Here is a 115,343-nt window from a genome sequence, read left to right on the forward strand (position 1 = left end):
CACGCGGGCGTAGACCTTGTCGTCGGGGAGCTCGCGCAGCGCGGCATAGCGATAGCCGTACGGGCGCTCCTCGAATTCCAGGCGCGGCGCAAGCGCCTGGGTCATGTGCAGGCGCTCATTGCCGCCACCGGCCGTGATCTGCGTGGTCGATTCGTGCAGCACGCCGACGTGTGACGAATCCATCGAGGCTTCCACGCCTTGCACCCAGTTGGTCGGCACTTCGGCGCTCGTGACCGAGCGTTGGTCGGCGGGCAGGTGCGTGAACGGCAGGTCGGGAAAGCGCGGCGGCGTGTCGCCCTTGCCGAGCCAGACCCAAACGATGCCGCCGCGTTCCTCGACGCGGTACTGGCCGGTCTTCACGCGCTTGCAGAACTGGGCCTGATCGCCGACCTGGTTGGGCGCCTCGACGACCTTGCCTGCGACGTCCGTCTTCCAGCCATGGAAGATGCAGCGCAGGCCGTTGTCCTCGTTACGCGCCATCATCATGGACGTCCTGCGGTGCGGGCAGAGCTCGTCGATCAGGCCGGCGCGACCGTCGGTAGTGCGAAACGCCACGTAGTTCGTGCCGAGCAGGCGCACCAGTACGGGAGCGCCGTCAGCCACGAGCGTGGCCGAGGGCACCGCCGGCATCCAGTAATGCTGGCGGATCATTTCACCCATCGGCGCGCCGTTTTCGACGCGTGTGAGCAGTTCGTTTTCTTCGGCGCTCATGGACATGATCAGGCCTCCTGATAGTTTCGGAAGGCGCGCGGATAGACGCGCGCACAGTTGCACTCGAACACGTTTTTGCGCTGCTCGTCGGTGAGCCATTCGATGCTTTCGATCACCGGCTTCATGTCGTCGTAGTCGCGTCCGGAGACGGGGTCGCGCGCGCTGCCCGTGCCGGGCTTTTCGGTGCCGAACAGCACGTTGTCGGTGCCCGCCACTTTGAGCAGCAGTTCGATCGAGTCCTTCGAGTAATTGCAGGTGTCGAAGTAGAGCTTCCTGAGCTGCTGGTCGAAGCTTTCCGGATGATTGCGCCGCACCGCCCACGAACGAAAACGTCCCATCTGGTAGGGAATGGCGCCGCCGCCGTGACCGACCACGATCTTGAGCTTCGGAAACTTCTGGAACACGTCCGACTCGAGCAGCGAGATGACCGCAATGTTCTCTTCGTTGATGAACTTGAGCGTGTACGACTCGCGCGGGCTGCAGCTGCCGGCGGAGTGGATCAGTGCGGGCACGTCGAGCGCGGTCATCGCTTCGTACAGCGGATGCCAGAACGGATCGCCGAGTCCCGGCGGCGTCGGGCCTTCCGACTCGGTCGGGTCCGGATTCAACAGACAGCCCACGAAACCGAGTTCGTTCACGCAGCGCTCGAGTTCGGCCACGGCGCGTACGGCCGGCGACTCGTTCATGAACTGCGGCAGGCCCGCGACGCCGCGGAAGCGGTCCGGAAACATGCCGACGTAGCGGGCGATCAGGTCGTTGCAGTGGCGCGACCAGAGTTCGGTCACGCGGGCGGGCTTGACCGAATGCATCTGAAGATAGGGGCGAGGCGAGATGAACTGCACGTCGGTGCCGACCGAGTCCATGCTGCGTACGAGTTCCTCGGCGACCTTGCGCAGCGAGGCATCCGACACATTGGGTTGGGTCGACGGATTGGCACGTCCGCCGATCAGCTCCGCCATGTAGCGGAAACTTTCGGGCGGCATGACGACGTGGGCGTGGGAATCGATGATCACGTTGGGGCCTTTGTGAATGAAGGAATGCGTTGCGTTGAAGGGATCTGCCGGCGCCTAGGCGACGACCGCGAGGGTTTCCAGCTGCAGCGCCATGCCGTGCTGCAGGTCGTGCACGACGATATGACGTGCCGGCCGCTGGGCCGGGTCAGGCCAACACGCGAGCCAGTGCGCGTTGATGTGCTCGCGGACCGAATCGTCTTTCACGTACACCGTGAGCTTCACCACGTCCGCGAGCGTCGCGCCGCCTGCTTCGAGAAAGAGCTTGAGGTTGTCGAAGGCGAGCCGGGCCTGGTCGATGGGATCCGACGCGAGCCGGCCGGTCGCTGGATGCTTGCCGGCGATCGCCGATGAACACAGGACGTTGGCGACGCGCGCGCCGACCGGGATCGGCGCGTTGTGCGCGAGACCGGGGACATTGATGGAGCGGGGCATGATTTCTCCGTAGGGCTCGTTGAGGGCGGCTCGGTTTTCAGTCCGCGCCGACTTCGAAAAAGTGGCGGGGTACGGCGGCGAGGAACTCCGAGAAGCCAGTCGTGCCTGCCGGCACGTGACGTCGCATGACCTCGGCGGCTTTCGCTTCGTCACCCGCCTGGATGGCGCGGGCGATCTCGAAGTGCTCCTGCAGCGAACGGCTGATCTGGGTGCGGTGGCGCAGGTCGGCCACGCGATAGCGCGCGGACTGGCGGCGCGCGGCGCGGATCTGCTCGGCGAGACACTCATTGCGGCTGCCGTCGTAGATGGTGTCGTGGAACAGCGCATTGGCGCGTGCGTACTCGAGCGCGTCGCTTTCGACGGCCGCTTGCTGGCAAGCCAGCAGTGCGCGGTCGAGCGCTTCGTGTTCCGCTTCGCCCGCACGCCGCGCGCAAAAGCGCGCGCACAGCGCCTCCAGCTCCCCGATGTATTCCAGCATCGAGCGAACCTTGGCGATCGACAGCCGCGCGACGGTAATGCCCTGGCGCGGCGAGATGGCCACCAGATCGCGCGCCGCGAGATGCTGAAGCGCCTCTCGTACGGGGGTGCGCGAGACATTGAAGCGCGCGGCGAGCGCCCGCTCGTCAATGGTGGCACCGGGGACGAGGCCACCCGCCTCGATTTCGGCCTGCAGCGTCGCGCGAATCTCGTTCGCAAGGCTGGCCCGCAGGCGCGGGAGCCCTTCCGGTGTAGTGGGCACCCCGCCTTCGCGCTCAGCGGAGAAGTCGACAACAGGTTTCATGGCAGGGGTGCGTGCAGTTCGGATGCGTTTGAATATACCAAAAAACTGTGGTGGTATTCAAGAACAGGTTATTTTTATGCCTCGAACAACTCCTGCGGACGTGTGTCGAGCGCTCGGAAATTTTGTATAAAATCAGGGCGTTGCGCGTGATAAACGTCATTGCCTGGCGCTTGGGGAGGGAAAACCCTGACGCAATGAAAGTGTCTCTGGTGTATTGAAATGGCTGTTGTGGTATGCCAGAATGCATCCATCCGACACGATCCCTGAGCAGGAAGCCAGGGTCTCAATCAACAAGAGGCATGACCTGATGAGTAAGTCACTCTCCGACGCCACCGGCGTGCGGTCCGTCGAGCGCGTGCTGAAACCGGCATCCATCGCGATCGTCGGCGCTTCGGCCGATCCGCGAGCGTTCGGCAATTTCGTGTTGCAGAACCTGGAACGGTTCGGCTATGCGGGCGAAATCCATCTCGTTTCGCGCAGCAGCCAGGAAATCAACGGCCGCCCCTGCGTCAACACCGTCGACGCTTTGCCCGAGGGCATCGATCTGGCCGTGCTCGCGATTCCGGAAGCGGGCGTGCTGCACGCCGTCCGCACGCTCGGTGCGCGCAAGACCGGCGCGACGGTGATCTTCGCGTCGGGTTACGCCGAAGCGGGCGAGGAAGGGCGCGCCCGGCAGGAGGTCCTGACTGAAGCCGCGAATGCCACAGGCATGGCTTTGATCGGCCCGAACTGCATGGGCTTCACCAACTTCGAAGCGGGCGTGCCGGTCACTTTCGAGGCAGTGACGCCCTATCCGTGCGCTGGTCGCAAGGGCGTCGGCGTCGTCGCGCAAAGCGGCGCGATGGCGGCGAATCTGCGCGACGCGTTCATGGGCCGCGGGCAGCCGATCACGGCGGCCGTCTCCACAGGCAATGAAGCTGTTCTTGGCATCGAGGACTACCTGGCCTGGTTCATTGGCGACGCGCAAACGAGCGCGGTCGCGATCTACGCCGAACAGATCCGCCGTCCGCAAACGTTTATAGAGCTGGCGCGCCAAGCCCGCGCGGCCGGCAAGCCGATCGTGATGCTGATGCCGGGCAAGAGCGCGCGAGCACGCGAAGCGGCTCAGTCGCACACCGGCGCCCTGGCCGGCGACCACGCGAGCACGCGTGTGCTGCTCGCACGGGAAGGCGTGGTCATGGTGGACACGCTGGACGAGCTGTTCGACACCACGACGATCGTCGCGCGTTTCCCGGTGCCGCCCGCGGCGGGTACGGCCGTGATGACCGCGTCGGGCGCCGTGAAGAATATCGTGCTCGACTTCGCTGACGACATCGGCCTCACGTTGCCGCCCCTGAGCGGGCCGACCATCGAAAAGCTGACGGCCTTGCTGCCGGACTTTGCGGTGGCCGACAATCCGCTGGACTACACGACGATCGGTGTGCGCAACCCCGGCCTCATTGGTGAGCTCATCGACACGGTACTTGCCGATCCGAACGTCGGCAGCCTCGTACTCGCGATCATGGGCGGCCCGCCGATCGCGCAGCGCGACAAGGCCGATCACCTCGTGCCGGCGCTCGCGCGCGCCACGAAGCCCGCCGTGCTGGCCGTGCTGGGCGATAACAACGTGCTCGAGCCATTTTTCGTCGAGGCCATCGCCGCGAGCGGCGTACCGTTCTTCCGCTCGTCAGACCGGGCGCTGCGCGCCTGTGCACGGGTGGCTGCCTACGGCGAATCGCTACAGCGGGCCAAGCGCGCGCAAACGGCTCTGCCGGTCGCGGTACCGCTGCCGGGTCCCGTGCCGGTGAACGGCATCTTCGCTGAGTACCAGGGCAAACAATGGCTCGCTGCGCTCGGCCTGCCGGTCCCGCCAGGGCGTCTTGCGAAGTCGGTCGACGACGCATTGAGGATTGCCGGCGATATCGGCTACCCGGTCGTATTGAAGGCCCAGGCGAGCGAGCTGCCGCACAAGAGCGACGTGGGTGGCGTGCTGGTCGGCCTTGCAGACGCGAGCGCGCTGCGCGCGGGCTGGGACAAACTGCACGCGAGCGTAGCCTCGCATCGTCCCGAGCTGGTACTCGACGGCGCGCTGGTCGAGGCGATGGGGCCGCGCGGCCTTGAACTCGTGGTTGGCGCGCGGCGTGACGCGGAGTGGGGGCCGGTCGTGCTGGTCGGGCTAGGCGGGATCTGGATCGAGGTGCTCGAGGATGTGCGCCTGATTCCGGCCGACATGACCGAGGCCGACATCGTGGTGGAACTGCGCCGCCTCAAGGCCGCTGCCGTGCTCGACGGCGTGCGCGGCGCGCCCGGCGTGGACGTCGCTGCAATCGCAAAGGCCGTGGCCGCGATCGGCGCACAGATGCGCGCCCATCCGCAGATCACCGAGATCGACGTCAATCCGCTCGTGGCGTATCCGGACCGCGTACTGGCGCTCGACGCGCTGGTCGTCTGTGACTCGCGCGGCAGCGCAAACCAACGGTAAGGATAACGAATCAATGAGACTGGAATTCTCAGCAGAGGACGACGCATTTCGCGCCGAGGTGCGCGAGTTCGTCAGGCAGAAGCTGTCGCCCGAACTCAAGCGCAAGGCCGAACTCGGCCTGCGTCTGGAGCGTGCCGACTATGTGGAGTGGTTCACGCGGCTTTACGAGCGTGGCTGGATCACGCCATCGTGGCCGAAGGAGGCCGGCGGACCGGGTTGGACCCCGCTGCAACGCTACATCTTCGACGAGGAAACGCTGGTGGGCGGCGCGCCGCGCATTATCGCCAGCGGCATCAACATGCTGGGTCCCGTGCTTCACGCGTTCGGCACGCCCGAGCAGAAGGAACGTTACCTGCCCGCGATCCGCCGCAGCGAAACGTGGTGGGCGCAGGGTTTCTCGGAGCCCGGTGCGGGCTCGGACCTTGCGAACGTGCGCACGACCGCGGTGCTGAGCCGGGACGACCAGGGCGAGCATTTTGTGGTCAACGGCCACAAGGTGTGGACTTCATATGCGCACTGGTGCGAGATGATGTTCGCGCTGGTGCGCACCGATCCGGATGCAAAGCCCCAGGAAGGCATTTCGTTCCTGCTCATCGACATGAAGTCGCCGGGCGTCGAATTGCGCCCGATCCGCATGCTCGAAGGCGGCACCGACCTCAACGAAGTCTATCTCGACAACGTGCGTGTGCCTGTCGAGAACCTCGTCGGCGAGCTCAACAAGGGCTGGTCCTACGGTAAGTACCTGCTCGGTCACGAGCGCACCGGCATCGCCGGAATCGGCTCGTGCAAGCAGCAACTCGCACGCGTGAAGACGCTCGGCAAGCAGCAGGGCCTCGCGGGCGATCCGTTGTTCGAGGCACGCGTGAGCCGCTTCGAGATCGAACTGATGGCGCTGGAATTTACGGGTCTGCGCATGCTGAGCGCGAACCAGCAGAGCCGCGTACCGGCGGTCGAGGCATCGATGCTCAAGGTGCGCGGCACCGAACTGCGTCAGGCAATCTACGCACTGCTAACGGAAGTCGCCGGGCCGCACAGCGTGCCATTCGACGAGGCGGCGTTGCTCGACCAGGCCGGCCATGAGCCGCCGGCCCCCGACGATCTTGTTGCCGTAGCGGCCAATTACTTCGACGCGCGCAAGCTGTCGATCTACGGCGGCACCAATGAAGTGCAGCGCAATCTGATTAGCCGCGCGTTCTTCAATGCCTGAACCTGGACCCGATAAAACATGGACTTTTCTCTCACCGAAGATCACGTCGCGCTCCAGGATGCGGTACGCCGCTTGTGCGACGGCGAATATCCCGCGCACCAGCGCGGCAACGCCGAGGACGCGGCGCTCGCCGCGCGTCGCCGCCGCGGGCTTGCCGAACTCGGCGTGACCGGGCTCACCATTGATGCGCAATACGGCGGCAGCGGCTATGGCGCGGTCGAGACGATGCTGGTCGCGCAGCAACTGGGCCGCGCGCTCGGCGGCGCGGGTTGGCTTGCGAGCGGCCTGCCGGCCGCGGCGTTGATCGGTTCGGCCGGCCGCGAGGAGCAGCGCGTCCGATGGCTCGAAGCGGCCGCCACCGGCGAAAAGGTGCTCGCGTTTGCGCTCGGCGAAGCCGATGCACGCTACGACGTCGCGCGGCTCGCGGTGCGTGCGAAAGAAACCGGCGACGGCTGGCGGATCGACGGCATCAAGACGCTCGTGTTCGACGCCGCAATCGCGGACGCATTCGTGGTGGCCGTACGCACCTCGGGGGAGCGCGGGGACACCGATGGGCTGTCCCTGTTCCTCGTCGACGCGAAGACAACAGGCATCGCGCTGCAGAACTTTGCGACGATCGATGCACGAGAAGCCGCACACGTCACGTTCGCGAACGTGCCGGTGAGCAACGCAGACCTGATCGGCGAAGCTAACGAAGCCTACGGGCTCATCAAAGCGGCGCTCGACCGCGCGAACGCCGCGTTGTGCGCGGAATCGGTCGGTGCGCTGGAAGCACTGCTCGAGTTGACCGCCGAGCATCTGAAGACACGTACGCAATTCGGCGCGCCGCTCGCAAAGTTTCAGGCGCTGCAGCACCGCGTCGCCGACACGCTGATCGCGCTGGAGCAGGGCAAGTCGATGGCGTGCGCGGCGGCGATGGCCGTCGACGAGAACGACCCGCAGCGCCGCGAGCGCTTCGTCTCGGCGGCAAAAGCCTTCATTGGCGACGCATGCCGCACTGCCGGCGAATGGGCTATTCAGCTGCACGGCGCGATGGGCATGACCGAGGAATGCCGCGCGGGCCATTACGCGAAGCGCATGTTTGCGATCAACATGACCTACGGCGATGCCAGCTGGAGTCTGAACCGTTTCACGGCCCAGCGCCTCCTGAAGGAGGTCGCATGAGCCTGAACGGACAAGCGTACATCGTGGGTGCCTATGAGCACCCGACACGCAAGGCCGACGACCTGTCGGTGGCACGTCTGCATGCCGACGTCGCAAAGGGCGCACTCGAGGACGCGGGCCTCACCAAGGACGACATCGACGGCTACTTCTGCGCCGGCGACGCGCCCGGCCTCGGCACCACCACCGTCGCCGAATACCTGGGCCTGAAGCTGCGCCACGTCGATTCGACCGAGTGCGGCGGGTCCGCGCCGATCCTGCACGTCGCGCACGCGGCCGAGGCGATTGCAGCCGGCCGCTGCAATGTCGCGCTGATCACGCTGGCCGGGCGCCCGCGTGCGGCGGGCGCCGCGCTCTCGCTGAGGGCGCCGGACCCGGACGCACCCGAGGTCCAGTTCGAGTTGCCGTTCGGCCCCGCCACGCAGAACCTGTACGGGATGGTGGCGAGGCGCCACATGTACGAATACGGCACCACGAGCGAGCAGCTCGCGTGGATCAAGGTCGCGGCGTCGCACCACGCACAGCACAACCCCAACGCAATGCTGCGCAACGTCGTGACCGTCGAGGACGTCGTCAATTCGCCATTCATCGCCGATCCGCTGCATCGTCTGGACTGCTGCGTGATGAGCGACGGCGGTGGCGCGCTCATCGTCGCGCGTCCGGAGATTGCGCGGCAACTCAAGCGTCCGCTCGTCAAGCTGCGCGGCGCGGGCGAAGCCCCCAAGCATGCCGCGGGCGGCAAGGTCGATCTGACCTGGTCGGCGGCGAAGTGGTCGGGCGCGGCGGCGTTCGCGGAAGCGGGCGTGACGCCGGCCGACATCAGGTATGCGTCGCTCTACGACAGCTTCACCATCACCGTGCTCATGCAGCTCGAAGACCTCGGCTTTTGCAGGAAGGGCGAGGGCGGCAAGTTCGTGCAGGACGGCGGGCTCATCTCGGGCGTCGGCAAGTTGCCGTTCAACACCGACGGCGGCGGATTGTGCAACAACCATCCGGCCAACCGCGGCGGGGTCACCAAAGTGATCGAGGCGGTCCGCCAGCTGAGTGGCGAAGCGCATCCCGCCGTGCAGGTGCGCAACTGCGACCTGGCGCTTGCGAGCGGCATCGGGGGTGCACTGGCGTCCCGTCACACGGCCGCAACGCTCATTCTGGAACGGGTATGACGATGACGACGATTCAGCATCCGGCGGCGGACAAAACCGCGAACAAGGCCCCGAAGCTCACCGGTCCCCGCCGCATTGCCGCACCTCGCGTGCTGCCCGAGGCGCTGCCGTTCTGGGAAGCGGCCGGCGAAGGCCGCCTGCTCGTGAAACGCTGCACGGACTGCGGCGAAACACACTACTACCCACGCGACCTCTGTCCGCACTGCCTGAGCGCCAATACGGAATGGCTAACGTCGACGGGCAAGGGCACGATTTACTCGTTCAGCACCATGGGCAAGGACAAAGCGCGCTACACGCTCGCCTATGTGACGCTCGACGAGGGCGTGACGATGCTCACCAATCTCGTCGATTGCGAACCTGCCGCGCTGCAAATCGGCCATCGCGTCCAGGTGGTTTTCAAACCGAGCGACGGCGGCTATCCGATCCCGATGTTCACTCCCGCCTGAGGCACAGCACATGACGAGCGAATTCAACGGCGCCGCGACGGCGGGCGTCCTGCGTAAAGGCGCGTTGTCGCGCTTCACGATCATCGACGCAACGCGCGTACGCGCCGGCCCGACCGCGATGCGTCTGTTTGCCGACATGGGCGCGCGCGTGATCAAGGTCGAGATTCCGCCCGGAGCGCCGGGCGGCGACGACATGATCGGCGGACGCGATCACAATCGCGCCGATTACGAGAACCTGCATCGCAACAAGGAAAGCCTCACGCTGAACATGAAGGACCCGGCGGGCCGCGAAATTCTTCACGAGCTGATCCGGCGCGCCGACGTGTTCATCGAGAACTACCGTCCCGACGTGAAGCATCGCCTCGGAATCGGTCCGGACGCGTTGCGCACGATCAACCCGCGGCTCGTGTACGCAAGCATCTCGGGCTTCGGGCAGGACGGTCCGTATGCGAACTGGCCAGGCTTCGACTCGATCGCGCAGGGAATGGGCGGCCTGATGAGTGTAACGGGCAAGCCCGGCGAAGGTCCGATGCGCGTCGGCATTCCGATTGCGGACCTATGCGCGGGCCACTTCTGCGCGATGGCGATCCTCACCGCGCTGCTCGAACGGGAAGCGTCGGGCGAGGGACAGTGGGTACAGACATCGCTGCTCGAAGCGCAGCTCGCGATGCTCGACTTCCAGGCGGCGCAATGGCTCGTGGACGGGAAGGTGCCGGAGCAGGTGGGCAACGAGCATCCGCTCACGGTGCCGACCGGCGTTTTCGCGACTCGGGACGGCTACCTCAACCTCGCCGCGATCGGCCAGACGATGTGGATGCGTTTGTGCGACGCGCTCGGCCTCGAGCATCTGGCACGGGCAGCGGGCTACGACTCGGACCCCGCCCGCGTCGCGAACCGCGACGCGGTCAACCAGGCGGTCGGCGAGGTGTTCAGAACGCGCACGACGAAGGAGTGGACCGAGATCCTGCTGAAGGCCGGTGTGCCGTGCGGTCCGATCTACGGAATCGACGAGGTGTTCGACGACCCGCAGGTCAGGCATCTCGGCATGACCTGGCCAGTCGATCTGCCGGGTAAAACCGGGGCCGCGCTGGTCGGACAGCCGTTCCGGCTGTCGCGCTACCCGCGCGAAGCGGCGCCTCGCCTCGCGCCAGAGCAGGGCGAGCATACTCAGGCAATCCTGCGCGAGCTCGGCTATTCGGACGAGCAGATCGAAGCATGGCGCAACGCGTGCGTGGTTTGAACGTCGCGCGACTCACGAGAGAACGGAAGGAGACGATATGGCACGTTTGGTAGCCGCATTCGGTTCATCGCACAGCATCATGCTGGTCTCGCAGCGCGAAGATTGGCAGCATGGCTTTCGCGCAGTCGACCCGAAGAACCCGCATTACTTCGACAAGGCAGGCGATCACGTCACGTATGACGATCTGCTCGAACGCGCGCCCGCCGACGCCGAGGCGATGGTCACGCCGGAAAAGATGGGCGAGCGCTACGATCGGGCAGAAGCCGCGATGGACGAACTGCGCGAGCGCATTCGTGCCGCCAGGCTCGACGTGCTGATCGTCGTCGGCGACGATCAGACCGAGTTGTTCCGGACAACGAATAATCCTGCGTTCGCGATCTACTACGGCGAGACGATCCGCAACGCCAGGCGTGTGACTGGCGAGAATGACAGCTGGTACGCACGCGCGCGCACCATGCGCCAGGAGCCCGATGCCGACGTCGACTATCCCGTCAGGTCGGACATGGCGCGCTGGATGATTCGCGAACTCTGTGAACGCGACTTCGATATGGCGGCAATGGACGGTCTGGAGCGCGGCCAGTACGAAGGCCATGCGTTTTCGTTCATTCATCGGCGCTATCTGCAAGGCCTCGATTTGCCGGTCATTCCGGTAATCGTGAACACCTTCGATCCGCCCAATCAGCCCACGCCGCGCCGCTGCATGCAGCTGGGCGCCGCGTTGCGGGAGCTGATCGAGGCGTACCCCGAAGACCTGCGCGTGGGTGTGCTCGCCTCGGGCGGCCTCTCGCACTTCGTGGTCGACGAGGAGCTCGACACCGGCATCATCGACGCGATCCGCCGCAAGGACAGCGCCTGGCTGGCCGCGCTCGATCCGAAGCAACTACAGGCGGGCAGCTCGGAGATTCGCAACTGGATCATCGCGGTTGAAGCGGTCAAATCGCTCGACCTCGACTGGGTCTCGTACACGCCGGGCTATCGCAGCCCCGCGCTGACCGGCACGGGACTGTGTTTCGCCGCATGGCGCACGCTTGCCTGACCCGCGTTGATGCGGCAGGTACATCTACGGAAGACAACCAACATGACTGACCAGAACGTACAGCGTCTGCGCCGGCTCGATTGCTGTGCCGTCTCGGACGCGCTCGACAAACTCAAACTGCCCGGCGTGGTGAGCGGACTGCCGCAGCGCTCGGGCGACAGGCGAATCGCCGGCCGCGCGATCACCGTCAAACTCGGCACCGGCGAAGCGCCGCCCGGACCGCCCGTGCATCTGGGCTGCACGGCAATCGAACAGGCCAATGGCGAGAACGTGATCGTGATCGAACAGCGCAGCGGCGTCGAAGCCGGCTGCTGGGGCGGTCTGCTCTCGCTGGCGGCGAAAGTGCGGGAGGTCGCGGGCGTGGTGGCCGATGGTGCGCTGCGCGATATCGACGAAGCCATCGCCTACCAACTGCCCGTATTCAGCCGCGCGACCACCGCGCGCACGGCGCGCGGCCGCGTGGTCGAGAAGGGCACCAACGTACCGGTGCAGATCGGGCAGGTGCAGGTGGAGGCCGGCGACTATGTGGTGGCGGACAACAGCGCGGTGATCTTCATCCGCGCCGGCGACATCGGCATCGTGCTGGACACTGCCGAAACGATTGTCGCGAAGGAAGCCGCAATGGCCAAGGCGATCCTGGCTGGCTCGCCCGTCGGGAAGGTGATGGGTGGCAACTACGAACACATGCTCACGTGAGCCCATTCCCTCCACGAGGACACATCATGACGAACGACAACCGCAACGTCGAACGCGCCAGCCAGCTCGATACGGCGACCCTCTCCGACGCGCTCGACAAACTCGGCATCGCCGGGCAGTGCTACAGGATCAAGGCTCGCAGTGCTGACTTCCGGCTCGCGGGCCGCGCCTGGACACTCAAGTACGGTCCTGCCTCGAACCCGCCTGGCACGGTCGGCGACTATATCGACGACGTGCCGCCCGGCGCGGTCGTCGTGCTCGACAACGGGGGACGCGAAGACGCGACCGTCTGGGGCGACATCCTGACCGAGATCGCACACCGCCGCGGCCTGGGCGGCACGGTCATCAACGGCGTGTGCCGCGACGTCGCGCTGTGCCTGAAGCTCGGCTATCCCGTGTTCAGCCGCGATCACTGGATGCGCACCGGCAAGGATCGCGTACAGGTCGAGGCGACCAACATTCCGGTCAATCTCGGCGAGGCTCGCGTTCAGCCTGGCGACATCCTGCGCGGCGATGCCGACGGTGTGATCGTGATCCCGCGCGAGCACGAGGACGCCGTGCTCGACGCGGCCGAGACCATCCAGCATGCGGAGGACGCGATTCGCGAAGCCTGCCGCGGCGGCATGCGTCTGGACGAGGCGCGCCAACAGTTCAAGTACCACCAGCTGCAGACGCGGGGGAAATAAACATGAAAGAACACGATTGCGCAACGACGGTGCGCACCACGATCGAACGCGTCGAGGCGAGCGTGGTCGGCACCGCGCGCACGTTGCCCGCGGCGACGCTGCACGAAGCCGGCGGCAAGATCGGCGCGCTGCCCGCCGCGATCAAGCCGGTGGCCCCGGACTTCAGGATCTGCGGCACGGCGATTACCGTTCATTCGCCCGGGGGCGACAACCTCTGGCTGCATCGCGCGCTTGTGCTCGCGCAACCGGGCGATGTGCTGGTGGTCTACACCAACGGCATCTACGAGCACGGCTACTGGGGTGAAATCATGACGACCGCGGCCAAGGTGCGCGGACTTGCCGGGCTTGTCATCGACGCTGCGGTGCGCGACGGGGAGCTGCTCGAGCGGATCGGCTTCCCGGTGTTTTCGCGAGGCCTGTCGATTCGCGGGACGGGCAAGGATTACGGCGCGATCGGCTGGATCAACGAGCCGGTGCTGATCGGCAATGTAACGGTCAATGCGGGCGACCTGATCGTCGGGGACCGCGACGGCGTGGTTGCGATCCCGCGCGCGCAAGCAGCGGACGTGGTTCACAAGGCCGCGATGCGCGAGGCCGATGAGGCAGCGATCTGCAGGCGCATCGAGGCTGGCGAGACGACGATGCAAATCTACAACTTCCACTGAGCTGAACATGACCTCGAAGCCCGACCCCCATTCCGGCTTTGCGCCGGAACTCACCGTCGCCGGCTCAATAGCGACGATCACGCTGCGCCGCCCCGAGATGGCGAACCGTCTGGAACCGGCCGACCTCGCGACGCTGCGCGGCTTCATCCGCGAAGTGAACGCGCGACGAGAAGTGCTCGTGCTGCGGTTGTGTGCCCAGGGCCGGCAGTTTTGCGCTGGCTTCAATATCGGCAGCATTGCGGACGGCAATGCGGGCGCGAGCTTCGAGGCGCTCGCCAACGAACTCGAGCGCGCGCGGCCGGTGACGATCGCGGCAATCAATGGCGGCGTGTACGGCGGCGCAACCGATCTCGCGCTCGCCTGCGACTTTCGGATCGGCATCGAAACGAGCCAGATGTTCGTGCCGGCTGCGCGACTTGGCTTGCTGTTCTATCGCGACGGCCTGCAGCGCTATGTTTCGAGGCTGGGGCTGAATACCGCGAAAAGGCTGCTGCTTGGGGCCGCGACCTTCGATGCCGCACAGATGCAAGCCTGCGGCTTTCTCGATGCGGTCGTGCCGCAGCACGCTCTGGCCGAAGAAGTCGAGCGGTTGAGCGCCGAGCTTGCCGCGATGGCACCGTTGGCGCTGCTCGGCATGAAGAAGCATCTGAACCGGATCGCAAGCGGCACGTTCGACGAAGACGAGTTTCGGCGCGACGTGACGCAAGCCGACGCATCGCAGGACTTGCGTGAAGGCGCGCTGGCGTGGCAGCAGAAGCGCAAGCCGGTATTTCGCGGCGAATAGGCTTCGAAGCAATGCAAAAAGCGCTTGGGCTTCGAACCGCAAGCTGCCACGAAAACGGGAGACCATCCATGGAAATCGACGAGAAAGAGACTCTCGCGCGCCTTTACGGCTCAAACGGCTCGCTGCCTGCGGTGACGACAACGCTCGGCGGGAGATTCCTGTCGCTCGTGGACGGCACGCTTGAGGCGCATTACGTGGGCGCACCGGCGTTCCTCAACCCGGCGGGTCAGGTGCAGGGCGGCATGCTGTGCGCGATGCTCGACGACGTCACCGCGACGCTCGTGATGTCAACGCTGGCTGAAGGCGAATACTGCGCCACGCTCAGCCTTGGCACCTCGTTCCTGCGGCCCGCGAAGCCCGGCCGCCTGATTGGCCGGGCAACGCTGGTGCGCAGGGGGCGCGGTGTGTGCAACGTGAATGGAGAGCTGTGGCAGGACGATAAGCTCGTTGCAACGGCGTCGGCCGTGTGCATGATCGTCGCGCGTTGAACCCGGCGCGCGCGTCGGGCCGAACTGTATCGCCTTCCTCATCTATGAAAATGACGTTGAACCGCAAGCTTCTTTCGATGATCGCCTTGCTGTGGATCGGCCTCGTGCTGATCGGCGCGTTTGGCGCGTGGCAGGCGCGCTCGTCCATGCTCGCCGACCGCCGCGAGCAGATGCGGGCTCTCGTGCAGCAGGCCCAGAGCCTCGCCGGCCACTACTATCGGCTCGCGCAGAAGGGTGCGCTGAGCGATGTGGACGCACGCCGGCAGGCGTTGGCGGCGTTGGCCGACCTGCGCTATGGCGAGGACGGCTATGTCGCGATCATCGATTCGCATCTCGTGATCGTGATGAATCCATTCCTGCCGCAGATGACCGGCAAGGATGTCAGCCGGATGATGGATGGCGCCGGACAGCCGCTGTTTCCGAAGCTGGTGGCTGCCGGCGATCGGCCTGGCGGCGGCTTCGCCGATTACGTGGGCCGCAAGCCCGACAGCGACCTTCACGCAGTCAAGACCAATTACGTAGCGCACTTCGCACCTTGGGACTGGTACATCGCGACTGGCATGTACATGGACGACATCGATCACGCGTTTTACGCCAGTCTGGCGCGCTGGCTCGCCGTCACTGCGGTCCTTGCCGGCGTTTCGACGGTGGTGATGGGGTTCGTGGTGCGTAGCGTTCTGGGTGCGCTTGGCGGCGAAATGGAAGTGGCGGTCGCCGCAGCGCAGCGGATTGCGCAGGGCGACCTCGGCGCGGACGTGCCGGTGCGTCACTGCGAACGGCCGAGCCTGATGCTGGCGCTTGCCACCATGCGCGACGGGATCGTCGAAACGGTAGCGCACGTGCAGGCCGGTGCGGAGAACGTCGACGTCGGCGCGCACGAGATTGCATCCGGCAATGCCGACCTTTCCAGCCGCACGGAAAAGCAGGCTGCCGCGCTGGTGCAAACGGCGTCGAGCATGGACGAGATGACCGCCAACGTGAAACGCAACGCCCAGAGCGCCGAGCAGGCAGCCCGCCTCGCGAGCGAGGCAGCCGAAGTTGCAAGGCAAGGCAGCCGGGCCGTCGACGGCGTGGTGCATACCATGGGCAATATCACCAGCACTTCCCGGGAGATCGGCAACATCATTGGCGTGATCGACAGCATTGCGTTCCAGACCAACATCCTCGCGCTGAATGCTGCGGTCGAGGCGGCGCGCGCGGGCGAGCAAGGGCGCGGTTTCGCGGTGGTTGCTTCGGAAGTGCGCAGCCTCGCGCAGCGCTCGGCGGCGGCGGCGCGGGACATCAAGGATCTGATCGGCGCATCGACGCAGGCGGTCGAGGTGGGCGCTGAGCAGGTATCGAACGCGGGCGCGACGATGGGCGACATCGTGAAGGCGGTCACGCGCGTCCATGCAATCCTCGACGAAATCAGCTGCGCGTCGCTGGAACAGAGCGCCGGTATCGAGCAGGTGAATCGTGCGATCGGCGAGATGGACGAGGTGACGCAGCAGAACGCAGCGCTGGTCGAACAGGCTGCGGCTGCCGCGCACTCGTTGCAAGATCAGGTCGCCAGCCTGCGCGATGCAATTGGCCGTTTCACTTTACCCGTGACATCCGCCATGCGAATTGAACGGTTGGGCGTTCGATAAGCGAGTCTGCGGAAGTCAACTCATGGTCGCATCCCCGGTGAGCGGTGCAGGGATTGCAGCTCCGGCTTTACAGGGCGGGATAGTCTCGCTTTTATGGTCCTACGGTCAGGTAGCAGTCGCATTACCCGCTTTCGCAGGCGCATAAGCAAGTTTGTCAATTCAGTAAGCCTATGCTAGTCAAGGAACAGACATGAAAATCCTGGTCGCGGTCAAACGCGTAGTCGATTACAACGTGAAGGTCCGGGTGAAATCGGACGGCACGGGTGTCGACATTGCGAACGTGAAGATGTCGATGAATCCGTTCGATGAAATTGCGGTGGAAGAAGCGGTGCGTCTGCGTGAAGCGGGCGTGGCGGCCGAGGTGATCGTCGTGTCGGCAGGCGTTGCGCAGGCTCAGGAAACGCTGCGTACGGCGCTCGCAATCGGTGCGGATCGCGCTGTGTTGATCGAGTCCAATGAAGACCTGCAGCCGCTGGCGGTCGCGAAGCTGCTGAAGGCATTGGTCGACAAGGAACAGCCTTCGCTCGTGATTCTGGGCAAGCAGGCCATCGACGACGACTCGAACCAGACCGGCCAGATGCTCGCTGCGCTGGCCAATCTGCCGCAAGCAACCTTTGCATCGAAGGTGGTCGTGGCTGACGGCAAGGCCACTGTGTCGCGCGAAGTGGATGGCGGCGCCGAGACGCTGTCACTCAAATTGCCCGCTGTCATCACCACCGATCTGCGCCTGAACGAGCCGCGCTACGTGACGTTGCCGAACATCATGAAGGCGAAGAAAAAGCCGCTGGAAACGCTCAAGCCTGCGGACCTGGGCGTGGACGTCACGCCGCGCCTGAAGACGCTGAAAGTCGCCGAGCCGCCCAAGCGCTCGACCGGTGTCAAGGTGCCGGACGTGAAGACGCTGGTCGAGAAGCTGAAGACCGAAGCCAAGGTGCTTTAAAGAAAACGGCAACTATGTTGCATGGGACTGGAGTAAGCGCTAAAGCGCTAACTCCAGTCGACACACGGAGACGGACGACATGACAAATCTGGTAATAGCAGAACACGACGCCCCGCAGGAAGCCCCCTTTGGGGGCAACGCGTCGATCAAGGCCGCGACGCTGAACACGATCGCAGCGGCGCAGAAGATCGGCGGTGACATTCATGTGCTGGTGGCAGGTCACAACGCGCAAGCCGCGGCGGATGCAGCGGCGAAGATTGCAGGCGTGGCGAAAGTGCTGCTGGCCGACGCGCCGCAGCTCGAAGCGGGCCTCGCGGAAAACGTTGAAGCGACCGTGATCAAGATTGCGAAGGACTACACGCACATCCTCGCGCCGGCGACCGCCTACGGCAAAAACATCGCGCCGCGTATCGCCGCGAAGCTCGACGTCGCGCAGATCAGCGACATCACCGCCGTGGACTCCCCCGACACGTTCGAGCGCCCAATTTACGCGGGCAATGCGATCGCGACGGTGCAATCGGTTGATGCGATCAAGGTCATCACGGTGCGTTCGACCGGTTTCGATGCAGTCGCAGCCGAAGGCGGCAACGCAACGATCGAGAAGATCGAAGCGGCAGCCGACACGGGCCTCTCGCAGTTCGTGAGCCGCGAAGTGACGAAGCTGGACCGTCCGGAGCTGACGAGCGCGAAGGTCATCGTCTCGGGCGGCCGGGGTCTGGGCAACGGCGAGAACTACACCAAGGTGCTGGAGCCGCTGGCGGACAAGCTGAACGCAGCGTTGGGCGCATCGCGTGCCGCAGTCGATGCGGGCTTTGTACCGAACGACTATCAGGTGGGCCAGACCGGCAAGATCGTCGCGCCGCAACTGTACGTGGCCGTCGGCATCTCGGGTGCGATCCAGCATCTGGCGGGGATGAAAGATTCGAAGGTGATCGTCGCAATCAACAAGGACCCCGAAGCACCGATTTTCAGCGTAGCCGATTATGGTCTCGTTGGCGATCTGTTCATTGAGATTCCGGAATTCGCGAGCGAACTTTAATCGCGTGCATAGAGGTCCGTGATGACACCGTTCCGCATATCGGCACTTCCGCCACTCGCGGGGGTTTGTTTCCCCGGAGCGGCTGCGCTCGCCGTCTCCGGCATCAAGCGTTATGACATGCGGACAGATCCACCGCTTGGTCCCGCGCATCATCCGATGCGTGGTCCCCGAGACCCGTGGTTCGAACAAACGGGTTGACGCAGCGTGGCTTAGCGGGATCGAAGTAGTCGGAGCAACACATGGGTACTCGGGAAAAGTCATTGCGCGTGCTGGTCGAGAATTGGTTGGGACCGGACGCTGCGAAGCATGCTCGCGTGACACGCTTCAGTCACTCGCGACGTAAGCAGTGGCGCTATGTCTGTGTAGAGGCGGATCACCCGTCAGGTAAGCTGGCGTTCGTATTCTTTCGTCACGACGAGGGTTCGTGGTGCGTATTCCCGCCGGAATACAAGCGACCAGCGATGAATCTCGCACGATTCATCTCTTCGCCGGCGGCGAGCGCAGACCGCATACCGCAATGTGCAGGTGACGATGTCGCGGGCCGATCGCTTCACGACCTCTGACCGGATAGCGCACGTCAACGCCGCTGAGCGTGAGTGTTCGCAGCGACGCGATCGACTCGATCACGGCGCTCAGTTGCCCGACAAACCGTTAGCGTTTACACCGAGAGAGTCCCTGTTCGGGCGCGACCATGCGACCAGCGCGAGCACTTGAGCCTGGCGTGGCGCATGCGATCGATCGCGTGACCGGGTGATCGCAGATTTCCGCCACTCGACGCTACCGCAAAAGTCGTCAACAATTGCCGTTTAAAAGCGAGACGGTTCGCTTTGGGCGCATTTCCGGGCGTTCTTACGTAAGCGCGTATGCAATCTCCGCCGGACTCAACGGGAGCACACGCAAAGACGATTGCGGGCGGGCTCCGAACGGCGGCCGGCTTGCCAGTACAAGGCGCCATGCGATTTTTTCGACGCCGCCTGTCCATCCGCATGCGGCCCGAGCGTCATTGTAGTGGCGGCGCGATCAGATCCAACCGCCTCAACCCCATGACAGGAGGCTCAAATGCAATACCTATTGATGATCTATTCAGAAGAAAACGGCTGGAACCAGATGACCGACAGCGAACGGCAGCAAGGCGTCGCCGCGTACAAGGCGTACACCGAATCGTTGAAAAAAGCCGACGTGCTGGTGGGCGCCAACCGGTTGCAGCAAACGAGCACGGCCACCACCGTGCGGCTCCTCGACGGCAAGCCACAGGTGCTTGACGGACCCTATTCCGATACGAAGGAGCAACTCGCCGGGTACTACCTGATCGATGTGCCCAACCTGGACGCGGCGATCGCGTGGGCGTCGCGTTGTCCCGGCGCGGCGCACGGCCTCATGGAAGTGCGCCCGGTCTGGACCGCCCCTTACGACGCGCCATCTGCTGCATGAGTCCTTCCGGCAGCGGCCGCGACGGTGACGGCACCGCGCATCTGATCGCCGAAGCGGTCGCTCGCCGCAGTTACGGCAAGCTCGTCGCACTGCTGGCGATGCGCACGCGCGACGTGGCCGCGGCCGAGGACGCGTTGGCCGACGCGTTTGCAGCCGCGCTCGCGGACTGGCCGGCGCGCGGCTGCCCCGCGAATCCCGAAGCGTGGCTGATGACGGTTGCGCGACGGCGGGCGCTCGATGGCGCGCGTCATCGCCGTCTCGGCGACGAAGTGGTGAACCAGCTTGCCATCCTCGCCGATGAAATCGACGAACGCGAAGCCGGCATGTTGCCCGACCGACGGCTTGCGCTGCTGTTCGCCTGCACGCACCCTGCGCTCGAGGCCGCGATTCGCACGCCGCTGATGCTGCAGGTGGTGCTGGGGCTCGAAGCGAAGACGATTGCCTCGGCGTTCCTGATGTCGCCCGCCGCGATGAGCAAGCGCCTCGTGCGCGCGAAGAACAAGATTCGCGAAGCGGGCATTCCGTTCAGCGTGCCGGAGCGCGAGGAATTGCCCGGCCGGCTTGCTGCGGTGCTGGAAGCGGTCTATGCGGCGTATGCAGAAGGGTGGACCGATCCGGTCGGCGGCGATGCCGGGCAACGCGATCTGGTTGGCGAGGCGCTGTTTCTTGCGCAACTGCTCGTCGAGCTGCTGCCCGAGGAGCCGGAGACGCTTGGTCTGCTCGCGTTGATGCTTTATGCGCACGCGCGGCGCGGCGCGCGACGGAATGCAGCCGGCGACTATGTGCCGCTGTCGGGTCAGGATCCAGCGACATGGGACGCGCCGATGATCGACGCAGCGAACGCACTACTACGGCGCGCGAGCGCATTCAACGCGATCGGACGCTTTCAGCTCGAGGCCGCGCTGCAGTCGGCGCATATCCACCGCTGCGAGACGCATCGCCCGAACTGGGACGAGATCGTGCAGCTCTACGATGCGCTGCTCGCGATTGCGCAGTCGCCGGTGGTCGCGGTGAACCGCGCGCTGGCGCTGGCGGAACGCGACGGCCCGCACGCGGCGCTCGACGCACTCAAGCGCTATGCGGACGATCCGCGGCTCGCCGACTACCAGCCCTACTGGGCTGCGCGCGCCGATGTGCTGGCGCGTGCCGGCGCGACGGCCGAAGCGCTCGGCGCGTACGATCTCGCGATCGGACTCGCGCGCGATCCGGCCGTGCGCCGGTTCCTGCAGCGCAAGCGCATCGAGGCGTCATCGAAGAAAAGTTAGCTGTCCATACGAGCCTGGCCGTACACGTCGCAGGAATGTGAAAAATCAAGGCTTGGATGCCAGGAGTCGACGGCAAATTCCGCCGGGTGCAGTACGTTCTGTGCGTTGCGCACCCGTTGATCACTAAACCGGCTTCTGTTCCAATGCGACGCTACCTTCGATGACTTCGATGAGTTCACCTATCTCGACCGCTGGCAGCGGCCGGCCATAAAGGTATCCCTGAATCTCGTCGCAACGGTGACGTGCAAGAAAGTCGCGTTGTTCTTCTGTTTCCACCCCTTCAGCGACGACTTTCATACCGAGGGTATGACCAAGACCCAATATAGCCTTCACGATGGCTTCGTCCTGAGTGCACTGGCCGATACCGCTCACGAAAGACGTGTCGATCTTTAGCGTATCCGCCGTGAAGTGACGAGCGTAGGCGAGGCTGGAATAGCCGACACCGAAATCGTCAATAGCCACAGCGACGCCCATCGCGCGAATGGCATGAAGCAAGGGAAGCGTTGCCGGTTCTATCATTGCGTTTTCGGTGATTTCGATTTCCAGCAAGCGCGGGTCAAGCCGGCTGCGTTGCAGAGCACGCGCGACGGTAGCCGGTAGGTCTCCGCGTGAAAATTGCACAGGTGAGACGTTCACCGACACTCGGATACCGGGTCGTTCGCTCGAAATCTGCCGGGCTTGCAGACAAGCGCGTTCCAGAATCCACTCGCCGATCGGTACGATCAGACCGCTTTCCTCGGCCTGCGGAATGAACTCGCCCGGGCTGACGAGTCCCAGTTCAGGATCTCGCCAGCGCAGCAACGCCTCCAGGCCCGTCACCCGTCCTTCTTTCACGGATACTTTCGGCTGGTAATAAAGTTCGAACTCACTGAGTTCGAGCGCCCGTCGCAATCTGGCCGCCAGTGCGAGGCGGTCGGCGCTCGCGCGCGCTAGCGCAGGCTCAAATCGGCGGGTTCGGTTTCGTCCTTCGGACTTGGCGCGGTACAGCGCCGTGTCGGCATTGCGCAAAAGCGTTTCTGCATCGCTGCCGTCCTCCGGGTACCAGGCGATGCCCATGCTGGATTCGATATGCAGCGGAAAGCCTGCCACAGTGAAGGGGGCGCAAATCGACGCGTTTAGCTGCGCCAGTGTCGACTCCACGGCTTCGGCTTCATGAGCGCCGTACAACAGAATCACGAACTCGTCGCCACCATACCGGGCGACAAAATCGCCGTTGCGCAGTCCGGTGGAGAGCCGGGTTGCCACTGTTTGCAGGGCTTCATCGCCAGCGCTATGCCCTAACGTGTCGTTGACGTCCTTGAAGTTGTCGAGATCCACGAACACCAGCGCGATTCTCTCGGCTTCCTCGTGGGCGCGCACCAGCATCTGCCGCAATGTGACACCGAGCGAAAACCGGTTGGGCAGCAGCGTGAGCGCATCCTGGCGCGCCTGCTGCCGCAACAGTTCATGCGAATGGACCAGATCGGAAGCATCGCTGAATACACTGATGTGGTGCGTAACAGTACCGTTGTCGTCAAAAACCGGCGCGACGTGAAGCCGATTCCAGAACAGGCTGCCATCGCGCCGATGGCTGCGTAAAAGAGCCGCGCCTTCGGTGTTGGTCCTCAACGCTTCGCGGACAGTGACGGCTGCAGGGTCATCATGTTCATGCCCAAGCAGAAAGCGGCAGTCGCTGCCGATGATTTCCGAACGCCCATAGCCGGTGATACGCTCGAAAGCAGGATTCGCGTAGATCACGATATCGCCACCATCGACGGGCTCCGTGATCAGGACGGCGTCCAATGTGGAATCCAGCGCGCGGCCGCGCAGCCGCAGTTCACGTTTCGCGGCTTCGTGTTCAGTGACTTCGATCGCGGTGATGAAGCATGCTTCGTGGCCCGCATACGAGAGGAAATGAAACGATACCTCAACGTAGATGACGGTGCCGTCCGCGCGCAGGTGGCGGCGCAGCCCTGCTGAACCGCTGCGGCCCGACGCGAGCAGGTACGTCTCGAGATCGGAACGAAACTTGGCAACATCGCTTTCGGGCCTCAGATCGCAAAAAGAAAGACCCAGAAACCGTTCCAGAGAATACCCGTACTGACGTTGGGCCGCCGCGTTCGCAGTCAGAACGCTGAGGGACGTCGTGTCGTAGATCATCATCGCGAGCGGATGTTCCTCGAAGTACTCGTGGAAACGCGATTCCGCTTCTGCAGCAACGATTCTTGCCCGAGTCCTCGCTAGCGAGGCGCGATGACTCGCCAGGAACCCGTACGCCAGAAACGATGCTGCGGCTACTGTGGCAAGACAGAGCGCGCCCCGTTCGTGCGCGAGCCGCCGCTCCGAGGCCGCCTGCATTTTCGCAACGCGCACTTCCTGCTGGGTGCGCATCGCTGATAGCTTATCGGCGATTTGCCGGAATGAACTGTTGGCATTCAACAGTTCCTTGCTATCAATAGCAACCCGTGAGCCGCTCTGGATCGTATGTTGCGCAGCATTTTCAAGTTGTAGCGACCACTTCGCGGACAACTGCCTGAGCTCGACGATTGCCGCCTGATTTCCGGGGTCGCCAGCCATGGCGTTTTCGAGCCGCGCATAGACGGCCGCCACCTGACTCGCCCGAGTCACCGGCCAGGCATGGGATCCGTAGCTCACGGTGCCAACGCCTTTCAAAAAATCGGTATTCGCCGCTGTGTGAAGCGCGAGAAGCGTCTCAAGACAGTTCTGAATCTGCAATGACGCCTGCAGTTCGCGGTCCGCCGTCTGCTGGGAGGCGAACATGCCGAGTGCGGTGAACACCACAATGCTTGCGGCCGCAGCGGCAAGTAATGCCGCCGCGAGCGCTGCGCCACTATGCTCGGCCAGGCGGCTCAGAAGAGCCGCTGGTGGTTGCTTCTGTTGCGGTTGCACCCTATTGCCCGATTGATGAAATGCCTGTCTAGTGGATATCGGCGTTCCATCAAACAGCTTTAGTCAGGATGAACCATGACCCGCGAGCCGTACGCCCCGTCGGTTGTTGGTGTCCCGGCGGAGTTTGGCTGACGCGGATCACCCGGGCCGTGCTTTTGGCTTGCAACGAGGACGTTCAGTGTCGAAACCACGATCCCGTGTGCGGTTGGCCGCTTCAAACGCCGTTAGAACCGGTAGGCCACCGAGGCCATCGCATTGAAATCCAGCAAGCGCTCGGGAATGGGGCTGCCAGCAGCGACCTTGCCGAGGCGGCCGATGACCGCAACCACATTCGCTGACCAGTGCGGCGCAATCTCGTAGCTGGCATCGATGTTCAGGTGAACGTCTCGCAATCCGGAGCGTGCCGCATACGCAGGCAATCCGGAGGCTGCGCTCTGCTGTGGTGTCACGCCGAAGAAGGTGTTGTTGTATCGCCCGCTCGCCCACGTCACGCCCGGTCCCACCGAGAACAGAAAGGCACCCCACGGGGCGGATGCCACCAGATCGGCCATCGCAGTCAGGCCTTGGCCCGTTCCGGCAATGTCCTGGTAGAGATTGACCGAGCCGGTGAACGCCCACCAGGTGTAATCCGCAAAGAGCCGTAGCTTGGGGCCGTAATGCACATCGGGCAGACCTTTCAGGCGCGGATCGTCGGATGCTTTCCTCGACTGGAAATCGAAACTCAGCGACGCGCCGGCATGATAATTCTCGCCGTGCAGTGCGTTGACGCCCAGCACGTCGGGGCCTTGTGAGAATACGCGGTCGCGCCACGAGATGTCCTGCACCGGCAAAGGAAGCAGTTTGAGCCGCGAAGAGCCGGGGAACTCGGGGAATACATAGATGCCCGGCCCGATCGAAACCTTCCAGTCACTCGGCGCCTCGGGCTCCGCGGCGCTCGCCACGCGAGTGGTGCTGGTGAGGCAAAGCACGGTGGCCGCTGCAAACAGCACGCAGCGGTGTCCGGCGCATGGGCCCGCGGTCATCGCCAACGTCATGCTTTTCCCGCTATGGTGGCCAACTGCCTGAGGCGTCGCGCGAGCGCGCGCGAGACCACGGGGGTCGGACTGCCCGCAGAAATCGAAACAGCGGCGCTTTCGCGCAGAAACAGCGCGCATTCCCGCGCGACCACCTCGCGCTCGTTGTCCGACGTGATCATGTGATACGAGTCGTCCAGCCAGATTGTCCGCACAAACGACGCACCCACGTTCGCCGCGACGAGCCGCGCATTGTGCGGACTCGAAGTCTCGTCGTCGATTGCGTGGATCACCAGGCAGTCGGAATTGACGCTTTTGAGATTCTTGCGCACATGGCTGGCAAGTCGCCGCGCCTCGTGAAGCGCGGGCATGCCGATCGACGCTGGCCCGACCTCGCTGATTTCGTTCTTCTGCATCGCGCGGGCAATCTTCGAGCGCAGCGCTTCGTTTCGCAGTCCGTAAGGTTCACGCTCACGATAGCGGTACCGGGAGCGCACCGGCGTGTAGTACAGCCAGTTCAGCAAGAATCGGTACCATGGGATGGCCCAGCCGTCGTAGTCGAGCGTGACCGACAGCAGGAGCAACGCTCGCGCCGCGGGCCGCTCGTGGGCGACCGCGGCGGCCAGCGTCGCGCCCATCGACAGACCGCATACCGAGACATGGCGGTAGCGCGCGGCAAGCGCGTCGAATGCGTCGAGGGCGGCGCTCACCCATTGCTCCATCGGTGCGGGTTTCGTACCCGCGCTATAGCCGGAAAGCTCAGGCGTGTGCGTCGCGAAGCCGTCTTCGATCAGATAGCGGGCAATGAAGCGCAATTCGAGCGGAGAACTCGACAAGCCGTGCAGAAGCAGCACAGCATGATCGCCGTCCTGCGGACGGGGAGGGTAGGCTTGCGTCATGGTGTCAGTCTTCGGCCCGCAGGACCAGGAAGTCGCCCGAGGGCGTGACGAAGCGTTCGCAGATGCACTCGACGGCCCGCCAGTCCTGCCCGCCCGTAAGGATCCGCATGCGGTGATGCCCCGGCACTAGCCGCTCGCATACACGGGCAAGATCTTCGTGATGCACCTGAGCATGTCTCGCACCGAATGCGATGCCCGCCTGAAAAGCGCGCTCGTCGATGATTCCGTCTGCTGTCGCCGGCGTAACAGGGTGGACGAAACCGCCCGGGATCGCGCTGGTTGCGGGGTCGATGGCCTTGATCGCGACGAGCGCGCGGCTATGATGCACGATGTGATGGAGCATGCGGCGCATTTCGTCGGTCGCCCGGCGCGCCAGCAGCCGCTCGTTGTCGTGACGCAAAAGCATTTCATAGCGCGACTGCGACACGGCCGTCTGCAACTCGGCGCGATATTGCGCCCGCCGCAACCGCTCGATCAGGGTTATCACGATGAGCGTGATGAGCGGATACGAGATCAACAGCCGGATGTCGGACCGGTCGATCACATCAAGATGCCCATACGGCGGCACGAAAAGATAGTCGGCAAGGCAAAGCCCCGCCAGCATCACGCACAGGGCGGGACCGAGCCCGCAATAAAATTCAACGAGTGCGGCCGCGATGAGAAAGGCGCTCGCCGGCATGATGGACCCGAGCAAGGGATGCAACAGCGTACGAATGGCGGCGGCGCTAAAAAGTGCAGCGCCGGCGATGACCCACCGCCTGCGCCCGCGGGGCGCCCATCGGCGGGAATTTTGTACTTCCATGTCAGGTGAACGGTCGTGATTCCTGGTGGCTCAATAACGGCAAAAGCACCGGGATTCTTTAGGCTTGCAGCGCGGAAAAGGATTGGCGGAGGCTGGCAATCCGAGTCGGTCGGCGACCGGCGTTGTCGCCGACCGCGCATTCCTGCATCTGGACAACCGATACGATAGCAAGTGTGTTCTGCTGCTCGCAGGCTGCGTGGGGGCCTGCTCGGCACAGCGCTCGCGGCCGGTCTGGTCCAACGGATTGCGAAGATGGGCTCAGGCCGCGGCAATCACGCGTGCGTCGCTTTTGTCGATGGCTAGCGTCTCGGGTACACCGTGCCAGGCCATTGATTTCTTTCTAAGCGTGGTGTGGCAGTAACTTGACCGTGTTATGCGCGTAGTCGCCGCCAGCGGGCGGTTTAACGACGTGTTCGATCCGGCGCAGGGGCGCGTGACGGCCCCTGTACCCTGCATCGACAATTCACGCGTACCGAAGGAAGCGCATGGATGTTGCATGACTGTCCATTCATCGCTTACCGGGCAACGGGTGCGATACTGCGCCTGGCATGAGATCGGCGATCGTTTTTCGCAACCAGACGTTTCCCGGCTCGCGGTGCAACCGAGCATGCCAATACTGGTGTACCGCGTAGCCAGGCAAGCCGTACGGCACGTCCATATGACGGATCGGCTCGCGCGATTGCATTGCGCGCGCATAGTAGCGCGGGACGGTCGCAATGAGTTCTGTCTCGGCCACGATCTGCGCGACAGCTAAAAAGCTTGGCACGCGCAATGCGATGTTACGGGTGATCCCAGCGGACTTCAGCGCGTCCTCAACCATCGCCATGTGCCCGGTTCCTAGAGTTGAGATGTCCACATGTCTTTCTTCGCAGTAGGCTCCCTTGCTGATGCGCTTTCCAATGCGAGGATGCGAAACGCTCGCGATACATTGAAAGTCCTGTTGAAACAAAGACTGTTGGTAGAAGCCTGCATCGAGCTGGGGCATATATCCCACGGCCAGGTCCACTGCCGCATCTTCCAGCCGGCGCGGCGAATCGGAATTGATTTTTTCTGTCTCAATCCGGATGCCGAAGGCGCGGGACTGCAGGTAATTGAGCAACCGCGGAAGCAGTGATATTTCGCCGAGGTCGGTCATGCACAGACGAAAGACCCGCTGCGCTTTGGCCGGATCAAAACTGGCCGTCCCTGTTCTGGCAGCCTCCAGGTTCTCCCGCACTTGACGCAGCACCGGGTGTAACTGGTCAGCGCGCGGCGTAGGAAGCATGCCACGTTGCGTACGAACGAAGAGTGGGTCGCCATAGTAAGTGCGCAGGCGATTGAGTGCCGTGCTCGCTGCACCTTGCGTCATCCCAAGCTTTTCCGCTGCGCGAGTGACACTGAGAGTCGAATATATCTCGTCGAAGACTGAAAGCCACTCCAGATCGATCGATGCCATGCGCTGCTCCGTGTGATATCGAAATTTTCGATAGATTGTATTGTGCCACGCGGTTGTTCGGATGTTGCGGTGGTGCGAGAATCCAGACACTCCATCCCGTGGCGCGACGTCGATCTCCACATGGAATCGTTTGGTCCCGTATTGAAGGCTCAGAACGTCCGCGCCGAATTCCTAAGCAGATCTAACGGTGCAAGTAAGCAAATCTACGCGAGACAATGACGTCATGCGGAATAATGTTCTTTTGCAAGCCAAAACGCCCGTCAATGCGCTGGCGCCGGAGGTGTGGCGCTGGAGGGCCACTGATATTGCGGAGCAGGTTCGACTGGGTTCCATTTCGTGCGCGGAAGTGCTGCAGGCTTTCCATGCGCGCATCGACGCCGTCAATCCGCGCTTGAATGCGATTGTCCACGAGGACCGCGAGCGTTCAATCCGCGCTGCCCGGCGACTGGACGAACTGCGCCGGAAAACGCCGCATCAGGCAGGAATTCTGTGTGGCGTGCCCATGACCATCAAACTGAACGTAGACGTGATGGGCGAAGCCACAACGAATGGTGTGCCTTCCTATTCCCGACGCGTGGCACCGGCCGACAGCAGCGTGGTGGCCAACCTTCGTCGCGCTGGCGCGATCATCAACGGTCGCACGAACGTTCCGCCGTTTTCTTTCCGGTGGTTCACGGAGGGACCGCTTTATGGAAGAACGCTCAATCCATGGAGCGAGGATTTCACATCTGGCGGATCGAGCGGCGGTGCGGCAGTATCGGTGGCAACAGGGATGTGCGCTGTTGCACACGGAACCGATATTGCGGGGTCCATCCGTTATCCGGCCTACGTCAACGGCGTGATCGGTCTACGCACCACGTCAGGACGTATCCCGGCTTATCACTCGACGACGACGCAGCGCTTCTATGGGCTTCAATCGATGTCGGCCCAAGGGCCACTCGCCCGGTCTGTTGCCGATGCACACCTGGGGCTACGCGCGATGATCGGAGCAGACACGCGCGACCCAACGTGGGTGGACGTGGGGATCGTGCATGATGACGATGCAGAGCCGGTAAAGGTTGCGCTGGTCGACGAGATCCCGAATGCGCCAGTTTGTGACGAGGTAAAGAAGGCACTTCTGCAGGCCGCAACGTCCCTTGCGGCTGCAGGCTATGTGATCGAGCGGGCACAGCCCCCGGCGATCGAACAGTGCGTCGAAATCTGGCAGTCGATCGTGATGACGGAATCGCGGTGCGCGATGATTGCGGCTGTGGCTGAAACCGGCGATCTTCCCATCATGCAATCGGTTCATAACATGGCAGCGTGTGGACCATCCGTCGATCTGGCCGGCTACATCCAGGCCATCGCGCGGCGCGATGAGATGCGCCGCAAATGGAACGAGTTCCTGTCCAGTTATCCACTGCTGCTGATGCCTGTGTCTTGCCGCATGCCTCAACCGTGGGGGGCGGACCTGGGAACTGTCGACGAGATGCGCGAGCTTGTCGCCGCGCAAAGCCCGCTCATGGCTGTAGCCGCGCTTGGACTTCCAGGAATCAGCGTTCCGACTGGGATGTCGGGTGGACTACCGGTTGGAGTTCAACTGGTCGCAGCCAGCTTTCGAGAACTGCGCCTGCTTTGCGCGGCATCGATAGTAGAGCGGGACGCCGAGACTGGATCGGCGTTGGACTACATCGCGATTTAATGAATAGCTGCGGTCATTTGCGCAACCAACACCGCACACATACAAGGTGTAATCAGGAGACGAACGATGTCATCAGCCAACTCGCCGGCGCAAGGATTCGATATTGAGGTTTTCATAGATAGACAAAAGGTCTCGGCATATCAATGGGCGATTCTCGCGCTGTGCTTCCTGATCGTCGCCGCCGATGGATTCGATACAGCCGCCGCCGGATTCATTGCACCCGCGGTGGCAAAAGAATGGGGGCTGACGCGGCTTGCGCTTGGACCTCTGCTGAGCGCTGCTCTCATTGGGTCGGTAGTCGGCGCTCTTACGTCCGGTCCGCTTGCCGACAGGATTGGTCGAAAGCGCGTACTTGCCGTCTCTGTCCTTATGTTCGGCATATTGAGCCTCGCTTGCGCGAAAGCCGGTTCTGCTCAAATGTTGACAATCTTGCGACTACTGAGTGGCATCGGTTTAGGTGCCGCTATGCCCAACGCGACGACCATGGTGTCGGAGTATATGCCGAAGAAGCATAGGGCATTGCTGGTGAACGTCATGTTTTGTGGCTTTACGCTAGGTGCGTCTGTGGGTGGTTTTGCGGCTGCCGGCCTGATACCGGCGTTCGGATGGCAAAGTATTTTCGTGGTTGGCGGCGCGATCCCCGTCCTGCTGGCGCTCGCTCTGTTTGCGTGGTTGCCTGAATCGGTTCGATTCATGGTGGCGAACTCATGGCCGACAGAGAAAATAAACATGGTGCTCAGTTATATTGCCGGAAAAACGGTGGCCGAGAGGCATTTTGCGTTTACTGAGCCTGCGGAAGGAAAAGAGAAATCGCCTATCGCGCTGATCTTGTCGAAAAGGCTCCGGTGCGGAACTGTGCTGTTGTGGATCACCTACTTCATGGGACTACTTGTCTACTTCCTGATGACGAGTTGGCTTCCAACCTTGATGAAGGAGGGTGGAATGAGTTTGCAACAGGCATCGCTAATTACAGCGCTATTTCCACTCGGTGGTGGGTTAGGGGCGATTGTCTGCGGGTTGCTGATGGATCGCGTCAACGCTTACCGGGTGGTCGCATTCACCTACGTCTTGACCGGCGCCTTCATCTGGTGGATTGGCCAGTCAGTTGGAAATACGCTTCTCATCGGTCTATTGACGTTTCTGGCTGGTAGCTGCATGAATGGTGCTCAAATATCCATGCCGGTTCTCGCCGCGGCGTTCTATCCGACCAACGGACGTGCATCGGGCGTCGCGTGGATGCTAGGCATCGGCCGGATTGGCGGAATCATGGGTGCCCTTGCGGGCGGCGCAATGCTGGAGGCCGGTTTTGGAGTGGCATCGATTCTTCAGGCTTTGTCGGTCCCCGCGTTCATCGCCGCGGGCGCGCTTCTAATAAACAACCATCTTGGCAAGAGGTGGATCGACTTCGATTCAATCTTGCGAAAGTCTCATTCGAAATCTAACTAGCCAGCAAGCGGCGGCCGTGCGCCAAAAACCTGAGCTTGATCGCCTGGCTGATTCGCCATCCAGGCGCGGACGAGAACCACCTGAAACGAGCACTCGATGGTCTCACACATGCCTCAGTCCGATCTGGCTGAGCTCCAGCTAGATCGGAGCAAAGATTCGCCCCTGCACCAGCAAATCTCGGATCGCATCAAAGGAGCAATCTCGGCGGGCACTCTACTTCCGGGAGCCCGCCTTCCTTCGTCCCGCAGCTTGGCGTCTCAACTGTCGATTTCGCGCGCAACCGTCGAGCTTGCCTACAGCATCCTCGCCGGGGAGGGTTATCTGACCCGCGAACACGCCGCCGGCACGCGTGTGCAACTGCGCCCGATCGGACGACTCCCGGAACCGTCTACGCGGCCGCCGCGTCCATTGATGCCCGGGCTTGCCTCGGAAGCGGCTCAACTGCCGCGCCCGTTTCAAATAGGACTACCGGCGCTCGACGCTTTTCCGCGCAAGCTTTGGTCACGGCTAGCTGGCCATCACGCGCGATCCCTGTCGCTCTCGAAGATGGTCTACCAGGCGACAACCGGTTTCGGTCCCTTGCGGCAAGCAATTGCTAATCACCTGACCATCGGCCGCGGCATTGCGTGCAGCGAGGATCAGGTCTTCATCACCGCGGGTTTCCTGGGCGCGTTGACGCTGGTCGCGCGTACGTTGCTTAACAAAGGCGAAGAGGTGTGGGTCGAAGACCCGGGCTTTTCTGCTGCGCGTCATACGCTCGAGCTTGCCGGCGGTCATCTCATTCCGATCCCGGTAGATGACCACGGGATGGATATCTCAACCGGAATTGCACTTGCTCCCGCCGCTCGACTCGCCGTGGTCACTCCGGCAGCACAGTTCCCGCTGGGGGCCGCGCTCTCAACGCATCGGAGGTCACAGCTGGTGTCCTGGGCCGCCGAAGCGAGAGCATGGATAGTCGAGGACGACTACAACAGCGAATTCAATCGCCTGGATCGGCCGGTATCGACGCTCATGCAGCTCGATCGCGCGGATCGGGTGCTGCATGTGAGTTCGTTCAGCAATGTCCTGTTTCCTGGCCTGCGTTTGGGATACCTGGTCGTGCCGACTTCGCTGGTCGCTGAGTTCGAACGCATGTCGACACTGTTGCCTTTGCAGCACTCGCTACTCGATCAGATGGTCGTGTCCGATTTCATCACTCAGGGGCACTTCGGTCGCCACCTGGCACGGATGCGAAGTTTGTACACCGAACGGAAGTACGCACTCGTCGACGCATTAAGAAATGTTCTCGGTGATTCTGTTCAGGTAGCGGACACCGGGAGCCTGCACGTGCTGTTGCGGCTGCCTCCGAATTTCGATGACGTTGTGTTGGCCAATCAAGCCCGCGCGCATGGAATGGCGATCACCGCACTGTCTCCGATGGGTTGGCGGACGACGACGGGTCCAGGCTTGCTGCTAGGGTTCACCAATATCGCACCCGACGCGGCAACGGATGCTGCGCGGCGGTTGCAAAGCGCTCTCTCTACCTGGACCTCACCGCGATGAGGATCAAGTCGTGGCGAGCGAACGATACAAGCGGACGCCTGAAGCAGTCAACGAGCGGATCGTCTTCTCACCGATGCCCGCTTTGCAAAGCTCGCAGTAGCCTCGGCCCTTGATCTAACCGAACGTTCGTCGCGCAATGCCGCCAGATGGATTGCAATTGGATGGTCTGGTCGTTTTGACGATTCTTGGCCGTGGTCTGGGCGGTAGACGTCGGCTACTCTTTTCATCAGTCGAGCTTCTCTGAATGAAATCGCAGTTGCCTTCGGGCGCCGCGCAGCAGCGGCTTCCCGAGTTGATTCGTTTAAACGCATTCACCTGATCACAAAGCAATCACTATGCTCTCGTTTTTTTGCACGAAACTGCGCCAATTCCAAGTTGTGGGGTGCGCCGCGTCGCTGATTTTGACGGGGTCGCCCGCGTGGTCGCAAACCACGGTCACGCCCGTCAGCGGACGTGCGGTTGAGTCTGTGCTGGCCGAAAAGCTGTCAGTCGCCCCGGGTAAAGTTCTCACGGCCCAAATCGTGCACTACGCGCCAGGTGGCTCTTCTAAAGCGCATTACCATGACGCCGACGTCTTCGCTTTTGTTCTTTCGGGCAAGATCCTCTCGGCAGAGGAGGGCGACGAAGCAACGGTCTACAACGTGGGGGAAGGGCACTTCGAACGTCGGGGTCAACATCACGTGGTCAGCAAGAACGCCAGCATGACCGAACCGGCGAGCATGCTGGTCGTTTTTATCTCTGACGCGGGTGCGAAGTTGACTACCTTCGATCACTAATCGGCAACTAGCACATGGCCAATGTACAGGCTTCTCTCCCTGGACGCCTGTTGAGGAATGACTGTACGGACAGAATTGCGAGCGCCAGAAAGGTGCGGCAATAAAAGAAAAAAGTAGCGGAGACAGATAATGGATTACCGGACATTTGTGGTCCGATGCGCGGTTTTCTCGGCCGCGCTGCTGACTATTGACGGAGTTACCTCGCCGGATGTCGCGGCTCAGACCGCTGTTGTCGAGGCGCTCCCGTCAGATTCCGCCAGGGGGAAGGTGATACGGCTCGAGGCAACGCCTGAGACGACCCAGTTCGGTTGGTACGACAACGCGCAACCTCCCGTTCTCCGAGTTCACACAGGAGATACGATCGCGATGGAGACGCTGATCCATGGTCATGCCCAGATCGTGCCGGATCTCACAATCGAACAGATGATGGCGCGTGCTAAACAGGAGCAGGCCGAATCTCCCGGTCGAGGAGTGCATTCGATTACAGGGCCAGTCTATGTTGAAGGAGCCAGACCAGGGGATACTTTGAAGATTGAAATCGGTCGAATAGTACCGACGTCTTACGGTCTGAACTTCAATTATCCTGGCGTGGCAGGCGCGTTCCCCAAGCAGTTTCCGCAAGGCCAGCTCAAATATTTCTACCTTGATTGGGCGAGGAACCGGTTCGAGTTCAGCCCAGACATCTTCGTTCCACTAAGACCCTTTCCTGGGATCGTTAGCGTTGCGCGTGCCGAGCCCGGCCGATACGGCACTGTGCCGCCCGGACCGTTTGGCGGCAATCTTGACATCAACGAGATGGTGTCGGGCACGACGCTGTACCTCCCAGTGTTCGTCGATGGGGCGCTGCTATGGTCTGGAGACTCGCATGCGGCACAAGGCAACGGAGAGATCAACCTGACCGCTCTGGAAACCGCTTTCAAGGAACTCGACTTGAAAGTCTCGGTGCTCAAGGGTGTCAAGCTGGATTGGCCGCGAATCGAAACACCGACCCATTGGATTGCCATTGGCTATGACCGGGACCTCAACGTCGCCTTCCAGTTGCTGCAAGAGCAGACGATCAAACTGATCGCTGAGCAAAGCAGGTTATCGACCCCGGCGGCGCGAGACCGCATGCTCGCGACCTGGGACTGTCGGATTTCGGAAGTGGTGAACGTTCTGAAGGGAACCTACTGCATGATTCCCAAGGCAATGGATGCCCGAGCCGCGCCACTGCCCATCAAGGACAGCCCGGACTACCTGGTCACGTACGCCACGGACAAGGATCTGAACAAAGCAATGGACACTGCATCGCTGTCTATGATCGACAAGCTGACCGCGGAAAAGCATCTGTCACGGCTCGATGCTTATTCGCTCGCAAGCATGGCCATGGACTGTCGACTGGGTCCTCCGCTTTCCTCCGAACGCCAAGTGCACTGTCTGATGAAAAAGAGCTATTGGACGGGAGACTAAACATGCGCGAGCTTGCCTTTCTAGTGCGCCTCGCAGCGGCGCTGGCCAGGCTTGGCGTCCTGATTTCTGTCCTCTATATGCAGTCAGCAGAAGCACAAATGGTGGTCGTGGCTACGACGAGTGACGTTGCAAGCCTGGTCAAGGCAGTGGGAGGCGACCTCGTTCATGTCAAAACCATTATTCCACCGACGACGGATCCCGAGGCATTTGAGCCTCGGGCCAGCGACTTTGCGAAGCTGGCCGACGCTGAGCTCATCGTTCGCGTCGGCCTGGGCTATGACTATTGGATCGACAGGCTCACGGATCGACTGCAGCGGCCGGAGCTGCAGCAGGGCAGTCCACGCTCGGTCGATACTTCGACGGGTGTGCCGCTGCTGGAAGTGGCTGGCCGCGATCCGCTTGCTCAGGACGACGGTCACGGACATGGCATGGCCAATCCGCACTATTGGCTGGACCCCGTCAATGCGGAAACGGTCACGGCCAACATAGCGGCCGGCATCATCCGGGTCGCGCCCAGCGCGCGTGACACAGTGGCGGCAAACAGGAACCGGTTTCTCGCTGAGCTACATCAGCGGCTGGCGACCTGGTTAAGGCAACTGGCTCCCTACCGCGGCGCAGCCGTTCTCGCTTATCACAACGGCTGGCCTTATTTCGCACGCCGCTTTCAATTGAACATCGTCGGCTTCATTGAGACAAAGGAAGGCGTGCCACCGAGCGCGGCACACTTGTCCAAGCTGATCGCGGACCCAAGCGGCGTGCGAGCCATTCTGCAAACCCCATTCGAACTGAAACGCTTTTCTGAAATGCTTTCTGCGCGTATGGGGGTACCTGTCGTTACGCTGGCGCCTTCCGTAGGCAGCGTGGCGCAGGCGACAGACTACCTGAGCATGATGGATTACAACGTTGCCGTGCTCTCGCGCACGCTCGCACCGGCTACACGGTGACTTGAAAGTGGCGATCTCACCGTACGATCTTGTCACGCTACTCGCGCCACCTTTTGCGGCGAGCGTGTTATTCGTTGCTATCCATGTCAACTTTGGCTTGCACGTGCTGAAACGTGGTGTCATTTTCGTCGACCTTGCTCTTGCGCAGATGTCCGCACTGGGTGCGACCATCGCGTTCGCGTCTGGGCATCTCCCGACGAGTACTTGGGGTCTTGTCTACACTTTTCTTTTTTCCGCGATCGGAGCGGCGCTGCTCACTGCCGGACGCGGCTTGCCGAAGGTTATCAACAAGGAAGCGTATATCGGCATCCTGTACGTCGTTGCCACCGCGGCAACCATTCTCGCCGTCGACCGTTCGCCGCAGGGTGCGGAGCATGTCAAGCAGATCCTGGTAGGCAGCATCCTTACCGTTTCCGCAAGCGAATTGCCAAAATTCGCGATCCTTTACGGAGGGATCGGCGCCTTTCACTGGATCGCACGTCGCCCTTTGCAGGCTGCATCCGAAGCTGCGGCAGCAGGTCACGCTGGAAGCTCTTTGATCTGGGACTTCCTGTTTTATCTGTCTTTCGGCGCTGTGGTCACGAGTTCTGTGGCGACGGCAGGCGTGCTTCTTGTGTTTTGTTTTCTAATCATCCCCGCAATCATCGGGTCGCTATTCGCGCGCCGCTTCACCGGTGCGCTGATGATCGGCTGGCTCGGCGGAGCGACGGCTAGCGCGTTCGGTCTGGCCGCATCGTTCGAATTCGAGCTGCCGGCAGGCGCCGCCATGGTCATCGCATTCGCCTTGGCGCTCGCGGTCGCGGTCATTCTACGGGGGTTTATCTCGGTGCCGGCGGAGCACCGTAGGCACCGGTTTCGCATCATTGTCCGGTATATATCGGTAACCATTCTGACCACCGTATCGGCGACCATGATTTGGCTCATGGCCATGCCGGGCGCAGACCAGCCGATGCTTGACGTGATGGAGTGGGCCGTTGGCATCGGTCCTGAGACGTTCTTGACGCCGAGCGAGCGGGAGATTTATGCGGACGCCAGGAGAGAGGTCCGTGTTCGTCAATCACAGGCAACCCAGCAGACGAATGTAGAGCGGCGCTCGCGTTGGCAGGGGGCGCCGCTTTCCGACGACGCGGTGCGGCGCATCGGCGCGTTTCAGCAAGCCTTCAACGAGATGGCGCGCGGTGAAGATTTCGTGGTCGAGTCACTCTCCACACGTGCCCGTGAGCGCGAACGCTGGTATGTCGGACCGGCGATTCTGGCCGCTGCCATTCTGGGCCTCGTAATCGTAGTTCCACGCAGACTGCGTGCACGCTTCTTTAGCAGGTCATGGTCGCTTCTCGCAGCACGGATGCTCAGACGTCACACTTTTTAGCCGTGCAGTTGACGAATTGACCGTCGCGATCTTACTCGCTTAACCACCTGTAACAATAAGGTATCCTAACGAATCAGGAAGCCGCGTGGTTTTTGCCCTCTGCCGGTGGCATTGGAAATTCTGCCAGGCGCGTAGCTATGCCACGTGCTCGCGCTCGCCTGCGTGAATGGCTCGCGCAGGCGTCGCAGGTTGGGAGAGTCTGGTGAGACGTCTTCCCCAACCGGTGCCCCTTCCGTTCAACAACCGTGAGAAATAGCAAGATGAGGAAATTGGCTTCGAGAATGGCCGCTGCAGGTGTCGTGGCTGCACTGATGACGCCGGCAGCATGGGCACAGTCGTCGGTCACACTGTACGGCGTCGTCGATGCGGGGATTGAGTTCGTGAACAAGGTCGGCCCGCAAAGCAATACCGTCACGCGCATGTTGAACCTGTCCGGCACCGTGCCGTCGCGCTGGGGTCTGCGAGGCACCGAAGATCTGGGCGGTGGGCTCAGTAGCGTGTTTGTTCTCGAATCGGGGTTCGCGCCGGGCACGGGTACGTTGAACCAGGGCGGGCGTCTGTTCGGTCGTCAGGCGTGGGTTGGCCTTCAGTCCAACAGGTGGGGCCAGATTGGCTTTGGTCGCCAATACACGATGCTCCTTTGGGCGACCCTAAACTCGGACATTCTCGGTCCTAACGTCTATGGCTTGATGGACAGCTACCTCGCCAATGCTCGCGCCGATAATTCCCTCTCCTACAAGGGGAAGTTGGGCGGACTGACCGTTGGTGCCACGTACAGCTTTGGTCGGGATGCGACGGCAGTTGCAGTTCCTGGCCCATCGGCGACAAATTGCCCCGGCCAGAATCCTGCGGACAAACGCGAATGTCGCGAATGGTCGGCGATGGTGATGTACGAAACCGACCGGTGGGGCGTGAGCGCAGCCTACGACTCGTTGAGCGGCGGCCCCGGTGCCTTTGGAGGTCTTAGCCGTAGCAATATCAGGGATGACCGCGCAGTACTGAGCGGTTACCTGGTTGCGGATCGCGCCAGGATCGGTGCGGGTGTTATAGCGCGCCGCAATGGAGCGCTCGCGACGCCGCGTAGCAACCAGTATTTCGCAGGTGTGTCGTACGACGTTCGGCCGGACGTGAACCTCGCAGCGGAAGCCTACTACCTGGACTACCGCCACACTGACAACAGGGCGTGGCTTGGCGCGGTGCGCGGAACCTACTTGTTGTCCAAGCGCACCTCGATCTACCTGACTGCCGGCTATGTCGACAACAGTGGGCAACTTAATATGACGGTAAGTGCAGGCGCCACGGGTGCCAATCCCGTTCCAGGCGGGAACCAGTTTGGCGTGACAGCCGGTATCAAGCAGATTTTCTAAGGTGCATCTGCAGCCGGCCGGCGATCGGTGCGGCTGTAGAAAGCGCTTGACGGAGGACGCCCGCGCGGCTGTCCAGACGCAGGACCGGTCAATTGCACATGTTCTACATTTCGCTGTCGGAGCAGAAAAGGCGCCGTTTCTTTGACGAAAATCCGGCCGCAATGCGTTGGATTCTTGAAATTCATTTGCGCGACCCACTGGGGCGCTTTGGCGCATTCTTCGAGGCCATGCTGTTGGATGATAGCCACTACGTCTAATCCGATTCGCAAGGCTGCGCCGGTCGCCTGTTGGCGACGGCGGTGAGGCGGAAAGGCTGGAAGTTGCCGCGCTCGAGTTTTGACTCGCGATTCGTTGGGCTCAGCAGGCGAGAGGTAGAAGCGGGGGAAATGTCAGGCACTTACGGCGTCGACAAAGCACCGTTCAGGGGCTTTGCTTCCTTAGACGCCCCGAAGCAAATTCGGATGTCGTTGTAAATAGCGATTCTCGTGACCTCGTACTCTATTGCTGCACAACAACAGTTGGCTCAATAAACCAGTTATGCTCTGCACTGCGCCAGTGTCTCTATACGGCGTCGGACTCACGGGGCGCGAGAAACGGTGTGAGAACGAGCATGGCGAGCGCAACCGTGTACGCGAGCCACAGTGGGGCGTGAAACGAGCCGGTTAGGTCCCGCAAAACGCCGACAACCAGCGGCCCAATGGCGGCAACCAGGTAGCCAACCGTCATGACGAACGCGTTCCACGAGTTCACGTCGTCCACCCGTTGTGCGTTGTCGAGGGGCAATGTCATTCCCAAGGTGAGGCCCCCTCCAAGACCAAATGCTCCGACAGCCACCCAAACGTAAGGCATCAGAAGGGGGGCTAACGCGAGCCCCAGAATCCCTGCTGCTGCCAGCGCGGCGCAAAGCGCCAGCCACCCGCGACGATCGTGCGCCCGGCTTAGCGCACCGAACACGGGGATGCCGACCGTAAATGTCACCGTGTAAGTCGCAAGCAGCAGGCTCGCCGACAGAGTCGAAAAGCCCTGCTCCAGATAAATTGCGGAGATCCAGGACAGCAACGCGAAGAAGAGGAAGTTGTCGCAGGCAAAGAACATCGCGATCAACCAGGCCGTCCGGTTGGTAACGGGCAATGGCGCAGCGCGTGCTGCCTTCGACGTAACAATTTGGATGGTCCGTCTGTCCTGCATAAGTATCGCGAATCCAGCGAACATCGCGATCAGCGCAACGGCAGCCCAGGTACCCATTCCGAGGCGCCATCCGTTTGCGCCGCCCAACGCGGCGATCGGGCCGGTGGCGGCGGCGGAAACCGCGCTGCTGAGCGAAAGCGACATGACGTAAATGCTCATCATCATCGCGACGTTGGCGGGGAATCTGGATTTGATCAGTCCACCGAAAAGCGTTCCGGCGACCGCAATCCCGGCTCCTACACCGGCAGTGGTTAGAACAAGCCCAGCAAAGTTCGATACGAATGTGCGCGCAGCCATTGAACCAAATAGTGCTATCAGCGATACGAGCAGTACCTCGCTTCGTCCAAAGCGCGTCGCGAGCCAGGCGCTGGGCAATGCAAGCAGTCCCATCATCAAGATGGGAACAGTCGCGAGCAACGATGCCATCGCATGAGAAAGTGAGAATGCGCGACTGATGAATGGCAACACAGGACCAATCGATGCGATGCCGGGCCTAAGCGCCATTGCAACGACGATCATCCAGGCGATGGACCGTGTTCGCTCTTTGGCTTCGGTTGAATTTGCACGAGGGCTTTTGACTGTACCAGGTACGGTCGTTGAATCATTCGGAACGGCAGCGTTGTGCGCGCCGCGAGCACGCGTTGTCGCTTGCGCGGTGGCTTTCATATCGATTCCCGACAACTGTGTGACTGAATATCTAGCGGAGTAAGGAGTCTTCCGTTTGCGAACGACTCCTTGGACAACTTAGAACGGCTTTGTAGGCAAGTATTTGCTGTCGAGTGTGATGAGAGCGCGCTTCCCGCCCTCGGGATCATCGATTACCTGAAAGTCCAACTTGAAGTTGATCGCACTGAGAATGCCGTCGCCGAGTTTTTCGTGAACCAGCGCTTTTAGCGTCGACGCGTAGACCTGCACCATTTCATAGAAGCGGTACATCGTCGGATCGGTCGGTACGCCACTGGGGATACTGCCGCGCACCGGGATGGTTTGCAGGAGACGAAGTGCCTCGTCGCCCAGTTCGAGCTTATCAACCACGACCTTTGCGGCGTCGTGCGGCAACGGATGCTGTCCTAGCAGTGCGGCGGTAACGAATGCAATGCTAAGGCCCGTCCCTTCGTTGAGCTGTTCGAACGTGAGATCTTTGCGAATCTTTGCGTCCATGATTGCGTCGGTAAGCGCCTGACGGGGAGATTGGCTATGCAGGGATTGCGTCATGATGAAACTCCTTGGGTTGAAGAGCAGCGAGTATCAGCCTGCGTGGCTTACGGGAGCCGGGACTGCACACACGTGTGGGTTTTCCGCCAGAGAGACGAAGCGACCTGCCGTGCCGTCAAGCGCGTCGATCGAACCGGTTTCGATGTCGTAGACCCAACCGTGCAAAGCGAGGTGCCCCCGGGCGAGCGCAAGCCGCACAGAAGGATGAGTTTTGATGTTGGCGAGCTGGGCGATCACATTTTCGCGCACCAGCGAGTCGATGGATTCGCGTTCGTCGTGGTGCTCGTGCGCCTCGTTGACAACCTTCGCGGAATCCGCGTAACTCAGCCAATTTCGCACAGCCGGCATGTGGTCCATGCATTTGCATGTCGCAATGGCCGTCATCGCGCCACAATTGGAGTGACCGCAAATCACCACGTCGGTGACGCCGAGGGCTGCGACGGCGTATTCGACCGTTGCGCTGACGCCGCCCGGTTCGGGTCCGTACGGCGGCACGATGTTGCCGGCGTTACGGATGACGAACATGTCGCCCGGCTCACGCTGCGTAACGAGTTCTGGAACGATCCGGCTGTCCGAGCACGATATGAACAATGTACTTGGATGCTGTCTCGTCGCAAGCTCCTTAAAAAGCGTGGTGCGCTGCGGCAGCACGTCGCGGCGGAACTTGAGGAAGCCTTCGATGATGTCGTGCATGATTCGCTCCTTTTGTATGCCGGGCCAAGACCCGTTGGAAGGAGAATGCTTGAATCGACCCGTAGCGTCCAAGACCCGTTTATTATTCTGTCCATAGGCAATTCGAATAGTTGAGGGCGTCGATGCTGCTCCGTCACATCCGTTACTTTCTGGCCGTTGCGGAGCACCGCAACTTCACGCGCGCGGCCGAAGCCCTACACGTTTCGCAGCCAACGCTATCGCAGCAGATCATGCAACTCGAGGACACGCTGCGCATCCAATTGCTGGATCGCTCTGGAAGAGCAATCCGGTTGACGGATGCAGGGGCCGCGTATCTGGTCTATGCACAGCGCGCACTGCAGGATCTCGATGCGGGAAGGCGCGCGATTCACGATGTACAGGAACTGAGCCGCGGCTCACTGCGGCTGGCGGTGACCCCGACATTCACCGCGTACCTCGTCGGTCCGTTGCTGGAGAAGTACAACCGACGTTATCCGAACATCACGGTGAATCTGCTCGAAATGCCGCAGGACCGCATGGAAGCGTTGTTAAACAATGATGCGCTCGACGTCGGCATCGGATTCGACAGCACGCGCATACCCGACATCGAATGCCAGGCGCTGTTTGTGGAATCACTGGCGGTGGTGGTCGGCAAGTCGCATCAGTTTGCCAACAGGCGATCGGGGATTACGCTGCGCGAGTTCGAAAAAGAAGTGCTCGTACTATTAAGCGGGGAGTTTGCGACGCGCGACCTCATTGACGGGTACTGCCGGCAGAACGGCGTCGTACCGCGCGTCGCGATGGAGGTCAATTCGATTGGCGCGGTCATGGAACTGGTTCGTCGCAGTACGCTGGCGACGCTGCTGCCTGCCGGGGTCACGCGTCAGAACAGCGAACTCCGCCTACTGCAACTGGAGTCGGCGTTACCGCAGCGGACCGCCGCGTTGCTGCTACGCAAAGGAGGGTATAGAAGCGCGGCAACACGCGCATTCGTTGTGCTCGCGCTGGAGGAGGCTGCAGGCGAGGCGGGCAGCGCACGAGCAGGTACGCGCCCCGGCGCCTAAGCGTCTTTTGGTGACGGTCGGAACGAGATGGCCGTTCCGCGAGATAACTTTATGTGCACGCGCGGCACACAACACGCCGATAGGGCGACTGTTTCAAAACAGCTTCTCCGCTGCCGCGCTCCGGCGGCCGCCCTAGGTCTTAATCCGCCGCGGGGAAGCCGCCAATCCCGACATATGAATTGGGAACCTTGCCGACGGTACTCTTGGCAACGCCGAACAGTTCAGCGGCACGACCTGTAGCATCGGACAATGAGATAGTGTGGAGACGAGGGCCTGTGAGGCTGCTACATATCTATCCGCGCGTTGATGTCACTGCAGACCGGCGTAGACCATCCTGGTGAACTGGTCGCCGTTGAACACGAAGTTTCCCCATTTGGCATCGAAGGCTGCAGTCGGCTTGGCGGCAACGATCTCATCGAGCGATTTTCCCTGTTGCTTTAGCGCCGCAACGTTGCTCCGCACCGTGACCAGCATGTCGCGGAACTCGATCAGTTGAGCGCGATTGCCGACCGCACCATGGCCAGGCACGACGATTGTGTGATCCGTCGTGTATGCGACAGCCTGGTTGGCCCACTTGATCGCGCCGTCGATACTGCCACCATCTTCATTATCGATGTACGGGTAAATTCCGTTCCAGAAGGTATCTCCCAGCGCCAGTACGTCCGCATCCTTGAAATAGACCCACAGGTCGCCATCGGTATGACCGCCGCCGAAATTTTCGACTTCAATGGTGGTTCCTGAGAAGGAAAACGTCTTTCCCTTATTGACCAGAAGCGTTGGACGCGCTTCTACCGACACAGGGTCGAAGGTCCAGTTCCATGCGTTCACATGCGTGATCTCGGACAAATGTTTCATGGTATTCGTGTGAGCCACGATGACCGCGCCCGCCGCATGCATCCATGCATCGCCGTCAGTATGGTCCCAGTGCCAATGCGTGTTGACCACATATTTCAGCGGCGCAGGACTTATCTGGTCCAGTGCGGTCTTCAGCTTTTCCTTTGACTTGCTAATGCCAGCATCGACGAGAAATTTTCCCTCATTCCCTGAGAAGACAGTGATATTTCCACCGGATCCCGTGATGACGGTGATATTTCCGCGCAGGGGTGTCAGGACCAGATCTGAGTCGGCACGACGCAAATACCGAGCGCCTGCACCGGTATGAAAATAGTCGTCCCGCGGTACATCGCTGTTTTGGGCAGGCTGAATAACTGACCCGGCAAGAGCAGTGGCAGGCCCACACAGAATGCCGGATGAAACGAAAAGCGATACCAATACTGCCCGAATGGCATGGCTTTTCATCATCGTTCCAAGTTCGGTAAGTAAATCCATTTGCTGCCCCTTGGTTAAAGCGGACCGAGTCATCCACGCGCCCACCATTATGGAGCAGCAAATTCACTTGGATAGCTTGACGTCAGGAGCATTCCTGCCAGAGTGCGGTCGTTTACTGCCAGGGAACAGGTTTATTCCACAGCCCGCGAGAAGTTGGGCTCCGGGTGGGCCGCGAAAAAAACAGACAAGTCGGTAGTGGGCGGTTTAGCGGGAACCTCGAAGAACATTTCGCAGACCCACCCGCGATGATACGAAGCGTGATTCACGAGGTGCATGAACATTGCGCCGCGCGACATCGTCGAACGCTCGCCGGATATGAACGCGAAGGACAGCTGTTCAGCCAGGGACGCGTCGCTTTGTGCATCGGCCCAGGATTCGAACCATGCGTTCACGTCCTGTTGCGCGCGACGCAAGTCGTCAAGCTCGGCGTGCACGACCACGTTGCGCGTCGTGAACCCGTGTTCCTTGCGTTCGAGATGTGCCTTCCCGATCCGATCGACCACGTAGTTGTGGTTCAGCGTACCGATCATCGTTTTAAATAAAGTCTGTCGTGCCCCGTATCATGGTGGCCGTTGGGCTGCTGTATCTGTTCGGACGCTTTGGACTCACCGGCACCAACCTCGGCCTCGTGATCGGCCATACGGTGCTCGCGATCCCGTATGTAGTCATGACGCTCGCGGCGGGTTTCCAGCGCTTCGACTGGCGCCTGGACGACGCCGCGCGCGTAATGGGCGCGTCGCCGTTGCGGCGCATCACGTCGATCGTCTTGCCACTTCTGATGGCGAGCGTGAGCGCTGCGTTTCTGTTCGCCTTCCTGGTTTCGTTCGACGACCTGACTATCGCGATCTTCGTCTCCGGCGGCATCAACTCGACACTGCCCAAGCAGATGTGGGACGACATCCAGCTCGCTATCACGCCGACGCTCGCCGCCGTGTCGACCACGCTCGTCGTTCTGATCGCGCTCGTCGTCGCGCTTTCCTCGTGGCTCAGACCCAAGACGCGCTAACCCTCGGGCTTTCAACCGGTTCACACATGCATCTTTATTCAGAATACTTTGCTTACCGGCATGCAGACGACGAGCTCGACTGCGTGCCGCTGCTCGCGGCGGGCTTGCGCCGCGATCCGGCGCGCAGCGTCGTGCATTTCGGCGATCGCCACATCACCCGTGAAGACGCCGCGCGGCACATCGCGCAGTTGCAGCGCTGGTTCGCCGAACAAGGTCTCGTGCAGGGCGACCGCGTCGCCGTGATGCTGGGCAACAGTCCCGAGCATATTCATCTGATCTACGCGCTCTTTTTGAGCGGGCTCGTTTGGGTGCCCGTCAACACGAAGCTGCGCGCGGCGGGCCTCGACTATCTGCTGCAGCGTGCGCAGCCCAAGCTCTTCGTGATCGACGACGAATACGAACCGGTGACGACGCAGTTCGATTGCGGCAACGCGCGGCGCACGCATCTGCAGTCATTCGATGCAAGCGACGCGAACGCGGAATTCGCGACGCCAGCGATCGGCGCGCACGATCCGTTGTGCATCATCTATACGTCGGGCACGACGGGCGCGCCCAAGGGCGTCGTCTTCACGCACCGGATGTGCGCGACGGCGACCGGCTCTTTCTATGGGAGCCGTTGTGTCACATTGGCCGCGCGCGAGCGCGTCTTCGCTTTATGTCCAATCGGTGGAAAAGGCCATGAAGGTGCTTACCGCGTTCGACGGTAGCAAGCGTCAGTTGTCGCTCTCCGAGATTTCGTCGTTCACCGCTTTGGACATGAGCGCGACGCAGCGCTTCACTTACACGCTCGCCGCGCTCGGCTACCTTTTCAAGGATCCGGAGAGCCGCAAGTACGAACTGTCGCCGCGGCTGCTGGACTTCACGTATCACTACCTCACGTCGAACGATCTCGTGAGCCGTGCGACGCCGTACCTGCAGCAGCTCGGCTCGGAGACGGAAGAGGCAACCAACCTGACGGTGCTTGACGATACGGATATCGTGTTCGTGCTGCGCATCGTGAGCCGCAACGTGTTCAACGCGCACGTGATTACCGGCTCGCGCCTGCCCGCGTACTGCACGGCGCCGGGTCTCGCGATTCTGGCGACGCTGCCCGACGGCGAGATCGACGACATTCTTTCGCGCACGGATCTCGTGCCTTATACGGCTTCCACGGTGTACCAGCCGCGCAAGATCAAGGAGCGGCTCGTGCAGATTCACAAGCAGGGCTACGCCCATGCGGAAGACGAATACTTCGTGAGCGATATCTCGACGGCGGCGGCCATCACGAACGCGCATGGGCGCGGCATCGGCGCGGTCAACATTGCGGTGGCGCGCTCGCGCTGGCGGGCCGATCGCGATGAAAAGCGCTTCGCCGATCTTGTCATTTCGACCGCCTCGGCCATTTCAACCCGGCGGCGCATCGAATAACGGCGCCTGTCGTGCCCGCGGCTGCTGACGGGACAGTACCGGTTGCGGCGCCGCGCGCCGCTCGCTATGCTCCTAGAGTTCAATCAAACTGCGAGTGACGAAGTGCGGCGCGTGACGGTCAGGAAATCATCGGTGCATGGACGGGGCCTCTTCGCGTTACAAGCGATTCCGGCCCGCCAGCGAATACTCGAATATCGCGGTGAGGTCACGTCCTGGCGACGGGCCTCTGCCCGGTTCCGGCGCTCGGGAACGCCCGGCCACACCTTCATTTTTGGACTGGCCGACGGGAGAGTGATTGACGGCAGCGTCGGCGGCAACAGCGCCCGCTGGCTGAACCACTCCTGCCAGCCGAACTGCGAGGCCGTCGAGGAAGAGCCGGGGCGGATATTCATCGAGACGATCAGAGCGGTGAAACCGGGCGACGAGCTTTGCATCGCGTATGGACTTGTCATCGATGAAGCGATCACTCCCGAATTAGCCGCCGACTATGCCTGCCGCTGCGGGGCGAAGCGGTGTACCGGTTCGATGCTGGCAGGGTGGTCCGATCAACGACCACAAAGAAAACGTCAGCAAAAAGTGGGAAAGGATAAAGGCGGTCGCGGCGAAGAACGCTGACGGCAAGGTGGCGACGGCCAAAGCGCTCGACGCGCTGATCGCGTCAATGACGGATGAGATGGCAGAGCCGAAGGCGGTGCAACCGGTCGGCTTTGTTTGTTTTGCACCGGTGTTGTTCGCGCGGGAAATCCTCCGGCCGACATCATTATCGAACACGCTGAGCTGCTGGCCGCAGAGGTGATCGTGATGGGACACCACCATCTGTCACGGCTACGCCGCTGGGCCAATCCGTCGATCAGCGGCGAGGTCATCGACCGGTCGCCGTGTCCGGTATTGATCGAAACAGGGACAAAGGGCTGACCTCATGACCCCGGCCAGGCGATAGCCGATCGACGCGCGCAAAGCAAAGCTATAGTCGTTTCGGTCTATTGAATGGTCAATGAATCATTCGGCTGATGCCAAGATAACAGGTGTCATCCGCCTGGCCCACCCGCGCGATAACGCGATGAACTGGCAATGCCACCCAAGATCGAGCGGCACCAGCGCCCAAACGCTGATCCGTTGCCAGAGAATCTCAGGGCGACGTCCCGGACGTTGCCAACCTGCTAGCCAAATGCTTCTTCGCCAACAGGAACCGTAGCGGGACGCCGAACCATAGTGCCTTCGGCCGAACCGCCGTAGCGGCTCACCTCGACGGCTCGTATCTAGCCCTTCAGTTCCGACGAGGACGGCCGTTATACAGAGATCGCGGCTAAAAGGCCCGGGGACTCGGGCCATATAAACTGTTTGGAGACGCAGGCATGAATATAGATACAACTCGTAAGCCTCGGTCAACGCTCACGATCAAGGCCAGGCTCGGCTTGGCCATGGCGTTCATGGCGCTTCTCATGATCATCATTGGAGCGCTCGGACTGGTCGGCATGAATACGAGCAACGAGGCGGATCGTCAGACGTACTCGAACCAGTTGCCCAGCGCCATCGCGGTGGGCAACATGGAAATCTTCATGGCGCGCGAACGTATGGCGCTCGATCGTGCAGCGCTGTCGTCCGATGATCCCAGTTCAGCACAGACGATTGTCCGCGCGGAGGGTTTTCGTGCCGCATCGAACGAGTGGTGGAACAAATATCTCGCGCTGCCGCGCGACGCCGCCGAAGACCGTCTGGCGCAGGATACGGGGAAAAAGCGTCTTGAGATGCAACGAGCGGTCGTTGATTTCATTGCGGCGATCAAGAGTGGCGACCACGCCTCCATCGTCAATGCCGCCAATCGCCTGACTCCGGCGTATGCCTTGATGACGGCAAGCGACGATGCCTTGAAGAAGTACCAGGGCGAACTGGCCGAAAGCGGCTACCAGCATGCACAGCGGATGTTTGTGACATTCAGGATGACATCCATCGTAGTAATGCTAGTAGGCGTACTGATGGCGGCCCTGAGCTGGCTCTCCCTGCGTCGCGCGATCGGTGAGCCGATCGCCGACGCTCTCGCCCATTTCAAGCGAATCGCCGACGGTGACCTGAGAGCCAAGGTAGTCGTGAAGTCGCGCGACGAAATGGGCCTTTTGCTCGCGGGACTCTCGCGCATGCGCGAGAGCTTGATAGAAACGGTGGTTGCGGTGCGAACCGGAACGGAATCGATCGGTGCGGCAACCCGGCAGATTGCAACGGGCAACGCCGACCTGTCGAGCAGAACCGAGGAGCAGGCCGCCTCGCTCGAAGAAACCGCAGCGAGCATGGAGGAACTGACGGGCACCGTGCGGCAAAACGCGGACAACGCGCGACAGGCCAGCGGGCTAGCGGCCAACGCGTCGGAGATCGCCAACCGCGGGAATGACGTGGTGGGACGTGTGGTCGGCACGATGGGCGAGATCAACAACAGTTCGACCAGGATCGCGGACATCATCGGTATTATCGAAGGCATTGCCTTTCAGACCAACATCCTCGCGCTGAACGCCGCAGTAGAAGCGGCTCGAGCGGGCGAGCAGGGACGCGGCTTTGCCGTGGTGGCCTCGGAGGTGCGCAGCTTGGCGCAACGCTCGTCGAGCGCGGCGAAGGAAATCAAGGAACTGATTTTGACGTCGGTAGAGCGGGTTAAAGGCGGCTCATTGCTCGCGCAGGAAGCCGGTCAGACCATGAACGAGATCATCGTCGCCGTGCGGCGGGTGACCGACATCATGGGCGAAATCTCCGCCGCCTCCGAGGAACAGAGCGGGGGCATCGACCAGGTGGCACGGGCCGTCACACAGATGGATGAAGTTACGCAGCAAAACGCCGCGCTGGTCGAGCAGGCCGCAGCTGCGGCGGCATCGCTGGAGAGTCAGGCGGAGGCTCTGCGATCCGCGGTAGCAATTTTCAAGTTCGAACCGGCCGGATACGAGGCGTGACTGCTGTATCAGCGGAAATGTCGTCGAAAGATTGCATAACCTGCGAGGGGCGCGAAACTGGAGCCGTTCCCTTTTCGCGAAACCCCATTGACGCCTGATGCTTGCGTCGCTCATTCGTCCATCGGGCGATCGTTCGGATGCTGAAACACATCCTTCAGCAAATCGCTCATCGGCAAACCGAGAGTAATGCCTTTGGGCGCAATCGGCGACATGAACCAAGTGTTGTACAAGGCCTGACCTCGGCCGTCCGTTTCGAGCTGCGCGATGGTCCGGTCTACGACCGCCTTTAACGTCGGATCGCCCTTGGGAAGCATGCATGCGATCGCTTCATGCGTTTGCGGCGCCCCGGTGATCACATAGTCCTGCGGACGGTGCGCGGTCGCCCGTTCGCTCGCCAGTACGTCCGCATCCATGAAGAAGGCTGCTGCGCGGCCAGTCTCGAGGTTCAGGAACGAGGCGCTATGATCGCGTGCTTCGACAAGCGTAATGTTTGCATTGGTTCGAGTCGAAAAGCCTGGCGATCCGCCGCACGTTCGCGGGCAACAGCCTGATCGCGCTGAGTTCTCTTACGGTAGCGGGATTCGGGGTAAGTTACCTGCCGGCATTGTATTTTGCAGATCTTGTCGAGCAGGGCTTGCTTAACGTACTTCAATCGGCTGAGCGTTTGCCAACGGTGCCGGTGCCGCCGGGGCAGGAAGGCGCGATGGCGCAAGTCGCGCGGCATACGAGTATTCCGATTGCGGCGGGCGAGCGCCTGACGACCAAGTATGAATTCTTCAAGCTGCTGGAAGCGGATGGGCAACGACCCGCGCACCTCGGTGGTCGATGCACGATTGCGTGTGCACGGCATTGCCGGCTTGCGGGTGGTCGATGCCTCGATCTTCCCGAATATCACGTCGGGCAACATCAACGCACCGACGATGATGGTGGCAGAGAAGGGCGCCGAGATGATTCTCAAGGATGCCGCCACCGAAGCTGCGGTTAAATAGGACGCGGCGCAGTTGGCTGCTGCCTGACAGCTTTCGCTCGCACCCGGATGTTGTGGAAGACTGCCGCCGACGTCATCGCATCGGCGCAGTCTTTTTATGTCATGCCAAACCTTGCATCTTGCCGGCCGCAGCGCCAGGCAACATGCGCGGCGCGAACGCACCTTCTCAGCCCAGCGGCGCCGACTCCGACGAATCCAGCGCACGCTCGTTCAGCCAGATCTCCTGCTGCAGCCCGTCGCGAAATAGCGCAACGTGCGGCAGCTCGTCCTGTTCCGCGCGCGTGACGAGGCAGTACGACTGATGCCCGTCGACGTGCACGTTCAGCACCTGCACGAGTTGGCCTTCCGCGAGTTCGCGGGCGATCATGTGGCGATCGGCGATTGTCACGCCGAGGCCGTCGATGGCCGCGCGGATCGCGTGGTCGAGCAGATCGAATTCGTATCCGCCGCGGGTGTCGACGTTTTCAATGCCGGCGGCCTTTAACCAATGTTGCCACGTCAGATAGCGCTGATCGGCGCTTACCAGCACGTGCAGCAGCGTGAACTGATTCAGATCGATGGCCGCGCGGCCGGCCTGGCGTGCGAGCAGCGCGGGCGCGCACACAGCGATGTGCCGTTCGTTCATCAGCAGACGGTTGTCGAAGCCTTCCCACTCGCCGTTGCCGAAGCGGATCGCGCAATCGAGCACGCCAGATTCGGCGAGGTTGTCGTCGATGCGGGTCGACAGGCTGAGCTCCAGATGGGGATGCGCGTCACGCAGACGTCCGAGACGCGGCATCAGCCAGCGGCTGGTGAAGGTCGGCGGCGCGTTGACACGCAGGCGGTTGCGGTGCGTTTTCTCCTGCAAACTGCGGACCGTGAGCTCGATGCGGTCGAATGACTGTTGCAGTGCTTGCAGAAGCACACGACCGGCGGCCGTGAGTTCCAGTTGGTGATGGTGGCGCCGGAGCAAGGTCTCGCCAAGTTGTTCTTCCAGTTGCCGGACTTGCCGGCTGACCGCGCTTTGCGTCACGTTCAGCAGCTCCGCTGCGCGGGTAAAGCTGCCCGTGCGGCCAGCGACCTCAAAGGCTTTCAGCGCATTCAGCGCGGGCATTTTGCGTTTCAAGTTTGGGCTCAGCGGGCTTTGCGCGGCGACGCAGGTGCCGACTATTTTACTGATTGTCGACGGTGCCGAGTTTTTCCCGATCCGGCTTTCCGGTTTCTCCGTGAGTTGGCTGCCCGTCGGTGCATACCCTGGTTTTGCCCCCGACGAGCCCTCGTCGCAAGGCGGTGCTGCAGTGCAACTTCGCTCAACGTGAAGGTCCGCCGCGCTGACAGGCGAACCGTGTCATTGGACCAAGGTCCGATACAACATTCGTTTCGACCCGTATAGGCTGGAAGCTCATCTGCTTTCGTGCTGCCGTCGCACGCGTATCGCTTGCTGGCGCCCGGCCGCTGCGGAATGCGTTGATCGGCAGCCGCCGGCTGTTCGTATGCGATCGCCAGAATACGCCAGTACGCTGCAGCAGTCAGATGGGGGTACTTGCAGGCTGAGCTCTCACGAGTCACGCAGGCAGTTCGGCGGTGCAGGCAGCAGGAACGAGACCGGCGAATTTTGACAGTCATACCAGCTCCAGCAGGAATTCGCATGCGCGTCCATCTCGCTGTGCCCTTACTTGTTTCGTCAATCGTGGTTTCGGGCTGTAATACGCCGCCGATTCCGCCAGGCAAGCCCGTCGATATTCATACCGCGATCGAGCAGGTTCTCGTGGGACTGTGCAGCCTCAAGAAGGATATGGCAGCTCGGAAACAGGACTGGGGCGCCGCAATAGATTCGGTTACCGTGGAACTCGATTTAACCATCGACGGCACAAAGAACCCGCCTGTGGCTGTTGCTCCCGATATCCAGTTCATCCCGACAGTCAGCTACGGCCAAATCATTACGGCGACGAGGGGAAGCAGGCTCATGCTTACGTTAAAGAACACGGGAACAGGCAGTGCGCCCGGCGACCTGCAGTGCAATGCGCCGAAGTAGGCTAACCCGGCAGGGTGCAGCGCCTGTGTGACATCGCGGTCATCGCGGTCATCGAGGCAGGCGTCGCAGACGGATATCGACGGGCAGCGCCTCTCGACCGGACAGCGATGGCAGCAGCGAAATCGAGCAATGACGGTCGCTCATAGCGAGGAAGAGGACGGTCCCATGACGGCTGCGAGTCCGATTGTCGGTGCACTATTGCTGGGCCTATGGCTCTGCCTGGCGTGCGCTCCATCAGTTTCGAAGGCCGCGGACGGCGAAGCTTTGGCTAACGTAAAGGCTCGTGGCGTCCTGCGTTGCGGTGTTAGCGAAGGCGTCGCCGGCTTTTCCGTGCCGGACGCCGCTGGGCAATGGTCCGGTATCGATGTCGATTTCTGCCGCGCGTTGGCTGCGGCGGCGCTGGGCGATAGCCGCAAGGTCGTGTTCGTGCCGTTGAAGGCGTCAGAGCGATTTCCCGCGCTGCAAACGCGGCGAATCGACGTGCTTTCCCGCAACACCACCTGGACTTTACTGCGTGAGGGCGCACTCAAGGTCGAGTTCGCAGGCGTGCTTTTCTACGACAACCAGGCCTTCATGGTTCCGGCCGCGAGCGGACTTCGATCGGCCGGCTCGCTCAAAGGGGCAACCGTATGCGTCCAGAAGGACACCTCTACGCTGGACCATCTGATCGCTTATTCGGATGCTAACGGGTCGGCTCTCAAGCCTCTCGTGGCGGATTCCGCGGCTGAGGCAAGCCGGGCATTCTTCGCGGGGCGCTGCGCCGCCTACACGGCGGATGCCTCGTACCTGAGTGCGCTGCGCCTGCGCGCGCCGGGTGGCGCACAGGCCTTCACGATTCTGCCGGAGCGGATTTCTAAGGAGCCGCTTGGACCTGTCGTCGGGGGCGGCGATCAACCATGGCTCACGCTCGTCCGTTGGGTGCTGCTGACGCTGATATCCGCCGAAGAGAGCGGCGTGACGCGTGAGAATCTCGAGATGCGCCTGCGCGATCCATCGGTTTATCGGGCTCTCGTGCCGGACGACACCGTCACGCGCACAATCGGCGTCGAACCCGGCTGGACCGTGCGGGCCCTGCAGAGCGTGGGCAATTATGGGCAAATGTTCGACCGCAACGTCGGCGCGCATAGTCCTCTCGGTCTTGAGCGCGGAACGAACGACTTGTGGACCCGTGGCGGCCTGATGTATGCGCCGCCCCTTCGTTGAACAACGCGAGTCCCGGCATGAGCACAATGCAGGTCTATATCGTTGTGGGCGTGTTCGCGACAGTCATCCTCGCAATCGCCTTCAATGTGATCGACATGGCCGTGGCGGCGCTGGTCGGCATGTGCGTCCTGATTGCGCTGAACATCCTCGACGAGCAGGATCTTCTCGCTTCGGCACGAATCGCCGCCGGCCCGATCAGTCTTCTGTTCGGCGGCATGGTCGTCGCGCGCATTCTGTCGACGACCGGGGTATTCGACGTGATCGGCGACCTGTACCTGCGGGCCACCGGCGGCAGCGGCAGGCGCTTCCTGCTGCTTCTCATTGTGATTGTGGCGCCCTTGTGCGCGTTGCTGCCGAATGCCACGACCGTGATACTGCTCGCACCCATCATCATTCGCGTGGCGACCGCGCTCGAAATGGACATCGTTCTGCCGATGATCCTGACTGCGATCGTCAGTAATGCTGCCGGACTGCTTACGCTCGTCGGCGATCCGGCGACGTTTCTCGTCGGCAGCTCGATTGGCATGACATTTGGCGAGTATCTGAAGCGAGTGAGTCTCGGCGGGCTGCTGGCGCTCGCTGCGGTTGTGCCGTTGTTGCCGTTTTTGATGCGCGACATCTGGCAAGTGCGGCGTGCGCTGCCGCCTTCGGAACGGCGTGCGCGCATCACCCGGCCCCTGTACGCCGGTCTTTCGCTTGCGGTGCTGGCCGCGATGATGGTGCTGTTCGTGTTCGGCGAACAACTGCCGACGCGCATCGTTCCGCCCGTGGTCGCACTGATTGCCAGCGCGCTAGCGCTGCTCGTCGGTTACGCGGCGAAAATCGAACCGACCGACAGCGTGTTGCGTGACGTCGACTGGAAAACGCTGCTGTTTCTCGCCTGCATTTTCTGCCTGGTTCAGGCAATGACGAAGACGGGGCTGCTTCAAGTGATGTCGCTCAGGCTGTATGCGTTGTTCGGCACGCGGCTCACGCTCGTCGCACTCGCGATGATCGCCGGGATCGGCCTGCTTTCGTCATTGCTCGCCAACGTTCCTGTCGCGGCGGCGTCTATCGTGATGGTAAAGGGCTACCTGGTGGCAGCGCAGTTCGTGCCCGAAGTCGCGCTGTCCGATCAATTCACGCAATGGCCGGCGGCCACCATTCCGGTGTTCGTCGGCATGATGTTCGGTGCGACGCTCGGCGGAAATGCCACACTTGTCGGTGCCGCGGCGAACATCGTAGCAGCGGGAATCTGCGCGCGCGAAGGCCAACCCGTTACGTTTGTCCGCTTTCTGCGCTACGGGCTGCCTGTCACCGCTGCGCAATTGGCAGCGTCGGCGGTCTATGTGGTCTTGCTCGCACATTTCATGCGGTGAAGTGGTAGCTATTCACGCGTGTAAAGAAAAGCCAGGCATGGCGGGGCAAGCGCGCATTCATGGGACCAAAGTCCAATACACCTTTCGTTTGGACGTGTATAGGCTGGAAGCTCGCCCGTTTTCAATCGGCAATTTGCACGATGCAGGCATAACATCTGGAGTCCCTCATGAAACACATGATCGCGGTCGCGACGGCCGCTTCCCTGACACTGGTAACCCTTCCTGGCGTCTGGGCGCAAGACACTTCTGGAGCAAGTGCACCGTCAGCGGCTGACCATCCCGACGCAATCGTGAGAATGCATCAGCAGGTCGCTGCAGCGGATCGCGAGTACAACCGCGAAGTCGCGGCCGCGAAGAAGGTCTACGACCATAAGAAAAGCGAGGCCAGGAAGAAACGCGATGTGGCGGTCGCTGCGGCGCATCGCGGCGTGGGCCAGTAACACCTGCTCCGTGCTGTTTGCGATGGCTCAAAGCACGATAGCTGGGCTCGCAGAAAGACCGCAATGGCGCGTGCCCGGCAAGACGATGCACGTTCGAATGGCAGCTTTGAATCGGCGAAAGGCATCGAGCGCGGCACGCATGACGGGCCTGGCATCGGGCGTGCGAGAGAGGGCCTTTAGCGGGTACAGGGCTACGCGTTATCTGCTGGCTGCGTCTCTCGCGTCAAACGGAACCGCCATGAATACACTCAGGACGTTGCCCGGGGCGCAACCGCGGCGCAACGGCGTGCCGCGCAACCCGAGCCTGACGGTTCTCCTCACGCCGGTGCGGATTGCACGTGTTTTTGCGCGGAGATAACCGATGCTGCCCACACCCGCCGTCCGCAGAACGCTATCCCGGGAATTGCTCGACGTATTGATTCGTGCCGGGCTGATCGCGGTTCTGGCTGTGTTTTGCTTCCGGATCGTTGTGCCGTTCCTCGACCTGATGGTTTGGGCGCTGATCCTGGCGATCACGCTTTATCCATTGCAGGTCCGATTGCGCAGGAGCATGGGCAACCGGGAGGGTCTCGTCGCCACACTGATCGTGCTGGTCGCGTTCGGCGTCATTCTGGTGCCGACCTATCTGCTGGGCGCCGCGGTCGCCGATTCGATCGAGCATGTGGTGGCGGTCGTGAAAAGCGGCAGTTTCCGCATTCCACCGCCAGCCGAATCGGTTGCGGGCTGGCCGCTCGTCGGCCAGCGCGTGCATGACTTCTGGCAGCAGGCGTCGACAGACCTGACGGGTCTCGCGCAGCGGTTCGCGCCGGAACTCAAACAGGCCGGCCTTGCGTTGCTCGGCACGGTCACTGGCTTAGGCGCGGGACTGCTGGTTTTCTTCATCGCGCTGATCGTCGCGGGGATTCTCATGGCGTATGGCGAAAAAGGCCACCGCAGCGCGCAGCAGATAGCGTCACGCATCTCCGGACCTGAGAGGGGCGCGCAGATTAGCGATCTCTGTACGGCTACTATTCGCGCGGTCGCCCAAGGCGTGGTGGGCATCGCGTTTATCCAGATGTTGCTGATCGGTGGCGGGTTCGTCGCGATGGGTGTTCCGGCCGCGGGTTTGCTTGCACTTGCCGTGCTGCTTATCGGCATCATGCAATTGCCCGCGACACTGATTACGCTTCCCGTCATCGCGTTCGTCATGCTCACTGAAGGCGTCAGCACGGCGACGGTCGTCTTCGCTGTCTACGTATTCGTCGCGGGGCTGGCCGACAACGTGCTCAAGCCCATGCTGCTGGGCCGCGGCGTCGCGGTGCCGATGCCCGTGGTACTGATCGGCGCGTTAGGCGGCATGGTGACAGGCGGTGTAATTGGACTGTTCATCGGCCCCGTCATACTGGCTGTCGGTTATGAGTTGTTCTGGCGATGGGTGAGAGACCAACCGCAGCCCGAGCGAACTGACGAAGCTGCGCGGCTCGGGCAGACCGAGAGAGTCGAGATACGGAAGCATACGTGACGCTGCCGGGCAGCGCCGGGTCGCCGTGTCGTCTCGTCCTCCCACGCGGTGTGGCGCTGTCGATGCCGTGCCTGTGCCGCGCCGCCTGGTTCGCGGGTGCCCCGAAGCCGGCCGCGGCACGCGAGAGCCGAAGCCGGCGAGAGGGCGTTACTTCTTTGCCGGCTCGACAGATATGGCGAGCGCTTCCGTATACACCGCTTCCACCTGATCGCCCTTCTTGATGTTGGCCAACTGCGCCGGATCCTCGACCACCAGGTCCACGGTGTTGCCTTTCGGGCCCTTCAAGGTAACGGTCTTGTTTTTCGGGTGAACTTCGACGACGTCGGCGACGATCGTCATTTGCCGCCCCAATGTGCCGCCAGGCTTTTCGCCCTTGGGCGTTCGCGTCATTGAGGGCTGTTCCGAAGCCGAGGCAGCTTCGCCGGTATTTTTCTTCAGACTAAGGCTCAGCGATTCACGGTAGACGATCGTGACGACGTCGCCGACTTTGAGCTGGTCGAAGTTGCGCGCCTGCGGACCAACCTCGACTTCGACCTCTTTGCCTTGCGGCGTTTTCAACATGACGGTCCGGTTCGCGGTGTCGATACTCTCCACTGTCGCCGTCGCTCGGGTGGTGCCTTTGACGGTGGCGTGGCCGGGCCCTTTCATCGTCTGCACATTCATTTGCGTCTGTGCCCATGCTGCCGGCGTAATAGCCATCACGGTAGCGATGAGTAGCAATGTTCTGTTCTTCATTGATTTCTCCGTTGGATGAGGACTTTCTTCCGTTGCCCGTCTGAACATGCGAGGAATCCCCCGTACCTTGCGTCGCGACGCGAAAAGCCACGCATTGGCATGCCGGATCGTCGGGCGACCTGCTTCTGCCTGTTCGTGATTTCCTCCCTGTGGCTATCAATGATTGCGGTTTGGAGCGTCTGCGCCGTCGTTCCGGTCACGATTGCTTCGTCGATAAGGGGCTGCCCGGCGCGCTGGGCGGTGCGGCTATTGCGGCGCCGGCCATGCCTCGCCACTCATCGACCACATCCGCCACCGAGATGCGTCGCCCGAAATCGCCCACCTGCTGTTCCAGTCCCTCGGCGCGCAGAAGATCTCGCGCGCTTGCATGGGCGCTCACTAGCCGCAGGCGTATGCCGGCTGCTTTCAGTTCGGAGTGCAGCGACGCCAGCATGCGTGCACCGGCGAGGTCGACAAACGGCGAAGCGGACAGATCGCATATCACGAGCGACGGTGGCTGCGCTGCAGCGCGAAGGCGCGCCCATACAGTGGAGCGCACATGGTCGGCGTTGAAGTACAGCAACGACGCTTCAACGCGAAACATCAACGCGCCAGGCACCGGCTCATTGTCCGGGTGGCGCTCGATATCCGAGTACCGGCGCGTGCCGGGAATGCGCCCTAGAATCGCGACGTGCGGGCAGGCAGCCCGTGTGATGAGCAGCAACATCGAGACGAGTACCGCGAAAACGACGCCTTTTAGAATGCCGAGCAGCAGTACCGCGGCGAATGCCACCATCGCAACGAAGAACTCGTAACGACTCACCCGCCAGACGTGACGCAGCTCGTCGATGTCGATCAGGCCTTTGACTGCGATCAGCACGATCGCCGCGAGCACGACGTTGGGCAGATTGGCGAGAAGACCCGTCAGGAACATCAGGCAAAGCCCGATGGTCACGGACGCGAACACGAGCGAGAGCGGGGTTTTTGCACCGGCCTTGTCGTTCACGGACGATTGTGAGAGACCGCCCGCCACGGGGTAAGCCTGAAAAAACCCAGCAGCGAGATTGGCCGCGCCAAGCCCGAGCAATTCCTGACGCGGATCGATTTCATAGCCCCTGGTGTGCGCGATGGCGCGCGCGGCAGACACGCTTTCCACGTACGAGAGCAGCAGACAGGCGAATGCCAGCGGAATCACGCCGTCCACGTCCCGAACTCGAAGCCCCGGCGGATGAAACGCGGGCAAGCCTTGCGGGAACGCCCCGACGACCTTGACGCCCATCGACGCCAGGGGCGTGACTGACATCACGATGATGGACGCCACGACGACCAGCAGCGCGACGGGACGTCTCGGCAAAAACTTCTCGCCGAGCAGCAGCAGGGCGAGGGTGATCAGGCCGAACGCAAGCACCGCGAAATTCGTGTCGGAGAGTTGCCTGTTCAGTACGACGATGCGCTCGAAGAACTGTTCGCCGCCGCCCTTTACACCGAACACCTTGGGCAATTGGGTTAGTGCAATCGTGAGCGCGGCACCGGCTTTGAAGCCGAGCAGGATCGTTTCGCTGATGAAGTTGACGAGAGAACTGAGCCGGAGCATCCATGCCACGACACACATCGCACCGACCAGTATCGCCGTGAGGGCCGCGATGGATGCGAAGCGTGCGGGATCGCCGCCGGCGAGGCCCGCGACCGTCACACCGACGAGCATCGAAATGGCCGATGTCGGTCCGATAGCAAGCTGCCGCGAAGTTCCGAACAATGCGTAGCAGAGGCCGCCGAGCAGATAGCAGTAGATGCCGTATTCGGGCGGCAGTCCGGCAAGCGTTGCATAAGCGAGCGACACCGGAATGCCGTAGGCCGCAAGAGTCACGCCCGCGATCGCGTCATGCCTGAGCCAGCTCGCCTGATAGGCAGGCAGCCACTGCGCGGGAGGAAACACCGCACGCCAGCCGGCGACAGGCTTCAAGTTCAACACTTCCGGTGGTGGGCGAGGCGGGTCGCTCATGGCGAGGTCTCCTTTCGTGGAGCCGGTCCGAGCTCGGAGCGGGGGCGCGAACAGCGCCGTCCGGACACCAACGCATTCACGCCGACGATCCTGTACCGCTCGTCCAGCATAGTGCGGGCGAGCGCCGGTGCACATCGGACTTTGGTCCTGGTGCAGCGCATACCGGCGAGCGCATGCGCGCTACCAGGACAAGCGTGGCACCGCGGCACCGCGCGGGCCTCGTCGAGCGGATACGACCATGGTCCGATTGTGTGTACCCGGCAGTCGACACAGTCTTCAAAGCAGGACTGTGCTCTCTCCTGTCCGCTCCGGGCTCGCGCGACGTGCGCGTGCGGTCTGCATCAACGCATAACGGCGCGTTGCACGGACACGCTGATCAACGAGACGCACCGGCCACGCAACGCGATGCCGTCATGACGCGCACAACCGAGGAGTCGCTGTGAACACATACAGGAAACGCTGCATTTACGCGGTGTTCGCGAGCGGAGTGTTGTTTGGCTCCGCCGTGCACGCGAGGCCGGTTGCCTATCCCGCCAAAGGGCAAAGCCAGCAACAGCAGCAGAAGGACGATGGCGCATGCCAATCGTGGGCCAAAAACAACACTGGCATCGATCCAGCGACGGTGAACACCAGTCAGCCCCCGCCTTCGGGGCCGGCGGTGGGCGGGGGCGAGCGTCTTAGGGGCGCCGCGCGTGGCGCTGCCGGCGGCGCGGCGATCGGTGCAATTGCCGGCGATGCAGGCAAGGGCGCCGCAATCGGTGCGGTAGGCGGCACGGTGGTCGGTGGTGCGCGCGCTCGCAACAATCGACAGGCTGCTGCGGCTTCGAATCAGGCACAGGCGCAAGGCGCTATCGATACTTTCGACCGGGCATGGGCGGCATGCATGCAAGGGCGCGGATATTCAGTCAAATGAGCCGGTCGTATAAGCGGTTAAATAAGGCGGTTAAACAAGGCCGTTAAATGAGTAGCCATGCCGGCGGCTCTATAAGCATTCAGAACAGAACGGGAAGGACGCGCCAAATCTCGCGTCTCCCGTCGATGAACCGAGCCTGGCACCACGAGCGACGCAGACGCAGCTAGTTGCGCTTCTGCAGTTGCCATTTGCCTTGGCTCTCCCGGCAGTAGCGAGGATGCAGATCGATCAACTGGCCCTTTGCACGCAGCGCCACAACTAAGCGCCGGCAGGTCCGTTGGTCGTGCGTCATGGTTTGCTCGGGTTTCAGATCCGCATCGATTGCAACGTGGTTGCCGAGACCTCGATTGTTCCACGCACGCGTTGCGCCGTCGGGCGTCGAATCGAGCGTGACGTAGATGGCGTCGCGCAGCGATGCGATATCCGCCTGCCTCATGTACGCAATGGGTGTATTACTCAGGAAACCTAAATTGGACGAACTCCCTGTGGCGGCGAGTACGCTCATGTTGAACAGCACGCCGGTCAGCGCGAGGCCGGCCCACTGGAAGGCCAGGAGCCGCGCTCGGGTTTTCGGTGACATGTCCCGTTCCTCGACGTGCCGGCACGATGTACCGCACGGACTTTCTGGTGAGCATCGCGACGGCGCGCCGCGACCTCTACGGGTTCACCGCGACGAGCCTCGCTTCTTTCTCACATCATGTCATCCGGCGAGCCTGCGGCAATCGGACCTTGGACCTATCCGAAACATCCGGACGGTGCACACTTGCCCGTCGAAAACCGCCGCCGCCGTTCACACGGTGCCGATATTCGCGCGCTGTAAGACCAAAGTCCGATTCGCCGATCCAGCCGCCATGACATCATGTAATCGGGCACAAAAAGAGGTCGCCGGCAATGCCACCGCCGGCATATTCCAGACAGGTTCGGAGGGCCGCGCGGCGCCCTGACTCGCTGCGAAGGGTCCAGGGAGGAAGTGGTCGAACCTGCGCGGCGGAGGGTCGCCACGGCAACCACAATGGAGGTGAACAATGAACAGACGGCACTTTGTGTTAAAGACTACGGCTGCCGCGGCTGCTGTGACGTTGATGCTTGCAGGTTGCACCATGACGCCGGGCAGCGGCAAGAGCCCGGAGACCGATGCATCGAAACGCCAGGCGATCGATGCGAGCGTCGACGGCACGTTGAGCCGGCTATTCTCGACGGTGCAAGGTTCGCGCGAGCTCGCGGCGAAGGCTCAAGGCGTGCTTGTGTTCCCCGACGTGAAGAAGGCAGCCTTTATCGTGGGTGCCGAGTATGGCGAAGGCGCATTGCGTGTAGGCGGCAAGACGGCCGGCTATTACAGCACAGCGGGGGCGTCCTTCGGGTTTCAGGCGGGGGCGCAATCGACCGCGGTCATTTTCCTCTTCATGACGCATGATGCGCTCGCCTCGTTCCAAAGCTCGTCGGGATGGTCGGCGGGTGGCGATATGGCAGTTTCCGTCGCGAAAGTAGGTGCGAACGGTACAATCGATACGACATCTGCGTCGTCGCAAGTGGTGGCGCTCGTGCTGACCAACACCGGTCTAATGGCCGACGCGTCGGTCAACGGTGCGAAAGTGACACGGTTGAACCTGTAAAAATGCCGCGCCGCTTGCGCGCGGACACCGACGAATGCGGCGGCTCTTGCTGCCGCAATACGCAAATGAGGAATTGACGCAGGCACGGCATGGGCAGTGCCTGCTGTCGCCCGTTGCTGTCGCCGGTTTTGCCTAGCTGTCGTCGCGCTCCGGCATGACCTGCACGACGATGGTCCGGCTCTTCCAGAACATGTTGTGGATTCGGGACTGCAGGTTGCGCAATGCATCGGGCGACGTGTCCTTGAAGGTCACCACGACCGCGGGCCGCTCTCCGGTTCCCTGATAGCGCTGGACCTGGTCAAACGGTGGGAAGCCGTATTTGATGAGGAATTCCCGGATCTCCTCGTCCGAAGTGTTGTCTGCGACGTTTCCCAGCCAGAGATCAGCCATGATGTGCTCCTTTAAGGTCCGCCCACGGGTCACGCCATGATGTTGACGCCGCCGTCGATATACAGCGTCTCTCCCGACAGGCGCCGGGCATAGGGCGTCGCCAGAAAGGCGCAAGTAAACCCGACATCCATGATATCCACCAGCTCGCCGAGCGGCGCGCGCTGCGCAGCCTTGGTGAGCAGCAGATCGAAGTCCTTCAGACCTGATGCAGCCCTCGTCTTGAGCGGCCCGGGCGAGATGGCATGAACACGAATACCCTTCGGTCCGAGTTCGTAAGCCAGATAGCGGGCGCAGGCTTCGAGCGCGGCCTTGACCGGTCCCATCACGTTGTAGGTCGGAACCACCTTGTTCGCGCCGTGATAGCTCATGGTGAGCATCGTGCCGCCGTTTTTCATCAAAGGCGCGGCAAGACGCGCCATGCGCACGAACGAGTGGCAGGAAATGTCCATTGCGCTCGCGAAACCTTCGCTCGAACTGTCGAGCAACTGGCCTTGCAGGTCTTCCTTAGGCGCCCATGCGATTGAATGGACCAGGATATCGAGGCTGCCCCATTCCTTGTCGATCCGATCGAACACAGCGGCAAGCTCGTCTGGACGCGAAGCGTCGAGCGGCATGAAGATCGACGCATCGAGGGCCGTTGCGAGCGGCTCCACGTAGGGTCTCGCCTTGTCGTTGGCGTAGGTAATCGCGAGGTTCGCGCCGAGTTCGCGGAACGCTTTCGCACATCCGTATGCGATCGAGTGTTCGTTTGCAATGCCTGTGACGAGCGCTTTCGCGTCACTCAGAATCGGCTGCGGCGGTGGGATTGTCATGGAAGATCCTTCAAGGCCGTTGGGGTGTGTCTTCGCTCGATGGTGCCGTTGAGCTGATCGCCGCGAGCGTGTGTTGCCCGATCATCAGTTCTTCATTGGTCGGTATCACCCAGACAGGCACCTTGCTCGACGCCGTGCTGATGCAGGGACCGCCCGACCCGTTTGCCGCAGGGTCAAGTTCCAGTCCGAGCCACGCGGCATCGCGCACGATGCGCTCGCGAATGATGCTTGCGTTTTCGCCCACGCCGGCCGTCAGAACGAGCGCGTCGATGCCTTGCATCGCGGCTGCGAGGGAACCGAGTTCACGAGCAATCCGGTAGGTGTAGATATCGATTGCAAAGCGGGCGCGCGGCGCATCGCTGCTAAGCAGTGCACGCATGTCGCTCGAGATACCGGACACGCCCAGCAGGCCGGACTGCCGGTAGATCAGATCTTCGATCTCCTGCTTCTCCATCTGCAGTGCGTCGATCAGATAAAGGATCACGCCAGGGTCCAGATTGCCGCAGCGCGTGCCCATCGGCAGGCCGTCGACCGCGGTGAAGCCCATCGTGCTCGCCAGGCTCTTGCCGCCGACCATCGCGCACATGCTGGCCCCGTTGCCCAAATGGGCGACGACAGTGCGGCCCGCTGCCGCAGCCGGCGCGACTTGCGGCAGGACGCTTGCGATGTACTCGTATGAGAGACCGTGAAAGCCGTAACGGCGTACGCCTCGGTCCGTGATGCTGGACGGTAGGGCGTAAGCCTGCGCGACTTCAGGAGCCGAGCGGTGAAATGCCGTATCGAAGCAGGCCACCTGCGGGATGTCCGGGCGAATCCGCGCGATGATGCGGATCGGTCCCAGATTGTGCGGCTGATGCAACGGCGCGAGCGGCACCAGCTTTTCCAGTTCGTCGAGGACGGCTGGCGTGACCGTCACCGGACCCGAGTACATCTGACCGCCATGCACGACGCGATGACCGACCGCGATCAGACGATGCCCCTCGCCGTGGCTGCGCAGAAATGTGGCGATATGCTCGATCGCGCTCTCGTGACCGATATCCGCATTGGCGCCCCAGTCATGAGTGGTCTCGTTGCCGTCGCTGTCTACGGCGATGAAGCGGGGCGCCGTGTTCAGTCCGTCGACCTGTCCCCGCAGCACCAGATGCATCGTCTTGCCGTCAACCCCGAAGGCGCGGAATTTGATGCTGGACGAACCGGCGTTGAGTACCAGAATGACGTCCGCCATGGCGTTACCTCAGCACCTTGCCGCTCTTGCGTCTCGTGTCTGCCACGAGGGCGGCCACGGCGCATGAAGCGAGGCGTGTCAGCAAGGCGTCGGCGCGGCTCGTCAGAACGATCGGCACGCGGGCGCCCAGCACGATACCCGCCGCATCCGCACCGGCGAGAAACGACAGGCTCTTCGCCAGCATGTTGCCGGCTTCCAGATCGGGCACCATCAGCACGTTGGCACGACCGGCCACCTGCGAATCGATCTGCTTGACCCGCGCGGCTTCCACATTGATTGCGTTATCCAGCGCGAGCGGACCGTCTACCAAGGCTCCGGTCACCTGGCGTCGATCGACCATCTTGCAAAGCGCGGCGGCCTCGATCGTAGAAGGCACCTTCGGATTCACGGTTTCCATCGCCGACAGGATCGCTACGCGTACCTGCCCGAACTGCAGCGCGTGACCGAGGTCGATGGCGTTCTGCAGAATGTCCATCTTGACGTCGAGTGAAGGCGCGATATTGATGGCCGCGTCGGTGACAATCAGCGCCTGCTCGAGGAGGGGTACGTCCATCACAAAGCAGTGGCTGATGCGCCGTTCGGTTCGCAGCCCAGAGTCGCGGCTGACCACCGCGCCCATCAGTTCGTCGGTATGCAGGCTGCCTTTCATCAGCGCTTCCGCCTTGCCTTCGCGCACGAGCTGTACTGCGGCGGCGGCCGCCGCGTGACTGTGCGGGGCATCGACGAGCGGATATCCGGCAATCGAAATGCCGGCTTCCGCGGCGGCGGCTTCGATTCGCTCTATCGGTCCCACGAGCGTCGGAGAGATCAGCCCCATGCGCGCTGCTTCGACGGCGCCCTCGAGCGAGCTCGAATCGCACGGATGCACGACCGCCGTTTGCATCGGAGGCAGGCTTTTGCAATACTCGATCAGCCGTTGGTACTTTGCGTGTTTCGCTTCCATTGACACTCCATGGCGAAGACCGCCGCATTCGTCACGGTGGTGGACTATGACCGTGCGATCGCAGCGGCCGTACCGCTGCGCGCGGGCTTGGTCCCGAGAACCTCACGGATGCGACCGAACATGGCCCGCTGCGCTTCGGTCGGATGGGTGCTTTGCACCTGTTCGTCGGTCAGCAGCTCGTCTAGCAGCGTGACGAGGCGCGCGCGATCTTTCTTGTCGGCGACGAGTACCGGCAACGTCGCAATCGCCTCCTCCGGCTCGAAGCTGACGATGAGCTCCTGCTCGCCGCGAATTCGCCGCCACTGATCGGGCGGCAGGTCGGGAAGATAGTTCGCATACGCCTGCGCCAGTTCCTTGCGAGTAACGAGCCGAGAGAGCGGCAAAGGTTCGCCTTTGCGCGAGAGCAGCGCCGCGGCGCGAGCGATTGCTTCAGCGTAGCCCCCTTCGCGGATCGACGCGAGCGCTTCCTGGACGAAGGGCAAGTCGCGGGGCTCCCGGTCGGTCTCGCGAGCGGCTTCGGCGCCAGGTTTTGAGTCGGCCAGATAGAGCGAAAACAGGTTGGCATAGATCGTGAAGAAAGCGGCCTCCGTGCCGGCGTCGCGCATTGCCCGGTAATAATCGAGCGATGCGCTGATCATCTCGGAGCCGGTCTGCTCGATCGCGCACCACGGGTTGTCGGGTTTCGCGGGCTGGCGGTGGGTCTTGACGGCGCTCGCCGTCGACGGCAGCCACCCGAGCCACGGGTTGAGGTCCGAAAACGCCCAGCGCTGCAAACGTAAGGGATGAAAATCGCGGAGCAGGCGGGCTGTCGTTTCGTTCGACATCGACTGCACGAATGGCTGGGCGAACAGTTCGTACGCACGCTGGTTGAACTCGGACAGTCGGGCCACGGCCTCGAAAGCTTTTTCATCCTCGCGCTCGAACCGGTTGAAATGGGCCGCGACTTCTTCCAGCCGATGTTCGCGGAACTCGACCTCATATGCGAGTTGGCCGTCCGCGTCCGTTCGTTCGGTTATCGACATTCCGTATAGACCAGGCGCGAAAGACTCGATCGCTTCGAGCACCGACACGATCTGCGTATGTTCCTTCTTCGCCACTTTGCCCGACACGAAGATGCCGAGATGACCGACGTCCTGATGCATCAGTCCGACGATCACCTGGCCGCGCGCCTTGATCTCTTCAGTGCTGCCGTACAGATCCGCCACCCAGTTGAATGCCTGTTGCGGCGGCGTGATGTTATCACCCAGCGACGCAAACAGAATGATCGGCGAGCGGATCTCGCGCAGATCGAATGCTTTGCCGCTGGTTCCTTTTACATCGCCCGACCAGAGCTTGTTGCCGACGAACAGGTTGCGGGTTATCCACTCGATTTCCTCGCTGTTCATCAGGTAGTAATCGCCCCACCAGCGCTCGAAATCGAGAAAACGGGGCGGTTCGGTATCGATATGATGAAAGAGGTGGTAGTACTTGTCCCAAAGCGTATTGGCCGGATTCAGGTTCTCGAAGTTTTGCACGAGGTGTGCACCGTCGAACTTGCCGGCGCCGAGATCCGCGGCGAACGATGCCAGCCATGAACCGCCGAGTATGCCGCCGGCGTAGCGCATCGGGTTGTCACCTTCGCCTTCGCTCCACGCGCCGCTCCAGTAAGACATCGGCGCGCCGTTGATGACGATGGGGCCGGTGTCGCCCTGATCCGAAGCCGCGATCATCATCGCGGCCCACCCACCCTGGCAGTTACCGATGAGCGCGGGCTTCGGGCTCTGAGGATGCAGCGCACGCACCTGCTTCACGAATTGCTGCTCGGCTGTGCAGACGTCGAGCAGCGTCTGCCCCGGTTCCGGTTCGGGAAAGAAAATGACGAAGTAAACCTGGTGTCCCCCGCGCAGCGCGACACCGGCTTGAGAGTCGTCCTTGAAGCCTCCGATGCCGGGACCGTGGCCGGCGCGCGGGTCGATGATCAGGTACGGGCGCTTGCTCGGGTCCACCGTCACGCCTTCCGGGGGCTTGATCTTTAACAGCGCGTAGTTGACGGGTCTCTCGAACTGGCGACCGTCGAGGACGAACTCGTAATCGAAGTGCAGCACCGGTTTCGGATCCTGGCGGCTGCGCTCGTAATACGCCGTGCCGCGCTCGCGCAGCGTGTCCCAGAACATCACCGAACGCTGAATGACGTCGAGTCCGTAAGACCAGGTGTCCCAGGGAGTCGGCACGCGCGTGCCTGGGCCGGGTGCAGCGCCGCCATTGGAGTCTTTACCGGCATTGTCGCCTAACGCATCGTGCATGCGTTGCGTCAAATGCTCCTGTGCACCCGCGGAGCGTTTCGCCAATACGCGCGCAACTTTTGTATTGATATCCCGGCTGCGTGAGAACTGCTTGGCTGTGTCCATTGCGTGGGCCTCGAAATCGAAAAGCGGAAGCAGCGGTGCGCGACATGCCGTCGGCTTGAATCGTGAAGGTAGCAGTGGACAGTGGCAATTAGACCAAAGTCCTACACACGAACCCTTGACTGTCTGCGATGCCAGTCGTCAGCCTGCCGTCTGTCCTGAGGCTGCGCGGTCTGCGGGCCGCCGCGCGGGACGTCCCGCGGGGTCGTCCCTTTACAGGGCGCCTAGCCTCCCAGCGCTTTCACGGCTGCAATCAGCGCGATGCCGAGCACCGCCATCCCCAATCCCGTGCGCAGCGGCTTCAGGTAGCCCGCGTAGCGGCCAAGCGCGACGCCAAGCACGAACAGCATGCCGACTGTGATCGCCCGGGACGCGTTCATGGCGGCTTTGACATCGGTGAGCAGCAGAAACGGAATGACGACCGGAAAAGTGGCGATCACGACCAGCACGAAGATGCCAAAGGCTTCGACAAAATCCCGCGGGCCGAGCGCATGACGACGCAAGGGCTCTATGGTGTGCAACCGCCTGCGCATACTCTCTAGTTCCTCGTCGCCCGTAATGGCCCGCAAGTGCTCCGGCAATTCCTCGGCGATCAGGCGGCGCGCGTCGCTCAGGTCCGCGCCGAGCGTCTGATGTGCGATACGCCTGATGCGCGCGCGTTCGGTCGCGGTCCGCATGAGATACATGACGGCGTCGACGAGTCCCCACGCGATATTGCAGCCTAGCGCGGCGATAGTTGCAGCCCGGGCCGGATCGCGCGAGCTGGATCCTATCGATACCGAGCCCATGATCGTCACGGCCATGACGAGACCAAACAGGATTTCAGAAACCCGATCGATGAGACTGAGCAACGGCACGCGCTTTTCGGGCTCCATGAACACCCCTTACATTGTTCCATTGTTCATTGTGGGGCGGCTTTTTCAGGCTCGGCTATTCGTGACGGATCGCCTCGCCAGCCGGTAGCGATCACCACTTGCGCGCGGCGTCGCTGCCCACGCTATCGAGCCGCCTGATGTATTGGACCAGTTTGGCTGCCCGCCAACATCAGCCTAAGGTCCTATTGCCCGTGGCCTATCCGGCGTCGATAGTCGTCAAGGCATGCTGCCCGGGTGCGAGCGCACGGTATGGAGACGAGATCATGTCCAGAATGGCCGATGACAAAAAATCCGACAGCACCCAACACGCGGGCAAACTCGACAACAAGCCCTATCTGAAGGAGCTTGCAAAGCTTCACGCGCAACTTGTCGCACTTCAGGAATGGACGAAAGCGAGCGGCGCGAAAATCTGCGTGCTGTTCGAAGGTCGCGATGGAGCAGGCAAAGGGGGCACCATCAAAGCGATCACCGAACGCGTCAGTCCGCGCGTCTTCCGGGTAGTCGCGCTGCCGGCGCCGACCGACCGTGAGAAGAGTCAGATGTACATTCAGCGCTATCTGCCGTATCTGCCCGCGGCAGGCGAGATCATGCTGTTCGATCGCAGTTGGTACAACCGGGCGGGGGTGGAACGTGTGATGGGCTTCTGCACTGAAGAACAGGTGCAGGAGTTTTTGCGAGTGATCCCGCTCGTCGAGCGCGCGATCATCCAGTCCGGCGTGATCCTGCTCAAGTACTGGCTGGAGGTGAGTCCCGAAGAGCAAACGCGGCGGCTCGAAGCGCGTATCAAGGACGAGCGCAAGGTCTGGAAGCTTTCTCCTATGGACATCGAATCGTATCGCCGCTGGCACGACTATTCGCGCGCGCGTGACGATATGTTTGCGATGACGGACACAGAATTCTCACCATGGAATGTGGTGGTGTCAAACGACAAAAAGCGGGCACGCCTGAATCTGATTAGCCATCTTTTGAGCCAGATTCCGTATAAAGCCGTGCCGCGCGCGCCCATTCATTTGCCGACACGGCAGAAGGCAAAGGGTCATGAGGGGCCCGCCTATCCGTATAAATACGTGCCTGAAAAATTCTGACACAAAGTACATGATTCGCGCATCGAATCTGCTTGCGGGCAATATCACCCGTTTCAAGCTATTGGCGGTTCACTGCCGTTTCTGACTGCGATGAAACCATTCATCCGCGTCAGGTCCGACCTTTGCGGACACAGTTCATTCTTTAACAGCCAAACACAATAAGGCGCTCTGCTCGAAACGATTCTCTTATGTAGGGTTCGCCTTATTAAACCGGAAAACACGCTAGTTTCGCCCACTTGACCGAGATCACAGGCCGGCAAAAATTTCGAAAAAAACGACCGCCAACCTGTCTTTTCCTTACCGATGCGTATATGTTTCTGAAAGACGCGCAAGTAGAAGGTCACCTGAACCGGTCGCGCGGTTGAATACAGAAATACTCGCGGAACACTGCCGATTGACACGCCGGTGCGCCGGCTCCTCGCCAAGCAGGTTCCGGGCGACGCGGCAAGGTTGCCGGACCGCTGCGAATCGAACGTTACTGCTCGACACAGTAAGACCTCCTACGGAGAGTTCGATCATGAATAGTCCCACGCAGAATCAGCGCAATATGATTTCGGGAGTCGTCGCGGCGTTTGAGCGGCTCATTGCGCGAAGGCGTGCTCAGTCCACCTATCCAGCTCCGGTTTTCGAGGTTGCGGCCGGCACAACCAGGGCACCTATTCATTTGCACAACGGCGGACTACCTGGTAACGGGGTACTTTTGCTGCACGACCGGTCGGCGTCGGATCAGACTACGTTGCGTCGAGAACCACGCAGCGTACGCGCGCACAGACATTCTGCAGCGCGTGCAGAAAAGGCGGGGCGATTGACCGCTGTGCTGGCCGGATACGTTCCCTGGTGGCGCCATCGCACAAACGAGGCGGCATCCCGTTACGAAGGTGGCAATCTGAAGACGCTGATAGAAGCGATGCCGGTTGCCGTAATCGTCGTCGATGACGATCACAAGGTTGTACTGGCCAATGAACCAGCGGCCGCGCTGTTCGGCTATACGACAAACGAATTGCTCGGCCTGTCTTTCGTACAACTGTGCCCCCGCATGGCCGACAACCCGGATAGCGAAGTCGGTTCGTCCGGACGCTTTCTGCCGGGTTCTCGCTTCGCGGCGACAGGCCCGCGACGAATGGCAGTGGCAAGAGCGAGGGATGGCAGCGAGCGCTCAGTTAGCGTGCAATTCAAGCAATATGGAACGGGTGCAGCGCCGTGGATCGTGACTATCGTCGATCCCGGCGAACCGTCGCAAACCTCTGCGGATGAGTTGAACCGTGCGCAATTTGGGCGCGTTTCGGAGCTGGGCGAGATGGCGGCTGCTCTTGCGCATGAAATCAACCAGCCGCTCACCGCCATTCTGGGCAACGCGCAGGCGGCGCAGCGATTCCTGGCGTCGTCGGACAGCGACCCTTCGAATCTACGGGAAGCCCTGACGGACATCGTCGACGATAGTTTCAGGGCCACGGAAATCGTCCGCAAATTGAGGCAGCTAGTAAGGGGCGCGACTCCCGAAATGCGGCCGCTCGACATCGATACGCTCGTGCGCGAAGCGACCCATCTGATGCGCCGCACTGCGCTCGCGCGCGGCGTAAGCGTGGCTCTCGATATCGACGAGCATTTGCCGGAAGTGCGCGGCGACAAGATCCAGTTGCAGCAGGTCATGATCAATCTGCTGCAAAACGCGTTCGACGCCGTGGAAACCTGCAGCGTGGAACGGCGCCTGGTGTCGGTGGAAGTCAGGGCCGTGCCGCAAGAAAGCGCCGTCAGCATCGCCGTGAGCGATCGCGGACCGGGACTCAAAGCGGACCAGGTCGGCGACGTATTCAAGCCTTTTTCCACCTCGAAGATGCATGGACTGGGCCTTGGCCTGTCGATCAGCAGTTCGATCATCTCGATCCACGGCGGCCGCCTGTGGGCCGACAACAATGACAATGGGGGCGCAACATTTCACATCCAGCTTTCGGCGGCGGGCGGGACTGAAGGCTCCGGCTCCCGTTAAACGTCATGAACGCGTCCGCCTCCGTGGTGTTCATCGTCGATGACGACGAACACGTCCGCACCGCCCTGGCACGACTGATCCGCTGCGCGGGCTATCGTGTGGAAACGTTCGCCAGCGCGGAGGCGTTTGTCGAAGGCGCCGATCTGAAAACCTGTCCGGCGTGTCTGCTGCTGGACCTGCAGCTCCCGGATCTGAGCGGACTCGGGCTGCAACGTCAGTTGCATGAGTGGCTGCCGGTCGTTTTTATCTCCGGGCACGGCGATCTCAATTCCGCTATCGATGCAATGAAGGCGGGCGCCACCGACTTCCTGCCCAAACCTGTCCATGAAGAAGTGTTGCTCGCCGTGCTCGAACGCGCACTCGAACGGGCGCGGCGCATTTTCGCGGCGCGCGCGGAACTGGCTGACATTCAAAGCCGGCTGGATCAGCTTACGCGGCGCGAGCGCCAGGTCATGACGCTCGTAGTGGAGGGATATCTGAACAAGCAGGTGGCGAGCGAACTCGGTGCGGCGGAAAAGACCATCAAGATTCATCGCGCCCGCGTGATGGAAAAGATGAAAGCCGGTTCAGTGGCGGAGCTCGTCCGTCTCGCCGAAAAGGCCCGCGCCGCACCGAGCTCGGACGCAGGCCTATAGGACAGCGCGGCACAGCGCGCAGATCTGCCAGCGGCATCGGAAGGCGTGCCGAATCGTCGGCAATGGCTTGCAATTCTTCAGGGCGGTGGACCAAAGTCCTATTTCCGTTTCCGCGCCGGGTCGCTAGGCTTACTCTGCGTAATCGCCTTTTGCGGCAACGTCTGAGGGTCGAAAACACTATATGGGTAATGCCAAACCAACCACGGCCGTCGTCGACGATGAAGAGTCCGTCGGAAGGGCGATCAAGCGCTTGCTGAGCTCGGTTGGCATGGAGGCCGAGGTATTCACGAGCGGCGACGACTTCCTCAACAAGCTATCGTCCGTTCCGTCATTCCGACCGGGCTGTGTGATTCTCGACGTTCAGATGCCGGGCATCAACGGCCTCGAGGTGCAGCGCCGACTGGCGGGAACGTCGATCAGTGTCGTCATCATCACGGCTCACGACGATGCGGCCGTGCGCGAGCAGGTGCTGGCCGCGGGCGCAGTCGGCTATCTGCGCAAACCGTTCAACGGTTCTGTCCTGATCCGCACCGCTCAGATCGCGCTGGGCCTTCCGCCCACGCCCTGAAGCGGTTCTTGTCACTGCTCGCTCGCCGCGCGCAGCGGCGCGCTCATCGCGATATGAGACCAAAGTCCCATTGCTCTGCCTTGGGCGGGTGACCAAACTGGAATTCACGCAGCCGTCAGCCACGCTGACGCCATCCGGAGAACATGGATATGAAGAGCCCGGACGCATCCCGCTGGATCACGCGATGAATACTGCCTTCATTACCTGCGTGCTGCCCTGGCGGCTAGCGCGTGTGCCTCGCGCGCGGGCCAGCACACGCGGCCGTTCCAGGCCGGCCCTCGAGACTACCGACGGCGGTATCCCGGCGCCGACTTCTATCCCCATGCGAATCCCCAACCCGCATGTCCGGCGTTGGCACACGACGCTGCCACGCTTGCAGATGTTGACGCTGATTCTCGCGCTGTGCACGGTCGTCGCCGGCTGCGGCAAGACCCAGGCATTGCCGCAACAGAGTGCGCCCGAAGTCACGGTGATGACGGTGACGCCGCGCGACACACCCGTGCAATTCGAATTCACGGCGCAGACCGAGAGTTCGCGCGAAGTTCAGATACGCGCCCGGGTAGACGGCTTTCTGGATCGGCGCACGTATGTCGAAGGCTCGCTCGTGAAGAACGGGCAGACCATGTTCCTGATGGACCCCAAGCCGTTCGAGGCGGCGCTGCAAACGGCGAAAGGACAACTGGCCCAGCAGCAGGCGCGCTATCAGGTGGCGAAGGCCAATCTGGCGCGGGTGCAACCGCTCGTGGCGCAGAACGCGTTGAGCAAGAAGGACCTCGACGACGCGGTCGGCAGCGAGGCGCAGGCCGCCGCAGCGGTGATCGCCGCAAAAGGCGAGGTGGACACCGCCCAGCTGAATCTCAGCTATACGACGATCAAATCGCCGCTGACCGGCCTGTCGAGCTTCGCGCGGCAACAGGATGGCAGCTATGTCACCGCGACGCAGTCGGGACTGCTGACCACCGTCTATCAGCTCGACCCGATATGGGTCAACTTCAGCATCTCCGAAAACGAAATGCTGAGATACCGGGACCAGATTGCCACGGGGCATCTGCGCTTCCCTCCGAATAACGCGTTCACGGTGTCGCTGGTCCTCGCCGACGGTGGAGTCTATCCGGACCAAGGCTCGATCGACTTCGCCAATCCCGCTTTCAGCACCGAAACGGGGACTTTTCTCGTGAGGGCCGTGTTCAACAATGCGAAGTCCGTGCTGCGTCCGGGCCAGTTCGTGCGGGCGCGCGTGGCCGGAGCGGTCCGGCCGAACGCGATCCTCGTGCCTCAGCGCGCGGTTCTGCAAGGCTCGAAAAGCCACTTTCTGTGGGTCGTGGACAACGAGTCGAAAGGTCATCAGCGGGTCGTCGAAGTCGGCGAATGGCAAGGCGACGACTGGTTCATCACGGACGGGTTGAAAGCCGGTGAGCGCGTCGTGGTCGACGGTGCGATCCGCGTGACGGCAGGTGTGCCGCTGAAGATCGTCGACCGGCCGACGAGCGCGAGCGCACCGCAACAGGCGAACGCTCAGGCGGGCGCATCTGCGACATCGGCGGCGGCCTCCGCTTCCGGCGCGTCGCAATAAAGGACGGCAACGATGAGTATTTCCCACTACTGCATCGACCGGCCCATCTTCGCGTCCGTCATCTCCATCGTCATCACGCTGGGAGGCGCGCTGACGATGTTCTCGCTGCCCGTCGCTCAGTATCCGGATATCACGCCGCCGCAGATCACGATCTCCGCCACCTATCCGGGGGCGAGCGCCGATGTCGTCGCAAACAACGTGGCCGCGCCGATCGAGCAGCAGGTGAACGGCGCGGACAACATGATCTACATGAACTCGTCGAGTTCATCGACTGGCAATCTGACGATCAACGCGTTTTTCGAAATCGGCACCAATCCGCAACTCGCGCAGGTCGACGTACAGAATCGCGTGAACCTGGCACTGCCGCAACTGCCGCAGTCGGTTCAGGCGCAGGGCGTGCAGGTGCAGAAGAAGTCCTCGGCGTTCATGATGGTCATCGCCATCTATTCGCCGGACCAGCGCTTTGACAGCACGTACATCGCGAACTACGCAAACATCTACGTGCTCGATGCGCTCAAGCGTATTCCCGGCGCCAACCAGTCGAGCATCTTCGGTACGCCTGACTATGCAATGCGCGTCTGGCTAAAACCGGACCGGATGGCGCAGCTCGCCATCACCGCGACCGATGTGCAGAATGCCGTGCAGAATCAGAACCAGCAGTTCGCGGTCGGGCGCATCGGGCAGTCGCCCACGGGAGCGCCCGTCGAGCAGTCGTTCGCGGTGACGACGAGCGGCCGTCTCGCCGAACCGGCCGAGTTCGAAAACATCATTCTGCGCGCCGCAAGCGAAGGTTCGGCCATCGTGCGGCTTAAGGACGTGGGCAGGGCCGAACTGGGGCAGAAGGACTACTCGATCCGCAGCCGTTTTCAGGGCAAGCCGGCCACCATCATCGCGGTTTACCAGCAACCGGGGGCGAACGCGCTCGATGTGTCCAAGCAGGTGCGCGCGAGCCTTGCCGAGCTCAGCAAGTCGTTTCCGGAGGGAATCAAATACGAGATCGCGATGGACACGACGGAGTTCACGCGAGCGTCCATCTCCGATGTGATCCACACGTTTTTCGAAGCGCTGGTGCTGGTGGTGATCGTCGTGTACATCTTCCTGCAAAGCCTGCGCGCGACCCTCATCCCGGTGCTGGCGGTGCCGATTTCGATTGTCGGGACCTGCATGGGCATGGCGCTGTTGGGTTTCTCGATCAACATGCTGACGCTCTTCGGCATGGTGCTCGCCATCGGTATCGTGGTGGACGACGCGATCGTGGTGATCGAGAACGTCGAGCGCAACATGACCGTTCACAAGCTCCCTCCGAAGGAGGCGGCCAAGGCGGCGATGGACGAGGTCGCGGGGCCGGTCATCGCCATCGTGCTCGTGCTGTGCGCGGTGTTTGTGCCAGTGGCGTTCGTGAGCGGCATTACCGGTCAACTGTACAAGCAGTTTGCCATCACCATTGCGATCTCGGTGGTGATCTCCGGTCTCGTCGCATTGACCTTGTCGCCTGCGCTGGCCGCGGTGCTGCTCAAGAGTTCGCACAAGGAGAAAAAAGGCTTCTTCCGCTGGTTCGAGAACTCGTTTGCGCGGATGACAACGGGCTATTCGCGCGCAATCCAGTTCCTCATCAGGCGCTTTGTGCTGGCCTTGCTGGTGTTCGCGGGCATGATCGCGCTGACTGTGGTGATCGTGAAGGCCATTCCAGGTGCGTTCCTGCCGCCGGAAGACCAGGGCTATCTGCTGGGCGCGGTGCAGATGCCCGATGCAGCGAGCCTGGATCGCACGGGGGCGGTGTCCGACCAGGTGACCGAGTACTTCATGAAACAGGCAGCGGTCGGCAGCATCACGACGGTCGACGGATACAGTCTGCTCGATGTGCAGAACAAGAATAACGCCAGCACCTTCTTCGTCGGCCTGAAGGGTTTCGACGAGCGCTACACGCGCGGGAACCGCCGTACGCAGAATGCGAAAGCGGTGCTGACGGACGCTTACCAGAACTTGTCGAAGATCACGGCGGGGCTCGTCATTCCGGTCAATCCGCCATCTATCCCAGGCCTTGGCACAACAGGGGGCAGCGAAGTATGGATCCAGAGCAAGGGTGACGCGACGATCGCCCAGCTCGCCGGGGTCGTTCAACAGTTCATCGAGAAAGCGCGCAAGCGGCCCGAACTTTCGCGCGTCACGACGACGTTCAACGCTTCGTCGCAGCAGTTGCTGGTCGAGGTCGACCGGGAGCGGGCGCAGACGCTCGGCGTGCCGATCGAAGACGTTTACAGCTCGATGCAGACGATGTTCGGTTCTCTCTATGTGTCGCAGTTCAACCGTTCGAGCCGGCTGTGGCAGGTGATCTTGCAGGCAGATCCGGTATACCGCCTCCGGCCCCAGGATCTGGACCGGATCTTCGTGCGCGGCAAGACGGGATCGATGGTTCCTCTCAGAGCGGTTGCGACCTATAAGTACGTCACAGGCCCTGATCTGCTCACGCGTTTTAATAACTTCCCGGCGGTTCTCGTGACGGCGAACGCGGCGCCCGGCTACAGTTCGGGCCAGGTGATCAGCACGCTGGAAGAACTCGCCGCCGAGATGCCGCCCGGCTATGGCGTGGCGTGGAGCGGTGAGGCTTATGAAGCGCGCAAGTCCGGCGGAACCTCGGGCGCGGTGTTCATATTCGGCCTCGTCATGGTGTTCCTGATCCTCGCCGCCCAGTACGAAAAGTGGTCGTTGCCGCTCGGCGTGTTGATGGCCGTGCCGTTCGCGCTCTTCGGGGCGTTCCTCGCGATCCTGATGCGCGGCCTCGAAAACGACATCTACTTCCAGATCGGCCTCACCATGCTGGTCGCACTGGCTGCGAAGAACGCCATTTTGATCTTCGAGTTCGCGGTGCTCAACCGCGAAGCGGGCGCGTCGGTGCTGGATTCGACCGTGCGCGCGTCCGAAGAACGGCTGCGCCCGATCGTGATGACCTCGCTCGCTTTCATCCTGGGCTGCGTGCCGCTCGCCATCGCGGTGGGCGCCTCGGCGAATAGCCGGCATTCGATCGGCACCGGTGTGATCGGCGGGATGCTCGGCGCGACGGTCATTGCGGTATTTTTCATCCCGATGTTCTATTACCTGCTCGAATCCCTGTCCTCACGCAAGAGCGGACCCAAGCCGAAACCAGGGCCGGACGCCGGCACTCCGGTACCCGTGACGCCCGCAACGGGCGGTTCGGGTGGACCGCAGGTCACGCCCTCCGCGCAGCACGAGGGCGACTGACATGCGTGCACCGGCATACGCGCGTCTGCTCGCGGTACTTGCGCTACTGAGCCTCTCTGGCTGTCTGCTTGGGCCGAACTACGAGCGGCCCAAGGCGGAAGTGCCGGCTACCTTCCGCTTCAGCATGCAGGAAACAGCCGAGACCGCGAACACGCTCTGGTGGGAACAGTTTCAGGACGTGGTTCTGAATGACCTGATCGCCGCGGCGCTCGCCGATAACCTGGACGTCAAGATTGCCGCTGCGCGCGTCGAAGAATTTCGCGGTCAGTTCGTGACGACCCGTTCCGGGCTGTTTCCACAAGTGGGAGCGAACTTCGATGCGTCGCGTCAGGGCGCGTCGCGGGACGCCTCGGTGCCGCTGCCGGCCGGTGTCAGCCCGGTCTTCAACCAGTTCGACGCCAGCGTGTCGGCATCGTGGGAAATCGACCTGTTCGGCAAGATCAGGCGTCAGAGCGAAGCGGCGCGCGCGAACCTGCTGGCCAGCGAAGAGGGTCGCCGTGGGACGATTCTCTCATTGGTGGCCTCCGTCGCTTCGTCGTACATCAACCTGCGTAGCCTCGACAGGCAGTTGGACATCGCGAAAGCCACAGTCAAGAGCCGCGCCGATTCGGTCAACGTGTTCACGCTGCGTTTTCGGGGCGGCGAGGTATCGCAACTGGAACTGGCGCAGAGCGAATCCGAATATCAGGCGGCCCGCGCCACGCTGCCGCAACTCGAGGCGCAAATCGCGGTGCAGGAAGACGCGCTCGCCGTGCTGCTCGGACGCAATCCCGAACCGATTGTCCGTGGCCGCGAAGTCGATGCGTTAGCCGCGCCACAGATTCCCTCCGACCTGCCGTCCGACCTGCTCGAACGCCGCCCGGATCTGTTGCAGGCCGAACAGAACCTGGTCGCGCAAAATGCGCTGATCGGCGCGGCGCGCGCATTGTATTTCCCGTCGATTTCGCTGACGGGGCTGTTCGGCTCGCTCAGCACCGATTTCGCCAGCCTGTTTTCCGGACCGGCGCGGGTGTGGTCGTTCGCCGGTGTCGTGTCGTTGCCGATCTTCACGGCAGGCAATATCGAAGGGCAAGTCCACCAGGCCGAGGCGCGCCAGCAGGAAGCGCTTTTCGCCTACCGGAAGGCGATTCAGGTCGCGTTTCAGGAAGTTTCGGATGCGCTCATCAACCTGCAAAAGTCGCGCGAGCAAATGAGCGTGCAGGCCGACCAGGTGAGCGCGCTCTCCATGTACGCACACCTCGCGCGGCTGCGCTATGAAGGCGGGTACACGAGTTATATCGAGGTGCTCGACGCCGAGCGCAGCCTGTTCAATGCGCAGCTGAGCTATACGCAGACGCAAGGCGCCGAACTCACGTCGTTCGTCAATCTGTACAAGGCGATGGGCGGCGGCTGGGTCGTCAAGGCGGAGGAACTGACGCAGCCGCCCGCTGCCCCACAGCCGGTGGCGGGCGTGCCGTCCTCCGAGGTGCAGCGATGACACGCAACGGTCTTCTCGCCTGTCACGAATGCGATCTGTTGCAACTCGATGCGGGCGCTCCCGAAGGCGGGATACTCCGGTGCCGGCGCTGTCACGCCGAGCTTTACCGCAATCGCGCCAATTCGCTCGACCGCGCCTTCGCGCTTTCATTGGGCGCGTGCGTGCTGCTCGTGATCGCCAACTCGTATCCGATCGTGGGGCTTTCGGTGAACGGCACGCTGATCAACACGACCTTGATCGGCTCGGTACGCGTGCTGTACCAGGACGGAATGTGGCCGGTCGCCGGGCTCGTTTTCGCCACCACCGTGCTCACGCCTTTTCTCCACGTTGCGACGATGCTGTGGTTGCTGGTGCCGTTGCAGTTCAATCGTGTGCCTTGGGCCGCTGGCGCCGTGTTCCGGCTGTCCCGCCTGATTCAGCCTTGGGGTATGGTCGAGGTGCTGATCCTTGGCCTGCTGGTCGCGCTCGTCAAGCTTTCCCACATTGCCAGCATCGTGCTGGGCATCGGCCTGTGGTCGTTCGGCGCACTCACGCTCACGCTCGCCGCGGTGGGGGCGGCCTTCGATTCACGCAACCTGTGGGCGCGCATCGGCGCGCTTCGGCATGGCGAGAGCGAACCGCCCGGCGAGCACGCCATGCTGCGAGGCTGGCTGAACGCGTCGGACTGCGGGCTGGTTCAATGTCATGACTGCGGTTTGCTCGCCAAGGCGCCGCTTCACGCACACCAGCTGTCGTGTCCGCGCTGCGGAGCCTCGGTGCATCGCCGCAAGCCCGACAGCCTCGCGCGCACCTGGGCTTTCCTGATTGCCGCAATCGTGCTGTACGTTCCCGCCAACGTCTTGCCGGTCATGTACACCAGTTCGCTGTTCGGGGCCGCAAAAGACACCATCATGAGCGGCGTTGTCTACCTGTGGACGTCGGGCTCGTGGTTGCTCGCGCTCGTGGTTTTCATCGCGAGTATTGCGGTGCCGATGCTGAAGATTCTTGCCATCGCGTTTCTCTCGATCTCGATTCAGTTTCATTCGCGCTGGAATCCCGAACAGCGCGCGCGGATCTACCGGGTGGTCGAACTGGTCGGACGCTGGTCGATGCTGGATATCTACGTCATCACCATGCTGGTCGCTCTCGTCCAGTTCAAGGCGTTGGCCACGATCCATGCAGGACCGGCCGCCGTTGCGTTCGGCGCGGTCGTCGTGCTGACCATGTTCGCCGCCATGTCGTTAGACCCGCGTCTGATCTGGGACGAGGCCAGGCAAAATCATGCCGGAATCCGGAAACACTCCTGAACTGCCGGATCTTCCGGAAGCCGTGGCCGCGCCGCGCGCACGCTGGCGGCTCCAGGTGGTATGGCTCGTGCCGATCGTCGCCGTGCTCATCGGCGGCTGGCTGGCGGTGAAGGCGGTCCTCGAGGAGGGACCGAAGATCGCCATTACATTCGTCACCGGAGAAGGGCTGGAGGCGGGCAAGACCAAGATCAAATATCGCGACGTCGATATCGGCGTCGTCAAGGAAGTGAATCTGTCGCGGGATCACAAGCATGTGATCGCAACCGCGGAGGTGGTAAAGGATGCAGCCGATCTGCTAGTCGACGACACGCGCTTCTGGGTCGTGCGCCCGCGCATCTCTGGCGGCACGGTATCGGGCCTCGGCACGTTGCTGTCCGGTTCGTTCGTCGGCATGGATGCGGGAAGCTCGCCCAAGGCGCGGCACCAGTTCGCGGGCCTGGAGACGCCGCCGGTCATCGCCAGCGATGTTCCCGGCCGGGACTTCGTGCTCAAAAGCAAGGACATGGGCTCGCTGGATGCGGGCACGCCGATCTTTTACCGCAGGCTGCAGGTGGGACAGATCACGTCGTTCTCGCTCGATCCGGACGGCACGAGCGTGACCTTGCATGCGTTCGTCAATGCACCCTACGACAAGTTCGTCAGACCGGATACGCGCTTCTGGCATGCGAGCGGTGTGGACGTTGCATTGGACACCAACGGCGTGCGGGTCAACACGCAATCGCTCGTCTCGATCATGATCGGTGGCGTCGCGTTCGACACGCTGGAGCATTCACTGAACGAGGCGCCGGCTGCCGCTGGGGCTTCATTCACCTTGTTCGAGAACTTCGGCGAAGCCATGAAGCGGCATGATCGCATCGTCAACCGGTACGTTGCTGAATTCGACGATTCGGTGCGCGGATTGACAGTCGGCGCGCCGCTCGATTTTCGCGGCATCACGATTGGCGACGTGAGCGGCATCTATACCCGGTTCGACCGGAACGCAAGGAAGCTCAGCATTGTGGTGGAGATCGCCTTCTACCCCGAACGCTTCACCAACCGGTATGAGAGCGGGCCAACCGGCGGCCCGGTCGTCACGAACTCGCGCGAGTTCGCGGATTATCTGGTGTCGAAAGGCCTGCGCCTGCAATTGAGAACAGGCAATCTGCTGACGGGGCAGCGTTATCTCGCGGTCGACTTCTTCCCGGATGCGCCGAAGGAAAAGATAGACTGGAGCAAGAATCCACCACAGTTTCCGACTGTTCCCAACACACTGCAATCGCTTCAGGATTCCATGTCGCGCCTCGCGGCGAAACTGAACACCATTCCGTTCGAAGCGATCGGCAAGAACACGCAACAGACGCTGCAGAGCGCCAACACGCTGCTCACGCATCTGGACAAGGACGTCGTTCCGTCAGCCAAGGATGCGTTGACCGCCGCCCAAGGAACCATGACTTCCGCCAATAGCGCGCTGCAGCCGGACTCCGTGCTGCAGCAGAATGTCGCCGACGCCATGGGTCAGCTCGCGCAGACGGCGGCCGCCGTGCGCACGCTCGCGGACTACCTCGAACGCCACCCCGAGGCACTGGTGCGCGGCAAGCCGGAGAACCAGCCGTGAGACGCAGGCCTTTCGTTATCCTGTTCATGCTCGGCATGCTGGCCGCGCTTTCAGGCGCGCTGCTCAGCGCATGCGGCAGTTCGCCGAAGGCGAGCTTCTATACGCTCGGCCCCGACCGCACGCTCGCGCCGTTGACGCCGTCCAAGCCCGCGAATGTGGTGGTGAGTCCGGTCACCGTTCCCGACCTGCTCGATAGACCGCAAATAGTGACGCGCCGCGGCGATAACCAGGTGACGCTCGACGAATTCGCCCGCTGGGGGCAGCCGCTGAAGGGCGATATCGCACGCGCGATTGCCGGCGATCTGACGACGCTGCTGGGCTCCGACCGGGTGTCGATATTCGATACGGGGCTCGACGCGGCGCGAACCTGGCGCGTGCGTGTGGACGTGATCCGCTTCGATGCAGTGCCGAGCGAGTCGGTCACGATCGAGGCGCTGTGGACGGTGCTTCCGCCGGGCAAAGGCGCGCCCGTTGCCGGGAAGTCGCTCGTCAGGCAAGAGATGACGACGCCCGGTTTCGACGGTCTGGTGTCGGCAGGCGACCGGGCGCTCGGGGCCGTGAGCCGCGAGATCGCCGCAGCCATTCAGACGAGCGCGCCGCAATAGCGGAACGCGTCCCCGTCATTTTCCCCGGCTGCTGCGCCAGTCGCGCGGCGTCATGCCGAATCGCGACGCGAACCAGTTCGTGAACGAGCCCTGCTGCGTATAGCCCAGCAGCGCCGCGACTCGCCCGATCGGATAGCGCGGGTTGCTCATGTAGCGCACGGCAAGCTCGCGCCGCACTTCTTCGACCAATTCCGAGAAGCTGGTGCCAGTCGATTCGAGCTGGCGCTGCATCGTGCGCACGCTCAGATGCAGATGCCGGGCCACCGGGTCGACAGTGGCCTGTTCGAGCGGCAGCAGCAGATAGATCGCCTTGCGCACTTCGAGCGCGGTCGAATCCGCACCGCTCAGGTTCAGCGGCGCCGCAAGGCTTTCGGCATAGCGGACCAGTTCCGGGTCGGCGCCCGGATTGGGATAGTCGAGATCGGCGGTTGCGCACACGAAGCCGTTGAAATCGCTGCCGAATTCGAGCGGGCAGCCGAAGAAGCGCCGGTGGAACGTCAGGTCCGCGTGCTGTGGATGAGTGAAATGGACCGCGCGCGGTTTCCAGTGATTGCCGAGCAGCGCGCTGGAGTGACGCGCGAGCACGCCGAGCGCAAGCTCGATAGCCTGGCGCGTAGGCGTGCCGGGCTCGACAGCAAGTTCTTCGCGAATCGTGACGGTTGCGCCCGCATCTTCGACATGGACGGCCAACGCTTCGTTGAGCAGATGCCGGTATTCGGCGGCCGCGAGCAGCACCTCGCGCAGCGTGCGTTTGTGCGCGAGCAGCACGTTGACGACGCCGGTTCCGAACTTCTGACGGGTTTCAGCCATTTGCAGCGCGAAAGTCGGACACGACGCTTTTTCAGCGGTGAGTTCCAGTAAGCGGCAACAGGCCGACACAGGCACCCGGTCGTCCGGATTGGCTAGCGCGGCGGCGTCGATTCCGGCCTGCTGCGCGAGCACGACCGGGTTCAGTCCGAGCCGCCGGGTCACATCGAAATAGCCGCTCATTGCGACTGATCGCAGCATCGTTTCCATCGTTTGTCTCCTGCCAACCCGGTTCGGACTACGCCCTGTTTCCACTGATAAAAAGCCTGCCAGACGCACAGATCGGTGTTAACGCTGAGTGGCACAGACGGCTAAAACTATGGCGCCTAATCACAAAAGTGTAAAGCGTCATTGCCGTATCGTGCAGCTATTGATCGTTGGTTCCGCAGCTTCGATGCGACTCGCGGCACCGGAATCTCACCTCTACATCTGGAGACACAAGATGCAATTTCTCGACGATTCGCTGCACCCTGAGAATCAGGACAAGGTAGTCATCACCACCGCTCCGTACGGCCCTGAATGGATGCCGGAGGATTTTCCCGAAGACATTCCGGTGACGATGGACGAGCAGATCCAGAAGGCGGTCGACTGCTATGACGCGGGTGCCACGGTGCTGCATCTGCACGTGCGCGAACTCGACGGCAAGGGCTCCAAGCGCCTTTCGAAGTTCAACGAATTGATCGCCGGCGTGCGTGCAGCCGTGCCCGACATGATCATTCAGGTCGGCGGCTCGATCTCGTTTGCGCCGGAAGACGACGGCCAGGCCGCCAAATGGCTGTCCGACGACACGCGTCACATGCTGGCCGACCTCGAGCCGAAGCCCGATCAGGTGACGGTCGCGATCAACACCACGCAGATGAACATCATGGAGTTGCTCTATCCGGAATATCTGGAAGGCACCTCATTGTCCAACCCCGCCTTCATGAGCGCCTATAGTGAAATGACGGTGCCCGCGGGTCCGGCGTGGGTCGAGGAACACCTGCGACGTCTGCAGGCCTCCGGCATCCAGCCGCACTTCCAGCTGACCGGCATTCACGCGCTCGAGACGCTCGAGCGCCTCGTGCGCAAGGGCATCTACAAGGGTCCGTTGAATCTGACGTGGATTGGCATCGGCGGTGGCTTCGACGGGCCCAACCCGTTCAACTTTTTCAACTTTGTCCACCGTACGCCGGACGGCTGCACGCTGACGGCTGAATCGCTGCTGAAAAACGTGCTGCCGTTCAACATGATGGCGATGTCGATGGGGCTGCATCCGCGCTGCGGCATCGAAGACACGATCATCGACCAGCGCGGGCAGCGTTTCACATCGGTACAGCAGATCGAGCAGTGCGTGCGCGTTGCGCATGAACTGGGCCGCGAGATCGCCACCGGCAAGGAAGCACGTGAGATCTATCGCATCGGCGTGCAATACGACACGGTTGACGAGACGCTCGCGGCAAACGGCATGGCGCCCAATCGCGAGGCTGGCGTGAAGAATCTGCCGCGCCGCGCGGCATAGCGCGGCAGGCCGCAGCAGGCTCGCCGTCCGGTTCCGGAGAGCGAGATACATGTCAGCCTCGTTCTGCCGGTAAGTGGAAAGCGCGCTGAATAGAAGAGACAAAGGAGACAGAAATGCTTATGCAGCATGCCGAGCCCACGACAGGCGAAATCCCGGCGGCCAAAGCGGACGTGCGCGTTTTCGCATGGGTGGTATTTGCGTTGACCGTTGGATTGCTCCTGTCGGACTACATGTCGCGCCAGGTGCTCAATGCGGTGTTTCCGATGCTCAAGTCTGCGTGGCATCTTTCCGACGCCCAGCTGGGGGCGCTCAGCAGCGTGGTCGCGTTGATGGTGGGCGTGCTCACCTTCCCGCTGTCGGTGCTGGCGGACCGTTGGGGCCGCGTGAAGAGCATCGTCCTGATGGCGACGATGTGGAGTCTCGCGACTCTCGGCTGCGCAGTGGCGACGAGCTACGGCGAGATGCTGGTCGCGCGCGCCTTCGTCGGCATCGGCGAGGCTGCTTATGGCAGTGTCGGCATCGCGGTCGTGCTGAGCATTTTTCCGGCTCGGCTGCGCTCGACACTGACGGGCGCGTTCATGGCGGGCGGCGCATTCGGCTCGGTTCTCGGCATGGCGCTCGGCGGTGCGGTCGCCGCTCACATGGGATGGCGCGCGGCGTTCGGCGCAATGGCGGCGCTCGGGATGGTGCTGGTCGTCGTCTACGTTTGCATCGTCACCGAAAAGCGTCTTGCACCGCTGCAACCGGCGAGCGCCGGCCGGCAGGGGCAAGATCTCGGTGTACGCATGAGCCTGCGCGCTCTGATGAAAGGGCTCTTTTCGACGAAGTCCGTCGTATCCGCCTATGCGGGCAGCGGCATCCACCTGCTGGTTCCTGCTGCGATGTGGGCATGGATGCCGAGTTTTCTGAATCGCTATTACGGCATGCCCGTCGGCAAGGCCGCCGTGGGGGCCGCGCTGTTCGTGCTGATTACGGGCGTTGGCATGGTGGTGTGCGGACATCTGGCCGACCGGTTCAGTGTGAAGGCGAGGGAGCGGAAATGGAGCATGGCGATCGTCTTCTGCGCGAGCTGTTTCACGCTCCTCGCAATCGGCTTGCGCCTGCCGGCCGGTCCTTTGCAACTCGTGATGATCGGCGCCGGCATGTTTTTCAGCGCGGGCGCGAGCGGTCCGTCCGGCGCGATGGTGGCCAACCTCACTCCGCCGTCGATTCATGCATCGGCATTCGCGACTCTCACGCTGGCGAACAACCTGCTGGGTCTCGCACCTGCTGCCGTGTTGACAGGAATCGTCGCGGACCGGATCGGTTTGCTCGGCGCGCTGCAACTCGTCCCCTTGGCACCGCTCGTCGCGGCCATTGCATTTTTTATCGGCAAGCGCAACTACGCCGCCGATCTGAATCGACTCGATACCCTGCGCGAGCAGGCGGTGCGCTGAGTGTGATCGTCACCTCGCAGCACTCGAGAATTTAATTGCAGTTGAGTAATGAATAGGAGATTGAACATGGCGAAAGCAGTGCGCTTCCATGAAACCGGTGGTCCTGAAGTATTGCGCTACGAGGACGTTCAAGTGGGTGACCCCGGCCCCGGCCAGGTGCGTCTGCGTCACGAGGCAGTGGGTCTGAATTTCGCCGACACCTATTTCCGCAGCGGCCTGTATCCCGTGCCGATGCCCGCAGGCATGGGCGTCGAGGCGGCGGGAGTGGTCGAGGCCGTTGGCTCCGACGTGACGGACGTAGCGCCGGGCGATCGTGTGACCTACACGGGCTTTCTCAACACGCTCGGCGCTTACAGCACTGAACGTCTGATACCGGCGGCGGCGCTCATCAAGCTACCGGATGCAATCTCTTGCGAGACGGCTGCCGGCATGACCATGCGCGGTCTGACCTCGGCGTATCTGATGCGCCGCATCCATGACTTCAAGAAGGGCGACACGATCCTGCTGCATGCGGCCGCCGGCGGCGTCGGCCTGATCGTATCGCAATGGGCGAAGTTGCTCGGACTCACCGTGATCGGCACGGTTTCGACTGAAGCGAAAGGCGAGGTGGCCCGCGCGCATGGCTGCGACCACGTTGTGTACTACAGCCACGAAGACGTCGCCAAACGCGTGCGTGAACTGACCGACGGCGTCGGTGTGAACGTGGTGTTCGATAGCGTCGGAAGGGACACGTTCGACGCGTCGCTCGACTCGCTCAAACGTCGCGGCCTGATGGTCTGCGTGGGCACGGCGTCGGGTCCGATTGCGCCCTTCAACCCGCAGATTCTGGCGATGAAAGGTTCGCTGTACCTGACCCGTCCGGCGCTGGCGGACTACATTGCCGACCCAGCGGAAAAGAACGAGCTGGCAGCCGAAATGTTCGGGCATGTGGCTGCGGGCCGTATCAGCATCGAGCTGAATCAGCGTTATGCGCTCGAGGATGCCGCGCGCGCACACCGCGATCTCGAATCGCGCAAGACGACCGGTTCATCGGTCTTCGTCATCTGAGGAGCGAGCTGTGCGAGTCGAACAATTGACGTGCGCGATCGGCGCGGAGCTGGTCGGCGTGAATCTCGCCGATGCGATTCACGACGACGCTCTGTTTGGCGAGGTGAAGGCGGCGCTGCTCAGGCACCGCGTGCTGTTTCTGCGCGATCAGGACATCACGCGCGAGCAGCACGTGGCGTTCGCGCGCCGCTTCGGCGAACTCGAAGATCATCCGGTCGCGGGCAGCGATCCGGAGCATCCGGGCCTCGTGCGCATTTACAAGACCCCGGATCAACCGAACGATCGCTACGAAAACGCGTGGCACGCCGACGCCACGTGGCGCGAGGCGCCGCAGTTCGGCGCGGTGCTTCGCTGCGTGGAGTGTCCGCCGGTGGGAGGTGACACCATGTGGGCGAACATGGTCCTCGCCTACGAAAACCTGCCCGAGCATGTCAAGACGCAGATCGCCGACCTGCGGGCCCGCCACAGCATCGAGGCGAGCTTCGGCGCGGCGATGCCGATCGAGAAACGTCTTGCGCTCAGGGCGCAGTTTCCCGATGCGGAGCATCCCGTGGTGCGCACGCATCCCGAGACGGGCGAGAAGGTGCTTTTCGTCAGCGCCTTCGCCACGCATTTCACCAACTATCACACGCCAGCACGCGTGCGCTTCGGACAGGACGCCAATCCTGGCGCGGGCGATCTGCTGCGCTATCTGATCAGCCAGGCCTATATCCCGGAGTATCAGGTGCGCTGGCGCTGGCAGAAGAACAGCGTCGCGATCTGGGATAACCGCAGCACACAGCACTACGCGGTGATGGACTACCCGCCGTGCCATCGCAAGATGGAGCGCGCGGGGATTATCGGCGACAAGCCGTACTAACCCGCGAGGAGATGGCTGCATGTCCGCCGATACGACCCACACCATTCTGATGGTGCCAGGCTTGCGCGATCACGTCGCCGAGCACTGGCAAACGCTGCTGCAAGCCAGGCTGCCCAAGGCAGCGTGCGTGCCGCCGCTGGAACACGACAAGCTCAGTTGCGCTGCGCGCGTTGCCGCGCTCGACGCCGCGCTGGCGAAGATCGAGGGCCCCGTGATTCTGGTCGCGCACAGCGCGGGCGTGATGATCACCGTGCATTGGGCCCAGCGCCACACGCGCAAGATTCACGGCGCTTTGCTGGCTACTCCGGCCGACCTCGAAACGCCGATGCCGCCGGGTTACCCGAGCATGGATGCGCTCGCCGACCACGGCTGGCAACCGATTCCCCGCCGGCCGCTGCCGTTTCCGAGCATCGTCGGCGCGAGCCGCAACGATCCGCTCGCGCAATTCGAGCGGGTGGCCACGATGGCGGATGACTGGGGCGGCCGTCTCGTCGATCTGGGCGAGGTGGGGCACCTCAATCCCGCGGCGGGTTTCGGTGAATGGCCGATGGCGCAGAAGCTGATCGATGAACTCGTCGGTAACGGAGCGGCACCATGTCACGGCAAATAGCGGTCGGCACCGTGGATGAACTGCCTCCGGGCCGGCGCAAGCTGACTTTCATCGATGGCCGAAGCATCGTGCTGTTCAACATCGACGGCACGCTTTGCGCGATCGACAACGCGTGTCCCCATAACGGCGCGTCGCTCGCGAGCGGGCAGCTCGACGGATGTGTCCTGCGCTGCCCGGCGCACGGCCTGCGCTTCGATGTGCGCAGCGGCAGTATGGCGGCTCCGGGTGGATTGAGCCTGACGACTTTGCCGCTCCAGGCAGTCGACGGAAAGCTGATAGTGAGCGTCGAGACGCAAGCGGCAACTGCTTCGGCAAGTTGCGATAGGGCGCCGGAGCCTACACCCACTCAGGAGAATCAACCATGCAAGGTTTGATGATGCAGCAGCCGCTGCTGGTCGCTTCGCTGCTCATGCATGCCGAGCGCCATCACGGCAACCAGGAAATCGTGTCGCGGCGAGTCGAAGGAGATATTCACCGGTACCGGTATCGGGACCTCGCACAACGCGCGCGCCGCATGGCCAATGCGCTCGCAGCGCTTGGCGTGGAGCCAGGCGAGCGCGTCGCGACATTGGCATGGAATGGTTACCGGCACATGGAACTGTATTTCGCGGCGTCGGGGTCCGGCGCCGTGCTGCATACGCTGAACCCCCGGCTACATGTCGATCAGTTGGCGTACATCATCGAACATGCGCAGGATCGCGTGATGTTCTTCGATATGACGTTCCTGCCGCTCATAGAAAGCGTCGCGCCGCGCGTGCAAAGCCCGAAGGCATTCGTGGCCATGACGGACCGCGCGCATATGCCGCGAACCTTCGGCTCGTCAACGAAGCTGCTGTGCTACGAGGATCTCATCGACCAGAACAGCGACGCGTTCGAATGGCCTTTGCTCGACGAAAACAGTGCCTCGTCGCTGTGCTACACGTCCGGCACGACGGGCAACCCGAAGGGGGTGCTGTACAGCCATCGTTCCACGGTGCTGCACACCTACGCGGCGGCGCTGCCCGATTCGCTGAACTGCTCCGCGCGCGACGTGATTCTGCCGGTCGTCCCGATGTTCCATGTGAACGCGTGGGGGCTGCCGTATATCGCCTGCATGGTCGGCTCGAAACTGGTGTTTCCCGGTCCCGCGCTCGACGGCGAGTCGCTCCATGAGCTGATCGAGGGCGAAAAGGTCACGCTGTCGGCCGGCGTGCCGACCGTCTGGCAGGGACTGCTCGCGCATGTCGAGGCGACCGGCGGTGAGTTTTCGTCGATGAGGCGCACGGTGATCGGCGGCGCGCCGTGTCCGACGGCGATGACCAAGGCGTTTCAGGAACGCCATGCTGTCGAGGTGCTGCACGCCTGGGGCATGACCGAACTCAGCCCGGTGGGCACCGTGTGCAGCATGAAGGCGCATCAGCTATCGCTGCCCACGGCGCAGCGCTATGTGATTCAGGCCAAGCAGGGACGTCCGGTGTTCGGCATCGACATGAAGATTGTCGGCGAAGACGGCATGGAACTGCCGTGGGACGGCAACGCGGCAGGCGACCTGTTGGTGCGCGGACCGTGGGTCACGCGGCAGTACTTCGGCGATGACGGCGTGTCGCCGCTACGCGACGGCTGGTTTCCAACCGGCGACGTGGCGAAGATCGACCCCGACGGCTTCATGCAGATCACCGATCGCAGCAAGGACGTCATCAAGTCCGGCGGCGAATGGATCAGCTCCACCGAACTGGAGAACGTCGCCTATCAGCACCCCGAAGTCACGCATGCTGTGTGCATCGGCGCGCGGCATCCCAAGTGGGACGAACGGCCGCTGCTCGTCATCGTGAAGAAGCCGGGCAGCGCGCTTGGCGCGGAGGAACTGCTCGCTTTGTTCGACGACTGCGTCGCGAAGTGGTGCAAGCCGGACGCGGTGGTATTCGTCGACTCGGTTCCGTTCGGCGCGACCGGCAAGGTGCTCAAAAACCAGTTGCGCGAACAGTTCGCGAATTATTTCCTGCCGGCCTGACAGGCCGGTTTGCAGCCACGCAGCTTCATTCAAGCAGCAATCAAAAAAACGCCGGCGGCGTCCGGTACACCATTGGAGACTAAGAATGAAATTGAGGTTGATCAGCGCCGTCGGGCTTCTGATGTTCGGGACGGCCGTTCATGCGCAGTCGTCGGTCACGCTGTATGGTGTGCTCGACAGTGGGCTCCTGTATCAAAGCACCTCGGCGGCAACGTTCCAGCCGAACGCGCGCAACCAGGGGCATGTTTATCAACTCAAGGACGGCGGCATCTATGCGAGCTTCTGGGGCTTGAAGGGAAGCGAAGATATCGGCGGCGGATACAAGATCAACTTCAAGCTGCAGGGGTCGTTCAACAGCGCGACCGGCAAGTTCGGTTTGTCTGACACGCCGGGAGTCAATGCGATCTTCAACCAGTTCGCGACGATCGGCGCATCGGGGCCGTTCGGCACCTTCGACGCCGGCCGGCAGATCATCCCGATGATTTACGCGATGGCGGAAACCGACGTACGGGGCGCCCAGTATTTCGGCAGTATCCTGACCGCGTGGCTTGGCGTGAACCAGGCAGCGGGCTGGCCCGGCACCAGCACGAACGCGCCGATCGGCGCGCTCTATGACAGCAATGCCCTGGTGTACAACTCGCCGAAGTTCTATGGCGCATCGCTTGCGCTCGAGTACGCGCCGGGCGGCGTGGCGGGCCAGTTCAACGGTGGCACGCGCGAATCCGCCGTGCTCAAGTACTCGAACTACGGTCTGAATCTGTCCGCGGTGTACTACAACGGACACGACACCAACCCTTTTCCGTTGAACTATCCCACCGCACCGGCCATCCCCGCCACCGGGCTCGCGAATAATCGCTTTTACTACTTCGGTGCGATGTACACGATTGCCGGTTTCTCGGTATCCGGCTCATATGGCGTGGGCCGCAATCCGGCGAAAAGCAGCACCGTGGATTTCGAAATGGCATCGGGCGGCGTGGGCTATCAGTTCAGTCCCCGGTTCAAGGTCACTTCGGGCTTCTACTACCTCAAGGACCGGAACAATTCCGCCAATCATTCGAGCGAGTTCGCTGTGGGCGCCGAATACAACCTGTCGGCGAGAACCAAGACCTACGCGCAGGTGGGCTATGTCGACAACAAGGGAACGATGAATCAGACGATCATTTATGGCGTCCCCGTTGCACCGGGTATGTCCACCACCGCAGCAATGATCGGCATTCGCCATACGTTCTGATTCCGTTACTCTCATCGACAGGAGCAATTTATGAAACGAATCCAGGTGCTCATACCTGCAGCCGGCATCCTGATCGCCGTGACTTCCCTCCATGCATGGTCGCAAGGGGGCAATCCTGCCAGTGCGCCGGTGATTGCATCTGACACGACGGCAATGGCGGCCTCCAGCACCGGGGCGCCGGCCACGGGCAGAAAAGCCGACCGGGCGTTGCGCAGGAAGGTTTACGCGGCCATCGGCAAGCACAAGGAGATCGACGCCGGAAACATTAGCGTTATTGCCAAAGACGGCGCCGTCACGCTCAATGGAACGGTGACGGAGGTCTCACAGGTCGATCAGGTGGCGCAAATTGCCAGGGGCGTCGCGGGCGTGACGTCGGTGACCAACAAGCTGACCGTGAAAAAACCGTTTGGCGGGATGTAGGCGGCAGAGTCGGGTCTGGCGATGCAGTGGGCAGAACGCCATGCCCGACTATCCATCACGGCTGGGGCTCGACTTTGGCCCAGCCGGGCCCTGGATCGAACGACTTCATTGCCTTTGCTTTGTCCGCGCTCTGCGGACCCAGATCGGCTTCGTAGACCTGGCCCGCATGACTGACCATGAAGCTCTTGATGCCCGTGTCCCCGTAGCGCACGGGCCACGCAATCACCGCAAAGCCGCCGAACAGCTTTCCATGTGCGAGGTAGTCGTAAGCGCCGCCCGGTGCGTGCGGACCCTGCGAGGTCAGCAGCCTGTAGTCATAGCCGTGATAGCCGGCATCCGATGACTGACGCGCGCGCGCCTGAATGAAGGCGGGTCCGAGCGGACTGGCTGGCGCGTCGGCCTGCGTCGGCCAGTACAGGCCGTCTTGCTTGCCGGGCGAACTCGAGAGCTTCGACGCATACGAAAGCAGACCGTCGCCATCATGGTCCGTGAGCGCGTATTCGCGCTGTGCGTCGTAGATCGCGAGCATGGTCTGGATGACGGCAAGTTCGTTGCGGCCAATTCGGCGCACGCGCATTTCCTGTGCGCCTGCCTTCATGTCGAAGTGCCATCCGCTCGCACTCTTGACGAGTGGGATCGGGAAAGTCCAGTTGTCGTTGCCGACTGCTATGCGCGCATGGTGTTCGTCGATCTGTTCGATCCGGTGCGATTGAGCCCATTCGTCGAGAAAGCGGCTGCGGATTTCAGCACCGCTGGGCGGAATCAGCGTGCGAAAGTTCTCGCCGAATATCGCTTGCAGTGCCGGCTCTTCATTGCGGCTGACTGCTTCGCCCAATGCGTTCATGGCGGCATCGGCAGAGCCGAAGTCCTTCTCCGCGTGCGCCGCGGGCAGTCCACCGAGACCCAGCACACATGCGACGGTGAGAGCGCGCAACGCGCCCTTCATGGTGCGCCGCCGGATTCGAGACAATGATGTCATGTTGTGATCTCCCTAACGTCTTCCACCGCGTCCACCGCTCGCGCGCATGCCACCACCACCGCCGGCTCCGCCACTCGGGCGGCTGAAGCCCGAGCTTTGCACGCTGGAACGTCCGCGGTCGGCACTGCGCTGGGTTGCGCCGCCCGCGCCTACGCCTTGGAACGCGTTGTCCCGACCTCCGCTGGAACCGCTGCCGCCGGCACCGCCTACGCGGTCGCTGGCACGCGACACCTGACCGGTGTTCGCGCGGTTCGATACGCCGCCGCGATCGCCGCCGGCCGACCTGTCTGCCGTTCCTGCGCGATTACCGGCACTCGACCGGTCACCCGCCGATCCACGGTCGCCGCCATTCGATCTGTCGGCTACCGATGCGCGGTCGCCGCCATTCGATCTGTCCACTACCGACGCACGGTCGCCGCCATTCGCGCGATCTCCAGTTCTGCTGCGATCGCCCGCGTTCGCCCTGTCGGCCGTATTGGCGCGTGCGCCATTGCCTGAATCCCGGCCGCGGAAGTCGTTACGCCCTTCCGCGCCGCCGACATTGCGCGAATACTTTTCGCGAGTCGCGTTGTCGCGGTATGCGACGCCCTGACGATGACTCCCGTCGTGTTGCCAGCGTCCTCCCTGGACCTTGGTGCGGTCGAAGTTGCGGTCGATGTTGGCGGCCTTGTTGACGTTGACATTGACGTCGCCGCCTCCCCAGTTGCAATTACCGAAGATCGCACCGGCGGCAGCGAGCCCGACGCCCCAGGCCAGACCGGTCATCAGCGCGCCGCCCGGATAGTAAGCCGGCGGGGGCGGCCAGTAGGTCGGCGGATAAGCCGGGTAGCTCCAGGAACCATAAACGACAGTCGGGTTATACGCGGGCACGTAGATCACCTGCGGGTTGGAAGGCTCGATCTTCACAATGGTCTGCGCACCCGCGGGCGCTTGCTCCACAACGACGTTTTGCTGCTCGTTCGATTTGAGGTTGCCCGAATCACTGGCACGCGCGCGCAAGCGCTGAACTGCGTCGAGCACGTCTTTTTGCTGTGCCAGAAACGCGTCGCCGAGTTTTTGCGTCCAGTCGAGCTTGTCGTTCATCGGTTCGAGAATCTGTGGGAACGCAACCAGCGATTTCACGCTCACGTCCCACGGCTGATCCCCAACGGCTTTGACGGCGGCGTCGCCCGTGACCTTCGGATTGGACTTGACCCAGCGCGCCGCATGCACGATCTCGAGCGGATACGTGGAGGCCATGAGAACTTGCGCCAGCACCGAGTCAGGGTAGAGCGCGATTGGCGCAACCAGCGCTTCAATTTCTTCCGGCTTGAATGGCGTGCGCGGCGGCGCGGCATCCTGAGCATGCGCGATGCCGGCCGTCAGCACGAGGGCGACCAGCGACCACCGGCATAGCGCTGTGGTCCATCGTTGATTCCACAGGAACATGGCCGCTCCTTCAGACAGGGGAGAAGATATCCGAACCAATAAGGCCCGTTGTGAATGGCTGGGAATTGCAGATACTATGCTGAACAGGAAATACTGCCTAATACGATGTTAGAACATCTCACGGATGTTGGAACCTCAATGCGCACGGCATTTACCCGATGTCAGATAGCGTGATTGGATGAAAACATATATCGACGCGTCGCATCGTGAACGATATGGGTCGGCTTCGAGTACGGGTTCGAGCAGGCTGCGGGCAATAGGCCAGAATGCTCGTTGACAGACCTGTCTTCAGCTTTTAGTTACAAATCAACCGGCATGCGTCGTCGCTCGATGCGCGGTTGGGGTGGTTGAGCAAACGCGACAAGACGTCATCCACTCATTGCATGGCTTCGAGGGCGAATGGCGGACTTTTCTGGGTAGCGTCTCGAACGTACTGGTGGCCCGACGGGCGCCGAAACTGACGGGAGTGCGTATGCGCAGCACAGCCATGGAGTCGGCTTCGAAGCAGTTGTACGCGGGGCGAAACAGCCGGACGAAAAGGACCGTGCTGACGTGCGCCGGTCTCGTCCTGATGCTGATGTCTTTTCTGTCCAGCGCGCAGGTCGCGCCTGATGCCTTGTCGAGCAACACGGTCATAGGAGGCAATGTGAAGCGGCATGCCGATGCCGTACTCGCAGTGATGACCTACACGACAGTCCCCGACGTAACCACCAGTTCTCTGTCGATCAATAGCGGCACTACCGGCAATCCGGGCTTCGGCCAGTCGCAACTGGGCGGCGGCTTTACGCTCAGCAAGAAGTTTCCTTTGTACCTGGAAGGCACGCTTGCTTACAGCCGTTACGACCCGACGTTCATCGCCACCGATGGCGCCCAACAGCGACCACTGCCAACCCGCTGGAACACCTTCAGCACCACGGTGGGTGTTGGCTGGGACTTTCGCATTACGGACGAACTCGTCTTTCGGCCGATTCTCAATGGCACCATTGGGCGTGTCGCAAGCGATTTGAGAGTCGGGCAGACGGTGATCAACCATGTCACGGACAGCAATCTGAACTTCCTCGACAACGGCTCTCTGGACGCCTACGGCTATGGTGGGTCGCTCATGCTCGATTACGAACATTACCGGGAGAACTACGAAATCGACGTCGAGTTGCGTGCGACCGACATCTATCTACGAAGCTTCGGTGGGTCGTCCGCAGCGGTGCAGGGCTCGGCCATGGCACAGCAGCTAAGCCTATGGGCGCGCTGGCGCGCGCCTACCGGCTGGCATGCGCTGGATCGGCCCGTGCGCTACGTGCTGGAAACCGCCTATTCCCACTATTTCGGGGACAGTGCTGGCGTGCTGGGATTCAACGACCTGACGTCATTGGGTGTGGGGCTCGAACTCGACAGCAGCAGGTATCCGGTCATCATTACTCGCACACGTCTGGTCGCGAGATATGTTTTCGGGCACAACGTGCACGGCGTATCGCTTGGATTTGCCGTAAGTTTCTAAGGTGACCCGACGCTGAAAGGGGCGGCGTAGCCCCGTGCTGCGGTGTTTCGCCGCTGAAAAAAACGGCAGGCGGTTAATCTGCATCAATATTCTCGCGGCGGATCCGGTCGGTTCTGGAAAACGCAGCAACGGCGCACTAATATGGTTTGAGAAACCACTTGCAGATTGCAGAGGTCCGCATGAAGAAATCGGAAAGGCGCGTTGCCATCGCATTGGCGGGCGTCGCTATCTGGCTGGGTGGTCTTTACGCGACCATCACCGGCTTGCTCCACGACCGCCAGGTGGAGTTTCGTTACGGCGTACTCGCGATTTTTTTCGGTGTCGCAATCGCGGTCATTGCGCTAAACCTGATATCAATTCCAGGCCTGTCGACCAGGAAGAAGCCGATCTCGCGATAGCAGCGTGCTTGCTGCGAACCGGATCTCGACGCGGACTTTCTGTTTTTTCTATTCCTGGTGGGTCCGGCGAGCGCTTCTGTCGAACAAAGCAGACCGGCAAAGCAGCCACGAAGGCGCTGCCGGTCCTGCTTAAATATTCACCAAGCATCAATAGCCTTTCGTATACAACGACAGATGGTTATTCACCGACGTTACACCCGGTACGTTCATCGCCACGTTCGCGGCCTGCTGGATCTGGGCACCGTCGGGCACGCTGCCCGATAACGTCACGACACCGCCGCGCGCCTTGACGAACACGTTTGATACGTTGAAGTGGGGCGTTTTGGACAACGCTTTGCGAACATCGCGGGCCAGCTTCTTGTCCGCTTGCGTCGCACTACCCGAACCTGCGCCCGAACTCGACGCCATCGGCATGGCGCTGCTGGTTTGTGCGTAGAGGTTCGGCGTTAGCGTCAGACATCCCGCCAGGACAAACCAACTCACGAATTGAGATGTTTTCACGTTTGCGTCTCCTTTTGGTTCGAACTGTTCGTGAATCAAAGATAGCCAACGTTGCGCTGCGAACAAAGCAGTCTGCATGATCGCAGCAAAATCTCGCGCGAAAAAGGTCAATTCTCATGCAAGGCGTGGGCGTCTGCCGCGCCCGTCGAGCGGTTATCTAAGCGAGTAGAACATGACATCCGCGTGCGTTTTCAGGCCTCTCATTTTGGAACCCTGAATAACTTCGATTTTCGAATTGCACTCTGCTTGCAATCTCCGTGCAATAACATATCCTTTTTCCAGAGTTCTTTTCGGGTGCCTCTGCGGCACTCCGATGCAAACGGTCGCCAAGAGGCACCCCGCGGCCCGGCAAAACAACAGCGCCGCCGCAGTCGCTCGACACATTACCGTTCACGCACGGTCGAGGCTGCACGGACAGGAGACGCCAGCATGAGCAATGATCGCGCATCGGACGCTTCGTACGAGACTACGCTCTCAAGCGACGAACTCAGACGAATCGACGCCTGGTGGCGCGCGTGCAATTACCTCTCGGTCGGTATGATTTATCTCCGGGATAACCCGCTTTTGCGCGAGCCCCTGAAAGTCGATCACGTCAAGCACCGTCTGCTCGGACACTGGGGCGCAAGTCCCGCGCTTTCGTTTGTCTGGGCTCATCTGAATCGCGTGATCAAGCGCGACGACCTCGACGTTATTTTCATTGCCGGACCCGGACACGGCGCGCCCGGCGTACTCGGGCCGGCCTATCTGGAAGGCACTTATTCGGAGGTGTACCCGGACAAAAGCGAGGACGCCGAAGGCATGCAGAAGTTCTTCAAGCAGTTCTCGTTTCCGGGACATATCGGCTCCCATGTCACACCCGAAACGCCCGGGTCGATTCACGAGGGCGGCGAACTCGGCTACAGCCTCTCGCACGCTTATGGCGCTGCGCTCGACAACCCTGATCTGATCGTGGCCTGCGTAGTCGGAGATGGCGAGGCCGAGACCGGTCCGCTTGCCACTGCGTGGCATTCGAACAAGTTCATCAATCCCGCGCGCGATGGCACGGTGCTGCCCATCCTCAACCTGAACGGCTACAAGATCGCCAATCCGACGATCCTCTCCCGCATCAGCCATGAGGAACTCTCAGCATTATTCGAAGGCTACGGCTATACGCCGTATTTCGTCGAAGGATCCGACCCAGCGCAAATGCATCAGACGATGGCCGGCACGCTCGATACGGTCGTCGCCGAAATCCGTGCGATCCGCGAAAGAGCGCGCACAAACGGCAACGACGCCGAGCGCCCGCGCGGGCCGATGATCGTGTTGCGCACGCCCAAGGGCTGGACGGGCCCGAAGGAAATCAAAGGCCATAAAGTCGAGGGCTCGTGGCGTTCGCATCAGGTGCCGTTTTCCGATGTGAGGGGCAGCCCCGCAAATCTCGAACTGCTCGAAAGCTGGATGTCCAGCTACCGGCCCGACGAGCTGTTCGACGACAGCGGAAGGTTGCTCTCCGAACTGCGCGAGCTTGCGCCGCAAGGGCCACGCCGCATGAGCGCCAATCCGCATACGAACGGCGGAATGTTACGGCGCGATCTGAAGCTGCCTGACTTTCGCGACTATGCGGTGGAAGTTGCGCACGCCGGCAAGGTACTGCGCGAGAACACGCAGCCGCTTGGCCAGTTCCTGCGTGACACCATGCGTTACAACATGGACACGTTCCGCGTTTTCGGCCCCGACGAGACCGCTTCGAATCGGCTTCAGTCGATCTACGAAGTCAGCAAGAAAGTGTGGATGGCCGACATGCTGCCCGAGGATGACGACGGCGGCGAACTCTCGCGCGACGGCCGCGTGATGGAGATGCTCTCGGAGCACACGCTGATGGGCTGGCTCGAAGGCTATCTGCTATCCGGCCGACATGGCTTCTTTCACACCTATGAAGCGTTCGCGCACGTAGTGGACTCGATGTTCAACCAGCACGCGAAGTGGCTCGACGTATGCAAGAACCATGTGCCGTGGCGCGCTTCGGTGGCCTCGGAGAACATCCTGCTTTCGTCGACGGTATGGCGTCAGGATCACAACGGCTTCTCGCATCAGGACCCCGGTTTCATCGACCTCGTGACCAATAAGAGTCCCTCGGTCACGCGCGTCTACCTGCCGCCGGACGCCAATACCCTGCTCGTCGTGGCGGACCAGTGCTTGCGCTCGACCGACTGCATCAACGTGATCGTCGCCGACAAGCAGAAGCACCTGCAATTTACGACCATCGACGAAGCAGTCGTGCATTGCGCAAAAGGCATGGGTGTGTGGCGGCGTGCGAGCAATGACGAAGACATGGAGCCCGATGTGGTGATGGCGTCATGCGGCGACGTTGCCACGCAGGAAGCGCTCGCGGCGACGGCCATTTTGCGGGAGTGTCTGCCCGAGCTGAGGCTGCGTTTCGTGAACGTGGTCGATCTGTTCAAGATGCAGCCGGTGACGGAGCATCCGCACGGCTCGACGGAGCGCGAGTTCGACAGCCTGTTTACCGTCGACAAGCCGGTGATATTCAATTTCCACGGCTACCCGTCGCTGATCCACAAGCTCGCGTATCGCTTCCGCAATCACGAGAACCTGCACGTTCGCGGCTACACGGAGAAGGGCAACATCAATACGCCGCTCGAACTCGCAATACTCAACAAGGTAGACCGCTTCAACCTTGTGATGGACGTGCTCGATCGCGTGCCGCGCTTGCGGGGCAGAACCGCCCATCTGCGAGAGGACATGAGGAACGCGATCATCGTCAATATGAATTACTCGCACGAGCACGGCACCGATAGGCCCGAGATTTCGGATTGGGTGTGGCCGTATTGACCGGTTCGTAGTCAGCGCCGCCGCATCTGCCGTTCGCACGGCTCGAATCGAACTCTTTCAGGTAAGTGTCCAGGCATAAGGAGTCTTGGCGATGAAAGCTCCTGAGCATGCTCTGCGGGTCGAGTTGATCGCGCCGCTTTCGGGCGTGCTGGTGCCGCTCGATACCGTGCCCGATGCGGTGTTTGCGCAGAAGATGGTAGGCGACGGCGTGTCGATCGATCCCACGTCCGATGAGTTGCTGGCGCCGCTTGCCGGCAAGGTCACGCAATTACACAAGTCCAGCCACGCGGTGACGATCACTGCCGATAACGGGCTGCAAGTCTTGCTGCACATTGGGCTCGACACGGTGCTGTTGCGCGGCGAGGGCTTCATGCCGCTCGTCAACGAAGGCGATACCGTCGCGATCGGCACTCCCTTGATCCGTTTTGACCCGGTGGTGGTCGGGGCGAAGGCGAGCAGCCTGCTCACGCAAATGGTGATCGCCAATGGCGAACTCGTCGCCCGCTATGTGCCTGCAAAAGGCATCGTCAATGCGGGCACGGATACGGCGCTGTACGTCGAGCTGGCCGGCAGCATCGCCGACAAGGAGACGGCGGGCGCAGCCGGTGCAATCCTTTCCGGCGAAATCACGCTGCCAAACCCGGCGGGTCTGCATGCGCGGCCCGCCGCCGTGGTCGCTGCGCAAGCAAAAAAATATACGTCCGACATCCGGCTGCTGGTGGACGGCAAGAGCGCCAATGCGAAGTCGGTCGTGGCCATCATGGTGCTCGGAACGAAGCTCGGCGACGCGCTGCGCGTCGAGGCCCGCGGACCCGACGCACATGAAGCGGCGAGCGCGCTTGCGCTTCTGCTTGCCAGCGGTTCCGGTGAGAAGGCCGGCGATGCGCCCGCGCCTGCCCTGTCTTCAACGCCGGTGGCGCCAACCACGGGGACAGTTGCAAGCCCTACCGCCGTGACGGACCCCGACCAGTTCACAGGCGTGTCCGCTTCGCCGGGACTGGCCGTCGGCAAGATCGCGCAGTACCGCCCGCAAGTGATCGAAGTCGCTGAAGCGGGCGAGTCGCCGCAACGCGAACGTGCGCAACTGGAATCCGCGCGACATCAGGCGCGTCAGCAAATCGAAGGGTTGAAGGCGACGCTCGTCGATGCGTCGAAGGCGCAGATTCTTGCCGCCCATCTCGAACTGCTGGACGACCCCGACCTGAACGACATGGCAATCGCCGGGATTAGCGAAGGCAAGAGCGCCGGCTTCGCATGGCGCGAGGCTTTCCAGAAGCAGGCGCGCACGCTCGAGGCGCTCCAGAGTCCACTTCTGCGCGAACGCGCCGGCGATATCCGCGACGTCGGCCGCCGGGTGCTCGCGTTGCTCGCCAACGTCACACCGGCGCAGGTCGACGTGCCCGGCGAATCGATCCTGATTGCCGAAGAACTGTCGCCGTCCGACACCACCTCGCTCGATCGAAGCAAAGTGCTGGGCTTTTGCACGACGACCGGCGGCGCGACAAGTCACGTAGCGATCCTCGCGCGTTCACTCGGCATTCCCGCCATTTGCGGAATCGATGCACGTGCGCTCCAACTCGCCGATGGCACCCCCGTCGTGCTCGACGGTTCGCACGGCAGCTTGCGGCGCAACCCGAGCGCCGACGAACTCGAACAGGCGCGCAAGCGCATTGGGCGCGAGGCCGCCAGACGCGAAACCGACAAGCTCGCGGCGAGCAAGCTCGCGATGACCGCCGACGGTCATCGCATCGAAGTGGTCGCGAACATCCGCAATGCGCAGGAAGCGCGCGACGCGGTAGCGGCTGGCGCCGAGGGCGTCGGCCTGTTGCGCTCCGAGTTTCTGTTCGACGCGCGCGACACCGCGCCCTCCGAAGACGAACAGGCGGCCGAATATTGCGCCGTCGCGCAAGCGCTGGGCCGTGAACGCCCGCTCGTGATTCGCACGCTCGATGTCGGCGGCGACAAACCGCTGTCATATCTGCCGCTGCCGAAAGAAGACAATCCGTTCCTGGGTCTGCGCGGCGTGCGTGTGAGCCTCGAGCGTCCCGACATATTCCGCACGCAATTGCGCGCGATTCTGCGCGCGGCGCCGCTTTGCAATCTGCACGTCATGTTTCCGATGATCGCCACGGTCGAAGAAGTGAGGGCAGCCCGCCACATCCTGCAGGACGAGGCCGGCGATCGCGCGGCGAGCGTCAAGGTCGGCGTGATGATCGAAGTGCCCGCGGCCGCGCTGATCGCGGAGCCGCTCGCTCGTGAAGTCGACTTTTTCTCGATCGGCACCAACGACCTCACGCAATACACGCTCGCCATGGACCGGGGCCATCCGCAACTGGCGAAGCAGGCCGACGCGCTGCATCCGGCGGTCCTGCGCCTGATCGGCATGACGGTGGAGGGCGCGCACCAGCACGGCAAATGGGTCGGTATTTGCGGCGGTATCGCGTCCGATGCGATGGCCGTGCCGGTGCTTGCCGGCCTGGGCATCGACGAACTATCGGTCAGCATCCCCGCTGTCGGTTCGGTGAAGGCCCAGCTTGCACGGATCACCATGAGCGAGGCCCGCCAACTCGCTGTCGAAGTGCTGCGTCTGGGCACCGCCGCCGAAGTGCGCGACCATCTTTCGGGCTTTGCCGATTGAGCTGATGTAGGGGAGATCCTCCATGTTTTCGCATGCGTTTGGAGTCTTGCAGAAAGTCGGTAAGTCGCTGATGTTGCCCGTCGCCGTGCTTCCGGTGGCCGGCCTGCTGCTGGGTCTGGGCGCGACGGACTTTCACGGTTATGTGCCGGCGGTCGTGCTCGCGCTGATGAAAAACTCGGGCGACGTGATCTTCGCGAACCTGCCGCTGATCTTTGCGATCGGCGTGGCGCTCGGCTTTACCGAGAACGACGGCGTCTCGGGCATCGCCGCGACGATCGGCTATCTCGTGATGACCGCGACGCTTGGCGTGATCGCGAAGGTCCAGGGCGTCGAGCCCGACATGATTATGGGTATCCCGTCCGTCCAGACCGGCGTGTTTGGCGGCATCCTCGCCGGTGGCCTCGCGGCCTGGATGTTCAACCGCTATTACCGGATCGCCTTGCCGCCGTATCTCGGCTTCTTTGCCGGCAAGCGTTTCGTGCCCATCGTGACGGCGATCGGCGCGATCGGGCTCGGCGGCATTCTGTCGTTCATCTGGCCGCCGATCGGCAGCGGCATCAAGGCCTTCTCGCACTGGGCGGCGGTATCCGACCCGCGCACCGCGGCGACGGTCTATGGATTCGTCGAACGTCTGCTGATTCCGTTCGGCCTGCATCACATCTGGAACGTGCCGTTTTTCTTCGAAATGGGCAGCTACCTCGACCCGACCACCGGCAAGACGGTGCACGGCGACATCACCCGTTTCTTCGCGGGCGATCCAAGCGCGGGTATTCTCGCGGGCGCCTTCCTGTTCAAGATGTTCGGTCTGCCTGCGGCGGCAATCGCGATCTGGCACTGTGCGAAGCCGGAAAGAAAAGTGGCCGTCGGCGGCATGATGATTTCGGCCGCGCTGACGTCGTTCCTCACGGGCATTACCGAACCGATCGAATTCGCGTTTCTATTCGTCGCGCCGGTCCTTTACTTCATCCACGCGTGCCTTGCGGCGTCCGCGCAGTTCGTCGCGAACACGCTGGGTATGCGCATGGGCTTCACGTTCTCGCAAGGCGGGATCGACTTTCTGATGTTCAACCTGATCGGCAACAAGGGCACGCACGCATGGTACGTGTTCATTCTCGGTCCGATCTATGCGGCAATCTATTACAGCGTGTTCCGTTTCGTGATTACGCGCTTCGACATGAAGACGCCCGGCCGCGAGGACGAGACGGCCGAAACCGCGCCGCTCGCCACGAGCGGGGTGGGCGGACGTTCGCGCGAACTGGTGCTCGCTTTCGGCGGCCGCTCGAATATCACGAGTCTCGACGCGTGCATTACGCGTCTGCGCATCTCCGTGAAAGATCCCGCGCATGTCGACGAAGCAAAACTGAAAGCACTCGGCGCGGCGGGCGTGGTACGCGTCGGCAATGGCGTGCAGGCAATCTTCGGGCCGCTCTCGGAGAACATGAAAACCGATATGCAGGAGTACTTGAAGACGGCCGGCAGCGACGCGGACCTCGCGCCGGCGGGCACGCCCATCGCGGAGAGTACCGCCGCGGCCAGCGCTGCTGCGGCGGCGTCTGCGGTGCTAGCGGGCTCGGCGCAAAGCTCGACGCAGCAGATCGCGCGGGCGGAGCAGATTCGCGCGGCGCTCGGCGGCTCGGAAAACATCGTCAAGCTCGACGCACTGGCGGCCACCCGCTTGCGCGTCGTGCTAGCCGACGGATCGCGAATCGACGCGGCGGCGCTGAAAGCGGCAGGCGTGCCCGCGATACAGGCTTTGAAGAATGGCGCGGTCGATCTGCTGGTAGGACTCGGCGCAGAGAACCTTCGTAGCGCGATCCAGTGGGAGCCGGCGGCCCACCCAACTCCGGCGTGAAATGCGAGGGCACAGACCATGAACGAAGTTTCCGTAGCAGGCGCGGCTTCGAATGCGCAAGCCATGTCGGGCGACGCGAGCGGCTCCACGTTTCAGAACGACGTAGTGAGAAATCTGATTTGCCGCGCGGGGCGCTATCCGGACATTGCCAGCGCGCACGACTGGTACATGGCACTGGCCTTCAGCGTTCGCGACCGCATGCTCGCGCGCTGGGCCGCGACGACGAAAGCGTACGTGGCGAAAGAGGTCAAGGTCGCCTGCTATCTGTCAGCGGAGTTCCTGATCGGCCCGCAACTGGGCAATAACCTGCTCAATCTCGGCATGCAAGACGAAGCGCGCGAGGCGATGCATGCGCTCGGCCAGGATCTCGACACGCTGCTTGCGATAGAGGAAGAGCCCGGGCTCGGCAACGGCGGCCTTGGACGCCTTGCCGCGTGCTACATGGACTCGCTTTCCACGTTGCAGATACCGGCGATCGGTTACGGCATCCACTACGAATTCGGCATCTTCGATCAGGAGATTCGCGACGGCTGGCAGGTGGAGGTGACGGACAAGTGGCTGCAGAACGGCAACCCTTGGGAAATCGTGCGGCCGGATGTCAATTACTATGTCGGCTTTGGCGGATACACGCAGCAGCGGACCGACGACGAAGGTCGCCTGCGCGTGAACTGGATACCCGCGCGGCAAGTGAAGGGCGTCGCCTGCGATCTGCCGGTGCAGGGCTATGGCGTCGACACCTGTAACCTGCTGCGACTGTGGAAGAGCGAAGCGGTCGAATCGTTCGACTTCCAGGATTTCAACGCCGGCGAATACTACGAGGCAGTGCAGGAGAAAGTCGTTTCCGAAACCCTGTCGAAGGTGCTCTATCCGAACGACGAGCCCGAAGCGGGCAAGCGCCTGCGGCTCGCGCAGCAGTACTTTTTCGTTTCGTGTTCTCTGCAGGACATGCTGCGGCTTACGGCATTGAAGGGCACGCCGATCCAGCAGCTTCCCGAGCTGTTTGCCGCGCAACTGAACGACACCCATCCATCGGTCGCGGTGGCCGAGTTGATGCGTCTGCTGCTGGACGTGTACGGGCTTTCGTGGGATGCCGCGTGGGACATCACGCAGCGCACGCTCGCCTACACCAATCACACGCTGTTGCCCGAGGCGCTCGAAACCTGGGGACTGCCGCTCTTTCAAAGCCTGCTGCCGCGCCCGCTCGAAATCATCTACGAGATCAATCGCCGTTTTCTCGACGACGTGCGGCGCGCTTTTCCCGGCGACGACGCGCGCGCGACGCGCATGTCGCTGATCGACGAACGCGGCGACAAGAAGGTGCGCATGGCGCATCTGGCCACGGTGGGCGCTCATGCGGTCAACGGGGTCGCGGCGTTGCACTCCGACCTTCTGCGCCAGACGGTGCTGCGCGATTTTGCGGAGATGTTTCCGCAACGCTTTCTCAACGTGACGAACGGCGTGACACCGCGCCGCTTCCTCATGTTGAGCAATCCGGGTCTGGCGGATCTTCTCGACAGGACGATCGGCGAGAAGTGGCGGACCGATCTCGGGCAACTCGACGCGCTCGCCGCGTACGCCGACGATCCAGACTTTCACGAAGCGTGGCGCGCAGTCCGGCTTGACAACAAGGCGGCGCTCGCGGCGCGGATTGCCGGTGCAACGGGTATCCACGTCGATCCGAACGCGCTGTTCGACATTCAGGTCAAGCGCATCCACGAGTACAAACGCCAGCATCTGAACGCGTTGTACATCATCAGTCTGTATCAGCGGCTATGCCGCGATCCCGGGCTCGACGTCGCGCCGCGCTGCTTCATCTTTGGCGGCAAGGCCGCGCCGGGCTATGCGATGGCCAAGCTGATGATCCGCCTGATCACCGGCATTGCCGAAGTCGTCAACCATGATCCGGTCATCGGCGGCCGGCTGAAAGTGGTGTTCTACCCTGACTTCAACGTGAAGAACGGGCATTGGGTCTATCCCGCCGCAGACCTGTCCGAGCAGATCTCGACGGCGGGCAAGGAAGCATCCGGCACCGGCAACATGAAATTCATGATGAACGGCGCGTTGACGATCGGCACGCTCGATGGCGCGAACGTGGAGATCCGCGAAGAAGCGGGCGCCGACAACTTCTTCCTGTTCGGCTTGACCGCCCAGCAGGTCGACACGTTGAAGCACGATGGCTATCGTCCCGCCGACTACGTGCAGTCCAACGACGATTTGCGCGAAGCATTCTCGCAGATCGAGCAAGGGCGCTTCTCGCGCGGCGACCGGAATGTATTCAGGCCACTCGTCGACAGTCTGCTGCAATACGACCCGTTCCTCGTGCTGGCCGATTTCGCGGATTACGTCGCGTGTCAGCAACGCGTGAGCGACGCGTGGCACGATGCGCGGCGCTGGGCACACATGTCGATCATGAACACTGCGCGCTCGGGCAAGTTTTCGTCGGATCGTGCGATAGGCGAGTACTGTGAGCGCATCTGGAACGCGCGTGCGCTGAGGGATCGAACTTGAGCAGCGCTACCGTCGACAGTTCGCGCACTTATCAGGCGCGGCCCGGTTCGCGATTTCCGCCCGGTGCGTCGGTCGGGCCGGAGGGCGTCAACTTTTGCATTTTTTGCCGGCACGCGACCCGCCTGGAACTGCTGCTGTACGCCGCGACGGATAGCATGGAGCCGTTTCAGATAGTCGGACTCACGCCCGAACGAAACCGCACCTTCTATTTCTGGCATGTGCTGATCGAAGATCTTCCGGTGCCGTGCTGCTACACGTGGCGCGCATACGGTCGTCATGGTGTGCCGCAACTCGATGACGAAACCTGCAGCCGTTACGAGTTGCTCGATCCCGGCGCGCGCGCCGTCAGTGATTGCCAGTGGCACCGCCAGCCCGCTGTTGCTGTGCGCGAGCCTGGGCATGCGTCCTTTCGAGCCATCGTCGCCGAACCGCTCGGCGAATGCGAAGACGTGAGCGTGCGCACGCTCGACGACGCGATCATCTACGAACTACATGTGGGCGGCTTTACGCGGCATGCGTCGAGCGGCGTTCAGTACCCCGGCACGTTCGCGGGGTTGATCGAGAAAATCCCTTATTTGAAGGATCTGGGCATCACGCATGTGGAACTGCTGCCGGTGATGGCCTTCGACGAGCAGGACGTGCCCGCATCGGTCGCAGCGAATGGACTCGTCAATTACTGGGGCTACAGCACGCATAGCTTTCACTCGACGCATCCGCGCTATTGCGTCGAACCTGACCGCGCGCCGCAGGAGTTCCGTGCGTTGATCGACGCGATGCACGCGGCGGGTATCCGCGTGTTGCTGGACGTGGTGTTCAATCACACCGCGGAAGCAGGTGTGAACGGTCCCGTGATCAATTTCAAGGTGCTCGCCAATGAAGTCTTCTATCACGTCGACCGGGCGAACGGAGGACGTTATCTCGACTACACCGGCTGCGGCAATACGGTCAACTGCAATCATCCGCTGGTGTCGGCATTCATCTTGCGTTGCCTCGAATACTGGGTTCAGGAACTCGGCGTGGACGGGTTTCGTTTCGATCTCGCGAGCGTTTTCACGCGCGGCGAGGGCGGTGCAGTGCTCAGTACACCGCCGTTGCCGTGGGCCATGGAAGCGTCGCCGGTGCTCGCGCGCGTGCCGCTGATTGCGGAGGCCTGGGACGCAGCGGGGCTATATCACGTCGGCGCGTTTCCGGGCATGGCATGGGCCGAATGGAACGGACGCTACCGTGACGTGATCCGGCGCTTCGTGCGCGGCGATCCGGGGATGATCGGGCAGATGTGCACGTGCGTCGCCGGGAGCGCCGATCTCTTTCAGGCGGACGGCAGATTGCCGGTGAACAGTATCAACTTCGTGACTTGCCACGACGGCTTTACGTTGCGCGATCTCGTCAGCTACCAGGCGAAGCGCAACGAGGCGAACGGCGACGACAACCGCGATGGCAGCAACGACAATCTGTCGTGGAATTGCGGGGCGGAAGGCGACACGAACGACCCGTCGATCGCCGCCCTGCGTCTGCGGCAGGCGCGCAATTTCATCGCGATCCTGCTGCTGAGCCAGGGCGTACCCATGCTTCTCGCCGGCGACGAAATCCTGCGTACCCAGCGCGGCAACAACAACGCGTACTGCCAGGACAACGCACTGTCATGGATGGACTGGCGTTTCTCCGATGACTCGCTCGACATGCTGCGTTTCGTGCGCGAAATGATTGCGTTGCGCAAGCGTCACGCGAGCCTGCGCCGTCGCCGGTTCTTCACGGGCGGCACGGACCATGGGCAGACGCATCCCGATGTCGCCTGGCACACAGAGCGGCTCGGAGCGCCCGCATGGGGCGACCCGAATGCTCGTCTCGTTGCGTTCACGCTCGCGGGACAGGCGCCGGACGAGCCCATGTTGCATGTCATCTTCAACATGAACGCGGACGGGCGCGAAGCGCAACTTCCCGCTCTCGAGGACGCAAGCTGGCGTCGGCTCGTCGATACGGCCGGGCAACTGCCGTCGGAAGTGGTTTCCACTGTTGAAGCGGCCCGCGTCGAACGGGGAACCTGCCATGTCGAGGCGCGCAGTGTCGTCGTGCTCGAATCGCGATGAATTTTACGCAGTGGTGCAGAACGGTCGGCGGCAAAGTGACTTCAACGTTCATCTACTGCTGCATTGGTTTCATATCTTGAGGGGGCGGCATGGACGCACTCAGAACCTTCGTCGAAAGTCAGCCGCTGTTTGCGCTCTTTTTGACCATTGCGGTCGGCTACCTGGTCGGCGAGATCAATGTGAAAGGTGTGGCGCTCGGCTCCGGGGCCGTGCTCTTCGTTGGACTGGCGCTTGGCGCGTTCGCGCCGAAATCCACGCCGCCGGCTTTGCTGGGCACACTGGGTTTGTTGATGTTTCTTTATGGCATCGGCATTCAGTACGGGGCGCAGTTCTTTCGCGGGCTCACGAGCCGCGAGGGGCTCAAGGCCAATGTAGCCGCATGTCTCGGCGTCATCGTTTCCGGTCTCGTAGCGTGCGCGTTCATCCACTTCGGCATCACGCTCGCCGACTCCCTCGGCATGTTCGCGGGCAGCGGCACCAGCACGGCGAGCCTTCAGGTTGCCATCGCGTCGATGAAAAGCAGCGATGCCGCGGTGGCCTATAGCGTGACCTATCCGTTCGGCGTGGCCGGGCCGATTCTGTTCATCTATGCACTGAACCTGGTCCTCAAAGTCCAGATTCGCAAGCCGCCTGAAAAGTTGCTGGAGACTGCGGAAATCGCGCTGCGCAATGCGAGCCTTATTGGTCTGCGGCTGTCGGAGCTTTTGACACGGCTGCCTGCGGGGGTGGCTATCGCGGCCGTGCGGCGCGCGCATCACAACCAGCTCCCCACCGACGATCTCCTTCTGCGCGCTGACGACGTCCTGCTCGTCACCGCCACCGATCCGCGCCTGCTCGACGAAGCAACGGCGCTGTGCGGGGAGTTGCAGCCGGGACGTATCACGAGTCATCGAGAGGATGTGGACTACATGCGGGTGTTCGCTTCTAATCCGTCGGTGGTCGGCATGCCGCTTGGCAGTCTCCGTTTCCCGGACGGTGTGAACTGCGCGGTCGCGCACGTGCGGCGCGGCGATACCGATCTGCTGTCTACGCCGGACCTCGTTCTCGAAGCGGGCGACCGGGTCGGCCTGCTCGTCAATCGTGCGCATCAGGCAAGCGTTCGCGCATTCTTCGGCGATTCCATCAAGAGCACGGCCGAACTGAGTTTCATTTCTTTGGGCATAGGCGCGGCGGCGGGACTGCTGGTCGGCGCGATCCCGCTGCGCTTCCCGGGTCTCGGCGCGTTCACGCTGGGTCTCGCGGCGTTGCTGCTGGTCGCGCTGTGCCTCGGCAAGGCGCGCCGCAGCGGACCGTTCGTGTGGGTGATGCCGCTTTCGGCGAATCTCGTGCTTCGCAATCTCGGACTCACCATTTTCCTCGCGCAGGTGGGCATCTCCTGCGGACCCAAGTTCGTCGCGACCGTGGGCACCGCCGGACCGCTGCTGCTTCTTTATGGCGCGGTCACGCTGTTGGTGCTCGTCGGGGTTACGGCGATCTGCTGCCTGTGGGTCTTCAAGCTGTCTTTCGATACGTCGGTCGGCGTGATCTGCGGCGCGACCGGCAACCCGGCGATTCTCGCCTTCGCCAATCGCGTTGCGCCGACGGATCAGCCCGACATCATGTACGCGATGATTTTCCCGTCGATGACCATCGTCAAGGTGCTTTTCGTACAGATCGCCATAGCGATTGCAGCCGGCTAGACGAAGCTGCGCCGCACGCGAACGAACGTCCACCCCGGATATTGAAGGAGTCGATCATGGAAGTAGCGATATTTAGCTCGACACGCTATGAACGCCGGTATCTCGATGAGGCCAACCATAGCGGCGAACACAAGCTGCATTACTACGACGCGTTGCTGGATACGGATACCGTTGGCCTTGCCGCTGGCTATGGCGCCGTGTGCATCTTCGTCAACGATAAAGCGGACGCGCAGGTACTGGCCGCGCTGCACAAGGGTGGCACACGTCTGGTGGCTTTGCGCTGCACGGGCTTTAACAACGTCGATCTCGCCGCTGCGGACAAGCTCGGCATCAAGGTGGTGCGCGTCGTGACGTATTCGCCGAACTCCGTGGCGGAGCATGCGGTAGCGCTGCTGCTCGCCATCAACCGAAAGGTGCACCGTGCATACAATCGCACGCGTGATTCCAATTTCTCGCTGGACGGCCTGACCGGCTTCGACCTCTGCGGCAAGACGGTCGCGGTGGTCGGAACGGGCAAAATCGGCTGCGTGTTCGCGAAGATCATGCTCGGCTTCGGCTGCAGGGTCATCGGTTTCGATCCGTACCCGTCGGCGGAATTCGAGGCGCTCGGCCTGAGCTACGCGAAGCCCGGCGAGATCGGCGAACAAGCCGACATTATTTCCCTGCATTGCCCGCTCACTCCCACGACACACCACGTGATCAATTCGGAAACGCTCGCACGCGCGAAGCGGGGCGCAATACTCATCAACACTAGCCGCGGAGGGCTACTCGACACCGAGGCAGCCATCGAAGCGTTAAAGACCGGCCAGCTCGGCGGGCTTGGAATCGACGTGTATGAGCAGGAGGGCAATCTCTTCTTTCGCGACCTCTCGGGCGAGATCATCACCGACGACGTCTTGCAGCGCCTCGTGTCGTTCCCCAACGTCATTGTGACCGGACATCAGGCGTATCTTACGCACGAGGCATTGACGACCATTTGCGAAACCACGCTCGAAAGCGTCTCGGCGTTCGAGCACAATCGGCCTTTGCAGAACGAAGTGAAGATCCAGTAGGGCGAATGCTATCGAGCACGCGTTCACGGTGTGGGTCGATCGTGATCTGGGACTTGAGCGCGACATGGATTTCGCGCGCTTGCACTGGACCACGAACAGAAAGTGCCAATCCAGCCTCGCACGGCGCGAGGCTGAATGCACGTTGAACTTATTCGCCGTCTGACGCCGCTCCATATCCGCCGCCGCCAGGCGTCTGAATCACGAAAACGTCGCCGGCGCTCATCTGCACCTGATGACGCGCGCCGAAAGTTTCACGCTCACGCGAACCGGCCCGTTCGACCCAGTTCACGCCGAGCTTGCCCGGCGACCCGCCCGCCATGCCGAACGGCGCCACTCGCCGGCGATTGGACAGGATGACCGCGGTCATCGGTGCGAGAAAGCGGACCCGCCGCTCCGTGCCGTCGCCGCCTCGCCATTGCCCGGCGCCGCCGCTGCCGTGCCGCACGCGGAAGTCGTCGAGGCGAACCGGAAAGCGCCATTCGAGCACTTCGGGATCGGTAAGCCGTGAGTTCGTCATGTGTGTCTGCACCGCACTGCAACCCGCTGACGATGCACTCGCTCCTGCGCCTCCGCAGATCGTTTCGTAGTACTGATATTGCTCGTTGCCGAACGTGAAGTTGTTCATCGTGCCCTGGGCGCCCGCCATCACGCCGAGCGCGCCATACAGCGCGTCGGTCACGACCTGCGACGTCTCGACGTTACCGGCGACGACCGCCGCCGGATAGCGCGGATTGAGCATCGAGCCTGCCGGAATGCGAATGTCCAGCGGCTTCAGACATCCGGCGTTCAGCGGAATGTCATCGTCCACGAGCGTGCGGAACACGTACAGCACGGCCGCCTTGCAGATCGCGGACGGCGCGTTGTAGTTGGTCGGCTGCTGTTCGCTCGTCCCCTCGAAATCGATCACGGCCGAACGCGTCTCGCGGTCGATCGTCACCGCCACGACAATCTTCGCGCCGTCGTCGAGTTCGTATTCGAAGCGTCCGTCCTTGAGCACGGACAGCGTGCGCCGTACGACCTCCTCGGCGTTGTCCTGCACATGTTGCATGTATGCCCGCACCACGTCGAGTCCGAACTGCCTGCACATGCGGTCGAGTTCCTGCGCGCCCTTCGTGCATGCCGCGATCTGCGCCCGCAGGTCGGCGATGTTCTGTTCGACGTTGCGAACCGGATAACGGCCGGAAGTGAGTAACTCACGTATTTCGCCTTCGAGAAAGCGGCCCTGCGCCACCAGTTGCACGTTATCGAGCAGCACGCCTTCCTGATCGACGTGCGTCGAGTCGGGCGGCATCGAGCCCGGCGAGATGCCGCCGATATCCGCGTGATGGCCGCGCGCCGCGACATAGAACGTCGGCGCTGCGTGCTCGTCGACGAACACCGGCATGACCACGGTCACGTCCGGCAGATGCGTGCCGCCGCCATACGGCGCGTTAAGCACATACACATCGCCGGACTGCATGGTGTCGGCACGCCGCTCGATGATGGTCTGCACGCTTTCGCCCATCGAGCCGAGGTGGACCGGCATGTGCGGCGCGTTGGCGATCAGGTTGCCGCCGGCGTCGAACAGCGCACACGAGAAGTCGAGCCGCTCCTTGATGTTGACCGAGTACGACGTGTTCGCCAGCGTCACGCCCATCTGCTCGGCGATGGACATGAACAGGTTGTTGAACACTTCGAGCAAGACCGGATCGGCTTGCGTGCCGATCGGATGACGGTTGACGAGCGCGCTCGTGCGATTGACCACCAGGTGATTGTGCCCGCTGACCTCGACTTGCCAGCCCGGTTCGATGACGGTCGTTCCGGTCTTTTCGCTGACGATGGCCGGACCGTCGATACTTGCGCCGGGTGCGAGCGATTCGCGATCGAACACAGGCGTGTCGTGCCACTCGCCGCCTGAAAACACCCGTGTCATGGCGAACGGTTCGGGATTCGTGGAAGCACCCTCGGTGAGGGGCCAATGTTCGTCCTCGACCTCGTGCGCCTGGCCGATCGCCTCCACGGCGACGGCTTCGATAACCAGTGCCTTGTTCGGCATCAGGAAACCGTAACGGGCGCGGTACAGACGTTCGAACGTCGCGACAATCGCCGGTGCGTCGTTGCTGAATTCGATTTCGAGCGTGGTGTCGGTGCCTTCGTATTTGACGTGAAGCGTGCGGCGCAGCGTGATGCAGTCGCTCGCGATGCGCTGCTGCGCGACTTCGCTGCGCGCCGCGGCTTCCAGCGGCGTGAACGCGTCCTCGCAAGCGGCGAGCGACGCGCCGTCGAGCCGCGTTTCGACCGCTTGCTGACGCAGCGCGCGCACGTCGGCGAGACCCATCCCGTACGCCGACAGCACGCCCGCGAGCGGGTGGATGAACACGCGCGTCATGCCGAGCGCGTCCGCAACGAGGCAGGCATGCTGACCGCCCGCGCCGCCGAAGCAGGCGAGCGTGTACTTCGTCACGTCGTAGCCGCGCTGCACCGAGATCTGCTTGATCGCATTCGCCATGTTCTCCACGGCGATCTTCAGAAAGCCTTCGGCGATGTCGGCCGGCGAGCGGGCGATGCCCGTGGCGTCCTCGACCTGCGCCGCAATCTCCACGAATTTGCGCTGCACGACAGCGGCATCGAGCGGCAAGTTGCCCTCGGGGCCGAACACGTGAGGAAACCATTGCGCGCTGATCTTGCCGGTCATCACGTTGCAATCGGTGACGGTCAGCGGGCCGCCGCGCCGGTACGATGCCGGCCCCGGATTCGCGCCGGCGCTCTCGGGGCCCACGCGCAAGCGCGCGCCGTCGAAACTGCAGATCGAGCCGCCGCCCGCAGCAACCGTGTGGATTTTCATCATCGGGGCGCGGATGCGAACGCCGGCCACTTCCGTCGCGAACTCACG

97 protein-coding genes and 4 pseudogenes (2 of these 101 running past the window's edge) are annotated in these 115,343 nt (G+C 62.2%); 71 read left to right on the forward strand and 30 right to left on the reverse strand.

Annotated elements, in window-relative coordinates; genetic code table 11:
* The 4 genes in view from ABQJ48_RS12680 to ABQJ48_RS12695 are tightly spaced (at most 54 nt apart) and all read right to left on the reverse strand, a layout consistent with a single transcriptional unit that may run on beyond the window.
* Nucleotides 1-717, reverse strand: the 5' portion of a protein-coding gene (locus tag ABQJ48_RS12680; protein ID WP_367838363.1) for a Rieske 2Fe-2S domain-containing protein. 522 nt of this gene lie to the left of the window's left edge; 717 of the gene's 1,239 nt are visible here — the first part of the coding sequence; its start codon is at nucleotides 715-717; its stop codon lies off the left edge, out of view.
* Between the two features lie 2 nt (nucleotides 718-719).
* Complete coding sequence (locus ABQJ48_RS12685) at nucleotides 720-1,724, reverse strand: amidohydrolase family protein (protein WP_367838364.1); 1,005 nt, start codon at nucleotides 1,722-1,724, stop codon at nucleotides 720-722.
* A gap of 54 nt (nucleotides 1,725-1,778) precedes the next feature.
* On the reverse strand, nucleotides 1,779-2,156 hold the full coding sequence (locus ABQJ48_RS12690; RefSeq protein ID WP_367838365.1) for a RidA family protein: 378 nt from the start codon (nucleotides 2,154-2,156) through the stop codon (nucleotides 1,779-1,781).
* Nucleotides 2,157-2,193: 37 nt separating this feature from the next.
* Nucleotides 2,194-2,937 (reverse strand): GntR family transcriptional regulator, encoded by a 744-nt coding sequence (locus ABQJ48_RS12695; protein WP_367838366.1) that lies wholly within the window; start codon nucleotides 2,935-2,937, stop codon nucleotides 2,194-2,196.
* A 307-nt stretch (nucleotides 2,938-3,244) separates the two neighbouring features.
* On the opposite strand from ABQJ48_RS12695, the gene ABQJ48_RS12700 reads away from it, so the two are divergent.
* The 17 genes from ABQJ48_RS12700 (at nucleotide 3,245) to ABQJ48_RS12780 (ending at nucleotide 21,273) form a co-directional block, all read left to right on the forward strand.
* Nucleotides 3,245-5,398 (forward strand): acetate--CoA ligase family protein, encoded by a 2,154-nt coding sequence (locus tag ABQJ48_RS12700; protein ID WP_367838367.1) that lies wholly within the window; start codon nucleotides 3,245-3,247, stop codon nucleotides 5,396-5,398.
* A 13-nt stretch (nucleotides 5,399-5,411) separates the two neighbouring features.
* Nucleotides 5,412-6,605, forward strand: a complete 1,194-nt coding sequence (locus ABQJ48_RS12705) for an acyl-CoA dehydrogenase family protein (RefSeq protein WP_367838368.1) — start codon at nucleotides 5,412-5,414, stop codon at nucleotides 6,603-6,605.
* A gap of 18 nt (nucleotides 6,606-6,623) precedes the next feature.
* Nucleotides 6,624-7,769 carry an acyl-CoA dehydrogenase family protein gene (locus tag ABQJ48_RS12710; protein ID WP_367838369.1) on the forward strand — a complete coding sequence of 382 codons (1,146 nt, stop codon included), beginning with the start codon at nucleotides 6,624-6,626 and terminating at the stop codon, nucleotides 7,767-7,769.
* On the forward strand, nucleotides 7,766-8,929 hold the full coding sequence (locus ABQJ48_RS12715) for a thiolase domain-containing protein (RefSeq protein WP_367838370.1): 1,164 nt from the start codon (nucleotides 7,766-7,768) through the stop codon (nucleotides 8,927-8,929). Before ABQJ48_RS12710 ends, ABQJ48_RS12715 begins: the two co-directional genes overlap by 4 nt.
* A 2-nt stretch (nucleotides 8,930-8,931) precedes the next feature.
* A complete protein-coding gene (locus ABQJ48_RS12720; RefSeq protein ID WP_367838485.1) occupies nucleotides 8,932-9,375 on the forward strand; it encodes a Zn-ribbon domain-containing OB-fold protein in 444 nt (147 codons plus the stop codon).
* A 10-nt stretch (nucleotides 9,376-9,385) separates the two neighbouring features.
* Nucleotides 9,386-10,615 (forward strand): CaiB/BaiF CoA transferase family protein, encoded by a 1,230-nt coding sequence (locus tag ABQJ48_RS12725; protein ID WP_367838371.1) that lies wholly within the window; start codon nucleotides 9,386-9,388, stop codon nucleotides 10,613-10,615.
* 37 nt (nucleotides 10,616-10,652) lie between these two features.
* Nucleotides 10,653-11,651 carry a DODA-type extradiol aromatic ring-opening family dioxygenase gene (locus tag ABQJ48_RS12730; RefSeq protein WP_367838372.1) on the forward strand — a complete coding sequence of 333 codons (999 nt, stop codon included), beginning with the start codon at nucleotides 10,653-10,655 and terminating at the stop codon, nucleotides 11,649-11,651.
* A gap of 42 nt (nucleotides 11,652-11,693) precedes the next feature.
* Nucleotides 11,694-12,347 (forward strand): RraA family protein, encoded by a 654-nt coding sequence (locus ABQJ48_RS12735; protein WP_367838373.1) that lies wholly within the window; start codon nucleotides 11,694-11,696, stop codon nucleotides 12,345-12,347.
* Between the two features lie 26 nt (nucleotides 12,348-12,373).
* Complete coding sequence (locus tag ABQJ48_RS12740; RefSeq protein ID WP_367838374.1) at nucleotides 12,374-13,033, forward strand: RraA family protein; 660 nt, start codon at nucleotides 12,374-12,376, stop codon at nucleotides 13,031-13,033.
* A 2-nt stretch (nucleotides 13,034-13,035) separates the two neighbouring features.
* A complete protein-coding gene (locus ABQJ48_RS12745; RefSeq protein WP_367838375.1) occupies nucleotides 13,036-13,698 on the forward strand; it encodes a 4-carboxy-4-hydroxy-2-oxoadipate aldolase/oxaloacetate decarboxylase in 663 nt (220 codons plus the stop codon).
* Nucleotides 13,699-13,705: 7 nt separating this feature from the next.
* Nucleotides 13,706-14,482, forward strand: a complete 777-nt coding sequence (locus ABQJ48_RS12750; RefSeq protein WP_367838376.1) for an enoyl-CoA hydratase/isomerase family protein — start codon at nucleotides 13,706-13,708, stop codon at nucleotides 14,480-14,482.
* Between the two features lie 68 nt (nucleotides 14,483-14,550).
* The gene (locus ABQJ48_RS12755) at nucleotides 14,551-14,970 is read left to right on the forward strand and encodes a PaaI family thioesterase (protein WP_367838377.1); all 420 of its coding nucleotides are present in this window, start codon (nucleotides 14,551-14,553) and stop codon (nucleotides 14,968-14,970) included.
* A 50-nt stretch (nucleotides 14,971-15,020) separates the two neighbouring features.
* Entirely contained in the window at nucleotides 15,021-16,598 is a 1,578-nt protein-coding gene (locus ABQJ48_RS12760; RefSeq protein WP_367838486.1) for a methyl-accepting chemotaxis protein, read from the forward strand.
* Between the two features lie 190 nt (nucleotides 16,599-16,788).
* Nucleotides 16,789-17,538: an electron transfer flavoprotein subunit beta/FixA family protein gene (locus ABQJ48_RS12765; RefSeq protein WP_367838378.1), complete on the forward strand. Its 750-nt coding sequence runs from the start codon at nucleotides 16,789-16,791 to the stop codon at nucleotides 17,536-17,538.
* 79 nt (nucleotides 17,539-17,617) lie between these two features.
* Nucleotides 17,618-18,577, forward strand: coding sequence for an electron transfer flavoprotein subunit alpha/FixB family protein (locus ABQJ48_RS12770; RefSeq protein ID WP_367838379.1), 960 nt, complete (start codon nucleotides 17,618-17,620; stop codon nucleotides 18,575-18,577).
* Between the two features lie 1,059 nt (nucleotides 18,578-19,636).
* Entirely contained in the window at nucleotides 19,637-20,008 is a 372-nt protein-coding gene (locus tag ABQJ48_RS12775) for a YciI family protein (RefSeq protein WP_367838380.1), read from the forward strand.
* On the forward strand, nucleotides 20,005-21,273 hold the full coding sequence (locus ABQJ48_RS12780; protein WP_367838381.1) for an RNA polymerase sigma factor: 1,269 nt from the start codon (nucleotides 20,005-20,007) through the stop codon (nucleotides 21,271-21,273). Before ABQJ48_RS12775 ends, ABQJ48_RS12780 begins: the two co-directional genes overlap by 4 nt.
* Before the next feature lie 123 nt (nucleotides 21,274-21,396).
* On the opposite strand, the gene ABQJ48_RS12785 is transcribed toward ABQJ48_RS12780, so the two are convergent.
* From ABQJ48_RS12785 to ABQJ48_RS12805, 5 genes are all read right to left on the reverse strand, one after another.
* Nucleotides 21,397-24,162, reverse strand: coding sequence for a putative bifunctional diguanylate cyclase/phosphodiesterase (locus ABQJ48_RS12785; protein WP_367838382.1), 2,766 nt, complete (start codon nucleotides 24,160-24,162; stop codon nucleotides 21,397-21,399).
* A gap of 224 nt (nucleotides 24,163-24,386) precedes the next feature.
* Nucleotides 24,387-25,196, reverse strand: a complete 810-nt coding sequence (locus ABQJ48_RS12790; RefSeq protein ID WP_473094131.1) for a MipA/OmpV family protein — start codon at nucleotides 25,194-25,196, stop codon at nucleotides 24,387-24,389.
* Complete coding sequence (locus ABQJ48_RS12795; protein WP_367838384.1) at nucleotides 25,193-26,074, reverse strand: alpha/beta hydrolase; 882 nt, start codon at nucleotides 26,072-26,074, stop codon at nucleotides 25,193-25,195. The genes ABQJ48_RS12790 and ABQJ48_RS12795 overlap by 4 nt, the downstream gene beginning before the upstream one ends.
* 4 nt (nucleotides 26,075-26,078) lie before the next feature.
* Nucleotides 26,079-26,876 (reverse strand): DUF4118 domain-containing protein, encoded by a 798-nt coding sequence (locus ABQJ48_RS12800; protein ID WP_367838385.1) that lies wholly within the window; start codon nucleotides 26,874-26,876, stop codon nucleotides 26,079-26,081.
* Between the two features lie 508 nt (nucleotides 26,877-27,384).
* Complete coding sequence (locus ABQJ48_RS12805) at nucleotides 27,385-28,311, reverse strand: LysR family transcriptional regulator (RefSeq protein WP_367838386.1); 927 nt, start codon at nucleotides 28,309-28,311, stop codon at nucleotides 27,385-27,387.
* 187 nt (nucleotides 28,312-28,498) lie between these two features.
* On the opposite strand from ABQJ48_RS12805, the gene ABQJ48_RS12810 reads away from it, so the two are divergent.
* The 9 genes and pseudogenes from ABQJ48_RS12810 to ABQJ48_RS12850 form a co-directional block, all read left to right on the forward strand.
* Nucleotides 28,499-29,992 (forward strand): amidase family protein, encoded by a 1,494-nt coding sequence (locus ABQJ48_RS12810; RefSeq protein ID WP_367838387.1) that lies wholly within the window; start codon nucleotides 28,499-28,501, stop codon nucleotides 29,990-29,992.
* Between the two features lie 66 nt (nucleotides 29,993-30,058).
* The gene (locus ABQJ48_RS12815) at nucleotides 30,059-31,438 is read left to right on the forward strand and encodes an MFS transporter (RefSeq protein WP_367838388.1); all 1,380 of its coding nucleotides are present in this window, start codon (nucleotides 30,059-30,061) and stop codon (nucleotides 31,436-31,438) included.
* A 108-nt stretch (nucleotides 31,439-31,546) separates the two neighbouring features.
* Entirely contained in the window at nucleotides 31,547-32,980 is a 1,434-nt protein-coding gene (pdxR, locus tag ABQJ48_RS12820; RefSeq protein WP_367838389.1) for a MocR-like pyridoxine biosynthesis transcription factor PdxR, read from the forward strand.
* A 335-nt stretch (nucleotides 32,981-33,315) separates the two neighbouring features.
* Nucleotides 33,316-33,756 (forward strand): cupin domain-containing protein, encoded by a 441-nt coding sequence (locus ABQJ48_RS12825; protein WP_367838390.1) that lies wholly within the window; start codon nucleotides 33,316-33,318, stop codon nucleotides 33,754-33,756.
* Nucleotides 33,757-33,885: 129 nt separating this feature from the next.
* Nucleotides 33,886-35,205, forward strand: a complete 1,320-nt coding sequence (locus ABQJ48_RS12830; protein WP_367838391.1) for an acetamidase/formamidase family protein — start codon at nucleotides 33,886-33,888, stop codon at nucleotides 35,203-35,205.
* Nucleotides 35,206-35,207: 2 nt separating this feature from the next.
* The gene (locus ABQJ48_RS12835) at nucleotides 35,208-36,149 is read left to right on the forward strand and encodes a metal ABC transporter substrate-binding protein (protein WP_367838392.1); all 942 of its coding nucleotides are present in this window, start codon (nucleotides 35,208-35,210) and stop codon (nucleotides 36,147-36,149) included.
* 7 nt (nucleotides 36,150-36,156) lie between these two features.
* Complete coding sequence (locus tag ABQJ48_RS12840; RefSeq protein ID WP_367838487.1) at nucleotides 36,157-37,518, forward strand: metal ABC transporter permease; 1,362 nt, start codon at nucleotides 36,157-36,159, stop codon at nucleotides 37,516-37,518.
* Between the two features lie 281 nt (nucleotides 37,519-37,799).
* Nucleotides 37,800-38,885 carry a porin gene (locus ABQJ48_RS12845; protein ID WP_367838393.1) on the forward strand — a complete coding sequence of 362 codons (1,086 nt, stop codon included), beginning with the start codon at nucleotides 37,800-37,802 and terminating at the stop codon, nucleotides 38,883-38,885.
* A 149-nt stretch (nucleotides 38,886-39,034) separates the two neighbouring features.
* Nucleotides 39,035-39,142 (forward strand): annotated as a pseudogene (locus tag ABQJ48_RS12850) (M24 family metallopeptidase); the annotation flags it as partial.
* 304 nt (nucleotides 39,143-39,446) lie between these two features.
* Here the strand turns inward: ABQJ48_RS12850 and ABQJ48_RS12855 are convergent.
* From ABQJ48_RS12855 to ABQJ48_RS12865, 3 genes are all read right to left on the reverse strand, one after another.
* Nucleotides 39,447-40,739 (reverse strand): MFS transporter, encoded by a 1,293-nt coding sequence (locus ABQJ48_RS12855; protein WP_367838394.1) that lies wholly within the window; start codon nucleotides 40,737-40,739, stop codon nucleotides 39,447-39,449.
* A gap of 78 nt (nucleotides 40,740-40,817) precedes the next feature.
* Nucleotides 40,818-41,288, reverse strand: coding sequence for a cyanase (gene cynS / locus ABQJ48_RS12860; protein ID WP_367838395.1), 471 nt, complete (start codon nucleotides 41,286-41,288; stop codon nucleotides 40,818-40,820).
* Between the two features lie 33 nt (nucleotides 41,289-41,321).
* Nucleotides 41,322-41,981, reverse strand: a complete 660-nt coding sequence (locus tag ABQJ48_RS12865; RefSeq protein ID WP_367838396.1) for a carbonic anhydrase — start codon at nucleotides 41,979-41,981, stop codon at nucleotides 41,322-41,324.
* A 122-nt stretch (nucleotides 41,982-42,103) separates the two neighbouring features.
* Here ABQJ48_RS12865 and cynR point away from each other — a divergent pair, with 122 nt between their 5' ends.
* On the forward strand, nucleotides 42,104-43,024 hold the full coding sequence (cynR, locus tag ABQJ48_RS12870) for a transcriptional regulator CynR (RefSeq protein WP_367838397.1): 921 nt from the start codon (nucleotides 42,104-42,106) through the stop codon (nucleotides 43,022-43,024).
* A 309-nt stretch (nucleotides 43,025-43,333) separates the two neighbouring features.
* Here the strand turns inward: cynR and ABQJ48_RS12875 are convergent, their stop codons facing one another.
* Nucleotides 43,334-44,353 (reverse strand): MBL fold metallo-hydrolase, encoded by a 1,020-nt coding sequence (locus tag ABQJ48_RS12875; RefSeq protein ID WP_367838398.1) that lies wholly within the window; start codon nucleotides 44,351-44,353, stop codon nucleotides 43,334-43,336.
* 131 nt (nucleotides 44,354-44,484) lie between these two features.
* Entirely contained in the window at nucleotides 44,485-44,883 is a 399-nt protein-coding gene (locus ABQJ48_RS12880; protein ID WP_367838399.1) for a DinB family protein, read from the reverse strand.
* Nucleotides 44,884-44,900: 17 nt separating this feature from the next.
* On the opposite strand from ABQJ48_RS12880, the pseudogene ABQJ48_RS12885 reads away from it, so the two are divergent.
* The 7 genes and pseudogenes from ABQJ48_RS12885 to ABQJ48_RS12915 all read left to right on the forward strand — a co-directional run.
* Nucleotides 44,901-45,359: pseudogene (locus tag ABQJ48_RS12885) on the forward strand (ABC transporter permease); the annotation flags it as partial.
* A 26-nt stretch (nucleotides 45,360-45,385) separates the two neighbouring features.
* Nucleotides 45,386-46,066: an AMP-binding protein gene (locus tag ABQJ48_RS12890; protein ID WP_367838400.1), complete on the forward strand. Its 681-nt coding sequence runs from the start codon at nucleotides 45,386-45,388 to the stop codon at nucleotides 46,064-46,066.
* Nucleotides 45,966-46,766, forward strand: coding sequence for an IclR family transcriptional regulator (locus tag ABQJ48_RS12895; protein WP_367838401.1), 801 nt, complete (start codon nucleotides 45,966-45,968; stop codon nucleotides 46,764-46,766). Before ABQJ48_RS12890 ends, ABQJ48_RS12895 begins: the two co-directional genes overlap by 101 nt.
* 102 nt (nucleotides 46,767-46,868) lie before the next feature.
* Nucleotides 46,869-47,381, forward strand: a complete 513-nt coding sequence (locus ABQJ48_RS12900) for an SET domain-containing protein (RefSeq protein ID WP_367838488.1) — start codon at nucleotides 46,869-46,871, stop codon at nucleotides 47,379-47,381.
* A 7-nt stretch (nucleotides 47,382-47,388) separates the two neighbouring features.
* On the forward strand, nucleotides 47,389-47,562 hold the full coding sequence (locus ABQJ48_RS12905) for a hypothetical protein (RefSeq protein ID WP_367838499.1): 174 nt from the start codon (nucleotides 47,389-47,391) through the stop codon (nucleotides 47,560-47,562).
* Nucleotides 47,547-47,681, forward strand: a complete 135-nt coding sequence (locus ABQJ48_RS12910; RefSeq protein WP_367838489.1) for a universal stress protein — start codon at nucleotides 47,547-47,549, stop codon at nucleotides 47,679-47,681. The genes ABQJ48_RS12905 and ABQJ48_RS12910 overlap by 16 nt, the downstream gene beginning before the upstream one ends.
* 440 nt (nucleotides 47,682-48,121) lie before the next feature.
* Nucleotides 48,122-49,702: a methyl-accepting chemotaxis protein gene (locus ABQJ48_RS12915; RefSeq protein ID WP_367838402.1), complete on the forward strand. Its 1,581-nt coding sequence runs from the start codon at nucleotides 48,122-48,124 to the stop codon at nucleotides 49,700-49,702.
* A 110-nt stretch (nucleotides 49,703-49,812) separates the two neighbouring features.
* Here ABQJ48_RS12915 and ABQJ48_RS12920 read toward each other — a convergent pair whose 3' ends face one another.
* Entirely contained in the window at nucleotides 49,813-50,115 is a 303-nt protein-coding gene (locus ABQJ48_RS12920) for a hypothetical protein (protein WP_473094132.1), read from the reverse strand.
* Nucleotides 50,116-50,378: 263 nt separating this feature from the next.
* On the opposite strand from ABQJ48_RS12920, the pseudogene ABQJ48_RS12925 reads away from it, so the two are divergent.
* A pseudogene (locus ABQJ48_RS12925) lies at nucleotides 50,379-50,501 on the forward strand (enolase C-terminal domain-like protein); the annotation flags it as partial.
* Nucleotides 50,497-50,691, forward strand: a pseudogene (locus ABQJ48_RS12930) (GMC oxidoreductase); the annotation flags it as partial. The pseudogenes ABQJ48_RS12925 and ABQJ48_RS12930, both read left to right, overlap by 5 nt.
* Nucleotides 50,692-50,856: 165 nt before the next feature.
* Here ABQJ48_RS12930 and ABQJ48_RS12935 read toward each other — a convergent pair.
* Nucleotides 50,857-51,783 carry a LysR substrate-binding domain-containing protein gene (locus ABQJ48_RS12935; protein ID WP_367838491.1) on the reverse strand — a complete coding sequence of 309 codons (927 nt, stop codon included), beginning with the start codon at nucleotides 51,781-51,783 and terminating at the stop codon, nucleotides 50,857-50,859.
* A gap of 534 nt (nucleotides 51,784-52,317) precedes the next feature.
* Between ABQJ48_RS12935 and ABQJ48_RS12940 the strand changes: the two genes are divergently transcribed.
* The 5 genes from ABQJ48_RS12940 to ABQJ48_RS12960 all read left to right on the forward strand — a co-directional run bounded on the left by ABQJ48_RS12940 (nucleotide 52,318) and on the right by ABQJ48_RS12960 (nucleotide 57,206).
* Entirely contained in the window at nucleotides 52,318-52,704 is a 387-nt protein-coding gene (locus ABQJ48_RS12940; protein ID WP_367838403.1) for a hypothetical protein, read from the forward strand.
* A gap of 264 nt (nucleotides 52,705-52,968) precedes the next feature.
* On the forward strand, nucleotides 52,969-53,907 hold the full coding sequence (locus tag ABQJ48_RS12945; protein WP_367838404.1) for an amino acid ABC transporter substrate-binding protein: 939 nt from the start codon (nucleotides 52,969-52,971) through the stop codon (nucleotides 53,905-53,907).
* A 17-nt stretch (nucleotides 53,908-53,924) separates the two neighbouring features.
* Nucleotides 53,925-55,265 (forward strand): ArsB/NhaD family transporter, encoded by a 1,341-nt coding sequence (locus ABQJ48_RS12950; RefSeq protein ID WP_367838405.1) that lies wholly within the window; start codon nucleotides 53,925-53,927, stop codon nucleotides 55,263-55,265.
* A gap of 167 nt (nucleotides 55,266-55,432) precedes the next feature.
* Nucleotides 55,433-55,705: a hypothetical protein gene (locus ABQJ48_RS12955; protein WP_367838406.1), complete on the forward strand. Its 273-nt coding sequence runs from the start codon at nucleotides 55,433-55,435 to the stop codon at nucleotides 55,703-55,705.
* Between the two features lie 361 nt (nucleotides 55,706-56,066).
* Complete coding sequence (locus ABQJ48_RS12960; protein ID WP_367838407.1) at nucleotides 56,067-57,206, forward strand: AI-2E family transporter; 1,140 nt, start codon at nucleotides 56,067-56,069, stop codon at nucleotides 57,204-57,206.
* A 147-nt stretch (nucleotides 57,207-57,353) separates the two neighbouring features.
* Here ABQJ48_RS12960 and ABQJ48_RS12965 read toward each other — a convergent pair whose 3' ends face one another.
* Nucleotides 57,354-57,941 (reverse strand): hypothetical protein, encoded by a 588-nt coding sequence (locus tag ABQJ48_RS12965; RefSeq protein ID WP_367838492.1) that lies wholly within the window; start codon nucleotides 57,939-57,941, stop codon nucleotides 57,354-57,356.
* Nucleotides 57,942-58,137: 196 nt separating this feature from the next.
* Nucleotides 58,138-59,922, reverse strand: a complete 1,785-nt coding sequence (locus ABQJ48_RS12970) for a SulP family inorganic anion transporter (RefSeq protein ID WP_367838408.1) — start codon at nucleotides 59,920-59,922, stop codon at nucleotides 58,138-58,140.
* Nucleotides 59,923-60,385: 463 nt separating this feature from the next.
* On the opposite strand from ABQJ48_RS12970, the gene ABQJ48_RS12975 reads away from it, so the two are divergent.
* Nucleotides 60,386-60,835: a glycine zipper family protein gene (locus ABQJ48_RS12975; RefSeq protein WP_367838493.1), complete on the forward strand. Its 450-nt coding sequence runs from the start codon at nucleotides 60,386-60,388 to the stop codon at nucleotides 60,833-60,835.
* Nucleotides 60,836-60,998: 163 nt separating this feature from the next.
* Here ABQJ48_RS12975 and ABQJ48_RS12980 read toward each other — a convergent pair whose 3' ends face one another.
* Entirely contained in the window at nucleotides 60,999-61,415 is a 417-nt protein-coding gene (locus ABQJ48_RS12980; RefSeq protein ID WP_367838409.1) for a hypothetical protein, read from the reverse strand.
* Nucleotides 61,416-61,860: 445 nt separating this feature from the next.
* Here ABQJ48_RS12980 and ABQJ48_RS12985 point away from each other — a divergent pair, with 445 nt between their 5' ends.
* Nucleotides 61,861-62,448 (forward strand): BPSL1445 family SYLF domain-containing lipoprotein, encoded by a 588-nt coding sequence (locus ABQJ48_RS12985; protein WP_367838410.1) that lies wholly within the window; start codon nucleotides 61,861-61,863, stop codon nucleotides 62,446-62,448.
* A 132-nt stretch (nucleotides 62,449-62,580) separates the two neighbouring features.
* Here ABQJ48_RS12985 and ABQJ48_RS12990 read toward each other — a convergent pair whose 3' ends face one another.
* From ABQJ48_RS12990 to ABQJ48_RS13015, 6 genes are all read right to left on the reverse strand, one after another.
* Entirely contained in the window at nucleotides 62,581-62,838 is a 258-nt protein-coding gene (locus tag ABQJ48_RS12990; protein ID WP_367838411.1) for an RNA recognition motif domain-containing protein, read from the reverse strand.
* 29 nt (nucleotides 62,839-62,867) lie between these two features.
* Nucleotides 62,868-63,650, reverse strand: coding sequence for an enoyl-ACP reductase FabI (gene fabI / locus ABQJ48_RS12995; RefSeq protein ID WP_367838412.1), 783 nt, complete (start codon nucleotides 63,648-63,650; stop codon nucleotides 62,868-62,870).
* Nucleotides 63,651-63,660: 10 nt separating this feature from the next.
* Nucleotides 63,661-64,875, reverse strand: coding sequence for an acetate/propionate family kinase (locus tag ABQJ48_RS13000; RefSeq protein ID WP_367838413.1), 1,215 nt, complete (start codon nucleotides 64,873-64,875; stop codon nucleotides 63,661-63,663).
* Between the two features lie 4 nt (nucleotides 64,876-64,879).
* Nucleotides 64,880-65,818 (reverse strand): phosphate acetyltransferase, encoded by a 939-nt coding sequence (locus tag ABQJ48_RS13005; protein ID WP_367838414.1) that lies wholly within the window; start codon nucleotides 65,816-65,818, stop codon nucleotides 64,880-64,882.
* Nucleotides 65,819-65,862: 44 nt separating this feature from the next.
* Nucleotides 65,863-68,205: a DUF3141 domain-containing protein gene (locus tag ABQJ48_RS13010; protein ID WP_367838415.1), complete on the reverse strand. Its 2,343-nt coding sequence runs from the start codon at nucleotides 68,203-68,205 to the stop codon at nucleotides 65,863-65,865.
* Between the two features lie 221 nt (nucleotides 68,206-68,426).
* Complete coding sequence (locus ABQJ48_RS13015) at nucleotides 68,427-69,077, reverse strand: VIT1/CCC1 transporter family protein (protein ID WP_367838416.1); 651 nt, start codon at nucleotides 69,075-69,077, stop codon at nucleotides 68,427-68,429.
* Nucleotides 69,078-69,340: 263 nt separating this feature from the next.
* Here ABQJ48_RS13015 and ppk2 point away from each other — a divergent pair, with 263 nt between their 5' ends.
* The 10 genes from ppk2 to ABQJ48_RS13065 all read left to right on the forward strand — a co-directional run bounded on the left by ppk2 (nucleotide 69,341) and on the right by ABQJ48_RS13065 (nucleotide 83,127).
* The gene (gene ppk2 / locus ABQJ48_RS13020; protein WP_367838417.1) at nucleotides 69,341-70,162 is read left to right on the forward strand and encodes a polyphosphate kinase 2; all 822 of its coding nucleotides are present in this window, start codon (nucleotides 69,341-69,343) and stop codon (nucleotides 70,160-70,162) included.
* A gap of 814 nt (nucleotides 70,163-70,976) precedes the next feature.
* On the forward strand, nucleotides 70,977-72,149 hold the full coding sequence (locus ABQJ48_RS13025) for a PAS domain-containing sensor histidine kinase (RefSeq protein ID WP_367838494.1): 1,173 nt from the start codon (nucleotides 70,977-70,979) through the stop codon (nucleotides 72,147-72,149).
* 5 nt (nucleotides 72,150-72,154) lie between these two features.
* Nucleotides 72,155-72,784, forward strand: a complete 630-nt coding sequence (locus ABQJ48_RS13030; RefSeq protein WP_367838418.1) for a response regulator transcription factor — start codon at nucleotides 72,155-72,157, stop codon at nucleotides 72,782-72,784.
* Nucleotides 72,785-72,965: 181 nt separating this feature from the next.
* Nucleotides 72,966-73,352: a response regulator transcription factor gene (locus ABQJ48_RS13035; RefSeq protein WP_367838419.1), complete on the forward strand. Its 387-nt coding sequence runs from the start codon at nucleotides 72,966-72,968 to the stop codon at nucleotides 73,350-73,352.
* 379 nt (nucleotides 73,353-73,731) lie between these two features.
* Nucleotides 73,732-74,925: an efflux RND transporter periplasmic adaptor subunit gene (locus ABQJ48_RS13040; protein WP_367838495.1), complete on the forward strand. Its 1,194-nt coding sequence runs from the start codon at nucleotides 73,732-73,734 to the stop codon at nucleotides 74,923-74,925.
* Nucleotides 74,926-74,937: 12 nt separating this feature from the next.
* Nucleotides 74,938-78,165, forward strand: a complete 3,228-nt coding sequence (locus ABQJ48_RS13045) for an efflux RND transporter permease subunit (protein ID WP_367838420.1) — start codon at nucleotides 74,938-74,940, stop codon at nucleotides 78,163-78,165.
* Between the two features lies 1 nt (nucleotide 78,166).
* Complete coding sequence (locus ABQJ48_RS13050) at nucleotides 78,167-79,642, forward strand: efflux transporter outer membrane subunit (RefSeq protein ID WP_367838421.1); 1,476 nt, start codon at nucleotides 78,167-78,169, stop codon at nucleotides 79,640-79,642.
* A complete protein-coding gene (locus ABQJ48_RS13055) occupies nucleotides 79,639-80,928 on the forward strand; it encodes a paraquat-inducible protein A (protein ID WP_367838422.1) in 1,290 nt (429 codons plus the stop codon). Before ABQJ48_RS13050 ends, ABQJ48_RS13055 begins: the two co-directional genes overlap by 4 nt.
* Nucleotides 80,903-82,522 (forward strand): PqiB family protein, encoded by a 1,620-nt coding sequence (locus ABQJ48_RS13060; RefSeq protein WP_367838423.1) that lies wholly within the window; start codon nucleotides 80,903-80,905, stop codon nucleotides 82,520-82,522. The genes ABQJ48_RS13055 and ABQJ48_RS13060 overlap by 26 nt, the downstream gene beginning before the upstream one ends.
* Nucleotides 82,519-83,127 carry a PqiC family protein gene (locus ABQJ48_RS13065; RefSeq protein WP_367838424.1) on the forward strand — a complete coding sequence of 203 codons (609 nt, stop codon included), beginning with the start codon at nucleotides 82,519-82,521 and terminating at the stop codon, nucleotides 83,125-83,127. Before ABQJ48_RS13060 ends, ABQJ48_RS13065 begins: the two co-directional genes overlap by 4 nt.
* Before the next feature lie 15 nt (nucleotides 83,128-83,142).
* On the opposite strand, the gene ABQJ48_RS13070 is transcribed toward ABQJ48_RS13065, so the two are convergent.
* On the reverse strand, nucleotides 83,143-84,144 hold the full coding sequence (locus ABQJ48_RS13070) for an AraC family transcriptional regulator (protein ID WP_367838425.1): 1,002 nt from the start codon (nucleotides 84,142-84,144) through the stop codon (nucleotides 83,143-83,145).
* A gap of 232 nt (nucleotides 84,145-84,376) precedes the next feature.
* Here ABQJ48_RS13070 and ABQJ48_RS13075 point away from each other — a divergent pair, with 232 nt between their 5' ends.
* From ABQJ48_RS13075 to ABQJ48_RS13115, 9 genes are all read left to right on the forward strand, one after another.
* Entirely contained in the window at nucleotides 84,377-85,432 is a 1,056-nt protein-coding gene (locus ABQJ48_RS13075) for a beta-keto acid cleavage family enzyme (protein WP_367838426.1), read from the forward strand.
* A 113-nt stretch (nucleotides 85,433-85,545) separates the two neighbouring features.
* The gene (locus ABQJ48_RS13080) at nucleotides 85,546-86,868 is read left to right on the forward strand and encodes an MFS transporter (RefSeq protein ID WP_367838427.1); all 1,323 of its coding nucleotides are present in this window, start codon (nucleotides 85,546-85,548) and stop codon (nucleotides 86,866-86,868) included.
* A 66-nt stretch (nucleotides 86,869-86,934) separates the two neighbouring features.
* Entirely contained in the window at nucleotides 86,935-87,915 is a 981-nt protein-coding gene (locus tag ABQJ48_RS13085; protein WP_367838428.1) for a quinone oxidoreductase family protein, read from the forward strand.
* A 10-nt stretch (nucleotides 87,916-87,925) separates the two neighbouring features.
* Entirely contained in the window at nucleotides 87,926-88,774 is an 849-nt protein-coding gene (locus ABQJ48_RS13090; protein ID WP_367838429.1) for a TauD/TfdA dioxygenase family protein, read from the forward strand.
* Between the two features lie 19 nt (nucleotides 88,775-88,793).
* On the forward strand, nucleotides 88,794-89,384 hold the full coding sequence (locus tag ABQJ48_RS13095; protein WP_367838430.1) for an RBBP9/YdeN family alpha/beta hydrolase: 591 nt from the start codon (nucleotides 88,794-88,796) through the stop codon (nucleotides 89,382-89,384).
* On the forward strand, nucleotides 89,369-89,758 hold the full coding sequence (locus ABQJ48_RS13100; RefSeq protein WP_367838431.1) for a Rieske (2Fe-2S) protein: 390 nt from the start codon (nucleotides 89,369-89,371) through the stop codon (nucleotides 89,756-89,758). The genes ABQJ48_RS13095 and ABQJ48_RS13100 overlap by 16 nt, the downstream gene beginning before the upstream one ends.
* Nucleotides 89,746-91,374: a 3-(methylthio)propionyl-CoA ligase gene (locus ABQJ48_RS13105; protein WP_367838432.1), complete on the forward strand. Its 1,629-nt coding sequence runs from the start codon at nucleotides 89,746-89,748 to the stop codon at nucleotides 91,372-91,374. The genes ABQJ48_RS13100 and ABQJ48_RS13105 overlap by 13 nt, the downstream gene beginning before the upstream one ends.
* 85 nt (nucleotides 91,375-91,459) lie before the next feature.
* Nucleotides 91,460-92,605, forward strand: a complete 1,146-nt coding sequence (locus ABQJ48_RS13110) for a porin (RefSeq protein ID WP_367838433.1) — start codon at nucleotides 91,460-91,462, stop codon at nucleotides 92,603-92,605.
* A gap of 30 nt (nucleotides 92,606-92,635) precedes the next feature.
* Nucleotides 92,636-93,025, forward strand: coding sequence for a BON domain-containing protein (locus ABQJ48_RS13115; RefSeq protein ID WP_367838434.1), 390 nt, complete (start codon nucleotides 92,636-92,638; stop codon nucleotides 93,023-93,025).
* Nucleotides 93,026-93,080: 55 nt separating this feature from the next.
* On the opposite strand, the gene ABQJ48_RS13120 is transcribed toward ABQJ48_RS13115, so the two are convergent.
* Nucleotides 93,081-94,004: a DUF2950 domain-containing protein gene (locus tag ABQJ48_RS13120; RefSeq protein ID WP_367838435.1), complete on the reverse strand. Its 924-nt coding sequence runs from the start codon at nucleotides 94,002-94,004 to the stop codon at nucleotides 93,081-93,083.
* 12 nt (nucleotides 94,005-94,016) lie between these two features.
* Nucleotides 94,017-95,432, reverse strand: a complete 1,416-nt coding sequence (locus tag ABQJ48_RS13125; RefSeq protein ID WP_367838436.1) for a DUF3300 domain-containing protein — start codon at nucleotides 95,430-95,432, stop codon at nucleotides 94,017-94,019.
* A gap of 571 nt (nucleotides 95,433-96,003) precedes the next feature.
* Here ABQJ48_RS13125 and ABQJ48_RS13130 point away from each other — a divergent pair.
* Complete coding sequence (locus ABQJ48_RS13130; protein ID WP_367838496.1) at nucleotides 96,004-96,927, forward strand: hypothetical protein; 924 nt, start codon at nucleotides 96,004-96,006, stop codon at nucleotides 96,925-96,927.
* Between the two features lie 179 nt (nucleotides 96,928-97,106).
* Nucleotides 97,107-97,325, forward strand: coding sequence for a DUF2964 family protein (locus tag ABQJ48_RS13135; protein WP_367838437.1), 219 nt, complete (start codon nucleotides 97,107-97,109; stop codon nucleotides 97,323-97,325).
* A gap of 147 nt (nucleotides 97,326-97,472) precedes the next feature.
* On the opposite strand, the gene ABQJ48_RS13140 is transcribed toward ABQJ48_RS13135, so the two are convergent.
* Complete coding sequence (locus tag ABQJ48_RS13140) at nucleotides 97,473-97,826, reverse strand: BON domain-containing protein (protein WP_367838438.1); 354 nt, start codon at nucleotides 97,824-97,826, stop codon at nucleotides 97,473-97,475.
* A gap of 429 nt (nucleotides 97,827-98,255) precedes the next feature.
* Here ABQJ48_RS13140 and ABQJ48_RS13145 point away from each other — a divergent pair, with 429 nt between their 5' ends.
* The 7 genes from ABQJ48_RS13145 (at nucleotide 98,256) to ABQJ48_RS13175 (ending at nucleotide 112,471) form a co-directional block, all read left to right on the forward strand.
* Nucleotides 98,256-100,655, forward strand: coding sequence for a phosphoketolase family protein (locus tag ABQJ48_RS13145; protein ID WP_367838439.1), 2,400 nt, complete (start codon nucleotides 98,256-98,258; stop codon nucleotides 100,653-100,655).
* A gap of 91 nt (nucleotides 100,656-100,746) precedes the next feature.
* Complete coding sequence (gene ptsP, locus ABQJ48_RS13150) at nucleotides 100,747-103,293, forward strand: phosphoenolpyruvate--protein phosphotransferase (protein WP_367838440.1); 2,547 nt, start codon at nucleotides 100,747-100,749, stop codon at nucleotides 103,291-103,293.
* A gap of 22 nt (nucleotides 103,294-103,315) precedes the next feature.
* Nucleotides 103,316-105,145 carry a PTS glucose transporter subunit IIBC gene (ptsG, locus tag ABQJ48_RS13155; RefSeq protein WP_367838441.1) on the forward strand — a complete coding sequence of 610 codons (1,830 nt, stop codon included), beginning with the start codon at nucleotides 103,316-103,318 and terminating at the stop codon, nucleotides 105,143-105,145.
* 63 nt (nucleotides 105,146-105,208) lie between these two features.
* Nucleotides 105,209-107,653, forward strand: coding sequence for a glycogen/starch/alpha-glucan phosphorylase (locus ABQJ48_RS13160; RefSeq protein ID WP_367838497.1), 2,445 nt, complete (start codon nucleotides 105,209-105,211; stop codon nucleotides 107,651-107,653).
* Nucleotides 107,650-109,740, forward strand: coding sequence for a glycogen debranching protein (locus tag ABQJ48_RS13165; protein ID WP_367838442.1), 2,091 nt, complete (start codon nucleotides 107,650-107,652; stop codon nucleotides 109,738-109,740). Before ABQJ48_RS13160 ends, ABQJ48_RS13165 begins: the two co-directional genes overlap by 4 nt.
* Before the next feature lie 89 nt (nucleotides 109,741-109,829).
* Nucleotides 109,830-111,419, forward strand: a complete 1,590-nt coding sequence (locus tag ABQJ48_RS13170; RefSeq protein WP_367838443.1) for an aspartate:alanine exchanger family transporter — start codon at nucleotides 109,830-109,832, stop codon at nucleotides 111,417-111,419.
* Nucleotides 111,420-111,475: 56 nt separating this feature from the next.
* Complete coding sequence (locus tag ABQJ48_RS13175) at nucleotides 111,476-112,471, forward strand: 2-hydroxyacid dehydrogenase (protein WP_367838444.1); 996 nt, start codon at nucleotides 111,476-111,478, stop codon at nucleotides 112,469-112,471.
* Nucleotides 112,472-112,619: 148 nt separating this feature from the next.
* On the opposite strand, the gene ABQJ48_RS13180 is transcribed toward ABQJ48_RS13175, so the two are convergent.
* Nucleotides 112,620-115,343: the 3' portion of a hydantoinase B/oxoprolinase family protein gene (locus ABQJ48_RS13180; RefSeq protein ID WP_367838445.1), read on the reverse strand. The gene runs 927 nt beyond the window's last position; 2,724 of the gene's 3,651 nt are visible here — the last part of the coding sequence; its start codon lies beyond the right edge, outside the window — the gene reads right to left on this strand; it ends in the stop codon at nucleotides 112,620-112,622.

The organism is Paraburkholderia suaedae, from assembly GCF_040812055.1.
Taxonomy (GTDB): domain Bacteria; phylum Pseudomonadota; class Gammaproteobacteria; order Burkholderiales; family Burkholderiaceae; genus Paraburkholderia.

Bases quoted from the DNA above. Each gene is read 5' to 3' on its own strand.
- ABQJ48_RS12690 (WP_367838365.1), bottom strand. From the start codon at position 2,156: ATGCCCCGCTCCATCAATGTCCCCGGTCTCGCGCACAACGCGCCGATC.
- ABQJ48_RS12695 (WP_367838366.1), bottom strand. From the start codon at position 2,937: ATGAAACCTGTTGTCGACTTCTCCGCTGAGCGCGAAGGCGGGGTGCCC.
- ABQJ48_RS12700 (WP_367838367.1), top strand. From the start codon at position 3,245: ATGAGTAAGTCACTCTCCGACGCCACCGGCGTGCGGTCCGTCGAGCGC.
- ABQJ48_RS12705 (WP_367838368.1), top strand. From the start codon at position 5,412: ATGAGACTGGAATTCTCAGCAGAGGACGACGCATTTCGCGCCGAGGTG.
- ABQJ48_RS12710 (WP_367838369.1), top strand. From the start codon at position 6,624: ATGGACTTTTCTCTCACCGAAGATCACGTCGCGCTCCAGGATGCGGTA.
- ABQJ48_RS12715 (WP_367838370.1), top strand. From the start codon at position 7,766: ATGAGCCTGAACGGACAAGCGTACATCGTGGGTGCCTATGAGCACCCG.
- ABQJ48_RS12720 (WP_367838485.1), top strand. From the start codon at position 8,932: ATGACGACGATTCAGCATCCGGCGGCGGACAAAACCGCGAACAAGGCC.
- ABQJ48_RS12725 (WP_367838371.1), top strand. From the start codon at position 9,386: ATGACGAGCGAATTCAACGGCGCCGCGACGGCGGGCGTCCTGCGTAAA.
- ABQJ48_RS12730 (WP_367838372.1), top strand. From the start codon at position 10,653: ATGGCACGTTTGGTAGCCGCATTCGGTTCATCGCACAGCATCATGCTG.
- ABQJ48_RS12735 (WP_367838373.1), top strand. From the start codon at position 11,694: ATGACTGACCAGAACGTACAGCGTCTGCGCCGGCTCGATTGCTGTGCC.
- ABQJ48_RS12740 (WP_367838374.1), top strand. From the start codon at position 12,374: ATGACGAACGACAACCGCAACGTCGAACGCGCCAGCCAGCTCGATACG.
- ABQJ48_RS12745 (WP_367838375.1), top strand. From the start codon at position 13,036: ATGAAAGAACACGATTGCGCAACGACGGTGCGCACCACGATCGAACGC.
- ABQJ48_RS12750 (WP_367838376.1), top strand. From the start codon at position 13,706: ATGACCTCGAAGCCCGACCCCCATTCCGGCTTTGCGCCGGAACTCACC.
- ABQJ48_RS12755 (WP_367838377.1), top strand. From the start codon at position 14,551: ATGGAAATCGACGAGAAAGAGACTCTCGCGCGCCTTTACGGCTCAAAC.
- ABQJ48_RS12760 (WP_367838486.1), top strand. From the start codon at position 15,021: ATGACGTTGAACCGCAAGCTTCTTTCGATGATCGCCTTGCTGTGGATC.
- ABQJ48_RS12765 (WP_367838378.1), top strand. From the start codon at position 16,789: ATGAAAATCCTGGTCGCGGTCAAACGCGTAGTCGATTACAACGTGAAG.
- ABQJ48_RS12770 (WP_367838379.1), top strand. From the start codon at position 17,618: ATGACAAATCTGGTAATAGCAGAACACGACGCCCCGCAGGAAGCCCCC.
- ABQJ48_RS12775 (WP_367838380.1), top strand. From the start codon at position 19,637: ATGCAATACCTATTGATGATCTATTCAGAAGAAAACGGCTGGAACCAG.
- ABQJ48_RS12780 (WP_367838381.1), top strand. From the start codon at position 20,005: ATGAGTCCTTCCGGCAGCGGCCGCGACGGTGACGGCACCGCGCATCTG.
- ABQJ48_RS12790 (WP_473094131.1), bottom strand. From the start codon at position 25,196: ATGACGTTGGCGATGACCGCGGGCCCATGCGCCGGACACCGCTGCGTG.
- ABQJ48_RS12795 (WP_367838384.1), bottom strand. From the start codon at position 26,074: ATGACGCAAGCCTACCCTCCCCGTCCGCAGGACGGCGATCATGCTGTG.
- ABQJ48_RS12800 (WP_367838385.1), bottom strand. From the start codon at position 26,876: ATGGAAGTACAAAATTCCCGCCGATGGGCGCCCCGCGGGCGCAGGCGG.
- ABQJ48_RS12805 (WP_367838386.1), bottom strand. From the start codon at position 28,311: ATGGCATCGATCGATCTGGAGTGGCTTTCAGTCTTCGACGAGATATAT.
- ABQJ48_RS12815 (WP_367838388.1), top strand. From the start codon at position 30,059: ATGTCATCAGCCAACTCGCCGGCGCAAGGATTCGATATTGAGGTTTTC.
- pdxR (WP_367838389.1), top strand. From the start codon at position 31,547: ATGCCTCAGTCCGATCTGGCTGAGCTCCAGCTAGATCGGAGCAAAGAT.
- ABQJ48_RS12825 (WP_367838390.1), top strand. From the start codon at position 33,316: ATGCTCTCGTTTTTTTGCACGAAACTGCGCCAATTCCAAGTTGTGGGG.
- ABQJ48_RS12830 (WP_367838391.1), top strand. From the start codon at position 33,886: ATGGATTACCGGACATTTGTGGTCCGATGCGCGGTTTTCTCGGCCGCG.
- ABQJ48_RS12835 (WP_367838392.1), top strand. From the start codon at position 35,208: ATGCGCGAGCTTGCCTTTCTAGTGCGCCTCGCAGCGGCGCTGGCCAGG.
- ABQJ48_RS12845 (WP_367838393.1), top strand. From the start codon at position 37,800: ATGGCCGCTGCAGGTGTCGTGGCTGCACTGATGACGCCGGCAGCATGG.
- ABQJ48_RS12855 (WP_367838394.1), bottom strand. From the start codon at position 40,739: ATGAAAGCCACCGCGCAAGCGACAACGCGTGCTCGCGGCGCGCACAAC.
- cynS (WP_367838395.1), bottom strand. From the start codon at position 41,288: ATGACGCAATCCCTGCATAGCCAATCTCCCCGTCAGGCGCTTACCGAC.
- ABQJ48_RS12865 (WP_367838396.1), bottom strand. From the start codon at position 41,981: ATGCACGACATCATCGAAGGCTTCCTCAAGTTCCGCCGCGACGTGCTG.
- cynR (WP_367838397.1), top strand. From the start codon at position 42,104: ATGCTGCTCCGTCACATCCGTTACTTTCTGGCCGTTGCGGAGCACCGC.
- ABQJ48_RS12875 (WP_367838398.1), bottom strand. From the start codon at position 44,353: ATGGATTTACTTACCGAACTTGGAACGATGATGAAAAGCCATGCCATT.
- ABQJ48_RS12880 (WP_367838399.1), bottom strand. From the start codon at position 44,883: ATGATCGGTACGCTGAACCACAACTACGTGGTCGATCGGATCGGGAAG.
- ABQJ48_RS12890 (WP_367838400.1), top strand. From the start codon at position 45,386: ATGCATCTTTATTCAGAATACTTTGCTTACCGGCATGCAGACGACGAG.
- ABQJ48_RS12895 (WP_367838401.1), top strand. From the start codon at position 45,966: ATGGGAGCCGTTGTGTCACATTGGCCGCGCGCGAGCGCGTCTTCGCTT.
- ABQJ48_RS12915 (WP_367838402.1), top strand. From the start codon at position 48,122: ATGAATATAGATACAACTCGTAAGCCTCGGTCAACGCTCACGATCAAG.
- ABQJ48_RS12920 (WP_473094132.1), bottom strand. From the start codon at position 50,115: ATGGATGCGGACGTACTGGCGAGCGAACGGGCGACCGCGCACCGTCCG.
- ABQJ48_RS12935 (WP_367838491.1), bottom strand. From the start codon at position 51,783: ATGCCCGCGCTGAATGCGCTGAAAGCCTTTGAGGTCGCTGGCCGCACG.
- ABQJ48_RS12940 (WP_367838403.1), top strand. From the start codon at position 52,318: ATGCGCGTCCATCTCGCTGTGCCCTTACTTGTTTCGTCAATCGTGGTT.
- ABQJ48_RS12950 (WP_367838405.1), top strand. From the start codon at position 53,925: ATGAGCACAATGCAGGTCTATATCGTTGTGGGCGTGTTCGCGACAGTC.
- ABQJ48_RS12955 (WP_367838406.1), top strand. From the start codon at position 55,433: ATGAAACACATGATCGCGGTCGCGACGGCCGCTTCCCTGACACTGGTA.
- ABQJ48_RS12960 (WP_367838407.1), top strand. From the start codon at position 56,067: ATGCTGCCCACACCCGCCGTCCGCAGAACGCTATCCCGGGAATTGCTC.
- ABQJ48_RS12965 (WP_367838492.1), bottom strand. From the start codon at position 57,941: ATGAAGAACAGAACATTGCTACTCATCGCTACCGTGATGGCTATTACG.
- ABQJ48_RS12970 (WP_367838408.1), bottom strand. From the start codon at position 59,922: ATGAGCGACCCGCCTCGCCCACCACCGGAAGTGTTGAACTTGAAGCCT.
- ABQJ48_RS12980 (WP_367838409.1), bottom strand. From the start codon at position 61,415: ATGTCACCGAAAACCCGAGCGCGGCTCCTGGCCTTCCAGTGGGCCGGC.
- ABQJ48_RS12985 (WP_367838410.1), top strand. From the start codon at position 61,861: ATGAACAGACGGCACTTTGTGTTAAAGACTACGGCTGCCGCGGCTGCT.
- ABQJ48_RS12990 (WP_367838411.1), bottom strand. From the start codon at position 62,838: ATGGCTGATCTCTGGCTGGGAAACGTCGCAGACAACACTTCGGACGAG.
- fabI (WP_367838412.1), bottom strand. From the start codon at position 63,650: ATGACAATCCCACCGCCGCAGCCGATTCTGAGTGACGCGAAAGCGCTC.
- ABQJ48_RS13000 (WP_367838413.1), bottom strand. From the start codon at position 64,875: ATGGCGGACGTCATTCTGGTACTCAACGCCGGTTCGTCCAGCATCAAA.
- ABQJ48_RS13005 (WP_367838414.1), bottom strand. From the start codon at position 65,818: ATGGAAGCGAAACACGCAAAGTACCAACGGCTGATCGAGTATTGCAAA.
- ABQJ48_RS13010 (WP_367838415.1), bottom strand. From the start codon at position 68,205: ATGGACACAGCCAAGCAGTTCTCACGCAGCCGGGATATCAATACAAAA.
- ABQJ48_RS13015 (WP_367838416.1), bottom strand. From the start codon at position 69,077: ATGGAGCCCGAAAAGCGCGTGCCGTTGCTCAGTCTCATCGATCGGGTT.
- ppk2 (WP_367838417.1), top strand. From the start codon at position 69,341: ATGTCCAGAATGGCCGATGACAAAAAATCCGACAGCACCCAACACGCG.
- ABQJ48_RS13030 (WP_367838418.1), top strand. From the start codon at position 72,155: ATGAACGCGTCCGCCTCCGTGGTGTTCATCGTCGATGACGACGAACAC.
- ABQJ48_RS13035 (WP_367838419.1), top strand. From the start codon at position 72,966: ATGGGTAATGCCAAACCAACCACGGCCGTCGTCGACGATGAAGAGTCC.
- ABQJ48_RS13040 (WP_367838495.1), top strand. From the start codon at position 73,732: ATGTTGACGCTGATTCTCGCGCTGTGCACGGTCGTCGCCGGCTGCGGC.
- ABQJ48_RS13045 (WP_367838420.1), top strand. From the start codon at position 74,938: ATGAGTATTTCCCACTACTGCATCGACCGGCCCATCTTCGCGTCCGTC.
- ABQJ48_RS13050 (WP_367838421.1), top strand. From the start codon at position 78,167: ATGCGTGCACCGGCATACGCGCGTCTGCTCGCGGTACTTGCGCTACTG.
- ABQJ48_RS13055 (WP_367838422.1), top strand. From the start codon at position 79,639: ATGACACGCAACGGTCTTCTCGCCTGTCACGAATGCGATCTGTTGCAA.
- ABQJ48_RS13060 (WP_367838423.1), top strand. From the start codon at position 80,903: ATGCCGGAATCCGGAAACACTCCTGAACTGCCGGATCTTCCGGAAGCC.
- ABQJ48_RS13070 (WP_367838425.1), bottom strand. From the start codon at position 84,144: ATGGAAACGATGCTGCGATCAGTCGCAATGAGCGGCTATTTCGATGTG.
- ABQJ48_RS13075 (WP_367838426.1), top strand. From the start codon at position 84,377: ATGCAATTTCTCGACGATTCGCTGCACCCTGAGAATCAGGACAAGGTA.
- ABQJ48_RS13080 (WP_367838427.1), top strand. From the start codon at position 85,546: ATGCTTATGCAGCATGCCGAGCCCACGACAGGCGAAATCCCGGCGGCC.
- ABQJ48_RS13085 (WP_367838428.1), top strand. From the start codon at position 86,935: ATGGCGAAAGCAGTGCGCTTCCATGAAACCGGTGGTCCTGAAGTATTG.
- ABQJ48_RS13095 (WP_367838430.1), top strand. From the start codon at position 88,794: ATGTCCGCCGATACGACCCACACCATTCTGATGGTGCCAGGCTTGCGC.
- ABQJ48_RS13100 (WP_367838431.1), top strand. From the start codon at position 89,369: ATGTCACGGCAAATAGCGGTCGGCACCGTGGATGAACTGCCTCCGGGC.
- ABQJ48_RS13105 (WP_367838432.1), top strand. From the start codon at position 89,746: ATGCAAGGTTTGATGATGCAGCAGCCGCTGCTGGTCGCTTCGCTGCTC.
- ABQJ48_RS13110 (WP_367838433.1), top strand. From the start codon at position 91,460: ATGAAATTGAGGTTGATCAGCGCCGTCGGGCTTCTGATGTTCGGGACG.
- ABQJ48_RS13115 (WP_367838434.1), top strand. From the start codon at position 92,636: ATGAAACGAATCCAGGTGCTCATACCTGCAGCCGGCATCCTGATCGCC.
- ABQJ48_RS13120 (WP_367838435.1), bottom strand. From the start codon at position 94,004: ATGACATCATTGTCTCGAATCCGGCGGCGCACCATGAAGGGCGCGTTG.
- ABQJ48_RS13125 (WP_367838436.1), bottom strand. From the start codon at position 95,432: ATGTTCCTGTGGAATCAACGATGGACCACAGCGCTATGCCGGTGGTCG.
- ABQJ48_RS13130 (WP_367838496.1), top strand. From the start codon at position 96,004: ATGCTGATGTCTTTTCTGTCCAGCGCGCAGGTCGCGCCTGATGCCTTG.
- ABQJ48_RS13135 (WP_367838437.1), top strand. From the start codon at position 97,107: ATGAAGAAATCGGAAAGGCGCGTTGCCATCGCATTGGCGGGCGTCGCT.
- ABQJ48_RS13145 (WP_367838439.1), top strand. From the start codon at position 98,256: ATGAGCAATGATCGCGCATCGGACGCTTCGTACGAGACTACGCTCTCA.
- ptsP (WP_367838440.1), top strand. From the start codon at position 100,747: ATGAAAGCTCCTGAGCATGCTCTGCGGGTCGAGTTGATCGCGCCGCTT.
- ptsG (WP_367838441.1), top strand. From the start codon at position 103,316: ATGTTTTCGCATGCGTTTGGAGTCTTGCAGAAAGTCGGTAAGTCGCTG.
- ABQJ48_RS13160 (WP_367838497.1), top strand. From the start codon at position 105,209: ATGTCGGGCGACGCGAGCGGCTCCACGTTTCAGAACGACGTAGTGAGA.
- ABQJ48_RS13170 (WP_367838443.1), top strand. From the start codon at position 109,830: ATGGACGCACTCAGAACCTTCGTCGAAAGTCAGCCGCTGTTTGCGCTC.
- ABQJ48_RS13175 (WP_367838444.1), top strand. From the start codon at position 111,476: ATGGAAGTAGCGATATTTAGCTCGACACGCTATGAACGCCGGTATCTC.